Here is a 112770-nt window from a genome sequence, read left to right as displayed (position 1 = left end):
GCCATGCTTGAGGCCGAATCGGTTCATGCGTATGACCTTGATCCGGTCGCTGTTGAAAGCGCGCGTCTGAATGTGAAATTGAACAAAGTGAGTGATGCGGCCGAAGTGAAGCAGAACAATTTGTTAGACGGCATCACGGGCGAACATGATGTCATTGTCGCAAATATTTTGGCGGAAGTGATTCTCCGCTTTACATCACAGGCGTACGACCTGCTCAAAGACGGAGGCCATTTTATTACTTCAGGCATTATCGGCCAGAAAAAACAGGAAGTAAAAGAAGCGTTGGAAAAAGCCGGCTTTACCATCATAGAAATTCTGTCTATGGAAGATTGGGTCAGCATCATCGCGAAAAAATAACAGTTAGTAGGTGTCACAGCGTATGCAACGATATTTTATCGAGCTCACGAAGCAGGAGATGGACGAAACTCCCGATTTTCAAATCACGGGGGAAGACGTCCACCATATAGCGAACGTCATGAGAATGAGTGCGGGCGGCCGGATTATCTGCTGTTCGAAAGACGGCCATGAAGCGTTATGCCTGCTTAAAGAGGTTTCTAAAGATCATATATCATGCAGCATTGCTGAGTGGACGGGTGAAAACCGTGAACTGCCGTTAAAAATCAGGATCGCAAGCGGCCTCCCGAAAGGCGATAAGCTTGAATGGATTATCCAAAAAGGGACCGAGCTGGGGGCAAGTATGTTCATCCCCTTTCAGGGCGCCAGATCCGTCGTTAAGCTAGATGACAAAAAGGCAAAGAAAAAGCGGGAGAGATGGGCGAAAATCGCGAAGGAAGCGGCGGAGCAATCGTACCGCAATGAAATTCCCGAAGTGAAAACCGTTCATACGTTCCGGCAGCTGCTTGAAATGGCGGAGAATGTCGATAAATGTGTCGTTGCATACGAGGAGTCATCAAAGCAGGGAGAAACGGGCGCTTTCGCTGCGGAGCTCAAAAGCCTTCCGCAAGGTTCGTCTCTTTTAATCGTATTCGGCCCTGAAGGCGGTCTGACTGAGTCTGAAGTTCATCAGCTTTCAGAAAAAGGCGCCGTCTTATGCGGCCTCGGACCGAGAATTTTACGGACTGAAACTGCGCCTCTTTACGCGTTAAGCGCAGTTTCCTATCATACAGAGTTATTAAGAGGTGATCAGTAATGGCAACTGTTGCTTTTCATACCCTTGGCTGCAAGGTCAACCATTATGAAACAGAAGCAATCTGGCAGCTGTTTAAAGATGCGGGTTATGAACGAAAAGAATTCGAACAGACAGCAGATGTATATGTCATTAATACATGTACGGTAACAAACACGGGAGATAAAAAAAGCCGTCAAGTCATCAGACGGGCGATCCGCCAAAATCCTGACGGCGTCATCTGCGTAACAGGGTGCTATGCGCAAACCTCTCCGGCGGAAATTATGGCCATCCCGGGTGTTGACATCGTCGTCGGCACGCAGGATCGTGAAAAAATGCTCGGTTACATTGAGCAGTACAGGGAAGAGCGCCAGCCGATCAACGGCGTCGGCAATATTATGAAAGCACGCGTGTTTGAAGAGCTGGATGTTCCCGCTTTTACTGACCGTACAAGAGCGTCGTTAAAAATCCAAGAGGGCTGCAACAACTTCTGTACGTTCTGCATTATCCCTTGGGCGCGTGGCCTGCTTCGTTCCCGCGATCCGGAAGAAGTCATTAAACAGGCGCAGCAGCTGGTGGATGCCGGCTATAAAGAAATCGTCCTGACGGGGATTCATACGGGCGGCTACGGCGAAGATATGAAAGATTATAATTTCGCCAAGCTTCTCCGCGAGCTTGATACACGTGTAGAAGGACTGAAGCGGATCAGAATTTCATCTATTGAAGCAAGCCAAATCACTGATGAAGTGATTGAAGTGCTGGATGAGTCTGATAAAATCGTCCGTCACCTTCATATCCCGATTCAGTCAGGATCAAACACCGTTCTGAAACGGATGAGACGCAAATATACGATGGAATTTTTCGCGGACCGTTTAAATAAGCTGAAAGAAGCGCTGCCGGGTCTTGCCGTCACATCTGATGTCATCGTCGGTTTCCCGGGAGAAACGGAAGAAGAATTTATGGAAACATACCGGTTCATTAAAGAACATAAGTTTTCAGAGCTTCACGTATTCCCTTACAGCAAACGCACCGGAACACCTGCGGCCAGAATGGAAGACCAGGTTGACGAGAACGTGAAAAACGAACGGGTGCATAAGCTGATTGCGCTGTCTGACCAGCTTGCAAAAGAATACGCCTCCGATTATGAAGGAGAGGTTCTGGAAATCATTCCTGAAGAGACGTTTAAAGAGTCTGATGAAGACGGCATGTTCGTCGGCTATACGGACAATTACATGAAAGTCGTCTTCAAAGGCACGGAAGATGTAATCGGCAAACTTGTCAAAGTCAAAATTCAAAAAGCGGGCTATCCGTATAACGAAGGACAATTCGTCCGCGTCGTTGAGGATGAAATGACCCGAAACATGCGCATGTCTTCATAACAGATAAAAAAACCGGTGCTTTCCCGCATCGGTTTTTTTACGGTTTCGGAGGAATCAGCCTGTCAATCAGCCGGTAAAACAAATGTGTGAACGGCAGAAACAATAAGGCGGTGACTACGTTAAATAACAGGCTGAAATGCGCAATCATCTGCGCGGGATCATCAGACAGGCGCTCCGTAAAATCTGCTGATGCGGACAGGAAGGGAAATACGAGCAGCACGCCGAGAATATTAAACACAACGTGAGCACCGGCGGTCTGTCTGGCGGCATAACCGCCTGAAACAGCAGCCATGACGGCCGTGACGCATGTCCCGATATTAGATCCCAGAACGACGCTGACCGCTTGTTCAATGCCGATCACCCCTTCGTTCATAAAACTCATCAAAATGCCGATGCAGACGGAGCTTGAATGAATGATTGCCGTCAATATCATGCCGATAAAAAGAGCGGACCAGCTCGAATCATTCACATGTCGCAAAACCTCCGCCCCCGCCTTCATTTCTGTCAGCGGAACGGCGAGCCGGCTGAAGCATGTGATGCAAAAAAAGATGATGCCGAGACCGAGGAAGCTTATGCCGATCTGCCTGAACGGATATTTACGGAGGAGGATAAACACAAGGCCTCCGATAAAAAGCACCCAAATGAGCACATCCATCTTTATGGCTAAAAACTCCGTCGTAAACGTGGAGCCGACATTCGTGCCGAGAATCATCGGAATGGTCCGTTTAAAAGATAAAGCGCCTGCGCTGACAAAGCCGATGACAATGACCATGAAGGCTGAGCTGCTCTGAAGAAAACCGGTGAATACGATGCTTATGAGAAAAGCTTTCAAAGGGTGGTCGGTAAATAAGAGCAGGCTCTTCTCAATTTTTGAATACGTTAAGGCGATCAGGCCCTGCCTGAGCAGGCTCATTCCGAGTAAAAAAACCAGGATAAGTGCGGTAAAGAGAATCAGTATCATCAAACGAAACACCCCTTTCCATCATTATATAGACAAGCAGCCTTATTCATGACGGAAAAGTGAGCTCGCTTAGTTGACCTGACTGATGGCTTATATTATAATGTCAAAGTACATGTTTATATATGTATCTTTTTAAAGGTAGTCGATTGGTGTATTCGGAGGGAGGGAAAGAGAATGTCAAAAACGGTCGTTAGAAAAAACGAATCGCTTGAAGATGCTCTTCGTCGCTTCAAACGCAGTGTATCAAAGACAGGTACTTTGCAAGAAGCAAGAAAGCGCGAATTTTATGAAAAACCTAGCGTAAAGCGCAAGAAAAAGTCAGAAGCTGCTAGAAAACGCAAATTCTAAAAGAGGGTGGATTTATGAGTCTTCTTGAGCGACTTAACCAAGATATGAAGCTGTATATGAAAAGCCGTGAGAAAGACAAACTGACTGTCGTTCGAATGGTGAAAGCTTCACTTCAAAACGAAGCAATTAAGCTTAAGAAAGACAGTTTGACCGAGGATGAGGAACTTACTGTCCTATCTCGTGAACTTAAGCAACGTAAAGACTCCCTCCATGAATTTTCAAACGCTAATCGTTTAGATTTAGTAGATAAAGTTCAAAAAGAGCTGGACATTTTAGAAGTTTATTTACCGAAGCAGCTTTCTGAAGAAGAGCTGCAGACAATCGTAAATGAAACCATCGCTGAAGTCGGTGCGAGCTCCAAAGCGGACATGGGCAAAGTGATGAGTGCTATTATGCCTAAAGTAAAAGGTAAAGCTGACGGCAGCGTAATTAACAGACTTGTCAGCAGTCAATTATCTTAATTGACAAGAAAAAAGACATCTTTCCTTGAGAGATGTCTTTTTTTATACATAAAAAAATGAAACTAAAGTACATTTGTTACGTATATAAAGAAGAACGAAACGGGAAGGAGGGTATATTTGCCTTGTTCCGAAAAAAAACCGGAATTGCTGTTGCTCTATTGGGCTTATTTGTATTATCTTTATTAGGGGTTCAATTGAACGCGAAAGCTGATCACCCATCGGTTTATGTCATCCCGGTTGAGAAAAATGTCGAACAGGGGCTCGCCTCGTTTTTATCGCGTTCTTTCAAAGAAGCGAAGGAGTCCGGCGCGTCACACATTATTCTTGACATCAATACACCGGGAGGCGCCGTTCAATCAGCCTTGGATATTGCGGATATCATCGGCCGCGCGGATGTGCCTGTTACCGCTTACGTTAATAAACGGGCGCTTTCTGCCGGAGCGTATATAGCGCTCCAGGCAGATGAATTCTATATGGCGCCGGGCGGAAAAATGGGTGCCGCAGCCATCATCGACGGAAAGGGAAACGCGGCAGACAAAAAGGCCCAATCACTGTGGCATGCAGAAATGGAGGACGCAGCGGTTAAAAACAACCGAAATCCGAAATACGCCCTGGCCATGGCAGATCCCGCCATTAATGCAAAGGAAGCGGGCGCCCCAAAGGGAAAACTGCTGACACTGACAGCTGAAAAAGCCAAGGAAGTCGGATATTCGGAGGGCACGGTTTCAGACCTTGATGCTTTATATACAAAGCTCGGTTTTGACAAAGCGGATGTTCACCATGCAGAAGAAGGTTTCGTCGGCAAACTGGGCAGATGGCTGACAAATCCGTTTGTTGTCCCCGTCTTATTAACGCTTGCTTTGCTTGGTTTGACCATTGAATTGTTCTCGCCGGGCCTCGGGATACCGGGTGCCGTCGGACTGACGGCCATGCTGCTGTTTTTCACCGGGCATATCGCTGCCGGATTCGCCGGCTATGACAGCGTATTCTTATTTTGCGCGGGCTTGGTTTTTATCCTTTTAGAGATATTTCTGCCCGGAGGCATAATCGGTCTTATCGGTATTGCAGGCGTCATCGCGAGCCTCTTTCTCGCTGCGGGCAGCTTTACCGTAATGGCGGTTTCTCTCTTGATCGCCATTGCTGTGTCTATTACAGCCTTTATCATATTAACAAGGGTGTTGGGGAAACGAATGAAATTCTTTAAAAAATTAATATTAACTGATTCAACAAGCACGGAGAGCGGTTATGTTTCAAATCAGAACCGGACGGAGCTGTTGGGAAAAGTCGGCGTTACCGCTACAGCCCTCAGACCGTCAGGCACCGTCATAATTGATGATGAACGTCTGGATGTCGTCTCGGAAGGATCATTCACTGAAAAAGACAGACAGGTGAAAGTAGTGAAAGCGGAAGGCTCACGCATTGTCGTGAGAGAAATATAGATGATAACCTTGAGGAGGAATTAGATGGAACTGTCAAGTTTGGCGATTTTAGCATTAGTTGCTGCTGCCATTATTGTGTTAGCCATATTCTTCACCTTTGTACCGGTGATGCTATGGATTTCGGCGCTTGCGGCAGGAGTCAGAATCAGCATTTTCACTTTGGTCGGGATGAGGCTGCGGCGCGTCATACCAAGCCGCGTTGTCAATCCGTTAATTAAAGCGCACAAAGCCGGCCTGTCCGCAACAACAAATCAGCTCGAAAGCCATTATCTGGCCGGAGGTAATGTCGACAGGGTGGTCAATGCCCTGATTGCGGCACAGCGCGCCAATATTGAGCTGTCATTTGAACGCTGCGCAGCCATTGACCTGGCCGGGCGTGACGTATTGGAAGCCGTACAGATGAGCGTCAATCCGAAGGTCATTGAAACACCGTTTATCGCGGGTGTCGCCATGGACGGAATTGAAGTAAAAGCAAAAGCCAGAATCACGGTAAGAGCCAATATTGAGCGCCTTGTCGGAGGAGCGGGAGAAGAGACGGTTGTCGCCCGTGTCGGAGAAGGGATTGTCTCGACAATCGGTTCTTCACACAATCATAAAAAAGTGCTTGAAAACCCTGATATGATTTCGCAGACCGTACTTGGCAAAGGGCTGGATTCAGGCACCGCATTTGAAATTCTTTCGATTGACATCGCCGACGTTGATATCGGCAAAAACATCGGAGCGATTCTTCAGACGGATCAGGCAGAAGCAGACAAAAACATTGCGCAGGCCAAAGCCGAAGAGCGCCGCGCCATGGCGGTCGCCCAAGAGCAGGAAATGCGCGCTCGCGTAGAAGAAATGCGTGCGAAAGTCGTAGAAGCAGAAGCCGAAGTGCCGCTTGCGATGGCAGAAGCGTTGCGTGAAGGAAACATCGGCGTCATGGACTATATGAACATAAAAAATATCGACGCGGATACGGACATGAGGGATTCTATCGGCAAGCTGACGAATGACCAGCAAGATGAAGACCAACAATAACCTCTCTATTAAGGAGGGAGCCGCTATATGCACGAGATTCTGACAAATCCGCTCGTCATTGCCGCCGTCATCGGCATTATATCGGCAATATTCGGCAAGAAAAACAAAGATGAAAAACGTCCGCCGGGTACACGTCCCGGAAATCAGGCAAAAAAGCAGGATCAAAAACAGCCGCAGAAAGAGCATAAGCCAAAAGCGGAAGAATTGCCTGCCGTTTCAGAAGAGAACCCTTTTGAGCAAAAAAGAAGGGAAGCTGAAAAGCGCCTAGCGGAGACGGAGCAGATGTTTAACGGGCTCGAACATAAGCTGACATCCGCACGCGCACGAAACGCGTCTCTGAAGAAATCAGCCCTCAAAATAAATAAAGAAACTGCGGTCCAAGGCATTATATTCAGTGAGGTTTTGGGTCCGCCCCGTGCAAAAAAACCGCACCGGACCATGCGGAACATCGGTAAAAAATAAAGTGTTAGAACCCCTTTTCAAATCATACATATGAGATGAAAGGGGGTTCTTTTTTTATGGGGCAAAGAAAGAATCGTGTAAAGGCATGGCTGACAAGAGCATTGGAAATTCCCCCGGACGTTATGATGGATCTGCCTCGTATTACGATGGTCGGCAGGCTTCATATCTACATAGAGAATCACAGAGGCCTCCTGCTGTTCAGTGAAGAAGAAGTCAGGCTGATGCTCAAGCAGGGGCAGTGTATCATATCAGGAAAAAACTTGGTCATTAAGGCAATCCTTCCTGAGGAAATCCTTTTGGAAGGCACGATAGATCACGTACGATATGTCGATTCATAAAGCCGGGGGGAAATAATGTGAAAAACAAATGGCTGTCATTTTTTTCGGGTAAAGTCCAAGTGGAAGTCAAAGGAAAAGGGATTGAACGGCTGCTGAATGAATGCACGAGAAACGGAATCGCCATCTTTGCGGTGAAAAAAAAGCAAGACTGTGTTCTGCTGATGATTCAGCTTCAAGATGTACATGCTTTCAGAAGAGTCATCAGAAAACATGAATGCAAAGCAAGCTTTACAAAAAGAAAGGGTCTTCCCTTTCTGCTTCTCAAATCAAAATTAAACCTGGGCTTCACTGCGGGATTTGTGATATTTTTTGTTATATTGTTTCTTTTGTCAAACATGATTTGGGACATTGATATTAAAGGGGCCAAGCCAGAGACCGAGCATCAGATGGTAAAGCATCTGGAAGAAATCGGTGTGAAAAAAGGCCGTTTGCAATTTTTAATGATGACGCCGGAGAAAATTCAAAAATCATTAACAAACGGCATCGATAATATTACGTGGGTCGGTGTGGAATTGAACGGGACAGCCCTTCATATGAAAGTGGTCGAAAAGAACGAACCGACAAAAGAAAAGTACGTAAGCCCCCGCCATATCGTTGCCAAAAAGAAGGCGGTCATCAAAAGGATGTTCGTGCAAAAGGGGCAGCCGATGGCTTTTGTGAACGATCATGTTGACAAAGGACAGCTCCTCGTCTCAGGACTGATCGGAAATGAAGACCGGAAAGTCGCCTCAAAAGCGGAAATTTACGGAGAAACATGGTACAAGTCAGAAGTAACCGTGCCCCTTGAAACATCATTTACGCTATATACGGGTAAAGTAAGGACGAAGCACAAGCTGTCTTTCGGATCATGGGGCGTTCCTTTTTGGGGCTTTGAATTTAATGAGAAGCCGCTGAAACATCCGAAAACAGAGGAAGAAAAGCATCCGTTTCAATTTCTGGGGATGAAGCTTCCGGTTTCTTACGTTCAAGAACAGACAAGAGAAAGTGAAACATCCGTGCGGACTTATACGAAAGGCGAAGCGGTTCAGGCCGGTATCAAAATGGGAAGACAAGATGTAGAAAAGCGATTAAACGGCAGCGGAGAGGTGGAAAGTGAAAAAGTTTTGCACCAATCCGTTGAGAATGGTAAAGTAAAGTTGATTATTCTCTACCAAGTTATAGAAGATATCGTTCAAACCACACCTATTGTTCAGGGAGACTAAAGAATGGCAGAACATTTACTTGCGATTAATCACAAACTGAAAAGCCCGGACGAAGCACTTTCTTTGTTCGGCAGCCAAGATGCCTTTTTACATTTAATGGAGAAGGATCTGGGCATTAGCCTCATCACACGCGGTGAAACCATTTACGTTTCCGGGAATGATGAAACATTTGAGATCGCTGACAGATTATTGGGCTCGCTCCTTACTTTAATTCGCAAGGGGATCGAGATTTCGGAACGTGATGTGCTGTATGCCGTGAAAATGGCAAAAAAAGATGAACTGGACTATTTTGAAAGCATGTATGAAGAGGAAATAACGAAAACGGCAAAAGGCAAACCGATCCGTGTCAAAACCATCGGCCAAAGAGAATATGTGGCGGCGATGAAGAAAAACGACATGGTGTTCGGCATCGGGCCGGCGGGAACCGGCAAAACTTATTTGGCGGTCGTAAAAGCGGTGCATGCTTTAAAAAACGGCCACATTAAAAAAATCATTTTAACAAGACCCGCTGTGGAAGCCGGCGAGAGCCTCGGTTTTCTGCCCGGAGATTTAAAGGAAAAAGTAGATCCTTATCTGCGCCCGCTGTATGATGCGCTCCATGATGTGCTCGGAAGCGACCATACGGAGCGTCTTATGGAAAGAGGGGTTATCGAAATCGCCCCGCTTGCCTATATGAGAGGGCGGACGCTTGACGACGCGTATGTGATTCTTGATGAAGCCCAGAATACCACTCCCGCTCAAATGAAAATGTTTTTGACGAGATTGGGTTTTGGCTCTAAAATGATCATTACGGGCGACGTAAGCCAAATTGACCTGCCGAAAGGCGTCACATCGGGACTTGCAGTAGCGAAGGACATGCTGAAGGACGTAAACGGCATCTCCGTGATTGAACTTGACCAGACAGATGTGGTCAGGCATCCGCTTGTTGCAAAAATTATTGAAGCTTATGATAAGCAAAAGTAATGCAAAAATGACCCGATCTCCCGTTATCGGGTCATTTTTATATGATGTGTTCCTGATGTTTCAGGGAGGAGGTTCTTGTTTTGAAAAAGAAGGGAAAGGGCAAAAGCGCCCGGGAACGGTTCCGCAGTTTCAGACATGCCCGCTCAGCCCATGTGCTGCTGTACCTGCTGCTTTCAGCGATCATGTTTGGTTTGCTCTTTATTCATGTAAAACCTGAATCACTTAATTTGGATTTGTTTGCAGTCAGTGATAAAACGATTTACGCGCCCGCCACAGTGGAAGATCAGCAGGCGACGGAATCGAAAAAACAGGCGGCCGAAGATGCGGTGGAAGATCAATACACTCTGAAAAAAGGCTATACCGACAACCGGCTTGACCTGATCACTTCCATTTTTGACAGTATCGGCGAAGTGAAAAAAGATGCGGAAAAAGACAAAAAGTCACCTTCGGAAAAATCACTGGTAAAATCGGTGAAAAACAAGCTGACACAGGATGTCAATGAATCCGTCTCGGAAGATGCCATTAAATCGCTTCTCCATGCAAACAATGAAGATTTCTCATTTGTGAGGGATTCCGTCATTACCGCGGTGAATACGGTGATGAGCAGTGAAATTCCTTCTGAAAAGCTTGCTGAAGCGAAGGATAAGGTCGCAAAAGAGCTGAAAAGCGCTTCTGTGCCGTCAAAATATTTAGCGGCTGCGACTGAAATCGGAAAATACGCGGTCATCCCGAATTACGTTTTTGATCCGAAAGCGACCGATGAAAAACGCCAGGAAGCGTCAGACAGCGTCCAGCCGGTACAGATCAAACAGGGACAGGTTCTCGTGGAAGAGAATGATCTGATTGACCGGGAAGTATACAGGAAGCTTGAACTGACGGGTCTTTTGAATAATTCCAACCTGTTAAAACCGATCAGCGGTCTCCTTCTGATGATCGGCCTGTTTATTGCCACGCTTGTCTACTATTTTGAGAAACAGCAGCAGGAGCTTAAGCTGAAAAATAAATCTCTTTTGCTGTTTTCTATCATTACAACGCTTATTCTCGTCATTATGGAAGTCGTCAGTCTCTTTCAGAAGATTGAATACACCAATATCGGCTATCTTGTGCCGATCGCCGCCGGCGCGATTTTAATCAGGCTGCTGCTCAATGAAAGGCTCGCCATTTTAGGAAGCATCATTCTGGCGATCTGCGGCAGTATGATGTTTAATCAGGGTGTGACGGGAACATTTAATTACGTCATCGGCATTTACTATTTAATCAGCAGCATTTCAGGCATTCTGTTTTTGGGAAAACATAATGCGAGATCAAAAATATTGCAGACGGGACTGTTCGTCTCATTTATTAATATGATTATCGTGCTGTCGCTTTTATTAATACAAAATACGGCGCTGTCACCGGTTGAAATCGGAACGCTGATGCTGATGGGGGTCGTCTCGGGACTTGCTTCATCCGTTTTGATTATCGGTCTGATGCCGTTTTTTGAGACGGGATTCGGCATTCTTTCAACAATGAGGCTGATTGAACTGTCTAATCCGAATCATCCCCTGCTTCGAAAGATTTTAACGGAAACACCCGGTACATATCATCACAGCGTCATGGTGGCAAATCTGTCGGAAGCGGCTTGTGAAGCCGTAGGGGCAAACGGTCTTTTAGCACGGGTCGGAGCGTATTATCACGATCTCGGCAAAACGAAACGTCCGCAATATTTTATTGAAAATCAGATGAATATGGATAATCCGCATGACAAGCTGTCTCCTCAGCTCAGCAAAAATATCATTATCGCACATACGACAGACGGTGCGAATATGCTCAGAAGCTATAAGTTTCCGAAAGAGCTTGTGGATATCGCGGAGCAGCATCACGGAACGTCCCTTTTAAAATTCTTTTATTATAAAGCGAAAGAAAAGGGCGACCAGATTACAGAGAAAGAGTTCCGCTACCCGGGGCCGAAGCCGCAATCGAAAGAAGCGGCTATTATCTCAGTGGCCGACAGCGTTGAAGCCGCCGTCCGTTCCATGCATAATCCCAATCCCGAGCGGATCGAAAAACTGGTGCGGGGAATTATATCCGATAAGCTTCAGGACGGACAATTCTCAGAATGTGATCTCACGTTCCGAGAACTGGATACGATCGCAAAAACACTATGTGCGACTTTAAAAGGAATTTTCCACTCCCGGATTGAATATCCGGAGGCTACGAAGAAGGTGAAATAAATGGGTTTACTCATAGATATTGTTGATGAAACGAACAGCGTCTCAGCTGATGCGCTCCAAGAAGTGGAGAAGCTGCTCCAATTCGCGGCGGAAAAAGAAGGCGTTCAGGACCAGGCTGAAGTATCGGTCACGATTGTGACAAATGAGGAAATCAGAGAAATCAACAGAGACTACCGGGGAAAAGACACTCCGACTGACGTCATTTCGTTTGCGCTTGAAGAAGAAGGCGAAGACGAGGTTGAAATCGTAGGCGCCGACATGCCGCCTGTTTTAGGAGATATTATCATCAGCGCAGACAGAACGAAAGAGCAGGCGGAAGAGTACGGCCATTCGTTTATGAGGGAGCTCGGTTTTCTGGCCGTGCACGGCTTTTTGCATTTGCTTGGCTATGATCACATGACAAAAGAAGAAGAGGAAGAAATGTTTTCAAAGCAAAAGGATTTGCTGGATGAGTATGGACTCACGAGATCATAAAAACGAGTGGAGCAGGTTCCTGAAGAGCTTTGTCCATGCATGGAGGGGAATCTGGAAAACGGCGCGGTCAGAGCGGAATTTTCAATTTCATATTACCGCGGCCTGCGCCGTTATCGTTTGCGGTTTTCTCACCGGGCTGAGCACAGCCGAATGGGCCGTTGTTTTGGTGCTGATCGGAGGAATGCTTGCTTTGGAGCTTTTAAATACGGCGATAGAGCATGTTGTGGATTTAGTTACCGATCAGTATCACCCGCTCGCAAAAGCGGCAAAGGACGCGGCCGCCGGAGCCGTTTGCGTCTTTGCCGTGATATCGTGTATCATTGGTTTACTCATCTTCTTGCCGAAGATATGTTAGCAGAAGATTCTTACAATTATTTTACATTGCCAAAAATGGGCGTGAAAAACCAATCATAATTATGTAAAATAAAAGTGACAGCGGTATCATACAGGATAAAGGTAAGAGAGGAATTAAGTACACATGAACAGACAAGAATTGATTGCAGAAGCATTAAAAGCGCGGGACACAGCGTATGTGCCGTATTCAAATTTCAGAGTGGGAGCCGCTCTTCTTACCAAAGACGGAAAAGTGTACAGAGGCTGCAACATCGAAAATGCGGCATACAGCATGTGCAACTGTGCTGAACGCACGGCGATATTCAAAGCTGTTTCCGAGGGGGATACGGAATTTGCGATGCTCGCCGTGGCTGCGGATACTCCGGGACCGGTTTCGCCGTGCGGAGCCTGCAGACAAGTAATTTCCGAGCTGTGCTCAAAGGATATGCTTGTTATTCTGACCAACTTACAAGGACAAATAAAAGAAATGACTGCGGAAGAATTATTACCAGGCGCATTTTCATCGGAGGATTTACATGACGAACGAAAGCTTTAAATCAGGATTTGTATCTATCATCGGAAGGCCGAATGTAGGAAAGTCTACCTTTTTAAACAGGGTCATCGGTCAAAAGATCGCCATCATGAGCGACAAACCCCAGACGACAAGAAATAAAGTCCAAGGGGTGCTGACAACCGGCACGTCGCAGACCATTTTTATTGATACACCGGGCATTCACAAACCAAAGCACAAGCTTGGCGACTTTATGATGAAAGTGGCGCAGAATACGCTGAAAGAAGTTGACTTGGTGTTATTTATGATTAACGCCGAAGAAGGGTACGGAAAAGGCGACGAGTTTATCATTGAAAAGCTCGGACAGACGTCTACACCGGTCTTTCTGATCGTAAACAAAATTGATAAGATCCACCCTGACCAGCTGCTTCTTTTAATTGATGAGTACCGTACGCGCTATCCGTTTAAGGAAATCGTGCCGATCTCAGCTTTGGAAGGGAACAACGTCGAAACCCTTCTCGCGCAGATTGAAGCGTATTTACCGGAAGGGCCTCAGTTCTATCCGAGCGATCAGGTGACTGACCATCCCGAGCGGTTCATTATTTCTGAACTGATCAGGGAAAAGGTGCTCCATCTGACAAGGGAAGAAGTGCCGCACAGCATCGCTGTCGCCATCGAGTCCATTAAAGGGCAGGAAAACGGCTCCGTCCATGTCGCCGCCACCATTGTGGTCGAGCGGGATTCTCAAAAAGGCATCGTCATCGGCAAAAAAGGAGCGCTTCTGAAAGAAGTCGGCAAAAGAGCGCGGGCTGATATTGAAGCTCTTTTGGGCTCACGCGTTTACCTGGAATTATGGGTGAAGGTGCAGAAGGACTGGCGGAATAAAATGTCTCAGCTGCGTGATTTCGGCTTCAAAGAGGATGAATATTAATTCATCTAAGGCGCATGCCTGAGGTGTGAGATTACCTCACAGAAGCAGGGATTCGTTAGCAAAATTTGTTTAACATGAAAAGGAGGACATCAGGTCAAGATAAGGGTAAGAATTTGGATTGCAAGCTAGTTTAATGATGAAAGGTGGGTTTTTTGTGTTGAATTTTACCTGGAACGTATTTTCTCAAACAGGAAGTGTTGATACGTACCTTCTTTTTAAAGAACTGGAAAAAGAGAACCTGGAAAGACCCGAAGAACCGGAAGATGAGCTAGCCCGAATTGATTTTCCAATTTTGTAAACCTCTTGGCCCCTCCCATTGTTGGAAGGTGCGGAAATGCTGACTAAATGTGAAGGAATCGTGCTCCGTACGAATGACTACGGGGAGACGAATAAAATCGTGACATTGCTGACGAGGGAACACGGCAAAATCGGCGTCATGGCAAGGGGCGCCAGGAAGTCAGCCAGCCGGCTGTCAGCAGTCAGCCAGCCGTTTTTGTACGGGTCATTTTTAATGCAAAGAACATCCGGACTCGGCACGCTCCAGCAGGGTGAAATGATTCTCAGCATGAGAACGATCAGAGAAGATTTATTTTTGACGGCGTATGCCGCTTTTATCGCTGAACTCACTGACAAAGGAACGGAAGAGAAGAAACCGAACCCCTATTTATTCGAATTGATTCTCGAATCCTTTAAGAGGCTGAATGACGGGACTGACCCGGACGTGATCACCTTCATCGTGCAGATGAAAATGCTCGGCGTCATGGGGCTGTATCCGGAGCTGAATCATTGTGTCCACTGCAAAAGCGGGGAAGGAACGTTTCATTTTTCGATAAGAGATAACGGGTTTATCTGCCACCGCTGCTTTGAAAAGGATCCGTACAGAGTTCCGATTTCGCCGCAAACGGCAAGGCTGCTAAGGCTTTTTTATTACTTTGATATCGGAAGGCTCGGCAGCGTCTCGTTAAAACAGGAAACCAAAAACGAAATTAAACGGGTCATTGATCTGTATTACGAGGAATATTCAGGACTTTATTTAAAGTCAAAACGGTTTTTAGATCAGATGGAAAGCATGAAGAACCTTTTGGATGAAAACAAAAGTTGACATTCTGCCCATCTTTTTATATGATCATTTATTATAAAATATGTTGCAGTGACAGAAAGAAGTACTTGCGTCCAACTCATACAAGCGACCTTAGGGCAGTGTAAGCTAAGGATGAGCGCGCAACGAAAGGCATTCTCGAGCAACCCTTTAAAAAGAGGCTGAGTGATTCACATCCTCAGCAACTAGGGTGGAACCGCGGGAGAACTCTCGTCCCTATGTTTGCGGCCGGCAAGCATAGAGACGGGAGTTTTTTGGTTGCCGCCGCACTTGTAAAAGAATGGAGAAAGTGGAGGTGCTTGAAATGAACATTCAAGATATGATTTTAACCTTGCAGAAGCACTGGTCGAATGAAGGCTGTGTGCTCATGCAGTCGTATGATGTGGAGAAAGGCGCAGGCACAATGAGCCCGTATACATTTTTACGAAGCATCGGGCCGGAACCGTGGAGAGTGGCTTACGTTGAGCCGTCCAGACGGCCTGCGGACGGACGGTACGGTGAAAACCCGAACAGGCTCTATCAGCATCATCAATTCCAAGTCATTATCAAGCCGTCGCCTGATAACATTCAAGAGCTTTACCTTGATTCATTGCGTGCGCTCGGCATTGACCCGCTTGAACATGATATCCGTTTCGTAGAAGACAACTGGGAAAACCCGTCTTTAGGCTGTGCAGGTCTCGGCTGGGAAGTATGGCTTGACGGGATGGAAATTACTCAGTTTACATACTTCCAGCAGGTGGGCGGAATTGAATGTAAACCGGTATCCGTTGAGATCACGTATGGTATTGAACGTCTCGCGTCATATATTCAGGATAAAGAAAACGTCTTTGATCTTGAATGGACGTCAGGATTTACTGTGAAAGATTTATTTATGATGGCTGAATATGAGCATTCCGTTTATACTTTTGAAACATCTGACGTGGATATGCTTTTCCATTTGTTCAGCACCTATGAAAAAGAAGCGATCAGACAAATGGATAACGGGCTCGTGCATCCGGCCTATGATTATGTGCTGAAATGCTCTCACACATTTAATCTGCTCGATGCAAAAGGCGCGATCTCGGTGACGGAACGGACGGGCTATATCGGCCGTGTCCGCAACTTAGCGAGAAAAGTGGCAAAAACGTATTATGAAGAACGGGAAAAATTAGGGTTCCCAATGCTTAAAGAGGAGGGCTCTTCCCATGAGTAAACAAGACTTGCTTTTAGAGATCGGACTCGAGGAAATGCCGGCGCGGTTTTTACATGACAGCATGGTGCAGCTCGGTGAAAAGCTGACCGACTGGCTGGCTGAAAAAAATATCGCCCATGGCGAAGTGAAACTTTTTAATACGCCGAGACGTCTGGCAGTATATATAAAAGACGTAGCAGAAAAACAGGCTGATATTCAGGAAGAAGCAAAAGGCCCTGCGAAAAAAATCGCTCTGGATGCTGACGGAAACTGGACAAAAGCCGCTATCGGATTTTCAAAAGGCCAAGGCGCCGGAGTGGATGATCTGTATATAAAAGATGTAAACGGCACGGAATATGTCTTCGTTCAAAAATTCCAGGCGGGACAAGAGACGAAGACACTTTTACCGCAGCTGGAAAATTTGATTGCCGGAATGCATTTTCCGAAAAACATGCGCTGGGGCACGCAGGATCTGCGCTATATCCGTCCGATCAAATGGATTATCGCTCTCTTTGGGAAAGACGTCATTCCGTTTGAAATCACAAATGTCGAGACGGGCCGGAACACGCAGGGACACCGCTTTCTCGGCCAAGAAGTATCTGTTGATGCACCGTCATCATACGAAAAGCTGCTGAAAGAACAAAGCGTCATTGCTGACCCGAAAGAACGCAAACAAATGATCCAAAGCCAGCTGGACGCGCTTGCGGCCGAGAAGAAATGGAACATTCCGATCGATGAGGACCTGCTGAACGAAGTCAACCATCTGGTGGAATACCCGACGGCGCTTTACGGATCTTTTGAATCCGAGTTTCTTTCTATCCCTGAAGAAGTACTTGTAACAACAATGAAAGAGCATCAGCGCTACTTCCCGGTAAAAGATGAAAACGGGAATCTGCTGCCTCATTTTATTACGGTAAGAAACGGGAACAGCCATGCAATTGAAAATGTTGCCCGCGGAAACGAGAAAGTGCTGAGAGCAAGGCTTTCAGATGCTGCGTTCTTCTACAAAGAAGACCAAAAGCTGAACATTGATGAAAACGTGAAGAAACTGGAAAATATCGTTTTCCATGAAGAGCTCGGCTCCCTTGGAGATAAAGTAAGAAGAGCGGCCGCCATTGCGGGCAAACTTGCCGTCCGCCTGAAAGCGGATGAACAGACGCAAAACCTTGTGAAGCGCGCCGCAGAGATTTCTAAATTTGACCTGGTTACACATATGATCTATGAGTTCCCTGAGCTTCAGGGCGTGATGGGAGAAAAATATGCGCGCATGCTCGGTGAAGATGAAGCCGTCGCTGCCGCAGTCAATGAGCACTATATGCCGAGAGCGGCCGGGGGAGAAGTGCCTTCAACCTTTACCGGCGCGGTCGTGGCGTTAGCTGATAAACTGGACACGATTGCTTCCTTCTTCAGCATTGACGTAATTCCGACAGGTTCTCAGGATCCGTACGGATTGCGCCGTCAGGCAAGCGGCATCGTTTCCATTCTGATCGACCGCAACTGGGGCATTTCTTTTAAAGAGCTGCTGTCATTGACAGAAACGGAAAAAGAAAATGAGCTCCTCGATTTCTTTACACAGCGTCTGAAATACGTCTTAAACGCTGAAGACATCCGTCATGACGTTATCGAAGCCGTTCTGGACAGCACAGAGCTTGAGCCGTATGCAGCCGTTCATAAGGCAAGAGTGCTTGAGAAGCACCTCGGCACACCCGGCTTTAAAGAAACGGCTGAATCACTCGGCCGGGTCATCTCCATCAGCAAAAAAGGCGAGAGCCGCGATATCAATCCGGATCTGTTTGAAAATGAACAGGAGAAAAAGCTGTTTGACGCTTATCAACAAACAAAAGACAGTGTCGCGGAAAGCTTTGCCTCCAAAAACTATGAACAGGCGCTTGCCGTGCTCAGCGGATTAAAGGAGCCGATTGAAGACTACTTTAATCACACGATGGTAAATGCGGACGATGAAGCATTAAAAACCAACCGTTTAGCGCAAATGACCGCTCTTGCAGATGTGATCAAGTCTTTTGCTAATATGAATCATCTTATTGTAAAATAAAGAAAAAGACGGTTGCTGTGTGATCGGCAATCGTCTTTTCCCCTTTTACATAAACATCACAGAATGAAAACATAGATAAAGAAACCCTTCCATAAAGGTGGTGAGTACGATCGAATTAAATAAACGGCAAGAACAAATTTTACAGATTGTAAAGGAAAACGGCCCGATTACCGGAGAGCATATCGCAGAACAGCTCAATTTAACGAGGGCCACGCTGCGGCCGGACTTGGCCATACTCACCATGTCAGGCTTCTTAGAGGCCCGTCCGCGGGTCGGTTATTTTTATACGGGGAAAACGGGAAATCAGCTGCTTGCGGATAAACTGAAAAAGCTGCAAGTGAAAGATTTTCAATCGATCCCTGTTGTCATCAATGAGAATGTCTCGGTATACGATGCCATCTGCACCATGTTTTTAGAAGATGTCGGCACGTTATTTGTCGTAGATCGTGATGCTGTCTTAGTCGGTGTGCTGTCACGCAAAGATTTGCTGCGGGCGAGCATCGGCCAGCAGGAACTTGCCTCAATACCGGTTCATATTATCATGACAAGAATGCCGAATATCGCCGTCTGCCGGCGTGACGATTATGTGATGGACATCGCCAAGTATTTAATTGAAAAACAGATCGATGCCCTGCCCGTTATTAAAGATACGGATAAAGGCTTTGAGGTCATCGGCCGGTTTACCAAAACGAATATGACTAAGATACTTGTCAGTTTATCAGAAAATGAAATCATATAAGCTTGAAAACTAACGGGGGGATAACATGGACAATCGCATCATTTATGTAGTATCAGACTCAGTCGGAGAAACCGCCGAACTCGTTGTAAAAGCCTCGCTCAGCCAGTTTAACGGCTCAGCAGATGATACGCATATCAGAAGAATACCTTATGTGGAAGATATCGGCACCATTAATGAAGTCGTGTCTCTCGCCAAAGCGGACGGCGGCATTATTTGTTTTACGCTCGTTGTTCCTGAAATGCGCAAATACCTGGTTGAACAAGCGGAAAAAGCGAATGTGCTGTATTACGATATTATCGGTCCGCTCATCGATAAAATGGAATCGGCTTACGGTCTGACCGCTAAATATGAACCGGGCCGCGTCCGCCAGCTTGATGAAGATTATTTCAAAAAGGTCGAGGCGATCGAGTTTGCCGTCAAATATGACGATGGCAGAGATCCAAGAGGCATTTTAAAAGCCGATATCATCCTGCTCGGAGTATCCAGAACGTCTAAAACCCCATTATCACAATATCTTGCCCATAAGCGTCTGAAAGTGGCCAATGTGCCGATCGTTCCTGAGGTCGATCCGCCGGAAGAACTGTTCAGCGTTGATCCGAAAAAATGCATCGGCTTAAAAATCAGCCCTGATAAACTGAACCATATACGAAAAGAACGGTTAAAATCTCTCGGCTTAAATGACAAAGCCATTTACGCCAATATCAACAGAATTAAAGAAGAGCTGGAGTATTTTGAGAAAATCGTGGACCGGATCGGCTGCCAAGTCGTTGACGTTTCGAATAAAGCGGTCGAGGAAACAGCGAACATCATTCATCATCTCAAAACAAAGGGCCGATAACTCAGGACGCTTTATCCTGGGTTTTTGGGTATGCAAATAGGGAATAAACAAAAAGGATGGCATCTTCGCGAAGTTTGTATTATAATAAAAAATTGTGATAAAATGTTTATTTTTAGGTTTAAGCTTCGTGTGATACGAATAAACTATTATGGGTAAGATGTCAAGAATAACTCCCGGAAATTTTTCGACAAAGCTCAAAATAGATCCGCAGTCATGGAGCATATGCGATTTCGCTTGTTTTTATGCAGGAGATTGATGGAGGGATGGAGAATTAGTCTTCTAAATGAAAAAGAAAAGACGATTTTTGTCGATGCAGACGCATGCCCCGTAAAAGAGGAAATAATGCTCATTGCATCGCAATTCAGCGTTCGGGTTATTTTCGTCGCATCATTTGAACACTACCAGCTTTCCAGAAGCAAAGACGAGAACTGGGTATACGTTGATCCTCATAAAGAAGCGGCAGACTTATATATCGCAAACCATGTGAGATCGGGAGACGTCGTAGTCACGCAGGATATCGGTTTAGCCTCTCTTTTGCTGAACAGAAATATTGCCGTCTTATCGGAAAGGGGCCGTTCTTATACTGAAGACACGATTGACTTCGCTCTGATGAGCCGTCATATGTCAGGCAAAATGAGAAGAAGCGGCATTCATTCCAAAGGACCTAAAAAATTAAATAAAGAAGATCGGAATCGATTTGTTACCCTGCTTAAAAAAATCCTGTCGAATGATGAAGGGATTTCAAATCAAAACATCGAATAATGTACGACGGAGTGTTATAAGATGGGAAACCGCATACCAGATGAAGTAGTTAATCAGGTGCAGCAGTCAGCAGACATTGTTGAAGTCATAGGTGATTATGTCCAATTGAAAAAGCAAGGCCGCAACTACTTTGGGCTCTGTCCGTTTCACGGGGAAAACACGCCCTCGTTTTCCGTCTCCAGCGATAAGCAGATCTTTCATTGCTTCGGATGCGGTGCGGGCGGGAACGTTTTCTCTTTCTTACGGCAGATGGAAGGCTATTCATTTACGGAAGCTGTTTCTCACCTTGCGGATAAATATCAGATTGATTTCCCTGATGATATAACGATTCACTCTGCATCCAGGCCTGAATCTTCCGGAGAGCAGAAGATGGCGGAAGCCCACGAGCTTCTGAAGAAATTTTACCATCATTTGCTAATAAATACAAAGGAAGGCCAGGAAGCGTTAGATTACCTTTTATCAAGGGGTTTTACGAAAGAGCTCATAGATGAGTTTGAAATCGGCTACGCGCTGGATTCCTGGGATTTCATGACGAAATTCTTGAAAAAGCGCGGTTTTGAGGAAGAACTGATGGAAAAAGCGGGTCTGCTGATCAGAAGGGAAGACGGCAGCGGGTATTTTGACCGTTTCAGAAACAGAATTATGTTTCCCATTCATGATCACCACGGAGCCGTGGCGGCTTTCTCAGGAAGGGCGCTCGGAAGCCAGCAGCCGAAATATATGAACAGCCCGGAAACGCCGCTGTTTCATAAATCTAAGCTGCTGTATAACTTTCATAAGGCGCGCCTGCCGATCAGGAAAGAGGAGAGAGCCGTTCTGTTTGAAGGCTTCGCTGACGTCATATCCGCCGTCAGCTCAGGCGTAAAAGAAAGTATCGCCACAATGGGGACGTCGCTCACCGAAGAACATGTGAAAATCCTCAGGAGAAATGTTCAGGAGGTCATTCTCTGCTACGATTCGGATAAAGCCGGGTACGAAGCTACGCTGAAAGCGGCCGGCCTGCTTCAGAAAGCCGATTGTAAGGTAAGAGTAAGCATGCTGCCTGACGGGCTTGATCCTGATGATTATATCAGAACCCGGGGCGGAGAAAAATTCCGGACCGATATCATTGATGCAAGCGTTACGGTCATGGCTTTTAAAATGCAGTATTTCCGCAAAGGGAAAAACTTATCTGACGAAGGAGACCGGCTCGCTTACATGAAAGAAGTGCTGAAAGAAATCAGCGCTCTTTCCGGGTCGCTTGAGCAGGAAATGTATGTGAAGCAGCTCGCCTCAGAATTTTCTCTTTCGGTAGAATCTTTGACGGAACAGCTTTCCATCTACGCCAGACAAAACGCCCCCGGCGACAAAAACGCCGAACCGCAGACAAGACGGGCCCGGGTGACGACAAAAGCAAAACGGCGCCGTCTCCGTCCCGCCTATGAGAACGCGGAAAGACTTCTGCTCGCTCATATGCTGAGAGACCGAAACGTCATAAAGAAAGTGATTGAGCGTGTCGGCTTTGAATTTAACATTGACGGACATCGTGCGCTGGCAGCATACCTGTACGCTGTATATGAAGAGGGGGCTGACATGACGCCGCAGCATCTTATGGCGAGAGTGCAGGATGAGGAAATCAGCCAGCTGCTTTCAGATATAGGGATGCTCCAAGTAAACGAGGAGCTCTCAGAGGCCGAGTTATCCGATTACGTAAAAAAAGTGTTGGATCACCGAAAATGGTCAATGATAAAGGAAAAAGAAGCAGAAAGAGCGGATGCGGAGAGGCAGAAAGACTTCGTGAAAGCTGCGTCTCTGGCTCAAGAAATTGTTGCATTGAACCGATCATTAAAGTAACACCAAAAAGAGGCTTGCGTTCTGATTGGCAATGATTCCTTGCGGAGGAGCAAATAGATCGCTTAACCTCATCATGAATTGTCATTTATTATCCGCAGCCCTGCATGCTGAAAAAGAGAGAAGGCTTCCGGGTCGGATAAGAAACATACCGCTTTTAGAATTCGTTGCAAGCTTTGGAAGGAGGGATCCATAATGGCTGATAAACAAACCCACGAAACAGAAACAGAACTTACATTAGACCAGGTAAAAGAGCAGCTTACTGAAACTGGAAAAAAACGTGGCGTTTTAACATATGAAGAAATTGCTGAACGCATGTCCAGCTTTGAAATTGAATCAGACCAAATGGATGAGTATTATGAATTTTTAGGAGAACAAGGTGTTGAATTAATTAGTGAAAATGAAGAAACGGAAGATCCTAATATTCAACAGCTTGCCAAAGCCGAAGAAGAATTTGACCTTAATGACCTCAGCGTACCGCCTGGCGTAAAGATCAATGATCCAGTCCGCATGTACCTTAAGGAAATCGGACGGGTAAATCTTCTTTCTGCTAAAGAAGAAATCACCTACGCTCAAAAAATTGAAGAGGGTGACGAGGAATCTAAACGCAGACTGGCTGAAGCAAACCTTCGTTTAGTTGTCAGCATTGCTAAACGGTATGTCGGCCGCGGCATGCTTTTCTTAGACTTGATCCAAGAAGGAAACATGGGTCTCATGAAAGCCGTCGAGAAGTTTGACTACCGTAAAGGATATAAATTCAGTACGTATGCGACTTGGTGGATCAGACAGGCGATTACACGCGCCATCGCTGACCAGGCGAGAACAATCCGTATCCCGGTTCACATGGTGGAAACCATCAACAAATTAATCCGGGTGCAGCGTCAGCTTCTTCAGGATCTTGGCAGAGAGCCGACACCGGAAGAGATTGCTGAAGACATGGATCTTACGCCTGAAAAAGTCCGTGAAATATTAAAAATTGCTCAAGAGCCTGTTTCTTTAGAAACGCCGATCGGTGAAGAGGACGACTCACATCTCGGTGATTTCATCGAAGACCAGGAAGCGACATCTCCGTCGGATCATGCGGCATATGAGCTTTTAAAAGAACAGCTGGAAGATGTGCTGGATACGTTGACAGATCGTGAAGAAAACGTGCTGCGTCTCCGTTTCGGTCTGGATGACGGACGCACAAGAACTTTGGAAGAAGTAGGCAAAGTGTTTGGAGTAACGAGAGAGCGTATTCGCCAAATTGAAGCAAAAGCGCTTCGCAAATTGAGACATCCGAGCAGAAGCAAACGTCTGAAGGATTTTCTCGAATAGAATGGAACGGGTCTTTTTGATCCGTTCTTTTTTATGTATAAGATATATGGATAATATACCTTTATTTTACTGGATAAGCATATGTTTTGCAAATGAGTTTGGAAAAAATGCGGCATGTCCTGAAAGGGGGAAAATGAGATAAGTTTATTTATATTCTTTATTGTAAGCGTATACAATTCATTATACAATAGAATAAAGATAATTTTGTGATAAACAAAACAGTTATTTTTGCTTTTTGTATAAATTGTGAAATCAAAGAAATTGCTGAACAAGACCATTTACTTTTTGTAAAAATAAGTTAGAATTAGAAGTGTTTACATAGGGGGAGAATGAAAAAGGGGGATGGAGATATGAAGTGGAATCCGCTGATTCCTTTTTTGCTCATTGCAGTGCTGGGAATAGGGCTGACTTTCTTTTTAGCTGTAAAAGGCAATGGAGATGCGCATCAGATCGCAAGCGGCGGTGAAAGTAAAAATGCCGAGAAGGAAACTGCAAACGCTTCACCTGAAGAGATTTATAAAGCGAACTGCATCACCTGTCACGGGGAAAACTATGAAGGTGTATCAGGGCCGAACTTAAAAGGCGTCGGCAAAAGAAAAGATGTCGCTGAGATTAAAACAAAAATTGAAAAAGGCGGCAACGGGATGCCCGCAGGCCTTGTGCCGGCCGAAAAGCTGGATGACATGGCAAAATGGGTTTCTGACATTAAATAAAGCTTTACCGGTCCCTATATAAAAGACATATGAAAAACTCTATCCGCCGCTTGGATTCCGGGCGGTTTTTTTATATGATAGTAAAGGAAAAAGAACCTGAGAAAAGTTGTGATATTGTGAATGAAATGAAGTTATCTAAAAGATTGCAGTCTGTGGCGGAATATATCCCTCCGGGTGCCCTGGTTGCTGATATCGGGTCGGACCACGCGTATCTTCCTTGCTATGCCGTTTTGAATCATTTGGCAAGCCGGGCAATCGCCGGTGAAATTACAGACGGACCGTTTCTATCCGCCAAACAGCAGGTGGAAAAACTGGACTTAAGCACTCTTATCTCCGTAAGGAAAGGTGACGGGCTGAGCGTCCTTGAAAAAGGAGAAGCCGGCGCCATTACAATCGCGGGCATGGGCGGAGCGCTGATCGCTCATATTTTGGAGTCCGGAAAAACGAAATTGACGGGGCGTGAACGGCTGATTCTGCAGCCGAATATTCATGCCGTTCATATAAGAGAGTGGCTGTATCAGGAAGGCTATGAACTGATTAATGAAGTGATTCTCGAAGAAGACGGAAAGTGTTATGAGATCCTCGTTGCGGAAACTGGCGACCGTGATGCGCCGTATCGGGACGTGCCGATGGCTGCCGGAATGCTTGCGGGTCCGTTTTTATTAAAAGAGAGGAATGATGTGTTTCTTCGGAAATGGAGCCAGGAACTTAAGCATACTGAACAAATTTATGAACAGATCAGCCGCAGCGCAAAGCATGAAAGTCATGAAAAATTAGCTGAATTGAAAGAGCGGATTTCTCTGCTGAAGGAGGTAATCGGACATGCCTAAACATGTGAACGGACAGGAAATCATCCAGCTGTTTGAACAATTTTCACCGAAGGCTTTTGCGGTGGAAGGAGATAAAATCGGCCTGCAGATCGGTACATTGAATAAGCCGGTGAAAAATGTCATGGTGACACTGGATGTTCTGGAACAAACGGTAGATGAAGCCATTGAGAAAAAAGTTGACTTAATTATCGCCCACCATCCGCCGATTTTTCGGCCGCTTAAACAGATCACCACTGATCAGCCTGGCGGAAGACTGATTGAGAAATGTATAAAGCATGATATTGCCGTATATGCGGCTCATACGAATCTTGATGTAGCGGACGGCGGTGTGAATGACCTGCTTGCCGAAGCTCTCGGCCTGACAGACACAGAAGTGCTCGTCCCGACATATTCGGACCCGCTGAAAAAGCTTGCCGTATATGTTCCGAAAGACTATGAAGAAGCTGTAAGAACCGCACTTGGCAACGCCGGAGCGGGACATATCGGCAATTACAGCCATTGCGCGTTCTCCTCTGAGGGAATCGGCAGCTTTAAGCCGCTGGACGGGGCAGAACCGTTTATCGGACAGACGGGAGAGCTGGAACTCGTCCATGAAGTGAGACTTGAGACCGTTTTTCCGGCAAGTATGGAGAAAACCGTCGTAAAAGCGCTGAAAAAAAGCCATCCGTATGAAGAGGTGGCATATGATATTTATCCGGTGGAGCAGTCTCCGCTTGAAAAAGGGCTCGGCCGCATCGGAAAACTTCAGCAAGACATGACGCTTGAAGAGTTTGCGCTGTTTGTGAAAGAAAAGTTTGACGTTAACGGAGTCCGGATGGTCGGAGAGCGAAACAGCAAGGTGAAAAAAGTCGCGGTTCTTGGCGGTGACGGAAATAAATATATTTATCAGGCAAAGCGGAAGGGTGCAGATGTTTACGTGACGGGCGATCTTTATTTCCATGTAGCGCATGATGCGATGATGATCGGATTAAACGTCGTGGACCCGGGGCATTATGCTGAAAAGATCATGAGAAAAGGCACGGCTGAGAAGCTTACGGCAATGGCCGGGGAGAAAAACTATGATGTGCGCATTTTCGCTTCCGAAACAGATACAAACCCATTTACCTTCTTATAAAAAAACTGAGGCCCCGGGCCTCAGTTTTTTATTTTTACTTTCGGAAGGATTTTTTTAAGCGGCACACTGTGTTCAAGCTGCCATGTCGATTCATCGTTGTGGTCAAACTGCTCTAAAAAGCGGATGACTTCCTTTGTAATCGGTGTCGGTGTTGATGCGCCTGCGGTAACGGCGACGGTATTGACGTCTTTCAGCCATTCGAGCTTCAGTTCACTGATGTCTCCGATTCGGTAGGCTTTTGTTCCGGCGATTTCTTCTGACACTTGCGCCAGTCTGTTGGAGTTATTGCTTTTCGGATCACCGACAACAATGGTTAAGTCCGCTTTTTTTGCCTGCTCTGATACAGCTTCTTGACGAACCTGTGTGGCCAGGCAGATTTCCTGATGGTATTCCACGTACGGGTACTTTTCTTTGACTGATTCCATAATATCGTGGACGTCCCACTGGGACATTGTCGTTTGGTTTGTAACGATTAATTTCTCAGCCTGAATATCGAGATTTCTCACGTCTTCCTCTGTTTCAACGAGATGAACGATTTCAGGAGCGACGCCGACGGCTCCTTCAGGCTCGGGGTGGCCTTTTTTACCGATGTATATGACGTGATAACCTTCAGCTTTTACTTTTCGGATTAAGTCATGTGTTTTCGTGACGTCCGGGCATGTGGCGTCAATCGTAACAAGCCCTTTTTCCTCAGCGGCTTTTCTTACTTCCGGAGATACCCCGTGAGCCGTGAAAATAACGGTTCCTTTTTCCACCTGCTTTAAAATCTCCAGACGGTTTGTGCCGTCAAGCGTGTAAATGCCGTCTTCTTCAAACGCATCTGTGACATGCTTATTATGAACAATCATTCCCAGTATATATATAGGTCTTGGCAGTGTTTTATCGAGTGACGCGTTTTTGGCTATGACCATGGCATCAACAACGCCGTAACAGTAGCCGCGCGGCGATATTTTGATAACGTCCAATGTAGATGTCCTCCTATCAAAAGTGAGTGTAGAGGCAATATAAAAAGCCGTAGTTAAACGGCTCAAATCTTGCATTCTTCTGATCTCATTATAGCTAATCTTTCGTGAGATATCAAAGAATGTTAAATATATAATTTCGGCTTTGATCTGCCCGATGTTCTTTTTGGACGCGGCTGTTCCGCTGAGTCCGCCTGTGCGGCGTCTTTTTCTTTTGAAGCGGATGCTTTTTCAGACGTCTTCTTTGATGTTTTGGATGAGGCGTCTGATTTGTTTTCATCTTCTGTTTCATCTGTTTTTTCAGCTTCATCCTTTTTGTCCTGTTCGTCTGTTTCTTTCGTCTCGTCAGGTTCATTCTCGTCATCACTGCTGCTTAATTGGCTGTAAAGCTTCATCATGGCGGGCAGACTCCGTACTAAAGGACCGTACTGCTGGATCATCGGCGTAACCTGCTGCGCCACACCGAGCACCTTCTGAACGTTGCCGAGCATGCTCGACAGGGATGCCGGACTTGCCAGGTTCTGTATTCCCTGCAGTCCTGCACCTGCTCCTCCGCTGGCCGCCGCCGGTGCCGACGCGGCAGCGCTTCCTCCTCCTGAACCGGGTAAAAAACGGGAAAGCATCCCTTTTAAGCCCCCTCCGCCGCCCGTGCCTGCGTTTCTCAGGCCCGCTCCGGCAATCTGCTGCTGAGGGAAAAGCTGCCGTCCCTGCTGCATCAGCTGCCGTCCCGGCAATGACGGTCTTCCTCCCATCATCATACGCGGATTCATAAACGGCCGTCCCTGCTGCGCCATATTTCTCATCGGCTGCTGTGGAAACATACTTGTACCTCCTTTCTGTCTCTCTGCTATTACAATATGCATCGGAGGGGGCATTTGCTTTTCTGTCTCGAAAACAGGATTCCCCCAAGACATGGTGTTTTTAAGTAAAATCGGTTATAATGTGATGATGGACACAGAATGTGCCGCTTTAAGGAGCTGGGAAAAATGAAAGAAACTAAATTTGATGGATACAACTTAAAACCGTTTATTATAGATGCAGTTCACCGCCTTGGTTTTTATGAACCGACAGATATTCAAAAGCGTCTGATACCTGCCGTACTGAAAAACGAAAGCGTGATCGGGCAGTCCCAGACGGGGACGGGGAAAACCCACGCCTATTTATTGCCAATTTTGAATCGGATTGATCCGGGTTCTGATACGGTACAGGCTGTTATCACGGCGCCGACGAGAGAGCTTGCCAATCAGATTCATCAGGAAGCGCTCAAAATCACACAGGGTGCGGAAGATGAGCCGATCCGGACAAAATGCTTCATCGGCGGGACGGACAAGCAAAAATCAATTGATAAGCTGAAAACACAGCCTCATCTCGTCGTCGGAACGCCGGGCCGGATCGCGGATCTGATTAAGGCGCAGGCATTGAACGTCTATAAAGCGCAGTCTCTCGTCATTGACGAAGCTGATCTGATGCTTGACATGGGCTTTTTAGAAGACGTTGATTACATCGGGTCGCGTATGCCAGAAGAACTTCAGATGCTTGTGTTCTCAGCTACGATTCCGGAAAAGCTGAAGCCGTTTTTGAAAAAGTATATGGAAAATCCGAAGTACGCGCATGTTGAGCCGAAAAGAATCACAGCCGAAAAGATTGAACATGTTTTGGTTCCTTCTAAACAGCGTGATAAAGACAAACTGCTTTTTGATATGATGTCTCATCTGAACCCTTATCTGGGCATTGTGTTTGCAAATACGAAAAACACGGCTGACCATATTGCGAAATACCTGATTGAAAAGGGCATGAGGATCGGTCTTCTGCACGGGGGATTAACGCCGCGTGAGCGTAAGAAGGTAATGAAGCAGATTAATGAACTGGAATTCACTTATGTCATTGCGACAGACCTTGCGGCAAGAGGAATTGACATTAAAGGCGTAAGCCACGTCATCAACTATGAGCTTCCGGACGATCTGGATTTTTATGTTCACCGCGTCGGGAGAACCGCACGCGCGGGTTCATCAGGCCAGGCACTGACCATTTATGAGCTTTCTGACGAAGATGCGCTCGTAAGACTCGAAAAGATGGGCATTGTGTTTGACTATGCGGAGCTTGTAAACGGCGAATGGAAGAAAGGCGATGACCGCCACCGCCGCAAAAAACGCAAAAAATCGGAGAATGAGGCCGACCAAATGGCGAAGCGCCTTGTGAAAAAACCGAAAAAAGTGAAGCCGGGCTATAAAAAGAAAATGGGCTACGAAATGGAAAAGATAAAAAGAAAGCAGAGAAGAAACAAATCTAACAAAGGAAAGTAGGGGAATCGGGTTGCTGAAAATAGGTTCACACGTCTCAATGAGCGGAAAACATATGCTCCTTGCCGCAAGCAAGGAAGCTGTTTCGTACGGGGCGAATACATTTATGATCTATACGGGCGCTCCCCAAAACACGCGCCGCAAAAAAATTGAAGACTTGAATATCGAAGCGGGCCGCGCCCATATGAAGGAAAACGGCATCGACGAGATTGTCGTGCATGCGCCGTACATCATTAACATCGGAAATACGACAAATCCGGCAACATTTGAGCTGGGCGTTGATTTTCTGCGTTCTGAAATTGAAAGAACGGCAGCGATCGGCGCGAGACAGATCGTGCTTCATCCAGGAGCGCATGTCGGAGCCGGGGCTGAGACGGGCATCAAAAAAATCATTGAAGGTCTAAACGAAGTGATTGTTCCCGGGCAAAACGTGCAGATTGCGCTGGAGACAATGGCGGGCAAAGGATCAGAATGCGGGAGAAGCTTTGAAGAGCTGGCCGAGATCATTGCGGGAGTCACGCATAATGAACATCTATCCGTCTGCTTTGACACTTGCCACACCCATGACGCCGGGTATGATGTCGCTAATGATTTTGACGGTGTTCTTAACGAGTTTGATAAAATCGTCGGCATCGATCGGATAAAAGTCCTTCATGTGAATGACAGTAAAAATATCAAAGGCGCCCGGAAAGACCGCCATGAAAATATCGGGTTCGGAGAGATCGGTTTTGACGCTCTGCAGTACATCGTTCATCACGAGCAGCTTGCCGATATTCCGAAAATCCTCGAAACGCCGTATGTAGGCGAAGACAAGAAAAATAAGAAGCCGCCGTACCGTTTTGAAATCGAAATGCTGAAAGAAAAGCAGTTTGATAAGGAGCTTCTTGAAAAAATATCAGCTCAATAAGAAAGAAAGGAGGGGCGGGTGTCCCTCCTTTTTTACCCTGAGAATTGATTGAAAAGTTCGTCAACTTTCCGCGCCGTTTCTTTTGAAGTTATCGTTTCCACTTTTTTCAGCAGGCGCAGCCGCTCCTGTTCATCAAAAATATTGATGTTTTTTCCGTGCATCAGAGCCGCTACCTCAGCCGCTTGACTTCTTGTAATGCTGATCCCGTATTGCTTGGAATATTTCAGCAGATCGTCCGCAGTGACTTGATTGAGCCGCTGCAAAATAATTCTTTGTATTAAAATCATCGATACTTTCACCTCTTTAGACATAATGTATTGAGCAGATCATTAAAATGTTACAGCTTTTAATGGTAAAATAAAGTTGCTTACTGTTTAAAATAGTTATTATAGGAAAGGAGATTTTATGACCCCAAATAAACAGCATAAAAGAGAATCATTTTTACACTTTATCTTCAGGGTCATTATGATTCTGATCGGGGCGGGTTCAGCCGCCGTAAGTATTGAATTGTTTCTGGTCCCTAATAATTTTATCGACGGAGGCATTATCGGTGTTTCATTAATTTTAGACCACCTCTTTATGTCCAATCCCCTCCTCAATTTTGCCTTATTCGTTGTGTTACTCAACATTCCATTTATGATTTTCGGATATAAATATATCGGAAAAACATTTCTCATCTCTACTGTTATCGGAATCGTCGGTTTAGCGCTGATTGAATCCTCATTGCACCATGTGGAGGCCATTACGACCCAGCCTATTTTGGCGACGGTATTCGGGGGGCTTTTGCTCGGTTTCGGGGTAGGCCTTGTCATCCGAAACGGAGGCTCGATGGACGGTACTGAAATCCTCGGTATCCTTCTCACGAAAAAGCTGCCCTTTTCAGTCGGAGAATTCGTTATGCTCATCAATGTGTTTATTTTCATTTGGGCCGGTTTTGTGTTCGGTCCGGAGCAGGCAATGTATTCTTTCATGACTTATTATATTGCCATGAAAACGATTGACGCCGTCATCCAGGGGCTTGATGAAACAAAAGCGGTCATTATTGTTGCAGAGCAATATGCTGAGATCTCAGATGCTATATTGCACCGGCTTGGACGGGGAACCACCAAGCTTCAGGGAAAAGGCGGATATACGGATGAAACCAAAGAAGTCATTTACGCGGTCGTGACAAGGCTTGAAGTGACTAAATTGAAATCCATTGTGTTTGAAATTGATAAAAACGCCTTTATTACGATCATGAATACCCATGAAACGAGGGGCGGTAAGTTCAAAACCGCGATTCACTAGGCTTTCATTTACTTTTCATCATTTTATAGGTATAATTTGATACATCATAAGAAAATGGCCTGCTGTTCAGACAGCTGCCATTTTCTTTTTGGAGCGATACCGTGTTGTAAAGGGGAGGTCCTCATGAACGTACAAGAAGCGTTGAACCTGCTGAAAGAAAAAGGGTATAAATATACGAGTAAGCGAGAAGACATGCTGCAGCTTTTTGCTGATTCTGATAAATATCTGACCGCCAAAAACGTGCTTGCCGCATTAAATGACGACTATCCGGGTCTGAGCTTTGATACCATATACAGAAATCTTTCGTTATATGAAGAACTCGGCATTTTGGAAACGACGGAGCTTTCCGGAGAAAAACTGTTCCGTTTTACATGCTCTTATACCCATCATCATCACCATTTTATCTGTTTAACCTGCGGGAAAACGAAGGAAATTGAGTCCTGTCCGATGGATAAGCTGCACGATGATTTGGAAGGGTATGAAATCAGCGGCCATAAGTTTGAAATTTACGGCACCTGTCCGGCGTGCCGATAAAAAACCTCCTGCTTATACAGGAGGTTTTTTCAGCTTTTGACATGCTGAAAGCTATGTTTGTTTTTATTAATCCAGGCGACGGCTTCAAGCCAATTCTGCACCCTGATAATATTGGAATCGATGGGGAGCTGATTATATGGGGAGTTAAAAAGGATAACCGGAATGCCTGCTTCTTTTGCGATCATTGTCGCATTGCCGTGGTGATCTTCGAAAAATAAATCAATGCCGTGTTTTTTGACGGCTTCCACTTTGTGATGGCCTCCGACAAGCTCAATGTGATCGTAATGAATGTCCCGGTTTGCAAACCAGTCCAGCGTAACATCTTCTAAGTGGCCGCGTCTTGCCGTAATGTAGATCAGACGGTGCTCTTCTTTCAGTCCGTCCAGTGCCTGCTTGGCAAATTGCGCGAGCTTCGCTTCTTTATATATGGCTGCTTCATGAACGTTCATCCATTCCCAAAATTCCTCGTCTGTAATGTTCAAAAGCTTCGTCAGATCATAATCAGTCATATCATCCAAGGTAATGGAAAGATGAAATGAGCGGTTTAAATAAGGGACAAATGTATCCTGTGCCGTAACTGTGCCGTCAATATCTATACCTAACCGTAACATGTCCACACTCCTATAAATTCATCCCTTCAAGTGTAACATAAACAATTAACAATACCAGAAAAGTTTAGCAAACATGAATCCGTAAAAAACGCGGAAACTAAAAAAGCTCCTTTCATAAAAGAAAAAGGGGGAATTGAAGGTGGCATACGATTACGAAAATCGAAAAGGCAACGACTACTACGTGGATCATGGATCGGAAGGAACCGATATCACGCGTGATGTTTATTCAGAAGAAACAGCGGCCGAAATCTCAGAGCCATATCGTGCTTCTGACCGGGCAGCAGACCGTGATGATAATCGGGACGGAGTAAGTGAAGGCCGGGGGATAGGGTATGCAGCATTGGCTATTTCTATCATTTCCCTGTTTGTGCTCCCTGTTTTATTAGGGGCATGCGGCATTATCGTCGGCTATATCGCCAGAAGAAGAGGAGCAGGCGCTTTAGGCGGATGGGCGATGGGAATCGGTGTTGTTTCCCTTGTGCTCGGCATCTTCATTACACCGTTTTTTTAACACAACGCAAAAAAAGCTTGGCGGAATATCCGTCAAGCTTTTTGTGTTTCTTGTTCTGCTTTTGCTTTTTCCGCTTCAAGCTTTGCGTAGTGTTCTTCTGCCAGCTTGTCGATTTCTTTTTTCAGCTCTTCGACCATGGTTTCTTCAGGGACTTTGCGGACGATTTGGCCTTTGCGGAAAAGAAGTCCTTCGCCGCGCGCGCCGGCAATCCCGATATCAGCTTCTCTTGCTTCGCCCGGTCCGTTAACGGCACATCCGAGAACGGCTACTTTAATCGGCGCTTTGACTTTAGAAATGTATTCTTCCACTTCATTTGCGATGCTGATGAGATCAATTTCGATCCGTCCGCATGTCGGGCATGAAATAAGCGTAGCCGCGTTTGAAGCAAGACCGAATGATTTCAGGAGTTCTCTGGCTACTTTTACTTCTTCAACCGGGTCGGCGCTCAGAGAGATCCGGAGCGTGTTTCCGATTCCTTTGCTTAAAATCGCTCCGAGTCCGGCCGCGCTTTTTACCGTTCCGGCAAACAGCGTGCCCGATTCTGTAATTCCGAGGTGGAGCGGATAATCAAATGCTTTTGATGCTTTTTCGTATGCTTCTATGGCTAGATTGACGTCAGACGCTTTCATGCTGACGATGATGTCGTGAAAGTCAAGGTCTTCCAGGATTTTGATATGATGAAGCGCACTCTCAACCATTCCGTCAGCAGTCGGATAGCCGTATTTTTCTAAAATGCGTTTTTCCAAAGAACCCGCGTTTACGCCGATCCGGATCGGAATTCCTTTTTCTTTCGCTGCTTTTACGACGGCTTCCACTTTTTCGCGGCGGCCGATGTTTCCCGGGTTGATTCTGATTTTGTCGGCCCCGCCCTCAATTGCTTTTAATGCAAGCTTGTAGTCAAAATGAATATCGACAACGAGAGGGATGGAAATTTGTTTTTTGATGTCGGCAATCGCGTTAGCGGCGCGTTCGTCCGGACATGCCACCCGGACAATTTGGCAGCCGGCTTCGGCTAAACGGTTGATTTCCGCAACTGTTGCTTCTACGTCGTGTGTTTTGGTCGTCGTCATACTCTGAATGACGACTTCGTTATTTCCGCCTATTGTTAAAGGTCCCACTTTGACGGGACGCGTTTTTGTACGATGTGTGATTTCACTCACTTGTCAATCGCTCCTTAATTGTAGTTACCGCTTTTGCAGGCTGAGCCTTTTACATGTCAGGCAACTTCTATTTACATGTTATATTGTAACAGTGTATTTGCCGAACTGACAAGAAATTAACGTTTAATTGCGGTAGACGGGGAATTTATAAGCGGTGCCTGCCTGAATGGCGTTTGCTTTTACATTCGGATTCAGCGCTTCAAAATCTTGTACAATATCATCAGGCGCTTTATGTGCGCCGACTATCGACATCACCGTATCGCCTTTTTTGACCGTAACCGTTCTGTATGAAGTTTCCTGTTGGGCTGGCTGCGCCGCCGCTGCGTATGCTGGAAGGTCTTGAGAAGGGATCGTGCCGATTTTAAGATCGTAAAAGATAATGAATATCACAAATAAACTGCCGAATACAAAAGTAAGCCGCTTCATTCCAACCGCCTCCCGCATACATTTTTACTTCATTGTATGCTTGTCCCATTTTGTTCATGACAAAAAAGAAGACCGCCGGGGGCAGTCTTTGTTACACAGCTGTTTTTCTTGGCGGTATCTCTTTTAAGACGAGGAAAAGGATGATAAAGTTTACAAACCAATTCACTAAAAATTCACTCGGCACCGTAATAACAAGCGCGCGCATGATCGTAAAGAATATGGTCGAAAGTGTAATGGAATAAGCCGAAAGCTTCCAGAGCTGCTGGTAATTCAATGTCTTTCTTTGCGCATTTTTCAATATGAGGCCGATGACGGCGAGAAATGATACTTCAATGAATTTTCCGGCCGCTGTCATGATGAACAGCAAAACGGACAGGACGGTGACGATCATCGTTTTATTTTGGTTTAATGCTGATATGATTTCTTTTTTTGTGATATCAGCAGGCATCAGCGAATAATTCATTTCTGTCGCCTGTCCGTCTACAGCAAGCACCATTTTATTTTTCAAAATGCCGATCGCATTTTGTTTCGCCGCTATTTGTTTAGCGCCGTAAGCATCTGTCGGATCAAACACGATGACGAACCCGTTCGCTTCCGTTTCCTTAGAGGCGGACGCTTTCGTCTGCAATTCTCCGTTTGAAATGCTGAAATCAGGGAAATCTTTCTTTAACACGGTTTTGAAACCGTTCATTGAGTTTACGGTGCCGGAGCAAAGGTAATAAGCGCTTGGCAGCGTAAAAAGGACAGACAGCAAAAATACATAAAGGATCGCTTTTCCTATCCCCTGAAACCGTGTTTTTGCAATATCCGCCGGAGAGTATGTACTTTTCAATAAAGCCGTAAATATGTTCAACATCTTCACTTCCTAGCCTAAACTGGTATATGTTGCTTATTGTATCGTTCACAGGGGATGAACACAAGTGAGAGTATTTAAAGCGGTGATAAGGAATCATACATAATAAGATAAAGCGGGAAGCGGTGATCGCCCGCAAAACAAAGGAGGGTGTTTTTGTCATGAGTGTTTTGTATTGGCTGATGATCATTGCGGTCTTCGTCATTGCTTTTATCGGGCTTGTATATCCGGTGATTCCAAGCGTTATTTTTATTGTGGCCGGTTTTCTTCTCTACGGATTTTTGTTTTCCTTCAGTCCTTATTCTTACCTGTTTTGGCTCATTGAGGCGGTATTTGCGGCCGTTTTATTCGCAGCTGACTATGTGTCAAATTTACTTGGCGTTAAAAGGTACGGAGGAAGCAGGGCGGCAATCTGGGGAAGCACGATCGGATTATTGATCGGGCCCTTCGTTATTCCCGTGGCAGGCATTATATTAGGCCCGTTTATCGGTGCTCTCTGCGCTGAGGTGTTTGTTCATCAAAAGGATATCAAGTCCGCGGCAAAAGTGGGGCTCGGCTCGTTAATCGGCTTTTTAACAAGCGTGGCGGCAAAAGGCGTCATTCAGCTCTTTATGATCGGGTATTTCTTATGGACGGTGCTTTAGAAAGGTTTAATTTCGGCCGTGAACGGATAAAGTGTAATATGTCTGCTGGAATCGCCGGATTGTGAGCTTTTTCATTGATTACCACGCTTTCTTTTGTTACATTGAGATTAGAAAAGTTCGCGTTAAGCGGCATTTCAGTACATATATTTAAAGGAGGAAAAAATTATGGCTTACAAACTTCCAGAATTGCCTTACGCTTATGATGCTTTAGAACCTCATATCGATAAGGAAACGATGACGATTCACCATACGAAGCACCATAACACATACGTGACAAACCTCAACAAAGCGATCGAAGGATCTGCGCTTGCAGAGAAATCTGTAGATGAGCTTGTTGCTGATTTGAACGCAGTGCCGGAGGACATCCGCACGGCAGTCCGCAACAATGGCGGCGGACATGCAAACCACTCTTTATTCTGGACTCTTTTATCTCCGAACGGCGGAGGCGAACCGACTGGTGAGCTTGCTGAAGAGATCAAAAGCACGTTCGGAAGCTTCGATCAATTTAAAGAAAAATTCGCCGCAGCAGCTGCAGGCCGTTTCGGTTCAGGCTGGGCTTGGCTCGTTGTAAACAACGGCAAACTTGAAATTACAAGCACGCCAAACCAAGATTCACCGCTTTCAGAAGGTAAAACACCTGTTCTCGGTCTTGATGTTTGGGAGCATGCGTACTACCTGAACTACCAAAACCGCCGTCCTGATTACATTTCAGCTTTCTGGAATGTTGTGAACTGGGATGAAGTTGCCCGTCTTTACAGCGAAGCAAAATAATTGAGTTGAATGATCACAAGGTCTCCCGCGGGAGGCCTTGTTTTTTTATTGACTTTGATTCCTTTTACATATCTCAGTTTGAGTGAGACAAACTAATGTGTAGTAAAGGGGAGTCAATGATGAGCAAAATAAAAAAAATTATCGGCGACATCGAAATAAATAAAGGGCTGCTGCTGTTATTGACGATTGGCGGCCTTTACTCATTGGGCATCGCGCTGTCAAATACATTTGTCAACGTGTATTTGTGGAAGCAGTCGGGAAAATTTATTGATTTGGCCATATACAATTTGTCGGTCGTAACGATGCAGCCGGTTACCTTTCTGCTGGCGGGCCGGCTGGCTAAAAAAATTGACAGGGTGTTTATTCTAAGGTTCGGCGTTATCTTTTTGGCCGCTTTTTATTTAAGTGTGCTGCTTGCCGGAGAAACTGCGGCTTCCCGTCTCGTTTTGATAGGGGCCGTGCTCGGAGTTGGATACGGCTTTTACTGGCTGGCTTTTAATGTGCTGACTTTCGAAATCACGGAACCGGAAACGAGAGATTTTTTTAACGGGTTTTTAGGCATTTTGTCTTCATCGGCGGGCATGATCGGTCCGATTGTGGCCGGATATGTCATTTCAAGACTTGAAAACAATACGGGTTATACAATCATTTTCAGCCTGTCGCTCGGCTTATTTGCCCTTGCCGTGGTCATGAGCTTTTTTCTGAAGCGGAGGGAGTCGAAAGGCCGGTTTATGCTGAAAAAAGTTTTTGATGAGCGCCACACGAATCTGAATTGGCGCCGGATTACCAACGCGCACTTTTTTCAAGGCTTGAGAGAAGGGATTTTTGTTTTTTTAATCAGCGTATTTGTATTCATTGCGACAAACAGTGAGCTGGCGCTCGGAACATTCGGTCTCGTCAATTCCGCGGTTTCTTTTTTTGCCTATTATTTTGCATCAAGGCTCATCAAAAAAAGAGCGCGGAAAAAGGCGATTCTTATCGGCGGATTGATCTTGTACGGCGCCCTGTTTCTCATCATTTTTAAAATGAGCTTCACGACGCTCCTTTTGTACGGAGTGTTTATTGCGATCGGCTATCCAGTTCTGCTCGTGCCGTATGTCTCGCTTACATATGATGTGATAGGCCGGGCGCGGCTTGCCAGAAAAGCCAGAATTGAATACATTGTGCTCAGGGAGTTATTTTTAAATGCGGGCCGGATCGTTTCCATCCTTTGTTTCCTTGTAATCGTTACATTGTTCAAGGAAAAAGTGGGAATACCGGCGGCGCTCGTGCTGCTCGGAGCCGGCCATCCGCTGATTTATTACTTTATAAAAGACATCAAACTGGATACGGAAACTTCTGATGAAACAGTAGAAGAAGACCGACAAAAACAGGCGGCGGAACCGAATTTTATAAAAGGAGAAAGATAAAAGGGTTATCTGTAGAAAAATATCGAAAAAACCTTTAGAATGAAAAATGGCACCTGAACAGAAGGTGTCATTTCTTTCTGTAAATAAGAAAAGGTGATGTCATGAGGAGAAATAAAAAGAAAATAGCTGTAAATAAAGAAAAGAAAAAATCACTGCCGATCCGGCTTAATTTTTTGTTTTTGGCCGCGTTTCTTATTTTCACTTGGATTATCGTCGAGCTTGGCATCAAGCAGATCGTTCAGGGTGATGATTATAAAAACGCCGCTAATAAGCAGGAGGAGTCTGATGTCAGCACGGCGGTTCCGAGAGGGAAAATATACGACCGGAACCTAAATCCCATCGTAACGAATAAAGCATTAAATGCGATTACATATACACGTTCAGCCTCAACCACCCAGGCGCAGCGTTTAAAAATCGCAAAAAAACTGTCGGGTATGATTAAGGTAAGCACCAAAAAGGTGACTGAGCGGGATAAAAAAGACTATTGGATGTTAACCAGGCCTGATGAAGCGAAAAAACTGATTACGGCCGAAGAAAAGCAAAAAGCTGAAGACAAAAAACTGTCTGAAGATGATTTATATCAGCTTCAGCTGAAACGCATCACAGACAAACAGCTGAATGAGCTCACTTCAAAAGACATGCAGATCCTTGCGATCAAAAGGCAGATGGATTCAGGCTACTCACTGACGCCTCAATACATCAAAAATGAAGGGGTGTCGGCAAAAGAAATGGCCGTCGTCAGCGAACATTTGGATGAACTGCCGGGAGTTGACGTGACGTCTGACTGGGAACGGTCTTATCCAAATAAAGGGTTGTTAAAATCAGTTCTCGGCAGTGTCTCGAGCTCCAATGAGGGACTCCCTTCAAATCTTCTTGAGCATTATTTGTCACTCGGCTACAGCAGGAATGACAGAGTAGGAAAAAGTTATTTAGAGTATCAATATGAAAATCTGCTGCAGGGCCAAAAAGAGAAAGTGAGAAATGTGACAGATTCCTCTGGAAACGTAACAGATACAGAAACGGTTTCAAAAGGTAAAGCCGGGGATGATTTAGTGCTCACTATAGATACCGAATTGCAAAAAGACGTTGAAAAAATTATTGAGAAAAATTTAAGGGCTGCAAAGGCAAGACCGAGTACACAGTTGCTTGACAGAGCATTTGTCGTAATGATGGATCCCCGTAATGGAGAAGTGCTTACAATGGCGGGTAAACAGATTAAACAAGCAGGCGGCAAATATAAAATTGATGATTATGCACTAGGAACAATGACTTCCTCTTATAACATGGGCTCAGCTGTAAAAGGGGCAACATTGTTAACAGGTTATCAAACAGGTGCTATTAAAATCGGAAATATATTTACGGATGAAGTTTTAAATATTAAAGGCTCCCCTCCTAAAAAATCGGTAAGTGTAATGGGGCCGATAAATGATTTAACTGCACTTGAGCGTTCATCTAACGTTTATATGTTCAAAACTGCGATTGCAATTGGTAAGGGTAAATATATATCAGGACATTCACTTCCGCTTGATTACAGCGCATTTGATAAATTTCGTTATTACTTCAGTGAATTCGGTTTAGGGGTAAAAACAGGAATTGATCTGCCTAACGAAGCTACAGGATATGTGGGAACTAAAAGACAGTCAGGTTTCTTGCTTGATTTTGCGATCGGCCAATATGACACATACACTCCGCTTCAAATGGCTCAGTATGTATCGACCATTGCTAATGGCGGCTATCGTATGAAGCCCCAAGTCGTGAAAGAAGTAAGAAAACCTTCAAAAAAAGGTATCGGGGCCGTCGTTGAATCTGTTAATCCGGAAGTGATGAACCGTCTTGATATGACGGAAAGTGAAATTAAACGTGTTCAGCAAGGTTTTAAACTTGTTATGAATGGAGCTCAAGGGACTGCGAGAGCAAATTTTGCTAATAAAAGTTATCACCCAGCCGGTAAAACCGGAACAGCACAAGCTTTCTATGATGGACCTATAAAATCAAGAACTGGTGCTTCTACTTATAACACAACTTTGGTGGCTTATGCTCCTGCAGATCATCCTGAAGTTGCTATTTCGGTAGTGGTTCCATGGGCTTATGAAAATTACAATGACAGGTATTCAATAACTAATGACATCGGGGAAGCAGCTCTGGACAAATACTTTGAGCTGAAAAAGAAACAAGAAGATAATAATACGAAGCAGAAAAACGAAGATAAAATTCAGGAAGACGCTGAAAACGGCAATACAAATCACTAACAGAAAAACGCTCACAACCTGTGAGCGTTTTTTTTTATACAAAAAAACATCCGGATTTACAAAACCTTAACACTTGATTTATACGCATTTTACAAGAACCCTTTACTCTAGACCTGTAGGACAAATTACACATTAAATGCAGGGGGAATTCAGGAAATGAAAAAAAACAAATGGATGCTTATGCTTCTGATGGCTGCTGTTATGATTGTTGCTGCAGCATGCGGAAATGCAAAGGAAAGCGGCAAGACAGACAGTCAATCTGCAAGTGAGGATAAAAAAGCATCAGGTTCTTTAACCATTTCTGGTTCATCAGCCATGCAGCCGTTAGTACTGGCAGCGGCGGAAAAGTTTATGGAAAAACATCCGGATGCTGATGTGCAGGTGCAAGCGGGGGGTTCAGGAACAGGTCTTTCGCAAGTGTCTGAAGGGGCAGTGCAAATCGGCAACTCAGATGTCTTTGCTGAAGAAAAAGAAGGCATTGATGCGAAAGCCCTAAAAGACCACCGAGTAGCGGTAGTGGCGATGGCGGCTGCGGTCAACCCCGGTGCGGGCGTAAAGGATATAACCAAAAAACAGCTGACAGACGTCTTTACAGGAAAAATTAAAAACTGGAAAGAGCTTGGCGGTAAAGATCAAAAAATTACACTCGTGAACCGTCCTGATTCATCAGGAACACGCGCTACGTTCGTCAAATACGCGCTTGACGGAGCAGATCCTGCTGAGGGCATCACAGAGGATTCCTCCAATACAGTCAAAAAAATCATTGCGGAAACGCCGGGAGCTATCGGTTATCTGGCATTCTCTTATATAAACGATGACAAAGTAACGCCTTTATCGATCGGAGGCATCAAACCGGAAGAGAAAAACGTCGTCACAGGCGAGTATCCGATTTGGGCTTACGAGCACTCTTATACGAAAGGTGAAGCGTCAGGCCTTACAAAAATGTTTCTTGACTATATGAACAGCGATGAAGTACAGAAAAGTATCGTAAAAGATCAAGGCTACATTCCGATCTCTGATATGAAAGTCACACGTGACGCAAACGGCAAGCAAAGCTGAGGGGAGGGCGGGCTCCCCGCCTCTTCTTCTTTATAGGAGTGTAAACAAATGATAAATCACAGAGAAAAAGAGTCTGTAAGCGAACGCTTAATAAGCTCAAAACAAAACAGGCAAATGGATGAAGTCCGCGGAAGGGTGATTGTGTCTGTGTGTGCCGCGATTATCATTGCGGCATCAGCGGCGATCACAATTTTTCTCGGCATAAAGGGGCTGCAATCTTTTTTTGTAAATGGTGTAAGCCCGATTGAGTTCTTAACAAGTCTGAATTGGAATCCAACCCAGGCAAAACCTGAGTTCGGCGCGCTGCCTTTTATTTTCGGATCATTTGCGGTCACGGTTCTGTCCGCTCTGATCGCAGCGCCCCTCGGTATTGCGGGTGCCGTGTTTATGACGGAAATTGCGCCGACTTGGGGAAAAAAGGTGCTGCAGCCGGTAATTGAGCTGCTTGTCGGCATTCCGTCCGTCGTTTATGGATTCATAGGTCTTACAGTATTGGTTCCGTTTATCGGCTCTTTTAAATCAAGCGGAACGGGTCACAGCCTTCTGGCGGGGACGATTGTACTTTCGGTGATGATTCTGCCGACTGTTACATCGATTTCCGCTGATGCGCTAGCGTCACTTCCGAAACACCTTCGCGACGGTTCATACGCGCTTGGTGCGACGAGGTGGCAGACAATCAGAAAGGTGCTTATCCCGGCGGCGTTTCCGACATTGCTGACCGCTGTCGTGCTCGGGATGGCAAGAGCGTTCGGAGAAGCACTAGCCGTACAGATGGTTATCGGAAATACAAAGCTTCTGCCGGAAAGCCTGCTTGATACGGCGGGAACATTAACGACGATTATTACGTTAAACATGGGCCATACCACATACGGCAGTATTGAAAATAATACGTTATGGTCTATGGGGCTTGTTCTACTCATCATGTCGTTTCTGTTTATATTGCTCATACGCTACTTGTCGTCTAGGAGGAAAGTGTAATGAACCGGAAAATAACGGATAAATTGGCCACCGGTGTATTCGGGTTATGCGCCGCTGTAATTGCGGCGATTTTGGCAGGATTGTTTTTGTACATTCTTATTCACGGCGTCTCTGAAATCTCCTTGCATTTTCTTACGTCAAAATCGAGCGCCATTGCGTCAGGCGGCGGAATACGGGATCAGCTTTTTAACTCCTTTTACATTCTGTTTATCACCATGCTGATCACGATACCGCTTGGTGTGGGGGGCGGCGTCTTTATGGCTGAATATGCGCCCCAAAATAAAATCACTGATTTTATCAGAACGTGTATTGAGGTTCTGTCTTCGCTTCCGTCCATTGTCATCGGGATGTTCGGCATGCTGATGTTTGTAAACCTGACCGGATGGGGCTACACGATTATCGGGGGCGCGCTCGCATTAACGGTTTTTAACCTTCCCGTTATGGTCCGGGTGACGGAAGGTGCGCTCACTGCAGTTCCTAAGGAGCTGAAAGAAGCTTCTCTCGCTTTAGGCGTATCGAGATGGCATACCGTCAAAACGGTGCTGATTCCGAGTGCGATTCCTTCGATTTTAACCGGTGCCATTCTCGCATCCGGAAGAGTATTCGGAGAAGCGGCCGCATTGTTATTTACAGCGGGACTGACAACGCCGCGGCTGAACTTTACGGATTTGAACCCGTTTTCTGAATCATCTCCTTTCAACATTTTCAGGCCGGCTGAGACGCTGGCGGTTCATATATGGAGTGTCAATACGCAGGGAATCATCCCTGACGCCGAAGCGATTGCAAACGGCGGCTCGGCGGTGCTGGTGATTTCGGTGCTCTTGTTTAACCTTTGTGCAAGATGGCTCGGATCTGTCATTTATAAAAAGCTTACGGCAAATTAATCGGAAAGAGGCGAAAACATGATTGATCACATCATCAGGGAACAAGCGGAACAGACAAAGCGTTCGCCGGAGTCTTCAATTTTGGAAGTGAAGCATTTATCAATTTATTACGGTGACAAACAAGCGGTTAAAGATGTGAACATGGATATTGAAAAACATGCGGTGACGGCTCTGATCGGTCCGTCCGGCTGCGGGAAATCAACATTTTTGAGACAGATTAACAGAATGAACGATGCCATTCCTTTTGCAAGAAGCGAGGGAGAGATCCTTTATGAAGGGCTGAATATTTTGGGGGAAGCGATTAATGTCGTGTCTCTCAGACGGGAGATCGGTATGGTGTTTCAAAAACCGAATCCGTTCCCGAAATCCATTTACAATAACATCACACATGCGCTGAAGTATGCGGGGGAACGCAGGAAAGCCGTTTTGGATGATGCGGTCGAGGAAAGCTTAACGAAGGCGGCGCTTTGGGATGAAGTCAAAGACCGGCTTCATTCATCGGCTCTTTCGTTATCAGGCGGCCAGCAGCAGCGTCTTTGTATCGCCCGTACGCTTGCGATGAAACCTGCCGTGCTACTTTTAGATGAACCGGCCTCAGCTCTGGACCCTATTTCAAACGCCAGAATCGAGACGCTTTTGACAGAACTGAAAAAAGATTATTCGATTATTATCGTTACGCATAACATGCAGCAGGCACTTAGGGTGTCTGACCGAACGGCTTTCTTTTTAAACGGGGAAGTGGTGGAATACGGGCAGACAGAACAAATTTTCACGAGTCCTAAAGCGCAAAAGACAGATGACTACATTAACGGAAAGTTCGGATAGGGGGAAGGACTGTGAGCCTTGTGAAGGAAGCGGTGCACACACAGAATTTATTTGATATTCACGGCATGAACGTATGGTACGGAGCCCACCAGGCTTTAAAAGACATTACGATCGGTTTTGAGGAGCGGAAGGTAACTGCGATCATCGGTCCGTCCGGCTGCGGGAAATCCACTTTTATTAAAACATTAAACTTAATGCTGCAAATGGCCCCGAATGTCAAAGTGACAGGCGACATGATCTATAACGGGCGCAATCTGCTGAAAGAAAAGACGGATGCGGCAGAATTAAGAAAACAGATCGGTATGGTGTTTCAAAAAGGCAATCCGTTTCCCCAGTCGATATTTGAGAATGTCGTGTACGGTCCGAGAATTCACGGCGAAAAAAATAAAAAGAAACTGCTTGAAATCGCCGAGGAATCTTTAAAGGCAGCTGCGCTCTGGGATGAAGTGAAAGATCGCCTTCACCAGCAGGCGCTTTCACTGTCAGGCGGTCAGCAGCAGCGGCTGTGCATCGCAAGGGCGCTCGCCACAAAACCGGACGTCCTTCTGATGGATGAACCGACGTCCGCTCTCGACCCCGTATCCACGCGGAAAATAGAAGAGCTGATTTTGACATTGAAAGAAAAGTATACAATCGTCATTGTGACGCACAACATGCAGCAGGCTGCGAGGGTCTCTGATCAAACCGCGTTTTTTTATATGGGCGAACTGGTAGAGTGGGGCGATACGGGCAAAATATTTTCTCAGCCGGATCATCAAAAAACACATGATTATATCACCGGAAAATTCGGATGAAAAAAACGGGCCCGGCCATTGACTGGGTCCGTTTTATACTCCTTATTAAAAAGGCCTGCCGGCCGTATCCATCTGAATGGACGATGCCTGCAAGCTTTTTTAGCGGGTTAATGTTTTGACGATTTTTTTAAAGCTCATATCTGAGTCGACTTTGAAATGGCCGGCCCGGATTTCTTTATGGTAGCCTGCGTCAATGACGTAATCATTAAAGTCCTTCGCTGAAGGAATAATCCCTTCTTTTTCAAGAATGGATGACACATCAGCAGTGCTCATTCCGTCTTTAATCGTCAGTTTGTATGTTACTTTTTTCTTTTTGGCGTCTGTGTTTTGGTCGTTGTTTAACGATTTTTCTTTAGAATCAAGCAGTTTTTGATAGTCATCCCGGTTGACGGAGACTTTTTGCTGATCGTCGAGGTAGCTGTTTACTTCTTTTTCTGTCAATGCTGTTTTTTCGGTTTTAACGGCGGCTGCCTGGTCATGGTCAGTCAAATAGAAGACAGCGGCGAGAACGGCCGTCGCTAAAATCATGCCTGCTGCAAAAGCCTGAATGCCCCGTTTTGTCATACGAGCACCTTCTCATTATCTTTAATAATGGTATTGACGTCCTCGACAGACACGTGCTCCGCTTTTGCGATGGCTTCCGCAGACATTCCGTTGTTATATTTTGAAATGATTTGTTTGGCGATTTTTTGGTTAATGCCGCTGCTTTTGGCTTTGCGGATCACGAGGTTGGTTTCCAGCAATTCTTCTTCAAGCACCGTCATTTTCTTTTTCAGCTTGTAAATTTCCTGCATGGCGGAAAGCTGAAGCGTTTCAAGCTCCTGTTCCACGTCTTTCATCGGATCTCTTTGAGAATATGAGAATGCAATAAGCGCTATACTGACGATAAACAACGCAATAATAGCAATTTCCACGTTTCATCACCTTCTATTATTAATTTGCCCTTCTTTTTTATACCATAAAACGCCGCCATTCTAAAGGAAATAGAGAAAAAAACGGAATTTTGTCGGGAAATCTTTTTTATTCGGGGAGCAAACGGTTATTTCTCTATAGATTTCGTATCAGAAAGTCCTTTTTTGTCCTGTTTCGTCATATTTTCCCTTCATCTGATGCAAGCTCATTCAGAGGATCAGAAGCATAAACTGATGTTTTCTGCACTTAAACAACATTTCATGTAAATCACTCTAGCATTCCGTCCATTATAGTGGTATTATATATAAGTCTGAATAAGTAAATGATATTTAGTTTGGAGGGAAAATAATGCGCGTTAATATTACTTTGGCTTGCACTGAATGTGGTGAGCGTAACTATATTTCTAAAAAGAACAAACGCAACAATCCGGACCGCGTTGAATTTAAAAAATATTGCCCACGTGATAAAAAATCTACGTTACACCGTGAAACAAAATAAGCTGTTTAAAACAGCGGAAAAAGCTGGAGCTTTCAATAAAGTTCTGGCTTTTTTGTCTTTCAGGGAGGTTTGAGAAACGTGAAAGCACAAATCAGAACCGCTATCAAAGCAAAGCTTTCTGACATGACAGAAAGTGAATGGGAGAAAAAATGCCGCAGCATGCGTGAAACGCTGTTTTCTTTAAAAGAATGGAAACAGGCCCGCGTGATCGCCGTTACCATCTCGACACGCCTGGAAATTCCGACACGGCCGATTATTGAACAGGCCTGGAAAGAGAAAAAACAAGTCTGTATCCCAAAATGCTTTCCGCGGACGGGAGCGATGGAGTTCCGTACATTTTCTGCGTATGATCAGCTGGAAACCGTATATGCGGGCCTCAGTGAACCGATCGAGAGCCAGACGGAAAAAGCCGCCCAAAAAGACATTGACCTTGTGATTGTGCCCGGTGTGGCTTTTGACCGGGAAGGCTTCAGAATCGGATACGGCGGAGGATATTATGATCGGTACCTCTCCGGTTATAAAGGCCGTACCGTGTCGCTTCTCTTTGACTGCCAGCTGACAGACCGCATTCCCCGCATGCCCCACGATATTCCGGTCGATAAGATCGTGACTGAATCTGAAACCATCGCTTAATCGCATAAAAAACTTCTTGCACCGGAATAATTCTCGCTGTTTGACAAACGATAGGGGCAGGAGGGATAAGATGAAAAAATTGTTGATCTACTCATTATGCGCCGTATCTGTTTTAGCCGTTTACCAAAACCGCTACCGTCTGATGAACAGCGTGCTCAGCCAGCCGGGGATCAGACGGTCATTCATTCATTTCTTTTTAAAAATACCGTTTATCAGAAACAAATTCATTCAGCAGGCATTTTAAACAAATCCCGTTTTTCAGCGGGATTTTTTGCATAAGAAAACCTGCCGGTAAAAAACGGCAGGTTTTCTCGTATTGTCAGCTTTTTTTCAGGAAACCGAGCAGAATTGAGATCATAGGAGAAATGTACAGGAAAAAGGTAAACGGCAGGTAGTCGATGACGGGAACCCCTAATGCGCTTGCCATAAAAGCGCCGCTTACTCCCCAGGGAATCAGCGGGTTGATCAATGTTCCGCCGTCCTCAAGCGACCGCGCAAGGTGAATCCGCTTAATGCTGAGCTTGTCATATAAAGGTTTATAAGATTGACCCGGAATTAAGATCGACAAATACTGCTCACCTGTCGCAAGGTTTACGCCTATACTTGAGAAGACGGTCGCCATGACAAGACGTCCTTTCGTATGCACGCCTTTTATCAATCCTTGAAGCAGCGCCGCGATCAGGCCCGTTTTTTCCATCAGGCCGCCGAGCGCAAAGGCGATCATGATCAGAGAGACTGATCCCATCATCGATTGGAGCCCGCCTCTGTTGATAATGCTGGCCACAGCCTGGTCGCCGGTTTTAAACGCCGTCCCGCTTTGCAGGGCGGATATAAATCCTTGAATGCTGCTGTCAGGAATAAAAACAGCAGTCAGAAGCCCTGCGGAAATAATACCGGCGGTAAGCACCGGAATCACGGAAACCCGTCTCACAGCTAAAATGATCACCAACAGAGGTGAAAGAAGCGACCAAGGCGTAATGTGCACGGCCTCTTTCATTCCGGAAATGACCGCCTCAATATTTTGCGTTGAAGCGGCATTTATTGAAACCGATGAACCGAGAATATAAAAAAGAACAATCGTGATCAGCAGTGCCGGAACGGTAGTGCCCATCATATGGCGAATATGCTTAAAAATCGGAATTTCGCCGATTCCGGCGGCAAAATTCGTCGTGTCGGACATCGGTGACATTTTATCACCGAAACAAGCCCCGCAAATGACTGCTCCCGCCGTCCATTCGAGCGGAACTCCCGCCGCGCTTGCTACCCCTAACAGCGCGACGCCGATTGTACTGACAGTTGTCAGACTTGAGCCGACAAGCGTGCTGATAATCATGCAGGAAAATAATGCGGTCAAAAGCAGCTGACTCGGCTGTATAATTGACAAAGCGTAAACGGTGACGGTGGGAATGGCGCCGCTGTACATCCAGGCGCCGATCAGCATACCGATCAAAGCCAGTACGATAATCGGCTGCACACCGTTTTTCAATCCGCTGACAATTCCTTTTTCAAGACTCTCCCACGAGAAACCGAGCCACAAACCTGCCAGAGACAGAATAATGACGCAAAAGAACAGCGGCATATGCGGCTCTGTATGAAAGAAAAACAGGCAGGACATAATGACTGCTAACATCAAGACAAATAAACTGATGGCTGAGATGAACGTCAGCCTTTTTTCTTGTTTCAAAACAACACCCCATCAAACTTTAATCCTTTTGTGCTTTTGGGCACGAAAGTATTGTAACAGAAAAACGCTTAAATGAGTGTTTTTTTACAATTGTGAATATACAATTTATGAAAATAATACAAGGATATTTTCTCCAATCGTTTTTTGCTTGACGCCCGGATCAGTGATGAAATACGCTTATACTAAGAAGAATAGAAATGGTGAAGCAGATGAATTCATTTTATGACGTGCAGCAGCTGTTTAAGTCATTCGGACATATCGTTTATTTCGGTGACAGACAAGCCGAAATTGACTTTATGAAAGATGAATTAAAGGAAATGTACTTGTCAAACGTGATTGAAAGAGAAGTATGGCAAAAAGCCGCCGGAGTTCTTCAGAGAGAATCGGAGCGGATCAAAGGCAGATAACACAGCAGGATTTTAATAAGAAAAGGAGATTATTATGGAAGATACATGGTTTGCGGGGATTGATCTTGGCGGGACAACCATCAAGCTGGCCTTCATCAACATGTACGGTGAAATTCAGCATAAATGGGAAGTTCCGACCGATAAATCAGGAAACACAATTACGGTCACGATCGCCAAAGCGCTTGATCAGAAGCTGGAAGAACTGAACAAGCCGAAACGGATCGTAAAATGGATCGGAATGGGAGCGCCCGGACCCGTGGAAATGGCGACGGGGATGGTCTATGAGACGACAAATATGGGGTGGAAAAACTATCCGCTGAAAGACCATCTTGAGGCGGAAACGGGTATTTCGGCCGTCATTGAAAACGATGCCAATATCGCGGCGCTCGGAGAAATGTGGAAGGGTGCAGGTGACGGGGCCAAAGATGTCATTTTAGTGACGCTCGGAACCGGAGTCGGCGGAGGCATCATCGTCAACGGAGAAATCGTTCACGGTAAAAACGGGGCCGGCGGAGAAATCGGTCATATTTGCAGTATTCCGGAAGGAGGAGCTCCGTGCAACTGCGGAAAATCCGGCTGCATCGAAACGATTGCGTCCGCAACCGGCATCGTCCGCATCGCGAAAGAAAAGCTTGCGGCGGTTTCCGACTCTTCGCTCTTACAAGTGGATGATCTGACGGCACGTGACGTGTTCGAAGCGGCTAAACAGCAGGATAAGACAGCGCTTGAAGTCGTCGATTATGTCGCAAAACATTTAGGCCTCGTGCTCGGAAATCTGGCAAGCGCCATGAATCCGACGAAAATCGTGCTCGGCGGAGGCGTGTCTAAAGCGGGTGAAATCCTGCGGTCAAAAGTGGAAGAGACTTTCAAAATCACCGCATTCCCGCGTTCTGCGGAAGCGGCGGATATTTCGATTGCGGCACTTGGAAATGACGCCGGAGTCATCGGCGGGGCGTGGATTGCCAAAAATGAATGGCTCAAACATCAAAACTGCTGAAGAAAGTCTGCCTGCCCATATCGCGGGCGGCTTTCTTTTTTTATCTCCCCTGGCATATAGTTTTTAAAAAAGGGGGATGAACATGGCGGGAATTCGTGTCAAACCTGAATTGAAACAGCATATGAAAGATATTGCAAAGGTGCTTTCAATTGATGAAAAACTGTTGAAAGCCGCTGATAAAACGGCGGAAAATGATGATTTATTGTGTCCCGGCTTTGCCGTGAGCGGGCAGTCAGAGGGTCCGCCGCTTGAGACGCTGAGCGGGCTTTCGCGATACATCCGGCACTGTGAAAGGATTCTTTCCGCTGATCAATGGGTGAAGGAAGAAAAGGTGTACGGGTCCCAATCGGTTTATGAAGAAATTGAGAAAATAACGGATGTCTTTCCGTTTGTCACGTGCCGTAAAATCGGCAGTTCCGTATTGGGAAAGCCGCTTTATGAGCTGAAAATAGGTGCGGATACGGCTGAAAGAAAAGTCCATGTAAATGCCTCATTTCATGCCAATGAATGGATCACCACCTCGGTCGCGCTTAAATGGTGTAAAGAATATTGCGCGGCATTATGCGAAAATAAAACCGTTTTCGGGCACTCTGCGCTTGATATATTCAGCCTGACATCATTGTCATTCGTTCCGCTCGTAAATCCCGACGGTGTTGATCTCGTACTTTACGGATGTGAAGATTTATCAGAAAAAAATGAATTTCTTAATCAATTAAATGAGCACCGCCCGGATTTCCGCGAATGGAAGGCGAATATAAACGGTGTGGATTTAAATAAACATTTCCCATCCAATTGGGATATTGAACAGAGGCGCAAACCGAAGGCCCCTTCATATCGTGATTTTCCGGGGACGGCGCCGCTCACTGAACCGGAGGCGCAGGCGATGCACCGGCTGATAACGGAGCAGCCGCCTGACAGGCTGATCGCGCTTCATACGCAGGGAGAAGAGATTTATTGGGGATACGAAGGATGTGAACCGGAGCAATCATCCCGGATGATTCGGGAGTTTGAAGCGATAAGCGGAAACCGCTATCAAGGCGTTAAAACCATTGACAGCCATGCCGGTTTTAGGGATTGGTTTATACAGCAGTATGGAAAAGAGGGCTATACCATTGAGCTCGGAAAGGGAAAAAACCCTTTGCCTTTTCATCAGTTTGCTGATATTTATCAAGCGACGGAAGGTATTTTGTGGAGGTCGCTTGTTTTTTGAGACATCTGTGAAATTTCTCATTTGTTTACATAAACAAATATGGGACAATAGAAAAGAATGGAGGGAAGGCTGGTGAGATACTTGGTTTGTGTTCTGCTGTCCGCATTCGTTCTGTGTTTAGCGGCCTGTGAACCATCTCATCAGCAGCAAGACACAGGCGTTTCGGCAAAATCGGCAGAACAGAAAATCGTTCCGCTCAGTAAAAAGGAAGCGGAGAAAACGGAAGGATGGCTGGATAACAGAACGATTCTGTATACAGCACATCATCAGCTGATGAAATATGATCTTTTCAGCGGAAAATCCGAACGGCTCTATGAAACAAAGGGCAATATTGTCAATGTAAAGATCAGCCGGAAAAAACAGCTGATTCTCGTACAGGTGACAAGCAGCGGTCAGACTGAGCTTGTGCTTATGAACAAGCAGGGGAAAAGACTTTATCACAAAGCCTTTAACTCTTATGAGCTGGAGACGGCTTGGAATCCGTATGACCCGTATCAAATGATGATTACCGTTTTTACTGAAACATGGGACTTCACTGCCTATACGGCCGATATGAACAATGGCATTTTAAAAAAGAGTCCCGTTCAGGCCCCTTTTGTCCATTGGACCTCCACTGATGAATTCCAATATATCAAGCAAGGAAAAACGGAGGAAGAGGGTCCTTTATATTCTTATGACTTGCAGACGAAAAAAGAAAAAAGAGTGCTTCATCACGTCATCTGGGCCGATTCCCGCCCGGGCATGACGATTGCCGTCAGACAAACGGATCAATCGGACGGAGACGGCGAGTTCCTTTTCCAAAAGCCGGCATCCGTGACGCACCGCTTTCCTCTCCAAGAAAAGTATGAGAGCTTTGCGCCGATGGAGTATGATTACGATCAGACACACAAGCGGTTTTACATATTCAAGCCTGAAGGCCGCTCTTACAATCTGATCAGCTTTGACTTAGGAGACGAACGGGAGCGGACGGTGCTCAAAAACACGGAAATGGAGCCGATTCAGATCTCTCCGAACGGGGAATACGCTTTATACGGCTTTACGTATGACCGTCTGATTTCACTGAAAACAGGCATGACAGAACCAATCATAACAAATGAAAAAGGAGTTTGAACCAAATGGCAATTGCAGATGTGACAATCATTCCGATCGGAACAAAAACACCGAGCGTCAGTGAGTATGTAGCGGATGTGCAAAACATTTTGGAGGGTTACAAAGCTGCCGGCAAAATCAAATTTCAGCTCACGCCGATGAACACTTTGATTGAAGGTGAGCTGAGCGACTTATTCGCAGTCATTCAGGACATTCACGAAGCCCCGTTCCAAAAAGGGCTGCACAGAGTGGCGACAAATATCCGCATTGATGACAGACGTGATAAAGAAACGACGCTGGAGAGCAAAATCAAAAGTGTCAACAAACATTTGCAGCAATAAAAAATAAGCCTGTATCCATTGGATACAGGCTTTTAATGTGCAGTCGGATAGCCGCTGGTTACAACGGTCATTACGGTAAACCAGCCAAACACGCCCAGCGTGGCGGCGGCTAACAAAAATCCCAGGATATTTCTCTGTCTGACAGCCCGCAGGACTCCTAATACAGCTAATAATGCGACAAGGCCGAAGATTACAACAAGTAACATCATGCTCCTCCTTTGTCATTGGAACCTGAAAATCTTTCCATTTCATTTTAACCGTTTTCATTTTGTTTGTCGATAGCGTTTTCCCGGCCGCATTCATTGAATATTCCGCAGAAAACCTTCATAATAAGGGCATATACATAAAGAGGTGATGAAAGTGAAATGGAGACGAATGCCGGCCGGTCCGATTCAGGCAAACGCGTATTTTCTTGTCAGTGAGGATCAGTCCTGTCTTATTTTTGATCCGGGCGGGGAAGCGGACAAAATCAACAATTACATAAAAGAAAACAATCTGAAGCCGCTGGCCATCTTACTGACGCACGCCCATTTTGACCATATCGGCGCGCTTGACGAAGTAAGAGACAGATGGGATGTTCCCGTATATCTTCACAAAAATGAAGAAAAGTGGCTGGAGGACTCTTCCTTAAACGGATCAGGCATATTGCGGGGCATCGCCGTAACGGCACGGCCCGCCGAACGGCTGATTGAAGGCGACGGCATATTGGACATCGGGCCTTTCCATTTGGAGACATTGTTTACGCCGGGACATTCACCGGGAAGCGTTTCTTATTATGTGAAGGACGCGGATCTGGTGATTTCAGGTGATGTGCTCTTTCAGGGAGGCATCGGCCGAACTGATTTACACGGCGGAAGTCAGGACGTATTGCTTGATTCCATTCATCAAAAACTGCTCACGCTTCCCGGGCATACACTTGTGTTAAGCGGGCACGGGCCGGAAACGGATATTCAGACAGAGCAGGAGCGAAACCCGTTTATCAATGGTTTTTCACTGTAAATGAAAAAAGACAGACCATAATCGGTCTGTCTTTTTCTGTCAGTGGGTTCCGCCGCCCGGTGTCATAATAAAAATAGAATAATATGTAAATCCGGCGAAAAATACGGTTAAGTAAGCTCCGAAAATATAAATATACATCCGCTCAGTCAGATTCAAATAAGAAAGAAATACGAAAAAGATCGTCTGTCCAAAAAACAAAAGTGAAGCGTCTTTCATGCCCCCTAAAAAGAACATGACTGCAAATATCCCCGTCCAAAATCCTAACACCCGGAACATGCGATTCATTCCTTATCCCCTCCCGAGAGTCTATCTGAAGTTTATTATAATAGATCGGCACTCAAAATGTAAACATTTTCATGATTATATTTATTGTGGAATTTATGTCTTTCCCTGTGTTTTATATCTTATGCCGCTCTCTGAAAAAGATCCGAAAAATCTTTTTGAAATATGTTTAATGAAAAAAAGTTCAGGGTACTTATGTTAACAAAGAGACGGATTATCCGAGGGAGGAATTTTTAAAAATGAAAGAACTTATTTTTTATTCATACCCGAGCTGCACATCATGCCGAAAAACGAAACATTGGTTAAAAGCCCACAATGTTGACTTTCAAGAGCGCCATCTATTCAGGGAGACACCGACAATTGATGAATTGAAGCAGATCTTATCATTAACGACTGAAGGAATTGATGAAATATTGGCGACGAGAAGTCAAACATTTAAAAATCTCAACCTGAACATTGAAGAAATGACTGTAAATGAAGTGCTGAAGCTTTTGACTGAGAAGCCGAAACTGCTGCGGCGTCCGATTCTGATCGATCGCAATAAGCTCGTTATCGGATACAATCCGGGAGAACTGATGAAGCTGACGAAGAAAAAAACGGTACATCAATCTGTATCATAAGAGAAAAACGAAGATCCGCTGATCAAAATTTATCAGCTAATCTTCGTTTTTTGCGGTTGCGGGACTGGGCTAGCTGGATTCGAACCAACGATCACGGAGTCAAAGTCCATTGCCTTACCGCTTGGCTATAGCCCATCGGATGTAATTACAGTATGTGCGTCCGGCGCCGATTTATACATACAAAGGAATTTGAATGGAGGAGACCCGTGAAACATTTGAGTGAAGCATTATCTCGAACCTTAATTGAAGAATCAGGTGAAATCACACGCCAGTGGCTGCTCATACCAAAATCGGGGCGGCCTACAGATGATCAGAAAGCGGAAATGCAGCACCGTCTGTTAATTGAAATCGTTGCCGGCATTTTATCGGAAAAAGACGGCGGGGAAGAGGAGCTGACGAAATGGGCGCTTCAGTTCGCAAGGGACCGGGCCGTCCATGAAATACCGGTCTATGAAAGCGTCACGAGCTTTAAAGAATTCCGGAGATTGGTCTGGAACCGCATACAGACGTGCTGTGAAACAATGTCTGAGAAGCCTGGGGCGAATGCGGTATTCCATTGGGGAGAGAAGCTGAACAAAGCAATTGACCATATGATTGAAGTATTTACAGAGGAATATTATAAAGTGACGGTTACACAATTAAACGCCCAAAAAGAAATGATTAACGAACTAAGCGCGCCGATTATGCCGATTGCCGACGGTATTGGAATTTTGCCGCTCGTCGGCGAAATTGACACCTACCGGGCAAAAATGATTTTGGAATCGGTGCTTGACCAATGTTCTTCACTCCGTCTTTCTTATTTATTTTTAGATATATCAGGTGTGCCGATTGTGGATACGATGGTCGCTTATCAGATTTTTAAAGTGATTGACAGCACAAAACTTCTTGGCATAGAAACGACAATCTCAGGCATCAGGCCGGAAATCGCGCAGACCGTCGTGAAGCTCGGCATCGATTTTTCTCAGGTGAAAACGGAGCAGAGTCTGGCGAAAGCGCTGGCAAAAAACGGATTTATCGTAAAAGAATCATTAAGATGATAAAAAGCTGAATGGCCGGGAGGGATGTCTCCCTCAGCTATTCAGCTTTTTCAGCTTCAATCGTAATGATATGATGGCTGTCGATTTCTTTTACCGTAAATGTGTAGCCTTCAAAATCAATGGTGCTCCCGGGCTTCGCGTCAATATGCTGAGTAAGAAACCAGCCCCCGAGTGTATCGACTTGATCAGCCGTAATCTCTGTTCCGAGTACATCATTGACGTCACTGATCAGCAATTTGGCGTTCAGGAGATAACGGTTCTTCCCAAGCTTTTGAACAGAAGGTGTTTCGTCCGTATCAAATTCGTCGCGGATTTCGCCGACAATCTCTTCAATGATATCTTCCGCCGTTACTAATCCCGCGGTTCCGCCGTACTCATCAATGAGAATGGCCATATGGGCGTGTTCCCGCTGCATTTTAACGAATAATTGATAAATCGGAATCGTCTCAATCACATGGATCGCCGGCTGGATGTAAGGGCTGAGTTCGTGTTTTGTAAACGCCGCTCCTTCTGACAGGAATCTGAATAAAACTTCTTTTATATTGATGATGCCGACTACATGATCTTTATCTCCTTTTACTACGGGATACCGGGTATATTTATTTGTTTTGATAATGTCCCGGAGCATATGTCCCGATCCGCTGTCTAACGGCAGGCTCACCATTTCATTCCGGGGCACCATAATTTCTTTGGCAGTGCGCTTATCAAATGTAAAAATGTTATTTACGTAATGCAGCTCGCTTTTTTTAATCATGCCGCTTCGATAGCTTTCGGCAAGGAGCACCCGCAATTCCTCTTCCGTATAAGCCATTTCATGTTCGGAAGCAGGCTTCAAGCCGAACATGGCTGTAATCAGGCGGGCGGAATGATTAAGCAGCCAGATGAACGGAAACATTAACTTATAAAACAAAATCATCGGTCTGGCAGACAAAAGTGTAATCCGCTCGGCTTTTTGGATAGCAAAACTTTTCGGGGCGAGTTCGCCGATAACGACATTCACATATGTAACCAGCAGAAAGGCGATGATCAATGACAGGACTTGGGCAACCGCTTCGTGAACTCCGGTCTTTAAAAATAACGGCTGAAGCATCGCTTTGACTGTCGGTTCACCCAGCCAGCCGATTCCCAAAGCGGTGACGGTGATGCCCAATTGGCATGCCGATAAATATTCATCGAGGTGTGTAATGACATGCTTGGCTGCTTTTGCTCCTTTTACATCTTCCTCAATGAGCTGATTAATGCGGGAGCGCCTTGCTTTAACGATTGAAAACTCTATGGCGACAAAACATGCCGTTAATAAAATAAATAGTACGATGGCAGATAGTTTGATGATATACAATGTAACGCCTTCCGCGAAGGAAGGCTTGCACCTCCCTTTTTTCGGAATAATACCACTGTAGAAAGCTGCTCAAACATCGAACCTGGTTTAGCCTGCTTCATTTACGGTAATAAAACAAGAAAGCGATACTGGAGGATGACAAGAGATGAAGGTACATTCGGGAGCGGACTGGCTGTGGTACCAGCTCGGTCCGCATGAAAAAACAGAAGCGAAAAAAATGATCCATCACAATCACTGGCCGCAATGCGAAAAGTGGTTTGAACATGAAAATCATATAAACTTTCTGCGCTCAGATACAAATGATCAGAATAATGAAGCGGTTTTCGGTTCTTTAATCTATCATCAAGGATTAGATGATGAAAAAAACCATACCGTATTTCACTTTTATATTACGAGAGACTTCTTTTTTACAATTAATTTTGATTTTTCGCTGCTGCGCGGTGTAAAAGAAAAGCATGCCACACAGCAGATTCAAACCTGTGAAAATCCGATTGAAGGCTTTTTTGTTCTGCTGGGAGAGCTGATGAATTCCTATCTGATCGGACTGGATGAATTTGAAGTCAAGCAGCGGACGCTGAAATGGCAGATTCATGATGACAACAGCAAAGGAATCTTGGAAAATGTGCATAAACTGCGCCATGAGCTGTTCATTTGGAAAGGCCTTACACTGGGGGCTCAAAAAGTGGAAATGGCTTTAAAAGAAGCTTTTCTCCCGAAAAATGACAGGCAGAAAGATTACCTCAGAGCTCACCAAAAGATGGAAAGAGGAATTACATATATCAATGAGTTTGATCAGGAACTGAGCAATCTGCTGCACGCCGAGGAAGTCATTACCTCCCAAAGAGGAAATGAAATTGTGAAAGCCTTGACGATCTTTACAACTCTCTTTACACCGATGACGGCGCTTGGAGCTCTCTGGGGGATGAACTTTGATAACATGCCGGAGCTTCATTGGAAATATGCGTATATTTGTTCCATCGTGCTCATTATTGTATCAACCCTGCTGATTTATATTTATCTGCGGCAGAAAGGCTGGACAGGGGACATTTTGAGGGAGCATCAAAAAAAATATTTGCGGAAAGAAAAGAAACGCTAAGAAGAGCAGGCATACGCCTGCTTTTTTTGATGGCTGAAAATGGCCGAATGGTTCCGGATTTCATTCGGTAAATCAATGTCAGGTGGCTTATTTTTTATTTTTTTACGTTTTACACACTGTAAAACGCATAATCTCTCCTTTGCCGGCTTTTGTGTATCTGATTTACAATACGTGCGGAAGGAGGGAAGTCTTGTGAAAAATATTGAAACATATAGCAGGAACATCATAAACGAGGCCTATACGGCAAGGGCTTCAGATATACACATTGTGCCGAGAGAAAAGGATGCTTTCATTCATTTTCGCATCGGCCATGCTCTTGTGAAAGAAAAAAAGAGTCTTAAAAAAAGAGGAATGCGTAAGGCTTATTTCTCATTTTAAGTTTTTATCGGCCATGGATATAGGAGAAAGACGTAAGCCGCAAAACGGGTCATTGTCTCTGCCGCTTCCGACGGAAACCGTTCATTTGAGAATGTCAACCTTGCCGACAATGAATGATGAAAGTCTTGTCATCAGGCTTTTGCCTAAGCGGCAGATTCCCCCTCTGGATAAACTGTCCTTATTTCGGGGGGCGGGCGCCGCACTATTGTCCTTTCTGAAGCATTCGCACGGCCTGCTTCTGTTTACCGGCCCCACCGGATCTGGAAAAACGACCACTCTTTACTCGCTTGTCAACTATGCAAAAAGGCATTTCAACCGGCGGATTGTCACGCTTGAAGACCCCGTAGAAACAAGAGATGAGGATGTGCTGCAAGTTCAGGTGAATGAAAAAGCCGGAGTCACATATTCCGCCGGTTTAAAAGCGATTTTAAGACATGATCCCGATATGATCATTTTAGGGGAAATCAGAGATGCCGAGACGGCTGAAATCGCAGTCCGCGCGGCCATGACGGGACACCTCGTTCTTTCAAGCCTGCATACAAGAGATGCTAAGGGCGCCATATACAGGCTGCTGGAGTTCGGCGTGAACATGACAGAAATTGAACAAACCGTCATTGCTATTGCCGCTCAGCGTCTGGTTGATTTAACATGTCCGTTCTGCAAAGAGGAAAACTGTTCCGTGTACTGCCGGATGTACAGGCAGACACGCCGTGCGGGCATTTATGAACTGCTCTACGGGAAAAACCTCACCCAATGCTTTCAGGAAGCAAAGGGAGAGCACGCCAATTTTCAATATCAGACGCTCCGCAGGCTGATCAGAAAAGGAATCGCGCTCGGCTATGTCACGACCGACAATTACGATCGGTGGGTGTATCATGAAGCGGATTAAACGAACATGGCCGTTGAAGGATCAAGCGGCTTTTTTGAAAAGGCTCGGTGAAATGACGGAAAAAGGATACAGCCTGATTGAAGGGCTCAGACTGCTGCAACTCCAGCTGCATAAACGTCAGCTTGCAGAGCTGAAGGAAGGAATCCGCCGGCTGAGAGAAGGTGATGCGTTTTACCAAGTGCTTGAGGCACTGTCTTTTCATAAAGAAGCCGTCTCTATCTGCTATTTCGCGGAGAAACACGGGGAATTGCCGGGGGCGATGAAACAAAGCGGCGAATTATTACAGAGAAAGCTCATGCAGACGAATCAAATCAAAAAAATGCTCCGGTATCCGATGTTTTTAATTTTTTCCGTCTGTGTCATGTTTTATATCCTGCAAAGTTTAATTATTCCGCAGTTTTCTGGGATTTATCAATCAATGAATATGAATACGTCCGGTACGACTGCTTTCATCTTTGCGTTTTTTCGGCATTTTCATGAAGCCTGCGCACTGGCGCTTTCCGCCGCTTTCTGCTTGTTTTTGTACGTTTGGTTCTTATGTAAGAAAAAGTCCCCGCAAGATAAAATGCTGATTGTTGTGAAAATACCCCTCTTGGGAAAAGCGGCCGTTCTTTTTAACAGCTACTTTTTCTCTTTACAGCTCAGCAGTCTTCTGAAATCCGGCCTTTCTATCTATGACAGCTTAACAGCTTTTAAAGAACAATCTTTTCTGCCTTTTTATCGAGAAGAAGCAGAGATGCTCATTACACGTCTGAAAGCCGGAGAAACCATAGAATCCGCTCTTTCTGGGCATCCGTGTTATGAAAAAGACCTTGCGGCTGCAGTCAGCCACGGACAGGCAAACGGCCTGCTTCACCGCGAACTTTATACGTACAGCCAGTTTATGATGGAGCGTCTTGAACAAAACGCGGCGAAGTATACCGGCATTCTCCAGCCTGTCATTTACGGTGTTGTGGCCGGTATGATTTTAATTGTCTACATGTCAATGCTGATGCCGATGTACCAGATGATGAACCAAATGTAAGGGAGTGCTTCGTCTGAAAAATCAAGATGGATTTACTTTAATTGAAATGCTGATTGTTTTATTTATCGTTTCCATTCTGCTTTTAATCACCATTCCTAACGTTACAAAACATAATCAAAGCATTCAGCATAAAGGCTGTGAAGGACTGCAGAATATGGTGAAAGCCCAAGTGACGGCGTACGAAATCGACCATGAAGGTAAAATGCCGGATATGAACGATTTACAATCAGAGGGGTATATCAAAAAGAATACAGCCTGCCCGAATGGTAAACAGATCTTAATTAGTGGCGGAGAAGTTACAGTTGAACAATAACAGGCGGACAGAAAATGGGTTTACCCTTCTTGAAAGCCTGATTGTGTTAAGCCTGGCGTCCGTCCTGCTGACAGTTTTGTTCACGACGGTTCCGCCGGCCTGCACCCACCTTGCCGTGCGGCAAAAAACAGAACAGCTTCAAAAAGATATTCAGCTTGCGCAGGAAACGGCTATCGCAGAACATAAAAGAACAAAAATCACTTTTCTTCCAAAAGAGCATAGATACAAACTGCAGTCAGGCGGAAGGATTGTCGAGCGTTCTTTTGATTCGCTTCACATTACACTTGTGACTTTACCGGAGAGCCTTGAATTTAACGAAAAAGGCCATCCGAATTCGGGAGGAAAGATCCAATTGAAGAGTGCCGGGTTCACCTATGAGATCACAGTTTACTTAGGGAGCGGAAATGTCCATGCTAAACGGAAATAAGGGGTTCTCTACTATTGAAACACTATCAGCAATGGCCATTTGGCTGTTCCTTATGACGTCTATCATTCCGGTCTGGACGGGTATGCTGACAGATGGTCTGAAAATAGAAGATCGCCAGGAAGCGTACCGGCTTCTTCAGGAACATATCAGCACTTATATGATGACCGGAAAAAAGCCGCCGTCTCCCGGTGTGAAGTGGAAGGAGGATGGTGAGTATTACAAAGTGTGTACGGCTGACCGCGGCGAAAAAGAAATGTGCCTCAGCATTCTCAAAACAGACTGGTTTTACGCTTCTTAATGTTTTGTTCTCCTTGGCAGTCTGTCTTTTCCTATCAGGCACCTTGGGCCCGATTTTACATCTGTTTTTATCAAACCGGACCGATAACGGCGGATTAGACAGCCGGGAGCATCAAATTGCCGTTCAGCAGATCATGAACGAATGTAAACAGGCTGAGACTGTGAAGCCGGCGGACGGCGGACGGGCGTTAGCATGCCGGAAAACAGGAGGCGAAGAAGTGCGTTTTGAAATTTATCATGAGATGATAAGGAAAAGAGTTAACGGAAAAGGCCACGTGCCGATCCTGCAAAACGCGGCATCATTAACGGCTGATGTGAAAAACGGCCTGCTCTTATTAGAGATTTCAAGCGTTACAGGTCAAAAGAATCAGGCGGTCATTCCGGTTTACAGCTCTTTTAAAGGTGATTAAATGTACAAATCTGACGGTTTTATATATCCCGCGGTTCTGTTTGTTTCTGCCGCAGTTTTACTTGTCATCAGCTATACTTCCTCTGATTTCATCACCCGAAAAACATTTGCAAAAGAGGCCGGGGAGTACTGGATCGGAGAGAACCTGCTCCAAAACGGCGCGCTGCTGTCAAGCCGCCATATGACACAGGGACAAAAGGTCCAAACTGGTACACAGCGTTTTCCGTATGGCACCGTTTCTTTTCACATCACGGGGAGTGATCGCCGGGAAACGGTTCAGGTTACAATTCAGGCGGAAACCACGACAGGTACGAGACGGGAGGCTCACCTTTTGTTCGATCAGAAGAAGAAACAGCTGATTCAATGGACGGAAGTATAAAAAAGAGGCGGCGGGACAACACTTCATAGTAAAGACAGCACTATGAGGTGAGAGCCGTGAAAACAAATGATTATGTAAAATATATGACTGAGCAATTCGTTAAATATTTCGATACGCCGAAACAGGAACGGAGAGAGCGAAAAGAAGTGCGGAAAGAAAAGAAAGTGCCGGCTTCTCAGCACTGGTTCGGAATATTGCCGTATAGTTTTAAGCTGTGGATGCAGCGGAAAAAATAAAGTGAATCACACGAAAGGTCCTCCTGATACAGGAGGGCCTTATTGGTATTCTTCAATGACGGCAATTTTATTTACCTTTTGGCTGTAGGGATTAAAAGAAATCGTAACAAACACGCCAAATTCTTTTGCGCCATCCCGCAATGTCAAGTGGTATTGCTTGACTGCTTCGTCCGTTCTTTTCCGATCCCACACCTTTTGAATAAATAACGTTTGGGCGAGTGGATATCTTTTTTTAGCTTCCTTTTCTGCTAACTTTTCCCATTTTGATTTATGGTGAACAGCATAATAAGGCACCGTTTCCGCCTGAGCTGTTCCTGAAACCCCGAAAACAAGAAGAGAAAGGCAAATCAGACTTTGTTTGATCATCATTCTTCGTCCTTTCGCTGTATATACTTTCCATTTTGTTCTAGGCACCTCGTTATTTTCTCACGTTTTATTAGAAAAAATTCCAAAAAGGTGTGTAATTTGAAGCAAAACGCTGTTTTTAAAAGATACCATTCTCAAAAACGAACAATTTGACCGATTTTGACATTTTTCAAGACGATAATCCTTGATTATACTTTGTTCATAAAGTTCTTTAAAGAGAACGGTTGTCATATTTATTAACAGTTTTACAGGGGGTAAGGCATGTTCCGATTGTTGCGAATGGAAAAAAAGGGCAAGGTGAGATGGCGGATGATGCTATTGTTACGGCTTTCGTTCATTTTTTGCCTGTCCGTGACGATATGTGCTCAGTTCACAGGTGATACAAGTTCCTCCTTCAATGATGTGAAAAGCTTCAGTCTCCAGGTTCAAACGTGCGGAGATTTTCAATATACGGATGACGATTGCCGTTATGACGAACGCTGGGATCAAAGTGATTTACATATAACAAATCAAACTGATACGTCAGGCACCGTGTGTGCGCCGCTTCAGCTCTATGCCGAGCTGGAGAATAAGGGAAAAGAGCGGACTGTTTCTGACTGGAAATGGGAGCTCCATAAAATCGCTTCTCAGCAGCAGCCTTTACGAAACGGCAATGTTGTGGATAAAGGGCTTATTACTGATAAAAAAAGCAAAACGATTTATAAAATTGAGTCAAAGCGGTCTTTGAAGCCGGGCATATACGCATTCAAGGTTTACAAGCCTGAAGGGTATCCGGCGGACGAAGAAAAATTTGAGTGGTCAAAACCGATGAAACTCGTCAAATGCCGGGAACAGGCGACAGTTTCCGATCTAAAGAAAACAGAGAAAGAGCCGGCTGAGCCGGTAAAAGAAAGCGGGGAAGAACATGAAAAAAACGCTGAAACTGATCAGTAATATTTTGTATGCCGTCATCTTCAGCTTGATTATTGTGCTGACGTTAACGGTGATTTCGACCCGGGCTTCCGGGGGTGAGCCGGCCATCTTCGGCTATACGCTGAAATCCGTGCTGTCGGGTTCAATGGACCCGGAATTTAAGACGGGTTCGCTCATAGCGGTAAAGAAAATTTCTGACGTGAATGACTTAGAAAAAGGGGATGTGATCACCTTTACCCAAGATGACGGAACAGCCGTCACACACAGAATAATCGGGATCACAAAAAAGGACGGGAACCTGCTGTTTGAGACAAAAGGGGACCATAATGCCGCCCCGGATGCCGCACCCGTTCAAGCTGAAAAAGTGGCGGCCCAGTATACAGGATATCAGCTTCCGTATGCCGGATATGTCATACATTTGGCCAGCCAGCCGATCGGAACGGCGATTCTGTTAATCGTTCCCGGCGTCATGCTTTTGATTTACTCAATAACAGTCATTGTCAGCGCCCTCCGCGATATTGAGCGGAAAACGAAAGCGCTGGAAGAACATGCGAAAAAGGGAACCATCTCCACATGAATACGGTTGCAACCTGGCGACAGGATTTGATAACAAAAATAAAAAGTAAGGGGAGAGTACAAACATGGGTATGAAAAAGAAATTAAGCTTGGGCGTTGCCTCAGCCGCACTCGGTTTAGCATTAGTAGGAGGAGGCACATGGGCCGCATTTAATGATGTGAAGTCGACAGACGCTACATTTGCGTCAGGAACACTTGATTTATCGGCTAAAGAACAATCAGCCAATGTCAATTTGTCAAACTTAAAACCAGGCGATAAATTGACGAAAGATTTTGAATTCAGAAACAATGGTTCACTTGCTATTAAAGAAGTGCTGATGGCTTTGAATTTTACTGACTTTAAAGGAGCAAAGAAAGGAAATGAATCTGCGGAGGATTTCCTTAGTCAGTTTGAAATTACGGTTCTGACAGTCGGTAAAGAAGGGGGCAACGGCTATCCTAAAAATATCATTTTGAAGGCGGCCAGCCTGAAAGACTTATACTTAATGTCAACAAAACAGGATAAAGCAGCTGCCGAAGCGATCAGCAAGCACATTGATCCGAAATTCCTGAGTGAGAGCGGAAAAGTCAATGTAGCAACCATTAACGGCAAAACAGCTCCTGAGTACGACGGAGTTCCGAAAACGCCTGCTGATTATGACCAGGTGAGAATGGAAATCCAATTTAAAAATGACACCGCAAAAACTGCGGACGGATTAAGTGTGCAAAACAAGTTCCAAGGCAATGCGATTTCTCTTCAATTCTCTTTTGAAGCAACGCAATGGAACGGCTTGACCATTACGAAAGATCATACGGATAAAGACGGTTACGTCAAGGAAAATGAAAAGGCTCACAGTGAGGATAAAAACTAATCCGAAAGTCGGACAGTTAAAAGAGGAGTTGTGCACATATGGCGGCACTACTCCTCTTTTTGCGCTTTTCTCCATTTTTGATAATCTAAAAATTCACGAAATTGTTTTTTTGATACCCCGGATGTCATCGCATCGCGAACTAATTTCTCCCATTCACTATCTAATTGACCATCGTATTCGGTTTCATGTTTTTCATCAAGTAAAGTATGAACCGAGACGTCCAGAACAGCGGAGACTTTTTCGAGAAATTGAATGGAGGGGTTCGTCTGTAAATTTCGTTCTATTGAGCTTAAATAAGACTTCGCTACCCCAGCTTTTTCAGCTAGTTCTGATAGTGAGTAGCCTTTTTCTTTTCGGTATTGTTTAATACGCTGGCCAATCAATGTCATCACCTTCCTTGTGATATTATAGCACATTCAGAAAGGATTTACGGTATGACTTCTGGCTGCCTGGATATGTTGAGAAGACTTTTTATGCGAAAGCAGGTATTTGCGTATTTCTTCTAGGCTGATATTTGCTTTTTGGGCTTCTAATATCAGCTCAACCCATTCCTTATCTAATTGCGAAAATTCCATTTTTGCATTTTTCATGCATTTTCTCCTCCTAAAATACTTGTTTATGTATTTCAGCCAATCCGCCCATGACCTTATCTTTACATGTCTGGAAGTGATTCATCGCATGCGAAACGCCAGAAATTTTTTCTATATACTTTTATTATAATATAGAATTTCCAGAAAAAACGGGAAAGGTGTCGAATGGATAACGCTTATCCAGAAAAATTACTTTGCAGGAAAAATAAACCGCCGTTTTCAATCTGAATGTGAATGTTCGGCTGATATAAGGCTTTCAGCGCTTGTTTTTCCAAATGGTATTCCTCAGGTTTTTCCTCTGTCTGCTCATAAAACTGATCGAGCAGCCTGAGGTCCTTTTTCCATCTGGCGATCGCGCTGTCAGCCCAGTCTGACGGCTCTTTGGCGGCAGCGTCTTTTAAGTAATGCTCCATTCTTTTAATTCCGCTTTCCGGCTTAATCATCGGCGATATGGTAAAGCAATAGTCTGATATTTGCGAGGTCAGCGGAAGCGGTGCAAGCTTCTGCTGAAACCCTTCTATAATTGTTCCAGAAACAAGATGCAGGCCTAAAGACAAAATTCTGTCTTTTTTCATGTCGGATTGGTATGAAATCACTACATTTAATCCAAGCCAGGGCTGAAGCGGCACTCTGGCTCCGGCTGATTCAATTTTCTCATATATTCTTGTAAATCTCCCATTTTGTTTAACTGCTTGAAAGATTTGAAAGAGGCGCGGGGCTCCAAAGTAAATAAATTCGCCGTCCATATCCTCCGGAGCCGTTTCTTTATCAGTGATGAACGTGATCTTCATCGGGTTCGGTTCGCCGCCCGTTTTTTCACGCCAATGCCAATAAAACGGGCGGTTCATAATTTGTTTGTCCATCTCGACCGTCAACTGAACCGTCATAAAACCCGGCCCGTGTTCTGTAATCGGACAGTGGTTCGCTTCAAAAAAGCGCAGTAAAAATTCGTGAACCTCCTGCTGTCTCATGTCGCGCTTCCTCCTTTTAGATTAAGATCCTTTTTTTCTGGCGGGCTTTTCCGTACCGTACGACAGAAAAGAGGTGAGATTGTCCATTTTGATTCTCATTTCTTCCTCTGTCAGCGAATGGCATAAAATATCATGCAAATGGTCTTCAAAATTGCTCACTTTGATTTTTGTTAAGATGTCATCTAATTCTCCGACGACATTTTCAAATAAATGAATTTTGTCATACAGAAGTCTTAAGATATGCTCTTCCACCGTATGTTTTGTCGCCATATTGTAGATATGGACATCTCTTTCCTGACCGAGTCTGTGAATCCTTCCGATTCTTTGTTCAAGCCGCATCGGGTTCCACGGGAGGTCATAATTGATAATATGGTTGCAGAATTGCAGGTTGATCCCTTCGCCTCCGGCTTCTGTAGCGATCAGCACCTGCACTTTGCCGCGGAAGAGATCCTTCATCCAGTCTTTTTTTCCGCGTTTAAATCCGCCTCTGAATGGAACGGAGCTTATGCCGTTCTGCTGAAGGAACCATTGCAGGTAAATCTGTGTCGCCCTGTATTCAGTAAAAATAATGACTTTGTCATTAATCTTTTGGATCAAGTCAACAACTTGAATCGCTTTTGAGTTTTGCGTGACTTGATTGATGCGGTCCATTAAATTAGCGATCGTCTGATCATCGAATGCGGGCGCTTGTTTGTCTTTTTGGTCAAGCATTTTTTTGAGCGTCATATACACGGCTTCCCTGCTTGAACAGCATTCTCTTTGCAGCGTCATAATGGAAAATGCGCTGGCGGGCTTTTCCGTGCCGTTTTTCAGTGCGGCGATGTCATCGTAAAGCGCCTGTTCCGTCGGTGAAAAGGTGATCGGCACTGTTTCCACGTGGCGCTTCGTCCATGTAAGGCCGGTGTCGCTCCGCGTGTTGCGGATCATCACTTTATTGACGAGCTCTTTCAAATGCTCATGAGCGTCAATCCCGTCCTTCTGATTGAAGGTTTCTTGAAATCCGCTTTCGTTTCCTAAATGGCCGGGCTTTAACAGTGACACTAAATTGAAGATTTCTTCGATCCGGTTTTGAATCGGCGTCGCCGTCAGAAGCAGGCAGTATTTCTTCACAAGACTTCTCGCAAATTCATAATTTTTCGTTTTGCTGTTTTTGAGCTTGTGCGCCTCGTCAATAATGACGAGATCATACGGAATAGAAAGCACAATGTCTTTGTGAGGCGAGCGTTTGGCCGTATCAATAGAAGAAACGACGATATCGCACTGTTCCCACACATAGCTTTTCTTCTGTTCAACAGCGGGTATTAAAAACTTCTCCTGAAGCTCTTTCACCCACTGGGAAACGAGTGATGCCGGCACAAGAATCAGGATTTTTTTGGCCAGCCCGCGAATCATATATTCTTTTAAAATCAGGCCCGCTTCCACCGTTTTTCCGAGCCCCACTTCATCAGCCAAAATCGCCTTGCCGTTCATTTTTTCAACGACTTTCTGCGCGACCTCAAGCTGATGGGGGAGCGGAGTGAAATCGGGCAGGTATAAAGGAGCCCTCAACCCTTCAAATTCAGGAATGGCAAGGGTCTGCTGGACTTCAGCCGACAGTTTGTACATCTCCCAATTTGACCAGGGACCGTCCGTTTTCAGCCGCTCAGAAAACTCTCCCGGCCAGTTTGCATCAAATATGATCTCTGCTGTCATATGTAACAAAACCGCCTTTCTTTTAAAAAACTGATTTATCATAATTTTTGTTGCCGGACGTAAATGAGGGTGGTAGGATATAAGTAATGATTTCACTAAAAGATATTGCTTTAGTATGTCCATAAAATTGGTAAATATGAGCGAATGACAGCAAGGGGAGAGACTCGGACGAAAGATGGGCGTCCGGGCGCCGAAGGAGCAAACTGCGGAGTGAATCTCTCAGGCAAAAGAACTCTTGCTCGACGCAACTCTGGAGAGTGTCTGCACTTAGAAGAAGCAGGCCACCAAAGGGGACGTCTTTATGATATGTTCATAAAGTAAACTTTCAGGTGCCGGGACAGAGAAACCTTCATTTTCATGAGGTGTTTCTCTGTCCTTTTTTATATGTTTTTACCATGCGCCAATGACTGAAGGGGGAAGATGATGCTGAAACGAACACCGCTTTATGACGTGTATAAAGAATACGGCGGAAAAACGATTGATTTTGGAGGATGGGAGCTGCCGGTTCAATTTTCTTCTATTAAAGAGGAGCATGAAGCCGTCCGCACAAAAGCGGGCCTGTTTGATGTGTCTCATATGGGGGAAGTCGAAGTATCCGGTAAAGACGCCCTGTCTTTTCTGCAAAAAATGATGACAAATGACGTTGCCGATTTAAAGCCGGGAAACGCGCTTTATACCGCCATGTGTTATCCTGACGGCGGTACGGTCGATGACTTGCTGATCTATCAGAAAAGCGAGAGCTGCTATCTGCTCGTGATTAACGCGTCTAATATTGAAAAAGACATCGCTTGGCTGACGGAACATGCGGAAGGCGATGTCACGCTGACGAATCAGTCTGACGGGATTTCACTGCTTGCCGTTCAGGGGCCGAATGCTCAGTCGGTTCTTACGAAGCTGACTGAATGTGATTTGTCCTCCTTAAAGCCGTTTACGTTTATTGATGGGGCGGACGTTGCCGGACGCCAAGTCCTGCTTTCAAGAACAGGCTATACCGGTGAAGACGGGTTTGAGTTATATTGCCGCAATGAAGATGCGGTTCATCTATTTAAGGAGATACTTGCAGCGGGAGAGCATGAAGGCCTCGTTCCGTGCGGCCTCGGCGCCCGTGATACGCTGAGATTTGAAGCGAAGCTTGCTTTATACGGTCAGGAATTGACGAAAGATATTACACCGATTGAAGCCGGAATCGGATTTGCCGTGAAACACAAGAAAGATTCCGATTTTTTCGGGAAGTCTGTATTGCGCGAACAGAAAGAAAAAGGAGCCCCGCGAAAGCTGGTCGGACTTGAGATGATTGAAAAAGGGATTCCGAGACACGGGTACGCCGTGAAAAAAGACGGTGTTCCGATCGGTGAAGTCACGACAGGCACGCAATCTCCGACTTTAAAGAAAAATATCGGCCTTGCCTTAATCAAAACGGAATTCAGTGAAGTCGGAACGGAAGTAGAAGTGGAAATCCGTAAAAAAACGGTAAAAGCGAAGATTGTCCGCACACCGTTTTATAAACGTCCAAAACAGAGCTGAAAAAGGAGAGTCATATGAAGCATCGATATTTGCCCGCGACAGAACAGGATAAAAAAGAAATGCTGAAAGCTATCGGCGCAGAAACAATTGATGAACTGTTTGCCGATATTCCGGAAGATGTGAGGTTTCAAAAAGACTACCAAATTAAAAAAGCAAAATCAGAAACAGAGCTGACGAGAGAGCTGACGAAGCTTGCGGCGAAAAATAAAGACGCTGTTACATATGCATCTTTTCTGGGCGCAGGAGTGTACGATCACTACCAGCCGGTTATCGTCGATCATGTGATATCCCGATCAGAGTTTTACACGGCATATACGCCTTACCAGCCTGAAATCTCACAAGGAGAGCTGCAGGCGATTTTTGAATTTCAAACGATGATCTGTGAATTAACGGGAATGGATATCGCAAACTCCTCAATGTACGACGGGGGAACGGCGCTGGCGGAAGCGGCGATGCTTGCGTCGGGACATACGAAAAAGAAAAAAATCGTCATTTCCGCAGCCGTTCATCCGGAATCGCGGGATGTTTTGAAAACATACGCAAAGGGCCAATATATTGAGGTTGTAGAGGTGCCCGCGAAAAACGGCGTCACAGATCTTGAAGCATTGGAACATGCCGTTTGTGATGAAACGGCCGCCGTGATCGTCCAGTATCCGAACTTCTTCGGACAAATCGAGCCGTTAAAGGACATTGAGCCGCTCGCACATAAAGGAAACAGCCAGCTGATTGTTTCTTCAAACCCGCTCGCGCTCGGTATTTTGACACCGCCCGGGGCATACGGAGCTGATATCGTTGTCGGGGACGCGCAGCCTTTCGGCATACCTGCGGCGTTCGGCGGCCCGCACTGCGGCTATTTTGCAGTAACGAAAAAACTGATGAGAAAGGTGCCGGGCCGGCTTGTCGGCCAAACGGAAGATGAAAACGGGCGAAGAGGTTTTGTTCTCACCCTTCAGGCGCGTGAGCAGCATATCAGAAGAGACAAAGCCACGTCTAACATTTGTTCAAATCAGGCGCTGAATGCTTTAGCAGCTTCAGTCGCGATGACGGCGCTCGGAAAAAACGGCGTCAAAGACATGGCCCGCCAAAATATATTGAAAGCTGATTACGCGAGACGCCAAGCGGAAAAAGCCGGCTTGCACGTAGCATTTGACGGCCCGATATTTAATGAATTTGCCGTCAGGCTGAATCTTCCCGTCAAGGAAGCAAACCGGCGGCTCCTGCAAGACGGCATAATCGGCGGATATGACTTAGGCCTTGCGTATCCGGAACTGAATCAGCATATGCTCATTGCCGTCACAGAGCTGAGAACAAAAGAAGAGATCGATTCGCTTATTGCGGGATTGGGGGATCAACATGAATAATCAAGATCAGGCGCTTATTTTTGAAATGTCCCGCGAAGGGCGTATCGGTTACAGCCTTCCGGAGCTTGATGTGCCGGAAACAGAGCTTGAAAGCCTTCTTCCCGGTGACTATATCCGCGATGAAGACGCAAAGCTGCCGGAAGTATCAGAGCTCGATATTATGCGGCATTATACCGCTCTTTCTAAGAGGAACCACGGAGTTGATTCAGGCTTTTATCCGCTCGGCTCCTGTACGATGAAATACAATCCGAAATTAAATGAAAAAATTGCCCGGATCGCAGGTTTTTCCGCTATTCATCCGCTTCAGGACGAGGACACGGTTCAGGGGGCGCTTGAGCTTTTATACGATTTAAGCGGACACTTGGAGGAGATTACGGGCATGGACGAGGTGACGCTGCAGCCTGCGGCGGGCGCTCACGGCGAATGGACCGGCCTGATGATGATCCGCGCTTATCACGAAGCGCGGGGAGACTTCGGACGGACGAAGGTGATTGTCCCTGATTCAGCCCACGGTACGAATCCGGCATCCGCCACGGTCGCCGGTTTTGAAACGATTACCGTTAAGTCAAATGAGCACGGGCTGGTTGACATTGAAGATTTGAAAAGAGCGGTAAACGAAGAAACAGCGGCGCTGATGCTGACGAATCCGAACACCCTCGGGTTATTTGAGGAAAACATTACGGAAATGGCTGAAATCGTCCATCAGGCCGGCGGAAAGCTTTATTATGACGGAGCGAATTTAAATGCCGTTTTAAGTAAAGCAAGACCGGGAGATATGGGATTTGACGTCGTTCACCTTAATCTGCATAAAACATTTACCGGGCCGCACGGCGGGGGAGGACCGGGCTCAGGTCCGGTCGGAGTGAAAAAAGAATTCATTCCGTATCTGCCGAAACCCGTTCTCACGAAAAAAGAGGGCCGTTTGACTTTTGACTATGACCGGCCGCAGTCGATCGGGCGCGTAAAACCTTATTACGGCAACTTCGGCATTAATGTCAGAGCCTACACGTATATCCGGTCCATGGGGCCTGACGGCTTAAAAGCTGTGACCGAAAACGCGGTTTTAAATGCAAATTATATGATGAGAAGACTCGCGCCTTATTATGATCTCCCGTATGACCGTCATTGCAAGCATGAATTTGTGTTATCGGGAAGAAGGCAGAAAAAGCTCGGCGTACGAACGCTTGATATTGCCAAACGGCTTTTGGATTTCGGCTATCATCCGCCGACTGTGTATTTTCCTCTCAATGTTGAAGAAAGCATCATGATCGAACCGACGGAAACGGAATCAAAGGAAACGCTAGATGCGTTTATAGATGCCATGATTCAAATTGCGCGGGAAGCGGAGGAATCGCCTGAAATCGTTCAGGAAGCGCCGCATACAACAGTTGTCAAAAGAATGGATGAAACCAAGGCGGCAAGAAAGCCCGTTTTAAAATACGAACGTACACTTGACGGCATCCGCTGACACGGTGTAAAAAAAAAGAGCTGTCCGTTTTATACGGAAGCTCTTTTTTATGATTAGTTTTTTGCTTTAATTTTTCCGCCCCATTTTTTAAATCCGCCTTTCAGGTTGTAAATATCTTTGCAGCCGTGTTTGCGGAGCGTCTGTGCCGCGCGTCCGCTGCGGACATTGTTTTGGCAGTACAGATAAACGGGTTTATCAGGACGGATTTCACTTTTGCGCTGTTTCAGCTGTGACAGCGGAATGTTGCGCGCGCCGAGAATATGGCCGCCTTCAAATTCATTCGGTTCACGGACGTCAATCAGCTGCGCTTTTCTGTAGCCCGCGCGGAATTCCTCTTCCGTAAGTGTTTTCATTAAACGCTGCTGGTAAAAATACGACACGATCATATAAACGATAAACGCCGCAACAATAATTAAAGCAATCATATTAGACAATGCGATTCTACTCCTTTAACTTATAAAATCAAAACCCTGCTTCCTGAAAACAAGGCTTACCGGACGTTTTGGGACAAATACTATTATAGTAAAGCATGAAGCGATTGTCATCCTTAATGAAACGAAATATTTTTCATTTTCAAGGCAGTTTGTTAAACTGATTTTATTAAAACGATAAAGAAGGGTTCAGTGTATGGAAAAAGAAACATGGCGGTTTATTGACTCAGGGAACGAAAGCCCGGCATTTAACATGGCGCTGGATGAAGCGCTTTTATATTGGCACAGCCAAAAAAAAATTCCACCGGTGATCCGTTTTTACGGCTGGAATCCGGCAACTTTGTCTGTCGGGTATTTTCAAAATATTAAGAAGGAAATTAACTTTGACGCAGTACATAAACACGGCCTCGGGTTTGTCAGAAGACCGACAGGCGGACGGGGTGTTCTGCATGATAAAGAATTGACATACAGCGTAATCGTTTCAGAGGATCACCCGGAAATGCCGGCCACGGTGACAGAGGCGTACCGGGTGATTTCAGAAGGTATTCTGCAGGGATTCAGAAACCTTGGACTTGATGCCTACTTTGCGATTCCGCGAACGGAGAAAGAAAAAGAAAGCTTGAAAAATCCGCGCTCGTCCGTCTGCTTTGATGCGCCTTCGTGGTATGAACTGGTCGTCGAAGGGCGGAAAGTTGCCGGAAGCGCACAGACACGCCAAAAAGGCGTCATTCTTCAGCACGGTTCCATCCTGCTTGACATTGATGAGGATAAACTGTTTGATCTGTTTTTATATCCGAGCGACAGAGTCCGTGAGCGCATGCAGCGGAATTTCAAAAACAAAGCGGTAGCCATCAACGCCTTAGCGCCGAAACGGGTAACGATGGATGAGGCCAGAATCGCTTTTAAAGCCGGTTTTGAGGAAGGGCTGAACATACATCTTGAGCCCTACACACTCACGTCTGAAGAGCTTGCATTTGTCAATGAGCTGGCTGAGACGAAATACGCGTCCGATGAATGGAATTATAAGCGCTGATAAGGCTTGACAGACCGGAAGCATCCTTGTTTTTTCATGACCGTTAGTGTAAACTTGTAATGGTTTATAAAGTTAAGGTGCTTTTTGGGAGGGTTACTTATGACAACACCAAGTATGGAAGATTATATTGAACAGATTTATATGCTGATAGAAGAAAAAGGATATGCACGGGTTTCTGATATCGCGGAAGCTTTGGCAGTCCACCCCTCCTCTGTAACGAAAATGGTTCAAAAACTAGATAAAGACGAGTATTTGATTTATGAAAAATATCGCGGGCTCGTATTGACGTCAAAAGGCAAAAAGATCGGCAAACGGCTCGTATACAGACACGAATTGCTTGAGCAGTTTTTAAGAATCATTGGTGTTGATGAAGAGAAGATTTACAATGATGTTGAAGGAATCGAACATCATCTTAGCTGGAACAGCATTGACCGCATCGGCGACCTCGTTCAGTATTTCGAAGATGACGAAAGCCGGAAAAAAGAATTGAAATCCGTACAGAAAAAAACCGAAAATCCCGGTGAATAAAGGGCAGCCCGAAATGGGGCGCCCTTTTTTTAATGTCTTCATTCTTTGGTCTATTTCGCCCAGCCGTTTCTTAAAATAATAATACACCTTGAGATGGAAGGGAGAGGGCGCGCTATGCAGATTGACGGCGTATTTTCGGGCGGGGGGATAAAAGGGGTGGCGCTTGCCGGCGCTTATGAAGCGCTGGAAGAAAAGGGCTTTCGCTTTGAAAGGCTCGCCGGAACAAGCGCCGGCGCAATTATTGCCGCATTTATCGCTGCGGGCTATACGAGCAGAGAGGTTCATTCCATCATAGATGAGGTGGACGGAAGGCAATTGCTTGATCAGAGATACTCATTCCTCCCGCTGAAAATCCTGCGGTGGGTGTCGATATATTGGCGCCTCGGACTATACAGAGGCGATATGCTGGAAAAATGGATAGCGGATAAATTAAAAGCGAAGGGCATCATTGCGTTCGGCGATTTGAAAAAAGGCTCGCTCCGTCTCATCGCTTCAGATCTGACGAACGGAACGATGATCGTGCTTCCTGACGATCTTCCCCGCTACGGATTAAATCCGGAGATGTTCCCGGTTGCCAGAGCCGTCAGAATGAGCTGCAGCATTCCTTATTTTTTTGAACCGATAAAACTGAAGACCGAAAAAGGCACCTCAACGGTCGTTGACGGCGGCGTGTTAAGCAATTTCCCGATTTGGCTGTATTCAAAAGAACGCAAACGGCCGGTCATCGGAATTTCGCTTTCGCCCAACGAAAAAGAGCGCCCGAAAAAATCAATCCGCAACGCTTTTGAGCTGTTCGGGGCTTTGTTTGAAACGATGAAAGACGCTCATGATGCCAGGCATATCGCGACAAAGTACGAACAGAATATTATTTTTATTCCGGTGGAACATGTGATGGCGACGGAGTTTCATCTCACACCGCAAAAAAAACTAGCTCTCATTGAGCTAGGAAAAAGCAGAACAGAGCAATTTTTGAAGCAATGGAGCTATTAAAAAAGCGCTCTGTTTTTCTTTTTATTCTTTTTGCCTTCTATGACGGTAAGCTGGGTCTGGCTTTTTTTCTTAAGAATCATCGGCTTCGGTCTGCTGCTGCTCGGCACGCTCCGCAAATGGCTGACCCGGCCTCTGTGTCCGGCGCGGTGCTTCGCTTTTTGCTCCTTCATTCGGAGCCGCGATTGTCTGGCCGCTTTTCTGAAAGCGGTTCCGTCACGGCCGGTGCGGCGGTTCAGGACCGTCCTCACGATAAAATAAATAATGATGCCTGCGATAATAACGGTGATCGCTCTTGAAATCATCTGCCCGGGGTTGGTTACCGCTGCATAAATGAAACCGAATGCGCCAAGCGCTATCAATACAGCAAAAAAAGGTTGTACACGATGATTCATAACTGCCCACCTCCAAAATAATAACGGTAACTGTTCAGATTACGTTGTGAGACGGCTTTTCGCTCTGTTCTGAAATGTCTTCCAGTCTGAGAAGCTCGTTAAAGCTTTCTATGGCAACCTCGACCTGGTCATCCGCCGGTTCCTTTGTCGTTAAAAGCTGCAGCCACAGGCCGGGATAACCGAGCACTTTCAAAACGGGGATATTCCGCACTCTGTTCGTCAGCTGGAGCACTTCAAAGGAGATGCCGAGAACGACCGGTATAAGCGCAATCCTGTCTAAAATCCGCACCCAAAGCGGATCTGTCGGAACGAGTAAATAGACGAACATGCCGACAATGATCGTAAATAAAATAAAGCTTGAACCGCAACGGTAATGAAGCCGTGACTGCTTCTGAACATTTTCTATTGTAATTGGCAAATTCTGTTCATAACAGTTTATGACCTTATGTTCGGCTCCATGATATTGAAACACTCTTTTAATTAACGGCGTCATTGATAAAAAATAAATGTAGCCGAGAAGCAGAATAAGCTTAAACAGACTTTCGATTCCGATCTGCGCGGCGTCTGAGGAAAAGACGGGCCTTACAAGCTCCGCTAAGAAGACCGGGACGAGCGTAAAAACGAATTTGCTGAACAAAAACGACAGAACGCCGATCACCGCCAGGCTGAAAAACATCGATAAGCCCGAACCCTTCTTATCTTCCTGCTCCAGCTTGGCGTCATCTTGAGGATCAAGCCCGTAACGTTCGCTGGAAAAGTTTAAATGCTTTGTGCCGTTGGCGCTCGCCTCAATGATGGCGACGATTCCCCGCAAAAAAGGAATCTTTTTTAAAGCCGAAAGCTTGGCGTTCGGCACTCTCGGAAGCTTGAAAAAATCAATGCTTCCGTCATTCCTGCGGATGGCGGTAACATAATTTTTTCTGCCGCCGAACATGACCCCTTCAACGACAGCCTGCCCGCCGTAAGCAGGGGGCGTTTTTTGTTTGGACATTGTTTATCAACCTGCCTGTTTTTTTAGGATTTACTAACCATTTCCTTTCACTCTATTGTACAGGAAACCGCGGTAAACCTCTAGTTAGACAGCCGGAAAATCAATGCTTTTTCTACATGCAGTATACCCCGTTTCTTTAGATTTTACTCATTGAATGAAAATATGGCGCAGTTTTTTATGACTTTTCAATTTTGGGGCAGTCTATGACTGGAGGTGCCATGATGACAAGCGAAAAACATTCAGAACAGGAAGAAAAAAAGAAGCAGGATGATGATCAGCAGCCTGTTTCATTTACCGGCAGAATTTGCGGTATCGGATTTGCCGGCGGTGTATTTTGGAGTTTGATCGGCTATCTCGGGTATGTCTTTCATTTTTCAGAGATCAGCCCCAACATGATTCTTCAGCCGTTTATGATCGGAGAATGGAAAAAACAATGGCTCGGCACGATGGTCAGCATCGTTGTCATCGGATTCATTTCAATTGCCGGGGCGTTTATTTATTTCGTCTGCCTGAAGCGTTTTAAAACCATGTGGCCGGGGATGGTGTACGGCGTCATTTTATGGTGTGCGGTTTTTTTCTTATTCAATCCGATTTTCGAAGATGTGAAATCCGTCACTGAATTGAAATCAGATACAATCGTGACGACGCTTTGCCTTTACATTCTGTACGGTTTGTTTGTCGGCTACTCAATTTCCTTCAACTACAATGAACTTACGTCAGACAAGCTTGCAAGGGCGCTCGGCAACAAGTGAATAAGTGTATAATCCCTGTCCGGTATGGTAAAATGTTCACGAGAAGTGAACATTTTTTATGCTGAAAACCGGGCGGGGATGCTCCCGCGTTGTCAGGCGGCAGTCAAGAATCGGCGAGGAGGAGAAAGGGAATGAAACTTGAGAAATTGCGAAATCTTTTCGGTCAGCTGGATATAGACGGAATGTTGGTGACAAGCTCCGCCAATCTGCAGTATATGACGGGATTTACGGGTTCGTCAGGCCTTGCGGTCATATCGAAAGAACGTGCGGCATTTATCACGGATTTCCGTTACACCGAGCAGGCGAAGACGCAAGTGAAGGGTTTTGACATTATCGAGCACGGCGGAAGCTTAATCCAAACGGCTGCGGATACGATTCTTGAGTACGGCATTAAAAAACTCGGCTTCGAGCAAAACAGCATGACGTACGGAACATATGCATCCTACCAAGCGGTGCTGCAGGAAGCGGAGATGGTTCCCGTCGCGGATTCCGTTGAAAAGTTGCGCTTGATTAAGTCAAGTGAAGAGATTAAGATATTAGAGGAAGCTGCGAAGATTGCGGATGATGCGTTTGAACATATTCTGACGTTTATCAAACCGGGCATCTCAGAGATTTCAGTTGCAAACGAGCTTGAATTTTATATGAGACGTCAAGGAGCAGACGGCTCTTCCTTTGATATGATTGTCGCCTCGGGAGTCAGATCCAGCCTTCCCCACGGAGTGGCAAGCGGCAAATTGATTGAAAAGGGAGACTTGGTCACGCTCGATTTCGGCGCTTATTATAAAGGCTATTGTTCTGACATCACACGCACCGTCGCGGTCGGAGAGCCAAGTGATAAACTGAAAGAGATTTATCAGGTCGTATACGATGCCCAAGCGCTTGGTGTCCTGCATATTAAACCCGGCATGACGGGAAAAGAAGCGGACGCCCTGACGAGGGATCACATCACCGCAAAAGGCTACGGACAGTATTTCGGCCATTCGACAGGACACGGGTTTGGAATGGAAGTCCATGAATCACCGGGGCTGTCTCTCAGGTCATCGGCCGTTCTTGAGCCGGGCATGGCGGTAACGGTTGAGCCGGGCATATACATACCGGAAGTTGGGGGCGCAAGAATCGAAGATGATATCATCATCACTGACGACGGCAACCGGACAATTACGCATTCCCCTAAAGAATTAATTATTTTGTGATCGGAATATAGGAGGACATCAAACATGATTTCAGTTAACGATTTTCGTACAGGACTAACGATTGAAGTAGACGGCGGCATTTGGCGCGTCGTTGACTTCCAGCACGTAAAGCCGGGAAAAGGAGCGGCATTTGTCCGTTCTAAATTGCGTAACCTCCGCACGGGCGCTATTCAGGAGAAAACATTCCGTGCAGGTGAAAAAGTCGCGAAAGCTCAAATCGAAACAAAAACGATGCAGTATCTTTATGCCAACGGCGATCAGCACGTGTTCATGGATACAAGCTCATATGAACAGCTTGAATTGAACGAAAACCAAATCGAAGAAGAATTAAAATATCTTCTGGAAAATATGTCTGTGCACATCATGATGTATCAGTCTGAAACGCTCGGTATTGAACTGCCGAACACAGTTGAACTGAAAGTTGTTGAAACAGAGCCGGGAATTAAAGGCGACACGGCGTCAGGCGGCACGAAACCTGCCAAAACGGAAACAGGCCTTGTCGTAAACGTACCGTTTTTCGTGAACGAAGGCGATACGCTGGTTGTAAATACATCAGACGGTTCTTACGTGTCAAGAGCGTAGTTAAAGAAATTCGGAGTCTGCTCCTTTTACGGGGCAGGCTTTTTTTGCGTTCTGCCTCAGAATCTTTCTTCTATATGAAAATAGTGAGACTACTTCCGTCAGCTAGAGCATATAGTGTAACAAAATGCTTGAAGTTGGGGGATTGCAATGAAATTTTTGTTTGGTTCAATCAATTCTACTGTTTTAACGATGGCCGGTTTACGAGTTTTGTCCTCGCTCATTGAATTATCGGCCGCTATTATCATGCTTTTGACAAACGACATCAGAAAAGCGGTTGTGGTGAATAGTATTTTGGCAATCGTCGGCCCGCTGATCTTTATCATCACAATGACGATCGGCATTTATCAGATTGCCGGACAGCTCTCATATGCAAAATTAATATTGATTTTTGCGGGAGTGGTGCTGATTTTGGCCGGTGTGCATAAATAGAGGGCCGGGGTGTCATAAAGTCTGTCCCGGATCATACATTTTAAAGAAGCCAATCGGTAAAAAAGGAGGAGACTCTATTGAATGAGATTACAGAGGTTCTCCCTGAATTATTGAGAGATGCCATCTCCGCTGTGCCCGAAGAAGCGAGGCGGGATACAGAAGAAATCAGAATCCGCGTCGACAGGCCGGTTGAACTGATCCAAAAAGGACAACCTTTGTATTTGTCATATGTCTGTACGGCCGGCGACGCACAGCTGATCCTCAGCCGGCTCAGCAATTACAGTATGTACACGCTGGAAGAAGAGCTGAAAAAAGGATATATCACAATCAGAGGAGGCCACCGTGTGGGGCTGGCCGGAAGAGTCATCGTCGAAAACGGAGCCGTCAAAGGACTCCGGGATATTACTTCTTTTAATATCCGAATCGCCCGGGAGAAGCTGGGAATCGCAGAACCGCTCATTCCTTTCTTATGGAAAGAAAACTGGCTGAATACGCTGATCATCGGTCCTCCGCAAACGGGGAAAACGACCTTGCTTCGTGATTTGGCCCGGCTTTCCAGCACCGGATCAAAACGCATTCCCGCAAAAAAGACAGGTATCGTAGATGAACGTTCGGAAATTGCCGGCTGCCTGCGGGGCATTCCCCAGCACAGTTTCGGCCGCAGAATCGATGTCCTTGATGCCTGTCCGAAGGCGGAAGGGCTGATGATGATGATTCGCTCTATGAGTCCTGATGTCATAATTGTGGATGAAATCGGGAGAATGGAAGACTCACAAGCGCTGCTGGAGGCGCTCCATGCGGGCGTATCCGTTATCGTATCTGCGCACGGGTGGAATATGAAAGACTTGGTCAAGAGGCCGTCGCTGAAAATGCTTTGGGAGGAAAACGTGTTTGACCGGTATGTTGAACTGTCAAGGCGCCGCGGTCCGGGAACGATCAGCAGGATGTACGGAAAGGACGGGGAACCTGTTCCGCATGCTGAAAGCGTGATGACATGCTGAAGCTTTTGGGTGCCGTGTTTATTCTGACAGCGACGACTTGGACCGGATTTGAGATCGCCAAAATGTATATAGAAAGGCCGAGGCAGATCCGTCAGCTGCGCGCGGCGCTCCAATCGCTTGAAGCGGAAATCATGTTCGGGCATACACCGCTGCATATCGCCTCGGGACAAATTGCCGCACAGCTTTCCAAACCTGTATCGTTATTGTTTCAAGCTTTCAGCAGAAGGCTTGAGCAGGGAAGCGATTCCGCCAAAACGGCTTGGGAACAGAGCTTGAAACATAATTGGTCGTCCATGGCGATGAAAAAAAGCGAATATGATGTACTGAAGCAATTCGGAGAGACGCTCGGGCTCCATGACCGTGTTTCTCAGCAGAAACATATCAAGCTTGCGCTTACACATTTGGAAGCGGCGGAAGCGGATGCCGGACGGGCGCAGGCGAAAAATGAAAAAATGGTGAAAAGCTTAGGATTTTTAGCCGGACTGTTACTCATTCTTCTATTGATGTAAACATGAGGGGAGCAAACATAAGATGGGAGTCGACGTAAATGTCATTTTTCAAATCGCCGGAGTCGGTATCGTGGTTGCGTTTCTGCACACCATACTTGACCAAATGGGAAAAAAAGAATACGCCCAGTGGGTGACGCTGCTTGGCTTTATCTATATTTTATTTATGGTGGCGACGATTGTCGATGACCTGTTCAAAAAGATCAAAGCTGTGTTTCTATTCCAAGGATAGGGGGGCTTACAGATTGAGATTGTTCAAATTGTAGGTTTAGGCCTGATCGCCACATTTCTCTCCCTGATCGTAAAAGAACAGAAACCGACTTTCGCGTTTATGATTGTCGTCTTCAGCGGCTGCGTGATCTTTCTTTATCTCATCGACCAGATTTACGACATTATCAGAATGATAGAAAAAATAGCCGTCAATGCAAATGTCAATATGGTCTATGTGGAAACCATTTTAAAAATTATCGGCATCGCCTACATTGCTGAATTCGGAGCGCAGCTTACAAAGGATGCGGGCCAGGGAGCGATTGCTTCGAAAATAGAGCTGGCCGGAAAAATTTTGATACTGGTAATGGCCGTGCCGATACTCACCGTCATTATTGAAACGATTCTCGGACTTATTCCTTCTTGATCATAAATAAAATGGAAAGGGGGGCACAAAAAATGAAGCGCTTTCGGTGGGCGGGAGCTTTTTTGTTCATCCTCTTATTTTTTCAGACTGAATGTGTACAAGCTGCCGGAACAGACGGTGCGTCGCAGGAAACCGCAGTTCACCAAGAATCCGCTGATGAAGTGGCGAAAAAGCAGGCCGAAGCGCTGAAAACAGAAGGCATCGGAAAGTTTTGGGACGACATCATGACAGAATACGGCGGTCTTCTGCCTGAAAGCCAAAAGGGAAGCATCATCGACTTTATTAACGGAGAAAAAACGTTCTCGCCGGAGGCATGGCTGAAGGCTTTATTTTCATACTTGTTTCATGAAGTGCTCGCAAACGGAAAGCTTCTGGGAACTTTGATTCTTCTCACCATTTTTTGTGTCATTCTGCAGCTCCTGCAAAATGCGTTCCAGCAGAGCACCGTCAGCAAAGTGGCTTATGCAATCGTCTACATGGTGCTGATTATTCTCGCTTTAAACAGCTTTCATGTTGCCGTCAATTATGCCAGTGAAGCGATCCAGACGATGACAAGCTTCATTCTCGCGCTCATCCCGCTTTTACTCGCGCTTTTGGCGTCTTCCGGGGGAGCCGTCTCCGCAGCTTTTTTTCACCCCGTTATTTTATTTCTGATGAATACGAGCGGCCTTCTCATTCAAAACATCGTCATGCCGCTTATCTTCCTGTCAGCGATTTTAAGCATCGTCAGCACGATGACGGATCAATATAAAGTCACGCAGCTTGCCAATCTGCTCAGAAATATCGCGATCGGCGCGCTTGCCGTATTTCTCACCGTGTTTCTCGGCGTCATCTCCGTACAGGGGGCTTCGGCCGCCGTGACGGACGGGATTACGCTCAGGACTGCAAAATTTATAACAGGCAATTTTATTCCCGTGCTCGGCCGGATGTTTACGGATGCGACGGATACGGTCATCAGCGCTTCGCTCCTATTAAAAAACACCGTGGGAATCCTCGGAGTCGGAATTTTGATCTGCATCTCCGCGTTTCCGGCGATCAAAGTGCTCTCGCTCGCTTTTATTTATAAGCTCGCGGCCGCTATTCTGCAGCCGCTCGGAGGCGGGCCCGTCATTACGTGCCTCGGCGTCATCAGCAGAAGCGTACTGTATATTTTCGCGGCGCTCGCCATCGTCTCTCTCATGTTTTTCCTCAGCATCACAGTCATTATTACAGCAGGCAACCTCACCATGATGATGAAATAAAGGAGGCCCATTGGATATGAGCTTTTTAACAGAATGGCTGACAAGCATTATTTTATTTATCTTATTCGCCATCGTCATCGACATGCTGCTGCCCAGCTCCAGTATGCAAAAATACGCCAAGATGGTTGTCAGCCTGCTGTTAATCATTGTCATGCTCAACCCGATATTCAAACTTTTCAAAACAGACCCGGAAATCATCTTCGATTATTTGACAAAACAAGAGCAATCTCAATCCGCTGATATAAAAAATCAAATTAAATCAGAAAAAAAAGAAATACAAGCATCAAACCGCGCATATGTTTTAGAAGAAATGGCTGTCCAACTAAAAAAGAAAGCGGAGGAGATGTTCAGTCATGACGAATACAAAATAGACGACATCCGCCTTACAGCGGAAGAACAGGTTCGTTCAGAAGAAGATGTAAAAACGATCAGCGTGTATATGGCCCCATCTTCTGAAAAAACCGTGCAAACCGTCGCACCGATCGACATCCGCACAGACCGCAAATACGAACCGGAAGGCGCAGCCGACAAAAAAGAGGCCGCAGACATCAAAGAAAAACTTGCGGATATATGGGAAATCGGCAGTGAGAAAATTACGGTTTATATGGAAGGCGGGGAGAAAAACGGCCATGAATAAAAACGGACTATGGACCATACTCAAAAAACAGCTGATGATCGGACAGGCGAAAGACGGAGAAAAACCAAAACTGACAAAATATCATTACTTTCTGTTCGTGTTTGTGCTCGGGGTATCTTTTATGCTGGTCAGCCAGCTGTTCTCTTCACCGGAGAAAACCGGGAAGGACCAAACGGCGCAGACCGTCATGTCCGGCCGAACGGAAGACAAAAGCGGGCAAAAAAGCGCACCCGTTTTTAAGGCATCGAAAGACGGCAGCGCAAAAACCACAATCGATGATTACGAAAGAGACTATGAAAACCAGCTGAAAGAAATCCTTGAAACGATTATCGGCGTGGAGGATGTCTCAATTGTCGTAAACGTAGACGCAACATCTCTGAAAGTGTTTGAGAAAAATAAAACGAAAAAAGACACCACCACTGAAGAAACCGATAAAGAAGGCGGCAAAAGAAGCGTAACCGATCAAACCTCTGAAGAACAAATTGTCATGATTCGAAACGGGGACCAGGAAACCCCGGTCGTCGTCCAGACGAAAAAGCCCGATATCCGCGGTGTACTCGTTGTCGCTCAGGGAGTGGACAACGTTCAAATAAAAAAAACCATCATTGATGCCGTCACAAGGGTGCTCGATGTTCCGAGCTATCGTGTAGCGGTTGCCCCTAAAAAAATCAAGGAGGATTCATAAATCATGCTGAAAAAACAAACGGTTTGGCTTTTAACAATGCTCAGTCTCGTCGTGGTATTAAGTGTTTATTATATTATGTCGCCGGAAAGCAAAAATGCCGTGCAGATGAAAAGCGAAAAAAGCAGCGGAGAAGTCGCCACTGAAAAAACGCCGGCTCCTGAAACGAAAGATAAGAGCGGAAGCGGCACGGAAAAAGAAGACGGCACAAAAGGAACGAAAGATTCTAAAGGCACAAAAGAGGATAAAGAAACATCAGCCGAAGCATCGGACAAAGACGGATCGGTCGCCACAGAAACAGCTGATGAAAACTTATTTACCGCATACCGCATGGAACTTGAAGACGCGAGAAGCAAAGAAAGGGAACAGTTAAACAGCATTGTTTCAAGCGATGATGCGACCGCAAAGGAAAAAAGCGAAGCCTACGATAAAATGACGGCGCTGAGCAATGCTGAAGGGACGGAAAAACAGCTGGAAACGCTGATTAAAACACAAGGCTACAAAGATGCGCTCGTGGATGCTGAAGGAGACAAAATCAACATTACCGTCATGTCTGACAAACATTCAAACGCAAAAGCTTCCGCTATCATTGACCTGGTGGAAAAAGAAATCAAGACGATGAAAGACGTCGCCGTCACGTTTGAACCGACAAAATAAGAGACCTGAACCGCCCGCACCCGCTGCGGGCTTTTCTGATGTCATTTTAGATCAGTGTTGAATTTACACAAGCGCTCCTGTAAGATAAACATAGTATGTACTTTTAGTAGCAACCCATAAATTTCTATTTTTTATACATAGGAGTGGAAACTGATGTTAAAAATCAACGAAATTCATGAACTGATAAAAAGAATCGATGAATCTTCCATCGACGAATTTGTTTACGAAATTGAAGGCGTAAGCCTCAAACTGAAAAAAAATGAAGCGCCGGCAGTGAATGTAACGGGACAAGCCCAAGCCGTTCCCGCCGCTTACGCACCTGCTCCGCAGGCTGCAAAACCGGAAGCGAGTGAAGCCGCTCCTGCTCAGGAAGCGCCGAAACAAGACGAAAACCTGCACAAAATTACGTCTCCGATGGTCGGAACGTTTTATGCTTCTTCATCGCCGGAAGCCGGCCCTTACGTAAACCAAGGTTCAAAAGTGAGCGAAAATACAGTTGTTTGTATCGTAGAAGCAATGAAACTCTTTAACGAGATTGAAGCCGAAGTAAAAGGAGAAATCGTTGAAGTGTTAGTTGAAAACGGCCAGCTGGTCGAATACGGACAACCTCTATTTCTTGTAAAAGCTGAGTAAGGAGACCTGCTATTATGATTAAAAAGCTATTGATCGCCAACCGAGGAGAAATCGCCGTCAGAATCATCCGGGCCTGCAAAGAGCTGGGCATTGAAACTGTAGCCGTTTATTCTGAGGCAGATAAAGACGCCCTGCATGTCCAAATGGCCGATGAGGCTTTTTGTATCGGGCCGAAAACATCAAAAGAAAGCTATTTAAATGTAACGAACATCGTCAGCGTCGCAAAGCTGACCGGCACGGATGCGATTCATCCGGGATACGGGTTTTTAGCTGAAAACGCCGACTTTGCCGAGCTGTGCGAAGAATTAAACGTAACGTTTGTCGGCCCTACGGCTGACGCCATTTCAAAAATGGGAACAAAAGATATCGCGCGCGACACGATGCAGCTGGCGGGCGTGCCGATTGTGCCCGGTTCAAAAGGAATCATAAAAAATACGGAAGAAGCGGTTTCGCTTGCAGGTGAAATTGGGTATCCTGTCATTATAAAAGCCACTGCGGGCGGAGGCGGAAAAGGCATCCGGGTCGCACGCACAGAAGAAGAACTGATCAAAGGCATTGAGATTACCCAGCAGGAAGCCGCTACGGCATTCGGAAATCCGGGTGTGTACATCGAGAAGTACATAGAAGATTTCCGCCATGTTGAAATTCAGGTGCTTGCGGATAATTACGGAAACACGATCCATCTCGGAGAGCGTGACTGTTCTATCCAAAGACGTCTGCAAAAACTTCTTGAAGAGTCACCGTCACCTGCGCTTGATTCTGAAATCAGGGAGCAGATGGGTGAAGCAGCGGTAAAAGCAGCGAAGGCCGTCGGTTACACGGGAGCCGGCACAGTAGAATTCATTTATGACTACAGAGAACAGCGCTACTACTTCATGGAGATGAACACGCGTATTCAAGTAGAGCACCCTGTCACAGAAATGGTGACGGGAACGGATCTGATCAAAGAACAGATCAAAGTGGCATCCGGACAGGAGCTTTCGCTCAGACAGGAAGATGTTGAATTTAACGGCTGGGCGATTGAATGCCGCATCAACGCTGAAAATCCTGCGAAAAACTTCATGCCTTCACCCGGTAAAATTAACATGTACCTGCCGCCGGGCGGACTCGGCGTACGCGTGGATTCAGCCGCATATCCCGGCTACTCGATCCCGCCGTACTACGACAGTATGATTGCTAAAGTCATCACATACGGAACAACGCGTGATGAGGCAGTCGCACGGATGAAACGCGCGCTGAGCGAATTCGTGATTGAAGGTATTGAAACGACGATTCCGTTCCATTTGAAACTGCTTGAACACGAAACATTTGTCAGCGGAGAGTTTAATACAAAGTTTTTAGAAACATATGATGTAATGGGCTCATAATTTTTGCGGGAGGTGAATTGAATGGAAGACAACAGTGTGCTTAAAATGGATCATGATGAGGCTCATTTAGGCAAGGTTGAAATTGCTCCTGAGGTCATTGAAGTCATTGCCGGCATCGCCGCTTCCGAAGTTGAAGGAGTTGCTGAAATGCGCGGCAATTTCGCCACGGGCGTCGTAGAACGCTTCGGCAAAATCAATCACGGCAAAGGCGTAAAGGTCGATTTAGCCGATGACGGGATTACCATCGACGTCTATTGCGTCGTTCAATTCGGGATCTCGATCCCGAAAGTGGCGGCAAGCGTTCAGGAGAATATCCGCCAAACCTTATTAAACATGACGTCTCTGACCATTAATGAAATCAATATTCATATCGTCGGCATTCAATTTGACACGAAAGCCCAAGAAGTCGAAATCGACGAAGAAATGTAATGAGCGTATAAAAACCAAGGGGATGGGCAGCCCTTTGGTTTTTTATACGTTTCCCGTCATTTCAGGCATGAAGAAAGCCGGCTTACAAACGGCAGCCGAGTTTCTTCATGCTGTGAAATCCGAATGAAATTAATGCGTTTTGTGAAAATATTCGGCATTAGGGTAAAAAACCTAAATTTCGACATGCGATTGAGAAAAAAATATGTTATGATCTCTTTAAGCTTAACGACAAGCGGATAAAGCGGATCTGAAGGAGAAAGAAAATGAAAAGAAGAACAGCTAGAGAAAAAGCTTTGCAGGCACTTTTTCAGATTGATGTCAGCGATATTGCACCGAACGATGCCATTGAGCACGCGCTTGATGGTGAAAAAACAGATGCCTTCTTTGAACAGCTGGTGTACGGAGTGATCGAACATCAGGTTCAGCTTGATGAAATGATTTCCGGCCATCTCGTCAATTGGAAGCTTGACCGGATTGCAAACGTAGACCGCGCGATCCTGCGTCTGGCGGTGTATGAAATGGTTTATTCTGACGACATTCCTGCTAACGTGTCATTAAACGAAGCAATCGAGCTGGCAAAACGGTTCGGCGACGATAAAGCTGCAAAATTCGTAAACGGGGTTCTTTCTAACATTAAAACTGATATCGAATCATAGGAGGAAAGAAAATGACTGCAACAATCATCGACGGAAAAGAAACGGCTAAAGAAAAACGCGAACAATTGGCAAAAGAAGTAGAAGAGCTGAAAGCACAAGGCGTAGTGCCTGGATTGGCGGTCATTTTAATCGGAGACGATCCCGCTTCTGTTTCATATGTGACAGGCAAGAAAAAAGCCGCTGAAACAATGGGAATGAAATTTAAGCTTGACCGCTTTGACTCAAGCTTAACCGAGGCGGAGCTTTTAACAGTGATTGATCAGTATAATCAAAATCCGGAATTCCACGGCATTCTCGTCCAGCTGCCGCTCCCGGATCATATTTCTGAAAAAGCCGTAATCGAGCGGATCTCCCCTGATAAGGATGTTGACGGTTTCCACCCTCTCAACGTCGGGAAAATGCTGCTTGGCGAAGATACATTTCTTCCATGCACGCCGCACGGAATTGTCGAGTTATTGAAAAAGACGAACGTAGATCTTTCCGGCAAAGAAGTTGTTGTAGTCGGACGAAGCAATATTGTCGGTAAACCGGTCGGCCAGCTGCTGCTGAACGAAAACGCGACCGTCACATATTGCCATTCCCGGACGAAAAATATGTCTGAGCATACGAAAAAAGCAGATATTCTTGTGGTAGCGGTCGGTAAAGCGAACTTCATCAAAGCCGATCAAATCAAAGAGGGCGCCATTGTCATTGATGTCGGCGTCAACCGTCTCGAAAGCGGAAAACTTTGCGGAGACGTTCAGTTTGATGAAGCGAAAGAAAAAGCATCTTTCATTACGCCGGTGCCGGGCGGAGTAGGTCCGATGACCATCACAATGCTTGCGCATAATACTGTTAAATCTGCCAGACGTACGTTATCATAGATAACCGGAGACAGTCACAAAAAGTGTGACAATGAGCACGATACCCGCTTCTTAAGGCTCCTTTCAGCCAGAGCGGGTTTTCTTAGTTTAGGGCAAAAAGCCTTTATGAAAGGAGTGCAGGATGTGAGTGAAGCGGCATATGTCACGGTTTCCGCGCTGACCAAATACATTAAACGAAAATTCGATGTGGACCCTCATCTTGAAGACATTTGGATTAAGGGTGAGCTCTCCAATGTTAAAATTCATACGAGAGGCCACATCTATTTTACATTAAAAGATGAGCATGCCCGCATGCAGGCCGTCATGTTTCAGAGGCAAAGTTCGAGGCTTGCGTTTAAGCCAGAAGACGGAATGAAGGTCATCGTAAGAGGCGGCATCTCCGTCTATGAACCGAGCGGAAGCTATCAGCTGTACGCGAAAGAAATGCAGCCGGACGGTGTGGGGGCGCTCTACTTAGCATATGAAGAATTAAAGAAAAAACTTGCCGGCGAAGGGTTGTTTGATGACCGGCATAAGCAGGCCATCCCCGCTTTTCCGGCCACGATCGGGGTCGTCACGTCACCGACGGGAGCAGCCGTCAGAGACGTCATTACCACACTCAAAAGAAGATACCCCCTTGTGAAAGTCATTGTGCTTCCCGCGCTCGTTCAAGGTGAAAATGCCAGCAGATCGATTGTGAAGCGCATTGAAGAAGCCAATGCACAAAAAATGTGTGACGTCCTGATCGTCGGAAGGGGAGGGGGCTCGATCGAAGAATTGTGGGCATTTAACGAAGAAATCGTGGCCCGGGCGATTTTTGCTTCCGCCATTCCGATTATATCAGCCGTCGGACATGAAACAGATTTTACAATCAGTGATTTCGTCGCAGATATCCGGGCGGCAACGCCGACAGGAGCGGCAGAAATCGCCGTCCCCCACACGACGGACTTAATGGAACGGACAAAAACGGCGGAAGTCCGCCTGACAAGAGCGATGCAGCAGCATATCAGCAAGAAAAAAGAACGGGTTCAATCGCTCCAGTCATCCTACGCGTTCCGTTTTCCGAAACGATTGTATACCCAAAAAGAACAGCAGTTTGACCTTTTGTATCAGCAGTTCCAATCACAGCTCACGGGGCTTACGGACAGGAAACAAAGGCAGCTGGAGCGGAATACGTACAGATTAACGGCGCTCCACCCTGAAACCCAGCTGAAACAGGCGAAAAAACGGTACGAGGAGCGCTCAAATCAGCTCGCCCGAAGCATGAATGTCCAGCTGAAGCAGCTTCATTCGCAGTTTCAGACGGTTCTTGGTAAACTGAATGCATTAAGTCCGCTTCAGGTGATGGAGAGAGGATACAGCCTGGCCTATAAAGACAAAGAGCTGATCAAAAGCGTTGATCAAGTGGAACAAAATGATACGCTAGAAGTAAAGATGACAGACGGCGTTCTGACGTGTGAAGTATTGCAAAAGAGAGGCGAACGATAATGACAGAAACCAAAAAAAGTGAAGAGCTGACATTTGAAGAGGCGATGAAAGGCCTTGAAGGCATTGTGGCAAAGCTTGAAGAAGGAGACGTGCCGCTGGAGCAGGCGATTAATTATTTTCAGGAAGGGATGGCCCTTTCAAAAATGTGCCATGAAAAGCTTCAGCATGTTGAAAAGCAAATGGACTTTATTTTAAAAGATAACGGCGAACTTGCACCTTTCAGCGTTCAGGAGGAAGACGAAGGTGACAAATAAACTGGACGCATTTTTAGCATCGCGCAAACAACTGATTGAACAGCAGCTTTCTTTGTATACAGAACGGCTTGCGATGCCGGAAACCCTCAAAAAATCTATGCTGTATTCTTTGGAAGCGGGCGGAAAGAGGCTGCGCCCCCTCGTCGTCTTAGCCGTTCTGAATGCTTACGGAAAAGATGAAAAAGACGGGATTCCGGTCGGATGCGCTGTCGAAATGATTCATACGTATTCTTTAATCCATGATGATTTGCCTTGCATGGACGATGATGATCTGCGCCGGGGAAAGCCCACAAACCATAAAGTCTTCGGAGAAGCGGCAGCCGTATTGGCCGGAGACGGGCTTCTGACAGAAAGCTTTAAACTGATCACATCTCATGTGTCTGAGGCGGTTTCAGCAGAAAAACGGCTCCGTCTCGTCGATGAGCTGATCAGCGCGGCGGGAACGGAAGGAATGGTCGGCGGACAGGCTGCCGACATGGAAGCGGAACAAAAGCGGATAACGCTTGAGGAGCTGGAATCCATCCACGAGCGGAAAACGGCCAAGCTCCTCGGTTTTTCCGTGACGGCGGGCGCCATTTTGGCAGATGCGCCGGAGGATGAAGTCGAAAAGCTCCGTCTGTTCAGCAGCCATATCGGCATCGGATTCCAAATCAGAGACGACATCCTTGATATTGAAGGGCATGAGGAGAGGATCGGCAAACCGGTCGGCTCAGACACGTCGAATGAAAAGTCAACGTATCCGTCGCTTTTAACGCTTGAAGGCGCGAAAGAAAAGCTTGCGTATCATATAAGCGAGGCGAAACAGATCATCAGCGGCCTTTCTCTTCAGAAAGAATTGCTGCATGACCTCTGTGATTTAATCGCGGCGAGAGATCATTAAAAACGGTCCTGATTTGAAGGGGCTGCCGCTCCTATGGTAAAATGTAAGCAGTTTCGATGAAAATACAAAGGGAGTCTTTTTCTTTTTTCAAAAAGACACTGTTTAATTTGCAGAAATTCATGCTGAAAGTGAGTTGATCCGCTTTGGATCTTTTATCAATACAGGACCCGTCATTTCTTAAAAAGATGTCAATTGAACAGCTGGAAGAGCTGAGTGAGGAGATCCGCAATTTCCTCATCACATCGCTGTCTGCCTCTGGCGGCCATATCGGGCCGAACCTTGGGGTTGTCGAGCTGACAATTGCGCTTCACAAAGAATTTGACAGTCCGAAAGATAAATTTTTATGGGATGTCGGACATCAGTCCTATGTTCATAAACTGTTAACCGGACGCGGCAAGGAGTTTGAAACCTTGCGCCAATATAAAGGGCTTTGCGGTTTCCCGAAACGCAGCGAAAGCGAACATGACGTATGGGAAACAGGGCACAGCTCAACCTCGCTCTCAGGCGCGATGGGAATGGCTGCCGCCCGTGATATTAAAGGATCGAAAGAATATATCATCCCGATTATCGGAGACGGCGCTTTAACCGGAGGAATGGCGCTTGAAGCGCTGAACCATATCGGTGATGAGAAGAAAGACATGATCGTCATCCTGAATGATAATGAGATGAGCATTGCGCCGAATGTCGGGGCGATTCATTCTATGCTGGGACGGCTTCGCACGGCCGGCAAATATCAATGGGTAAAAGACGAGCTTGAATATTTATTTAAGCGCATCCCGGCCGTCGGCGGAAAATTGGCCGCCACAGCTGAACGGATAAAAGACAGTTTGAAATATATGCTTGTGTCAGGCATGTTTTTTGAAGAGCTGGGCTTTACGTATTTAGGCCCGGTTGACGGTCATTCCTACCACGAACTGTTTGAAAACCTGCAATACGCCAAAAAAACGAAAGGCCCTGTCCTGTTACATGTCATCACGAAAAAGGGCAAAGGCTATAAACCGGCTGAGACCGACACAATCGGCACATGGCACGGAACGGGTCCGTATAAAATCAATACGGGTGATTTCGTCAAGCCGAAAGCCGCGGCGCCTTCATGGAGCGGACTTGTCAGCGGCACCGTGCAGGAGCTGGCACGTGAGGATGACAGAATTGTCGCCATTACACCGGCCATGCCGGTCGGCTCCAAACTGGAAGGGTTTGCGAAAGAATTCCCTGAACGCATGTTTGATGTCGGAATCGCAGAACAGCATGCGGCGACGATGGCGGCTGGAATGGCGCTCCAAGGCATGAAGCCGTTTCTTGCGATTTATTCGACCTTTTTGCAGCGGGCGTACGATCAGGTCGTCCATGACATCTGCCGTCAAAACGCGAATGTATTTATCGGCATTGACCGCGCCGGTTTGGTCGGCGCTGACGGGGAGACGCATCAAGGCGTCTTTGACATCGCCTTTTTGCGGCATATACCAAACCTCGTTTTAATGATGCCGAAGGATGAAAATGAAGGCCGCCATATGGTCAATACAGCCCTTAATTATGAGGAGGGTCCGATCGCGATGCGCTTCCCGCGCGGGAACGGGCTCGGCGTAAAGATGGATAAAGAGCTGAAAACCATTCCGATCGGAACATGGGAAGTGCTCCGTCCCGGAAAAGACGCGGTCATTTTAACATTCGGTACGACCATTGAAATGGCGCTGGAAGCGGCTGAAGAACTGCAAAAAGAAGGCTTGTCCGTACGTGTCGTGAATGCGCGGTTTATAAAACCGATTGATAAACAAATGATGAAGGCCATTTTTAATGAAGGTCTGCCGATTTTAACGATAGAAGAAGCCGTGCTTGAAGGCGGATTCGGCAGCACGATTCTTGAATACGCTCATGACCTCGGCATGTATCATACACCGATTGACAGAATGGGCATCCCAGACCGGTTTATTGAACACGGCAGCGTAACCGCCCTGCTTGAAGAAATCGGTCTCACGAAGGTTGAGGTTATGAACCGGATCAAACTGCTGATGCCGCCGAAGACACATAAAGGAATTGGATCATGACAGCAAAAAAAGAACGATTAGATGTACTTCTTGTAGAAAAAGGCCTTGCGGAAACGCGGGAAAAAGCGAAACGCGCCATTATGGCGGGCATCGTATACTCAAATGAAAACCGATTGGACAAACCGGGTGAAAAAATCGCCCGGGATCTTCCGTTAACGGTAAAAGGAAACCCTCTTAAATACGTCAGCAGAGGCGGATTAAAGCTTGAAAAAGCCCTGGAAGTTTTTCCCGTCTCGGTAAAAGGCAAAACGATGATTGACATCGGCTCGTCTACAGGGGGATTCACGGATTGTGCCCTCCAAAACGGAGCCGAGCGGTCCTACGCAGTGGATGTCGGCTATAATCAGCTTGCCTGGAAGCTAAGACAGGACGAGAGGGTCGTCGTCATGGAACGGACGAATTTCCGCTATTCCGAGCCTTCCGATTTCACAGAGGGTTTGCCGGAATTTGCGACAATCGATGTTTCTTTCATCTCACTCCGCCTCATTCTGCCGGTTTTAAAAACGCTGCTTGTACCGGGGAGCGATTGTATCGCACTGGTGAAGCCGCAATTTGAAGCCGGACGGGAATCCGTCGGAAAAAAAGGCATTGTCAGAGATCCCGGCGTTCATACTGACGTTCTCCGCCGCATGAATCAATTTGCCGCTTCTGAAGGATATACAGTGAAAGGACTGTCCTTCTCACCGATTACAGGGGGAGACGGTAATATTGAGTTTCTGCTTCATTTGGAATGGGGCGGAGAAGACGGAAACGGCGCTGAACTGCCGGAAGAAGACATTCTCCGTACCGTCCGCGAAGCACATGAGACATTAAAAGCCAAAAAGACAGATGTACCGGAATAATAGGGGGCTATTATTCCTTTTTTCTGCCATCATGTACTTTTTATCAAGAAGCGGTTAACATAATGACAAGAACAGCTTGAAAACAGAGGTGCTTACATGACAAAAGGCCAAAGGCATATAAAAATCAGAGAGCTTATTACAAGCCATGAGATTGAAACGCAGGATGACTTAGTTGACATGCTGAGAGAAGAAGGATATAAGGTAACTCAGGCGACTGTCTCCAGAGACATTAAAGAGCTGCATCTCGTAAAGGTGCCGACAAACAACGGCTCCTACAAATACAGCCTGCCGGCGGATCAGCGGTTCAATCCGCTGTCAAAACTGAAGCGTTCATTAATGGATGCGTTCGTAAAAATTGACTCAGCAAGCCATATGATCGTATTAAAAACGATGCCGGGGAATGCTCAGGCAATCGGCGCTCTGATGGATAATCTCGAATGGGAAGAAATCATGGGCACGATTTGCGGAGATGACACGATCTTAATCATCTGCAGGACGCCTGAAGATACGGAGGGTGTTCAAAGCCGTCTTTTGGAGCTGCTGTAGCGTAATTATCAGATAAAAGGTGGAATGCTGTTTGTTAGCTGAACTATCAATAAAAAACTTTGCCATTATAGAGGAACTGACGATTTCGTTTGAGCGGGGGCTCACCGTCCTGACGGGAGAAACAGGGGCCGGCAAGTCAATTATTATAGACGCCGTTTCCCTATTAGTCGGCGGCCGCGGCTCGTCTGAATTTGTCCGTTACGGTGAAACAAAGGCCGAGCTTGAAGGACTGTTTCTTTTGGACAGCGGTCATCCCGTTTTTGAAGTATGCCGTGAGCAGGGAATAGACGCATCTGACGACATGATTGTCATGAGAAGGGACATTAATGCCGGAGGAAAAAGCGTCTGCCGTGTCAACGGAAAATTAGTGACGATTGCGGCTTTGAGGGAAATCGGCAGACTTTTATTAGATATTCACGGACAGCATGATAACCAGCTGTTAATGGAGGACGATAAACACTTAGAGCTGTTGGACAGGTTTGCGGGCGCTGAGGCCGAATCCGCGCTTCAGGCTTACCATGAAGGCTATGAGCGTTATATGAAGCTGCTCAAAAAAGTGAAGAAGCTGTCAGAAAGCGAGCAGGAAATGGCGCATCGATTAGACCTGATTCAATTTCAGCTTGAAGAAATCGAGTCGGCGAAGCTTGAATTGAATGAAGACGAGCTTCTTCAGGAAGAGCGGAAGCAGATATCCAACTTTGAAAAAATTTATGAATCATTGCAAAACGCCTATAATGCGCTCCGCAGCGAACAGGGGGGGCTTGACTGGGTCGGAATGGCCTCTGCCCAGCTTGAAGATATTTCGGATATCAATGAACCGCTGCAAAAGCTGTCAGAAAGTGTGTCAAGTTCCTATTATCTGCTGGAGGATGCAACCTTTCAGATGCGCAATCTGTTAGATGATCTGGAATATGACCCGGAACGGCTGAATTTTATTGAAACCCGTTTAAATGAGATCAAACAGCTGAAGCGCAAATACGGAGCGACGGTAGAAGACATTTTGGAATACGGCTCCAAAATAGAAGAGGAAATCGATCAGATCGAGAACCGCGACAGCCACCTTGAAGCGCTGAAGAAGGAATTGGAGTCGGTCGGCAAAGATGTGGCCGTAGAAGCCGCCAATTTATCAAAAATCAGAAAAGCATGGGCTAAGAAACTGGCGGAAGCGATTCATCAGGAATTAAAAAGTCTGTATATGGGCAAATCAACGTTTGATACGGAATTTCTCGTGAAAACCGATCCGTCAGCCAGTGAAGCACCGGTTGTTGACGGGCAGCCCGTGCAGCTTACCCAAAAGGGGATTGACCTTGTGAAGTTTTTAATTTCAACAAACACCGGTGAGCCTTTAAAACCGCTGTCAAAGGTCGCTTCCGGAGGCGAGCTTTCAAGGGTGATGCTGGCGATGAAAAGTATTTTTTCTTCCCAGCAGGATGTCACCTCCATCATCTTTGACGAAGTGGACACCGGTGTAAGCGGGCGGGTTGCCCAAGCCATCGCGGAAAAAATCCATAAAGTATCGACCGGTTCACAGGTGCTCTGCATTACACACCTGCCGCAGGTTGCCGCTATGGCGGATACGCACCTTCTGATCGCAAAAGAATTCAAAGACGGCCGGACGACAACGCATGTCACGCCGCTTTCTAAACAGGACAAGGTAGCGGAAATCGGCCGCATGATTGCGGGCGTCGAAGTGACCGATCTGACAAAACGGCATGCACAAGAGCTTTTAAAACAGGCCGGACAGGTAAAAACGACAGGATAAGCTGCTGATACAGGCAGCTTATTTTTTTGTTCCATTTCTCTAACAGTGTATCCAATGTTTTTCTTCGTATGCCGGTTATAAATCAAGCGCAGGAAGGCAAAAGTATAGATGTAGCAGAAAAAGAAAGTGGTGTGGGATAGGAGCGAGGAGAGTGAAGGAATGAATGCACGATAACATGAGGAAAGCAATAGGTGTAATTCTCCTTGTTTCTTTACTAAGTGTAGGCTTTTTTAAGCCATTTAAAGAATATTTACTGATACCGTCAGAAATGAGCGTCTTTGAAAACCAGACACAGGCCGTTCCGGTCAATGCATCAATAAGCGCTGAAAAGGGCGAATTATCAGAAGCCTTTACGCTGAAAGAAGAGCACGGCCATGCAAACATAATAGGGCAAACACATGGCCGGTCAGAAGTAGTATATGATCTTGCCGGATTTCCCATTAAAAAAACGAAAGTGCGTGTCCTTCCAGAATTGAAGGTCATTCCGGGCGGACAGTCCATCGGTGTAAAACTGCATTCAGTCGGTGTTTTGGTGGTCGGTTTTCACCAAGTGATGACAAAGGATGGGAAAAAGTCTCCGGGAGAACAAGCGGGAATTGAATCTGGCGACATCATTATTAAAATGAACGGACATAAAATTGAAAAAATGAGCGACATCGCCCCGTTTATTCAAAAAGCGGGCAAAACCGGTGAATCTTTGGATTTATTGGTGAAACGCGATAAGCAAAAAATCAAAACAAAGCTGATTCCGACAAAGGACGAAGCCGAGGGGAAATATCGAATCGGCCTTTATATCCGCGATTCGGCAGCCGGCATCGGCACCATGACTTTTTTTGAACCGAAAACAAAAAAATACGGCGCATTGGGCCACGTCATCTCTGATATGGATACAAAAAAACCGATTGTTGTAGAAGACGGAGAAATTGTCCGTTCAACTGTAACATCAATTGAAAAAGGAAAAGGCGGCAATCCCGGCGAAAAACTGGCAAGGTTTTCGTCAGAACGGAAAACGATCGGCGATATTAACCGCAACAGCCCGTTCGGCATCTTCGGGACACTGCATCAGCCGATTAAAAACAACATTTCCGACAAAGCGCTTCCGATTGCTTTGTCAAATGAAGTAAAAAAAGGACCTGCGCAAATGCTGACGGTTATCGAAAACGATAAAGTAGAGAAATTTGATATTGAAATCGTCAGCACCACGCCGCAAAAATTCCCGGCGACAAAGGGAATGGTGTTGAAAGTGACAGATCCGAAACTGCTGAAAAGAACCGGCGGAATCGTTCAGGGGATGAGCGGAAGCCCGATCATCCAAAACGGAAAGGTCGTCGGAGCCGTAACCCACGTATTTGTCAATGATCCGACAAGCGGCTACGGCGTTCATATCGAATGGATGCTGTCTGAAGCGGGTGTTGATGTTTACGGGAAAGACAAAGCAAGCTGACTGCCGGATGATCCGGCAGTTTTTTTATGTGATGCGTTCTTCACTTCTTTCCTGGATTCATGTAAAATAAGACATGAAGATTTTTCGACAAATTCACGTTTCCTGATTTGTCAAACTTAATTTTTAGTCGAAAAACCTAGAAAATGCTAGAAAAACAAAGATATACCACTATTATTGGTAAATATGGATTTTTTAAAAGGGGAAGTAGTGGTTTTGTCGAATGTAACATGTAGCAGTCAAATGGGTTGCGTCCTGTTAATACATTGGGGGAGGAAGAAACGTGGAGAAAATTAAAGTTTGTGTTGCTGATGATAATCGAGAGCTTGTAAGCCTGTTGAGTGAATATATAGAGGGACAGGATGATATGGAAGTGATTGGCGTTGCTTATAACGGACAGGAATGTCTTTCTTTGTTTAAAGATAAGAATCCAGATGTGCTCGTTTTAGACATTATCATGCCGCATCTGGACGGACTTGCGGTTTTGGAGCGTCTGCGGGAATCAGAGCTCGAGAAGCAGCCGAACGTCATCATGCTGACGGCATTCGGTCAGGAAGACGTTACGAAAAAAGCCGTCGATTTAGGCGCGTCCTATTTCATCCTGAAGCCGTTTGATATGGAAAACCTTGTCGGCCATATCCGCCAGGTAAGCGGAAATGTCAGCAGTGTCACACACCGTGCGCCGTCTGCGCAAAGCAGCATTATCCGCAGCCAGCCTGAGCCGAAGCGGAAAAATCTCGATGCCAGCATTACAAGCATTATCCATGAGATCGGTGTGCCTGCCCATATCAAAGGCTATCTTTATTTGCGTGAAGCCATTTCCATGGTGTATAACGATATTGAACTCCTCGGCAGCATCACAAAAGTCCTTTATCCCGACATCGCCAAAAAATTCAACACGACTGCAAGCCGTGTAGAACGGGCCATCCGCCACGCCATTGAAGTCGCATGGAGCAGGGGAAATATTGATTCCATTTCTTCACTGTTCGGATATACGGTAAGCATGACAAAAGCAAAGCCAACCAATTCAGAGTTCATCGCGATGGTTGCTGACAAGCTGAGATTGGAGCATAAAGCTTCGTAACGCAAGCTTTTGGCTAGATGTCTTTTTCGCGCCTTCTATTCCGTGCATGAACGCGGAAGAGAAGGCGTTTTGAAATTTTGCTGACGAAAACAATGGAAATCACTCACGCCGGTACTTGTTCTATACATAAATGCGGGGTCTATGCCGTCTACACGTATAATACCGGAGCTGATATTTTAATGATTTTGCCGTCTCTGAAATAAAAGCGGGGGACGCGGCGGCTTAACACAGATAAGACTTCGTAGCTGATCGTACCGAGCATTTCGGCAATTTCATCAACGGAAATCTCGGCTCCTTGTTGTTTACCGTAGATGACGACTTCTTCTCCTTGTTTGCCCTCATTCTCACCTAAACTGACCATGATCATATCCATTGTCACTCTCCCCGCCACCGGCACCCGTCTGCCGCGGTGAAGAATAAACCCGCGGTTGGACAGGGCGCGGGAGTAACCGTCACCATAGCCGATTGGAATCGTCGCGATGATTTCACCAGGTTCGGCGATATATGTGGCGCCATAACTGACGGTCCGGGGATCTGTCACCATGGCTTTCACATAAGCGATACGCGCCTTTAAACTTAGTGCGGGTGTGAGATCCACGAGGTTCAGTTCCTTTATCGAGGCGGACGGATATAAACCATATAACCCAATGCCTAAACGGATCATGTCGGCGCTGAATTCCGGGAATGCGATAGCGGCGGCTGTATTGCACATATGCACGGTAGGCAGCGTAATGTCTTGATTTTTTAAAAAGCGGAGAAAGCTGATAAACTTTTCGTGCTGCAGCATCGTCAGCTCAGTGTCCGGTTCATCCGCTGTTGAAAAATGTGTAAAGATGCCATCCCATGACAGATATGTACTCGACTTGAGCGCTTTCACCACTGCTAAAAGATCTTCTTCCGTACGCACACCCAGCCGGCCCATTCCCGTATCCACATTGATATGAATGGACAGCCGTTTCGAATCTGCTTCTTTTTCCAATATCCGATTCGCTTTTTTGATCCAGCTGACTTGAAACGCTGATAATGTTATGTTCCAAACGGCAGATTTTTTCACACAGCTGAGAGCTGTGAAGCCGAGCACAAGAATAGGTGCCGTAATTCCCGCTCTCCGTAACACAATTCCCTCTTCGACGCTGGCGACAGCGAGCTCGCTCGCTCCGCTTTCCAGTGCCTGCCGCGCTACTTCAACAGAGCCGTGGCCATAAGCGTTCGCTTTTACGACGGCCATAATTTTAGACGTATTCGGAATATGGCGGCGGATCGCCCGTACGTTCTTTTTTATCGCATCAAGGTCAACTTCAATCCAAACTTCCCGGCAAAGTTTTTTCATCACGATTCCTTCTTTCCTTAATGAGATTCAGTACTCATGCTTTCAATCTGCATTCTATTCATCTTTAACTGAAATCATTCAAAACATGGAAAGGTGATCGCTGATGTTTAAAATCAAGTTTTCGGGAAATCAGTGTGCCTGCTTTATTTATGCAGTTAGGGCTGCTTGGCAGCCCTTAAATTGACTTTACAATATTCTGATCTGAAAATTGATGTTCAAACATTTTGGACTGGCTTACAGCATTGTTTTGAATGACAATGCCGATATTTCCCCCTCCGGCACCGAAAACGGTTTTTGATGCAGTCAGCGGACTGATGGATATGGCGCCGCCAACATTGACAACTCCGTTTCCTGATACGTTGTTTATCGTAATCGGGCAACCGCTCATTCTATTTTTTCTCCTTTCTCTCACAGTCTACTAACTATATGTACGCTGTGATATGGAATAAGATTAAACAAAACGGCAAAAAGAATCCGGCTGCTGCCAGCCGAAAAGGGAGGGAAATACGGATGTCATAATGTTTTCGTTACATTTTGATCAGAGTATTGTGAGCTTGAAGATTGAGATGTGCTGGATTGATTCATTTGCAGGACCATCCCCGTATTTCCCCCACCTGAGCCGTAGACGGTTTTTGATACGGTTAAAGGACTTATCGAAAACGCACCGCCGACATTGACAACCCCGTTTCCGGAAAGACTGTTAATCGTAATAGGAAAACCAGCCATCATATACGGTCTCCTTTCTATTAATCTATTTACTATATGTACGCTGTGTGTTAGAAATAGGAGTAAACAAAGCGGTAAAAACTTGTGAATCAAAAAAACTGCCGGACATCCGGCAGTTTTTTAGTCTACTTTTCAAACGGCACCCAGCCGCCTGTATTCTGAATCATTTCCCATAACGGTTCAGGAAGTCGGTATTTCTCAATTTCAGATGCTTGAATGGCTTTTTCGATTTCCTGTTCGCGGCCTTCTTTGACCAGCACCGCCCATTCGGGGTTAATCAAAATGACACGTCCCAGAGCCACCAGCGGAATTCCGCTTTCTAATACAGCAAGCGCTTCGTCCGCGGTATAGATGGAACCGACGGCCATCAGCGGCACTTTATGGCCGACGCGTTCGTTTAATAAATCCATCCGCGTCCGTGAAGTATCCGCCCCGCGGCGGGCTTTGGAATTGACATCCATCAGTGAAATATGCAGATAATCCAAGTTCTCTTCCGCAAGCGCGTCGGCGAGCATGAATGTTTCTTTCATTGTAAGCCCCGTTGTTTCCGGCTCTTCCGGTGACAGGCGGTAGCCGAGAACGAATGGATTTTCAGCGTGTGTATCAATTGCCTGTTTGACAGCGTCAACGACTGCAAGAGGGAACGCAAGGCGCTTTTCATCGCTTCCGCCCCAGCGGTCTGTGCGCCGGTTTGTTTTCGGTGAATAAAATTGGTGAATCAGGTACCCGTTTGCCCCGTGAATTTCAACACCGTCAAAGCCGGCTTCAATCGCTCTGCGTGTCGCTTCGCCGAATGCTTTCACGATGTGCTCAATTTCTTGTTCGGTGAGAGCCCGGGACGTTTGTCTCCCGTCTTCTTCTGAGCCGCTCGGGCTGACGACGTCGTTGTTTGGCACGAGTTCAGGAGGGCATTCCAATCCTCCGTGGTGAATCTGCACAACGGCTTTCGCTCCTTGAGACTGGATCGCCTGAGCGAGTTTTTTCAAGCCGGGAATGTGAGAATCATCATAGATGCCGGGCTGGCCTGGAAACGCTTTGCCGTCCGGCGTTACGTTTGCACATGCCGTAATGACCATGCCCATTTCTTTTGAACGGGGAGTAATGTAGTTTAATTCACGGTCGGAAATCGTTCCGTCATCATTTGATGAATAGTGTGTCATCGGTGCGACTGAAATACGGTTTGGTATAGTGACGCCGCTTTCGAACGTAAAAGGTTCAAACAGCGGTTTATAAGTTTGCTTCATCATTTCGCCTTCTTCCTTAGGAGTTTAACTCGTCCGTATTCTAGCTTATGTTTTAATTGTGTGCAATTATTTTGCTTGTTCTTCTTCCTGAGGTTATGACCGGCTGAACCATTTAAACGAATGAAACGGTTTTCTCCGTTCCTTTTCAGGATCTTTATATCCTCCTGAAATTTGATGGCCGATCGAGCTGAATATGACAGCGGCGGCGAAGAGGAGAATGATTTTTTTCATATACATATCTTCTTTCTTATCTTTTACAAGGTTATTTATAAGCATACGCTTGTGCGAAAAAACCGTCAATTTGTTTTTATTTATTCTTTTTTCCACTTTCCTGCGGCGAATATCGTTCCGATCTGAATCACAACACTTAACAGAGCGCACACTGCCACAACTGTGTTGCTGTCCATAGAAGACACCCTCCTTTTTGTTAGGTTGATGTATCATATGACAGCTGTCTCTGTTTTGACAAAACCGTAATGCGGTGTTTCATATTTTTCAACACAAAAAGGGCGCTTTTTTAAGCGCCTTTACTTTTTTTTCAGCCGGTTCAAAGCGATTTGAACGGCGATGGCGTCATCCAGGTAGCCGATCGGAAACATGTAATCCGGAATGACGTCGGTCGCTAAAATATAATACAGCAGCGCGCTCCCGAGAATCGCGCGGTCTTCAGCCGGTGTTGATTCATCCATATACTGATGATGCATGTTTTTCAAATGATCAATAAAAGGGCCGACGCTTTCTTCATTGTCCATTTTCTTTTGAAACTCATCGCAAATCAGGCGATGGCCCTGCTGGGTTTTGGCATATTGTTCATATCTGGTCAGTTCGCGCTCAATTTGCTCCCGGGAAAAAGGCTGATCAAACATCTCGGCCATATTCAGCATATCCTGAATCGCGTGCATCGGGTCTTGCGGCGCAGCTTCTTTTTCATGGCCGATGTCTATGCCTGACGCCTCAAGCAATTCCTCCAGCGGGGTGCGGAGATGTTTTGAAAATTCCTGAAGATGCTTTAAATTGGCCTTCTGCTTGCCGTTTATAATCCGGGAGATGGTGGCCGTATCAATGTTTGTTAAGGCGCCGAGTTTTCTCATGGAGAGCGAGTGCTTATCAAGCAGTGATTTTAAAAGGGGCCCCAGTGTCGTATTTTTATTTTCTGTCAAGGGTGTCACCTCGTTTCCGCCGGAATGATGATCATTAATCAATATTTTTTGCAGAAAAGGTACCTTTTTTGTGCTGCTGAATAGGATAGTGTAGATTCAACGGCACAACAAGTTGAAAAGACATCAAAGAATGGAGAGAAACGAACATGGCTTGGTTATTGATTTTAGGTTTGGCAGTGTCCTCGAGCATTGATAATTTAGGAGTGGGGATGTCATACGGCATCAGAAAAATCAAAATATCGCATGCGTCAAATATGATGATCGCTTTTATCTGTTTTGTATTCAGTTATATCGGAATTTATTTCGGCAAATGGATTTCAGCCGTTTTACCGGGCTTTCTTCCTGTATTGCTGGCGGCGTTTATTTTATCTGTCATCGGTATCCGCATCATTCTGCTGGCTGTGCCGAGAAAAACAGCGCGTGTTGGCGCGTCAGGAAAAAAAGGCCGTTTTGCCGGTCTGATGCAAAATCCGGAGGCAGCGGATGCCGACGGTTCGGGAGAAATCGGTATATTGGAATCCATGGTTCTCGGGGTGGCCGTATCCGCAAATGCGCTGACCAACGGATTAAGCGCGGGGTTGATCGGGCTTTCTCCCGCTGCCATTTCCATCACTGCGGCGGTCGGAAGCTTTCTGACCATATGGATCGGTTGCTCGCTTGGAAAAAAAGCCGCGTCACTGCGCATCGGTTCTTTTCACGTCGGACAGTTCAGCACGGTGCTGAGCGGAGTGATTATTCTCATCATTGCCGCCAATACGCTGCTCTTTTAAGTTGTCCCGTTCATTTTATGAAAAGCTCAAAATAAATATGAATGTTTCTATTCGGGAGAGCGCATGACGCGGCTCTCTTTTTTTGCCGATCTGATATTTTTTCAAAATGAACAGAAAGTCGTCCGTTTCCGTTAAATTCTGCATATTCGGCCTTCAGACAGAACCTTTTTCATAGACTGATCAGCTTGTTTTCTTTCTAAGTTCAGGTAAACAGCAGGTCAGATAGCCTTCATTCCAAATATGGAAAAGCGCTGGAGGAATGGAGGCTCCCTTTACAAATCGGTCATTCTGTTCAAAGATAAAGCCGAATGAGAAAACGTGAGGTGATCTGTGTGAAGTCTGTCATACTTCTGATCTTCACCGCATGGCTGTTATCAGGCTGCGAGTATACCGCGGAGGCTGATGCGGCGCCGTTATTTACACAGGAAGGAACATTTATAAAAGCGGCCGGAAACGATACGATCGCGGTCGAAATTGACGGAGAAAGGCAAGAGGTGAAGGTGCCTTTCGCTAAGCGGTTTGAATGTCAGTCTCTGCCTGAACATACGGCGGTGCAAATCACCTATAAAAAAGAGAGCAACGGACAATTACGGCTTGAGGAACTGAAAAAAGAAACAGATATGTGAAAACGGGGAGGAAAAAACGTGGGTTTACTGACAAAAAGCGCTGCTGCCTTCGGTGCCGCTCTTCTTCTGCTTGCGCCGTCTGCTTATGCAGCTGAACCTTTGCAAGGGAAAACCATTTATATCGATGCCGGACATGGCGGAGAAGACAGCGGGGCCGGCGGAAATGGACTGCTTGAGAAAAACATCAATTTAGCGGTGTCAAACAAGGTGATCGCCAAATTGGAGACAGAAGGCGCAAAACCTGTTGCTTCAAGGACTGACGATACTTTTTTACGTTTGGACGAGCGGGTGGCGAAAGCAAGCGCCAGCCAATCCGATTTATTCGTCAGCCTCCATACGAATTCAGCCGTCTCAACGGCATCGGGCACGGAAACGTATTTTAATTCGACATATGAAGGAGCAGACAGCGAAAGGCTTGCTTCCGACATCCAGCAGCAGCTTGTCACGTCTTTAGGGATGAAGGACAGAGGCGTAAAAGAAGCTCCTTTTTATGTCATTACATATTCAAAGATGCCGAGTGTGCTGGCTGAATTAGGTTTTATCACAAATCCTCAAGATGCGGACAAGCTGAAAAGTGATAACGGACAAGAGCACGCCGCGGACGCCGTTGTAAACGGAATCGAAACCTATTACAGCGGACGGTAATTATAAAATATGTGTAAATAGCGTCCTCCTTATGTGCATAACGATTATAATAGAGAAAACCGATGACAAACACCTGAGGTGACACATATGACGAATATTTTTGCCCACCGGGGGGCGTCGGGCGACTGCCCTGAAAATACGATGCCCGCGTTCAAAAAAGCGATTGAGGACGGGGCTGACGGAATCGAACTTGATGTACAGATGACAAAAGACGGCCGGATCGTGGTCATTCACGATGAAACACTCGACCGCACGACGTCTTTGAAAGGATTTGTGAAAGATACGGCGTATGACAAAATCAGAACCGCCGATGCCGCCGGAAAATGGAAAGATGCTTTTAAAGGTGTCAGAATTCCGCTTTTGTCAGATGTGCTGCGTTTTGCGGAACGTGCTGATTTTCTGATAAACATTGAGCTGAAAAACAGTGTATTCCGTTACGAAGGAATGGAAGAAGAAGTGATTAAAAAAGTCAGATATTACGGACTGGAAAAGCGCGTTATTTTTTCTTCATTTAATCATGAGAGTCTTGCGGTTTGCCACGCCCTGGCGCCTGAAATTGAACGGGCGGTGTTGACAATGGATGTGCTGTACCGGCCTGAACGGTATCTTGCCGCCATTCCCGCTTCGGGTTATCATCCGAAGCTCGGTACGCCGGCGGTGAGCGCTGAAGTGATCAAACATCTTGCAAAACACCAAGCGGCGCTCCGTCCGTTCACCGTCAATCGTCCTGAGGATATGAAGCAGCTGATGAAAGCGGGAGCAGACGCAATTTTTACCGATTATCCAAAGCTGGCTGTTTCTATAAAAGAAGAATGCCGCAGCTGAGAAGACTGTTCAGACAGTCTTCTTTTTTTATGGGCGGGAAAAAGGCGGTGCACTCATAACTCGGTCAGCCGGTTCATATATTGTAACAGGGCGTTTTGTGTAAGCGTTATCTTTTATCTTATTGAAAGTGAGGCAAAATTGTGGGAAAAACGGTTATCGTCAGTGCGGCAAGAACGCCGTTCGGAAAATTTGGCGGCGCATTAAAAGAGGTAAAGGCAGCCGAGCTTGGCGGCATTGCCATAAAAGAAGCAATCAAGCGCGCCGCTATCAGTGAAAGCGAAGCGGAAGGAGCGGTGATGGGAATGGTCGTCCAGGCGGGTGCCGGACAGATTCCGGCACGGCAGGCTGCAAGATATGCCGGGCTTCCGTGGTCCGTTCCGGCTGAAACCATTAATAAGGTCTGTGCATCAGGGCTCAGGGCCGTTATCATCTGTGATCAAATGATCCGGGCGAAAGATGCGGACGTGCTGATTGCAGGCGGAATGGAAAGCATGAGCAACATTCCGTACGCCATTCCGGCCGGCCGCTGGGGTGTGAGGATGGGGGACGGGGTGTTTCAGGATTTAATGGTTCATGACGGGCTGACCTGTGCGTTCGACCAGGTGCATATGGCTGTCCACGGAAGCACTGCGGCCAAAAAGTACGGCATTTCCCGGGATGAACAGGATCATTACGCTCTTTTGAGTCAGAAACGCGCGGCTGAGGCGGCCGAGGCGGGCAAATTGCGTGAAGAAATTGTCCCCGTCACCTGGACCGGCAAAAAGGGCAAACAGCATACCGTTGAAGCGGATGAGGGGCTGCGCCCTGATACGAGCCTTGAGCAGCTTGCAGCGCTCAAGCCAATTTTTACAGCCGACGGAACGGTTACAGCCGGAAACGCTCCCGGTGTAAATGACGGGGCAGGAGCATTTGTGCTGATGTCAGAGGAAAAAGCCGCGAAGCAGCATGTCAGGCCGCTCGCAGCGATACTTGGCTTTGCGTCAGTCGGACTGGAAGCGTCCGAGCTGGCCAGCGCGCCGGGAGAGGCCATCAGCCGGCTCTTGACAAAAACCGGACTGTCCGTTGACGATATTGATTTGTTTGAGGTAAATGAGGCATTTGCGTCTGTCGTGCTGGTGAGTGAAAAAATAGCCGGGTTCAGCCGGGAAAAAGTGAATGTAAACGGAGGGGCAATCGCGTTCGGCCACCCGATCGGCGCAAGCGGAGCGAGAATCATCATGAGTTTAATATACGAATTAAAGCGTCGCGGAGGAGGTTTAGGCATAGCGGCTATATGCAGCGGAGCGGCTCAAGGAGATGCCGTCCTGCTTGAGGTGTACTGATCAAAGGAGGGAGCGCCGGATGAAGATGAAAACAATCATGGTCGCAGGTGCGGGTCAGATGGGAGCAGGCATCGCGCAGACGGCTGCAGAAGCCGGGTTTGCCGTCAAGTTATACGATTGGGAGCCGGAAACGGTAACAAAAGGTCTTCACCGCATAAAGACAAACCTGGAGAAAGAGCAGGCAAAAGGACGGAAGACACAGCAGGAGACAGATGCCGTTTTCAGCCGTATTTCCCCGGCAGAGCTCACAGAAGCGGGAGATGCTGATTTTGTAATTGAAGCCATTGCAGAAAACAAAAAAGCAAAAGCAGAATTGTTTGACACACTAGATAAAATCTGTCCCCCTCATGCCGTATTGGCAAGCAATACGTCTTCTCTTCCCATTACGGAGCTTGCCGCGGCCACAAAAAGGCCTGAAAAAGTAATCGGCATGCATTTTATGAATCCGGTTCCTGTCATGGAGCTTGTCGAAGTCATCAGAGGACTCGCCACATCGGAAGAAACGGCGGAAACAGTAAAGAAGCTTGCCGTCCGGATGAATAAAACCCCAGTCGAAGTCAATGACTTCCCGGGCTTTATATCTAATCGCATATTAATGCCGATGATTAACGAAGCCGTTTATTGCCTTTACGAAGGAGCAGCTTCAAAGGAAGCGATTGATGAGGTGATGAAGCTCGGCATGCGGCATCCGATGGGTCCATTAACATTAGCTGACTTCATCGGGCTGGATACGTGCCTTTCCATTATGGAGGTTCTCTATGCGGGGCTCGGAGATCCGAAATACCGCCCATGCCCTCTGCTCAGAAAATATGTCAGCGCCGGCTGGCTTGGCAAAAAAAGCTGGCGCGGTTTTTATGAGTACGGCAGATGACGTAAAGATCATGAGGGGAGACGGCAGCCATGCATTTTACAGAAGAGCACATCATGATGAGAAAAATGGTGCGTGATTTTGCCCGCAAGGAAATCGCGCCGGTGGTTGAGCTCATGGAATCAACAGATGAATTTCCGGAGCGGCTGATTAAAAAAATGGGCGAAGCGGGATTGATGGGTATTCCCGTCCCGGAAACTTACGGCGGGGCGGGTGCTGATACAACATCTTACATTTTAGCGATTCATGAAATATCAAAAGTCAGCGCGGCCGTCGGCGTCATTTTGTCCGTCCACACATCAGTAGGGACAATCCCGATTTTGCATTTCGGGACAGAAGCCCAAAAACAAACGTATATTCCGAAGCTGGCAGCGGGCGAATATATTGGGGCTTTTGCGCTTACTGAGCCTCAATCCGGATCTGATGCGGGAGGCCTGAAAACAACGGCCGTGCGAAAAGGCGGTTCATATATTCTGAACGGTTCAAAAATCTTTATTACAAACGGCGGAGCGGCAGATCTGTATCTGACATTCGCCATAACCGATCCGGGTAAGGGGAGAAAGGGGATTTCAGCGTTTATCGTTGAAAAAAACACACCCGGTTTTTCTATCGGAAAAAAAGAAAAAAAGCTCGGATTGTTAGGTTCCAATACTGTCGAATTGCAGTTTGACCAAGCGGAAATTCCGATTGAAAACCGGCTCGGCGAAGAGGGCGAAGGCTTTTCAATCGCCATGAAAAACCTTGACGTCGGACGGATCGGCATAGCGGCTCAGGCGCTCGGGATTATCGAAGCGGCGCTCGGCTGCTCGGTGGAGTACGCCAAAACCCGCAGCCAGTTCGGCAGACCCATCGCTTCGAATCAGGCTGTTTCATTTAAATTATCTGACATGGCGACGAATGCGGAAGCTGCCAAATTATTGGTCTATCATGCTGCTGATCTGTATCAGCGAGGGCTTCCGTGCGGAAAAGAAGCATCTATGGCGAAGCAATTCGCGTCCGATGCGGCGATGAAAGCGGCGGTGGAGGCTGTGCAGATTCACGGCGGCTACGGCTATATGAAAGAGTATCCCGCGGAGCGTTTATTTCGGGATGCGAAAGTTACGCAAATCTATGAAGGAACCAATGAGATTCAAAGGCTGATTATTTCTAAGTATCTTCTTCAATAAAAAGTGCGCAAAGGAGCGAAACCATGGAATCTTATTCTCCCGGTTTAGATGGCGTCATTGCGGTGGAAACGGGGATTTCTTTCCTGGATACACAGCAGGGCAGTATTTTAATCAAAGGCCACGATCTGATTGAGCTTTCTAAAACGGCCGGCTATATGGACATTGTTCATCTCTTATTGGAAGACAGACTTCCTGATGCGAAAGAGAAGGCAGCGCTTGAAGAAGACGTTCGGCGCGGCGGACACCTTCCCGAGGAAATCTTGCACATATGCCGTCTGCTGCCCGAACATACTCACCCGATGGACGGATTGAGGACGGGTTTGTCTGCGCTTGGAGGCTTTGACAAGGACATCGATGACCGTTCATCTTCCGTAAATCAGCACCGCGTACGCGGACTGATAGGCAAAATGCCGAATCTGACGGTCAACAGCTATCGAGTCATCAACGGGCTGGAGCCTTTGGCTCCGGTCGGAACCTTATCATACAGCGCAAACTTTTTATATATGATTACCGGAAAAACGCCGTCATCTTTGGAAGAAGAAATCTTCGACAGGTCGCTTCTTTTATACAGTGAGCATGAATTGCCGAACTCAACGTTTACGGCCCGTGTCATCGCTTCGACGCAATCGGATATTTACGGCGCTCTGACCGGAGCCGTCGCCTCGCTTAAGGGAAATCTTCACGGCGGCGCGAACGAAGCGGTTATGTACATGCTTGAGGAAGCGAAGGATACAGACGGGTTTACACAATTATTAACTCAAAAACTCGCAAACAAAGAAAAAATCATGGGCTTCGGCCACCGTGTCTACATGAAAAAAATGGACCCGAGGGCGCTCATGATGAAAGAAGCGTTGAAACAGCTGTCTGATCTTTCAGGTGATTTCCGTCTTTATCATATGTGTGAAGCCGGCGAAACCGTCATGCGGGAGAAAAAAGGCCTTTATCCGAATTTAGATTACTACGCAGCGCCGGTCTATTACATGCTCGGCATCCCGATACCGCTGTACACGCCTATATTCTTCAGCGCACGGACGGTCGGACTGTGCGCTCACGTCATTGAACAGCACAGCCGAAACCGGCTTTTCCGCCCGCGTGTCCGCTATACCGGAGCGCGCCTGTAATCAGATGAGAAAGGAAGATGAAAACATGACAGAACCCCGCCGAATGGACGCTGTAATCGAAGAGATTTCTGACTACGTGCTCCATCAGGAGATTGACAGTTCAGAAGCTTTTACTACGGCAGGACATGTGCTTCTTGATACGATAGGCTGCGGAATTTTGGCGCTCAGCTATCCCGAATGTACAAAGCTGCTCGGCCCGATTGTCCCGGGAACCGCCGTGCCCAACGGCAGCAGAGTCCCGGGCACGCCTTTTGTTTTAGACCCGGTCACGGCTGCTTTTAATATCGGCTGTATCAACAGGTGGCTTGATTATAATGATACGTGGCTTGCTGCGGAATGGGGTCATCCGTCTGACAATCTCGGAGGCATATTGGCTTGTGCGGATTATATATCCAGAGTGCGGATTTCAGGAGGGAAAGAACCG

At 46.1% G+C, this 112770-nt stretch carries 133 protein-coding genes, 1 tRNA gene, 1 pseudogene and 1 riboswitch (2 of these 136 running past the window's edge); of the genes and pseudogenes, 106 read left to right on the top strand and 29 right to left on the bottom strand.

From position 1 onward, the window contains the following. The 3 genes in view from prmA to mtaB are tightly spaced (at most 22 nt apart) and all read left to right on the top strand, a layout consistent with a single transcriptional unit that may run on beyond the window. Positions 1-357 carry the end of a 50S ribosomal protein L11 methyltransferase gene (gene prmA, locus NYE36_RS13455; RefSeq protein WP_053573184.1) on the top strand. 579 nt of this gene lie to the left of the window's left edge, so 357 of the gene's 936 nt are visible here — the last part of the coding sequence; the start codon falls outside the window, past its left edge; it ends in the stop codon at positions 355-357. Between the two features lie 22 nt (positions 358-379). Further along, positions 380-1150: a 16S rRNA (uracil(1498)-N(3))-methyltransferase gene (locus NYE36_RS13450; RefSeq protein WP_015417848.1), complete on the top strand. Its 771-nt coding sequence runs from the start codon at positions 380-382 to the stop codon at positions 1148-1150. Then, entirely contained in the window at positions 1150-2505 is a 1356-nt protein-coding gene (gene mtaB / locus NYE36_RS13445; protein WP_241457560.1) for a tRNA (N(6)-L-threonylcarbamoyladenosine(37)-C(2))-methylthiotransferase MtaB, read from the top strand. Before NYE36_RS13450 ends, mtaB begins: the two co-directional genes overlap by 1 nt. Before the next feature lie 37 nt (positions 2506-2542). On the opposite strand, the gene NYE36_RS13440 is transcribed toward mtaB, so the two are convergent. Further along, entirely contained in the window at positions 2543-3469 is a 927-nt protein-coding gene (locus NYE36_RS13440; protein WP_113766759.1) for a Na/Pi symporter, read from the bottom strand. 171 nt (positions 3470-3640) lie between these two features. Between NYE36_RS13440 and rpsU the strand changes: the two genes are divergently transcribed. From rpsU to NYE36_RS13315, 25 genes are all read left to right on the top strand, one after another. Continuing rightward, positions 3641-3814, top strand: coding sequence for a 30S ribosomal protein S21 (gene rpsU, locus NYE36_RS13435; protein WP_003152957.1), 174 nt, complete (start codon positions 3641-3643; stop codon positions 3812-3814). Positions 3815-3828: 14 nt separating this feature from the next. Then, positions 3829-4275 (top strand): GatB/YqeY domain-containing protein, encoded by a 447-nt coding sequence (locus NYE36_RS13430; protein ID WP_007408278.1) that lies wholly within the window; start codon positions 3829-3831, stop codon positions 4273-4275. A 122-nt stretch (positions 4276-4397) separates the two neighbouring features. Next, positions 4398-5714, top strand: a complete 1317-nt coding sequence (locus NYE36_RS13425) for a nodulation protein NfeD (RefSeq protein WP_061860719.1) — start codon at positions 4398-4400, stop codon at positions 5712-5714. Between the two features lie 24 nt (positions 5715-5738). Then, on the top strand, positions 5739-6731 hold the full coding sequence (gene floA / locus NYE36_RS13420) for a flotillin-like protein FloA (protein ID WP_007408280.1): 993 nt from the start codon (positions 5739-5741) through the stop codon (positions 6729-6731). A 27-nt stretch (positions 6732-6758) separates the two neighbouring features. Continuing rightward, positions 6759-7193 (top strand): hypothetical protein, encoded by a 435-nt coding sequence (locus NYE36_RS13415; protein ID WP_015417844.1) that lies wholly within the window; start codon positions 6759-6761, stop codon positions 7191-7193. A 56-nt stretch (positions 7194-7249) separates the two neighbouring features. Further along, the gene (gene yqfC, locus NYE36_RS13410; RefSeq protein WP_003152966.1) at positions 7250-7531 is read left to right on the top strand and encodes a sporulation protein YqfC; all 282 of its coding nucleotides are present in this window, start codon (positions 7250-7252) and stop codon (positions 7529-7531) included. Between the two features lie 17 nt (positions 7532-7548). After that, positions 7549-8733: a sporulation protein YqfD gene (yqfD, locus tag NYE36_RS13405; protein WP_039254437.1), complete on the top strand. Its 1185-nt coding sequence runs from the start codon at positions 7549-7551 to the stop codon at positions 8731-8733. Between the two features lie 3 nt (positions 8734-8736). Continuing rightward, positions 8737-9696, top strand: coding sequence for a PhoH family protein (locus tag NYE36_RS13400; protein WP_007408283.1), 960 nt, complete (start codon positions 8737-8739; stop codon positions 9694-9696). A gap of 80 nt (positions 9697-9776) precedes the next feature. Then, positions 9777-11909, top strand: a complete 2133-nt coding sequence (locus NYE36_RS13395) for an HD family phosphohydrolase (RefSeq protein WP_007408284.1) — start codon at positions 9777-9779, stop codon at positions 11907-11909. Then, a complete protein-coding gene (gene ybeY, locus NYE36_RS13390) occupies positions 11910-12383 on the top strand; it encodes an rRNA maturation RNase YbeY (RefSeq protein ID WP_003152973.1) in 474 nt (157 codons plus the stop codon). Next, on the top strand, positions 12364-12738 hold the full coding sequence (locus NYE36_RS13385; protein ID WP_003152974.1) for a diacylglycerol kinase family protein: 375 nt from the start codon (positions 12364-12366) through the stop codon (positions 12736-12738). Before ybeY ends, NYE36_RS13385 begins: the two co-directional genes overlap by 20 nt. Before the next feature lie 123 nt (positions 12739-12861). After that, on the top strand, positions 12862-13272 hold the full coding sequence (locus NYE36_RS13380; protein ID WP_003152976.1) for a cytidine deaminase: 411 nt from the start codon (positions 12862-12864) through the stop codon (positions 13270-13272). Continuing rightward, positions 13253-14158, top strand: a complete 906-nt coding sequence (gene era / locus NYE36_RS13375) for a GTPase Era (RefSeq protein ID WP_007408285.1) — start codon at positions 13253-13255, stop codon at positions 14156-14158. Before NYE36_RS13380 ends, era begins: the two co-directional genes overlap by 20 nt. Before the next feature lie 154 nt (positions 14159-14312). Further along, positions 14313-14456, top strand: coding sequence for a YqzL family protein (locus tag NYE36_RS13370; protein WP_007408286.1), 144 nt, complete (start codon positions 14313-14315; stop codon positions 14454-14456). 36 nt (positions 14457-14492) lie between these two features. Further along, positions 14493-15260, top strand: coding sequence for a DNA repair protein RecO (recO, locus tag NYE36_RS13365; protein WP_007408287.1), 768 nt, complete (start codon positions 14493-14495; stop codon positions 15258-15260). 301 nt (positions 15261-15561) lie between these two features. Beyond that, a complete protein-coding gene (gene glyQ, locus NYE36_RS13360) occupies positions 15562-16449 on the top strand; it encodes a glycine--tRNA ligase subunit alpha (protein WP_003152984.1) in 888 nt (295 codons plus the stop codon). Beyond that, entirely contained in the window at positions 16442-18481 is a 2040-nt protein-coding gene (glyS, locus tag NYE36_RS13355; RefSeq protein ID WP_241457556.1) for a glycine--tRNA ligase subunit beta, read from the top strand. The genes glyQ and glyS overlap by 8 nt, the downstream gene beginning before the upstream one ends. A 100-nt stretch (positions 18482-18581) precedes the next feature. Continuing rightward, complete coding sequence (ccpN, locus tag NYE36_RS13350) at positions 18582-19220, top strand: transcriptional regulator CcpN (protein WP_003152989.1); 639 nt, start codon at positions 18582-18584, stop codon at positions 19218-19220. Between the two features lie 25 nt (positions 19221-19245). Beyond that, positions 19246-20058: a pyruvate, water dikinase regulatory protein gene (locus tag NYE36_RS13345; protein WP_003152991.1), complete on the top strand. Its 813-nt coding sequence runs from the start codon at positions 19246-19248 to the stop codon at positions 20056-20058. A 255-nt stretch (positions 20059-20313) separates the two neighbouring features. Further along, positions 20314-20820 carry a YaiI/YqxD family protein gene (locus NYE36_RS13340; RefSeq protein WP_014418404.1) on the top strand — a complete coding sequence of 169 codons (507 nt, stop codon included), beginning with the start codon at positions 20314-20316 and terminating at the stop codon, positions 20818-20820. Between the two features lie 21 nt (positions 20821-20841). After that, positions 20842-22653, top strand: coding sequence for a DNA primase (gene dnaG, locus NYE36_RS13335; protein ID WP_015417838.1), 1812 nt, complete (start codon positions 20842-20844; stop codon positions 22651-22653). A gap of 192 nt (positions 22654-22845) precedes the next feature. Continuing rightward, the gene (rpoD, locus tag NYE36_RS13330) at positions 22846-23967 is read left to right on the top strand and encodes an RNA polymerase sigma factor RpoD (protein WP_003152998.1); all 1122 of its coding nucleotides are present in this window, start codon (positions 22846-22848) and stop codon (positions 23965-23967) included. A 350-nt stretch (positions 23968-24317) separates the two neighbouring features. Then, the gene (gene cccA / locus NYE36_RS13325; protein WP_003152999.1) at positions 24318-24680 is read left to right on the top strand and encodes a cytochrome c550; all 363 of its coding nucleotides are present in this window, start codon (positions 24318-24320) and stop codon (positions 24678-24680) included. 125 nt (positions 24681-24805) lie between these two features. Further along, on the top strand, positions 24806-25510 hold the full coding sequence (locus NYE36_RS13320) for a tRNA (adenine(22)-N(1))-methyltransferase TrmK (RefSeq protein WP_094032321.1): 705 nt from the start codon (positions 24806-24808) through the stop codon (positions 25508-25510). Then, positions 25503-26624, top strand: a complete 1122-nt coding sequence (locus tag NYE36_RS13315) for a Nif3-like dinuclear metal center hexameric protein (protein WP_094032236.1) — start codon at positions 25503-25505, stop codon at positions 26622-26624. Before NYE36_RS13320 ends, NYE36_RS13315 begins: the two co-directional genes overlap by 8 nt. Positions 26625-26644: 20 nt before the next feature. On the opposite strand, the gene NYE36_RS13310 is transcribed toward NYE36_RS13315, so the two are convergent. Both NYE36_RS13310 and vrrA read right to left on the bottom strand, forming a co-directional pair. Further along, positions 26645-27589: a 4-hydroxy-3-methylbut-2-enyl diphosphate reductase gene (locus NYE36_RS13310; RefSeq protein ID WP_012118007.1), complete on the bottom strand. Its 945-nt coding sequence runs from the start codon at positions 27587-27589 to the stop codon at positions 26645-26647. 122 nt (positions 27590-27711) lie between these two features. Further along, positions 27712-28407, bottom strand: a complete 696-nt coding sequence (gene vrrA / locus NYE36_RS13305) for a VrrA/YqfQ family protein (RefSeq protein ID WP_094032237.1) — start codon at positions 28405-28407, stop codon at positions 27712-27714. Between the two features lie 165 nt (positions 28408-28572). On the opposite strand from vrrA, the gene NYE36_RS13300 reads away from it, so the two are divergent. Further along, on the top strand, positions 28573-29889 hold the full coding sequence (locus tag NYE36_RS13300; RefSeq protein WP_094032238.1) for a DEAD/DEAH box helicase: 1317 nt from the start codon (positions 28573-28575) through the stop codon (positions 29887-29889). Between the two features lie 10 nt (positions 29890-29899). Then, on the top strand, positions 29900-30793 hold the full coding sequence (locus tag NYE36_RS13295; protein ID WP_012118004.1) for a deoxyribonuclease IV: 894 nt from the start codon (positions 29900-29902) through the stop codon (positions 30791-30793). 32 nt (positions 30794-30825) lie between these two features. Here the strand turns inward: NYE36_RS13295 and NYE36_RS13290 are convergent, their stop codons facing one another. After that, positions 30826-31080 (bottom strand): DUF2624 domain-containing protein, encoded by a 255-nt coding sequence (locus tag NYE36_RS13290; RefSeq protein WP_003153013.1) that lies wholly within the window; start codon positions 31078-31080, stop codon positions 30826-30828. A 118-nt stretch (positions 31081-31198) separates the two neighbouring features. On the opposite strand from NYE36_RS13290, the gene NYE36_RS13285 reads away from it, so the two are divergent. Continuing rightward, on the top strand, positions 31199-32080 hold the full coding sequence (locus NYE36_RS13285) for a YitT family protein (protein ID WP_007408296.1): 882 nt from the start codon (positions 31199-31201) through the stop codon (positions 32078-32080). Positions 32081-32203: 123 nt separating this feature from the next. After that, positions 32204-32614, top strand: a complete 411-nt coding sequence (locus NYE36_RS13280) for a Fur family transcriptional regulator (RefSeq protein ID WP_003153018.1) — start codon at positions 32204-32206, stop codon at positions 32612-32614. 29 nt (positions 32615-32643) lie between these two features. Here the strand turns inward: NYE36_RS13280 and NYE36_RS13275 are convergent, their stop codons facing one another. Continuing rightward, positions 32644-33225, bottom strand: a complete 582-nt coding sequence (locus tag NYE36_RS13275) for a hypothetical protein (RefSeq protein WP_094032239.1) — start codon at positions 33223-33225, stop codon at positions 32644-32646. Between the two features lie 133 nt (positions 33226-33358). Between NYE36_RS13275 and NYE36_RS13270 the strand changes: the two genes are divergently transcribed. Continuing rightward, positions 33359-33736, top strand: a complete 378-nt coding sequence (locus tag NYE36_RS13270; protein WP_094032240.1) for a DUF308 domain-containing protein — start codon at positions 33359-33361, stop codon at positions 33734-33736. A 32-nt stretch (positions 33737-33768) separates the two neighbouring features. On the opposite strand, the gene ispG is transcribed toward NYE36_RS13270, so the two are convergent. From ispG to NYE36_RS13255, 3 genes are all read right to left on the bottom strand, one after another. Next, entirely contained in the window at positions 33769-34887 is a 1119-nt protein-coding gene (gene ispG, locus NYE36_RS13265; RefSeq protein ID WP_169510269.1) for a flavodoxin-dependent (E)-4-hydroxy-3-methylbut-2-enyl-diphosphate synthase, read from the bottom strand. 132 nt (positions 34888-35019) lie between these two features. Beyond that, entirely contained in the window at positions 35020-35322 is a 303-nt protein-coding gene (locus tag NYE36_RS13260; protein WP_094032241.1) for a LysM domain-containing protein, read from the bottom strand. 91 nt (positions 35323-35413) lie between these two features. Further along, on the bottom strand, positions 35414-36175 hold the full coding sequence (locus tag NYE36_RS13255) for a DUF1189 domain-containing protein (RefSeq protein WP_012118003.1): 762 nt from the start codon (positions 36173-36175) through the stop codon (positions 35414-35416). A gap of 161 nt (positions 36176-36336) precedes the next feature. On the opposite strand from NYE36_RS13255, the gene NYE36_RS13250 reads away from it, so the two are divergent. The 9 genes from NYE36_RS13250 to pstB (NYE36_RS13210) all read left to right on the top strand — a co-directional run bounded on the left by NYE36_RS13250 (position 36337) and on the right by pstB (NYE36_RS13210) (position 45788). Next, positions 36337-36819, top strand: coding sequence for a DUF456 domain-containing protein (locus NYE36_RS13250; RefSeq protein WP_007408301.1), 483 nt, complete (start codon positions 36337-36339; stop codon positions 36817-36819). A gap of 165 nt (positions 36820-36984) precedes the next feature. Further along, the gene (gene sodA / locus NYE36_RS13245; protein WP_003153025.1) at positions 36985-37590 is read left to right on the top strand and encodes a superoxide dismutase SodA; all 606 of its coding nucleotides are present in this window, start codon (positions 36985-36987) and stop codon (positions 37588-37590) included. Between the two features lie 119 nt (positions 37591-37709). After that, complete coding sequence (locus tag NYE36_RS13240) at positions 37710-38999, top strand: MFS transporter (protein WP_012118002.1); 1290 nt, start codon at positions 37710-37712, stop codon at positions 38997-38999. A 101-nt stretch (positions 39000-39100) separates the two neighbouring features. After that, entirely contained in the window at positions 39101-41248 is a 2148-nt protein-coding gene (locus tag NYE36_RS13235; protein ID WP_039254457.1) for a penicillin-binding protein 2, read from the top strand. 156 nt (positions 41249-41404) lie between these two features. Continuing rightward, complete coding sequence (locus tag NYE36_RS13230; RefSeq protein ID WP_039254459.1) at positions 41405-42307, top strand: phosphate ABC transporter substrate-binding protein; 903 nt, start codon at positions 41405-41407, stop codon at positions 42305-42307. A 48-nt stretch (positions 42308-42355) separates the two neighbouring features. Next, a complete protein-coding gene (gene pstC, locus NYE36_RS13225) occupies positions 42356-43285 on the top strand; it encodes a phosphate ABC transporter permease subunit PstC (RefSeq protein WP_012117997.1) in 930 nt (309 codons plus the stop codon). Further along, the gene (gene pstA, locus NYE36_RS13220) at positions 43285-44169 is read left to right on the top strand and encodes a phosphate ABC transporter permease PstA (protein WP_007408306.1); all 885 of its coding nucleotides are present in this window, start codon (positions 43285-43287) and stop codon (positions 44167-44169) included. The genes pstC and pstA overlap by 1 nt, the downstream gene beginning before the upstream one ends. A gap of 18 nt (positions 44170-44187) precedes the next feature. Continuing rightward, positions 44188-44994, top strand: coding sequence for a phosphate ABC transporter ATP-binding protein PstB (gene pstB / locus NYE36_RS13215; RefSeq protein WP_007408307.1), 807 nt, complete (start codon positions 44188-44190; stop codon positions 44992-44994). 11 nt (positions 44995-45005) lie between these two features. Then, complete coding sequence (gene pstB, locus NYE36_RS13210) at positions 45006-45788, top strand: phosphate ABC transporter ATP-binding protein PstB (protein WP_003153040.1); 783 nt, start codon at positions 45006-45008, stop codon at positions 45786-45788. Positions 45789-45887: 99 nt separating this feature from the next. Here pstB (NYE36_RS13210) and NYE36_RS13205 read toward each other — a convergent pair whose 3' ends face one another. Together NYE36_RS13205 and NYE36_RS13200 are read right to left on the bottom strand one after the other, a co-directional pair. Beyond that, positions 45888-46352, bottom strand: coding sequence for an endolytic transglycosylase MltG (locus tag NYE36_RS13205; protein WP_007408308.1), 465 nt, complete (start codon positions 46350-46352; stop codon positions 45888-45890). Further along, the gene (locus NYE36_RS13200; RefSeq protein ID WP_003153047.1) at positions 46349-46702 is read right to left on the bottom strand and encodes a hypothetical protein; all 354 of its coding nucleotides are present in this window, start codon (positions 46700-46702) and stop codon (positions 46349-46351) included. Before NYE36_RS13200 ends, NYE36_RS13205 begins: the two co-directional genes overlap by 4 nt. A gap of 346 nt (positions 46703-47048) precedes the next feature. On the opposite strand from NYE36_RS13200, the gene rpmG reads away from it, so the two are divergent. From rpmG to NYE36_RS13185, 3 genes are all read left to right on the top strand, one after another. Beyond that, complete coding sequence (gene rpmG / locus NYE36_RS13195; RefSeq protein ID WP_003153056.1) at positions 47049-47198, top strand: 50S ribosomal protein L33; 150 nt, start codon at positions 47049-47051, stop codon at positions 47196-47198. A 78-nt stretch (positions 47199-47276) separates the two neighbouring features. After that, positions 47277-47831, top strand: a complete 555-nt coding sequence (locus NYE36_RS13190) for a 5-formyltetrahydrofolate cyclo-ligase (protein WP_033574145.1) — start codon at positions 47277-47279, stop codon at positions 47829-47831. A gap of 70 nt (positions 47832-47901) precedes the next feature. Next, positions 47902-48075, top strand: coding sequence for a hypothetical protein (locus tag NYE36_RS13185; protein ID WP_007408311.1), 174 nt, complete (start codon positions 47902-47904; stop codon positions 48073-48075). Positions 48076-48150: 75 nt separating this feature from the next. On the opposite strand, the gene nhaC is transcribed toward NYE36_RS13185, so the two are convergent. Further along, positions 48151-49515 carry a Na+/H+ antiporter NhaC gene (nhaC, locus tag NYE36_RS13180; RefSeq protein WP_094032242.1) on the bottom strand — a complete coding sequence of 455 codons (1365 nt, stop codon included), beginning with the start codon at positions 49513-49515 and terminating at the stop codon, positions 48151-48153. A 197-nt stretch (positions 49516-49712) separates the two neighbouring features. Here nhaC and NYE36_RS13175 point away from each other — a divergent pair, with 197 nt between their 5' ends. From NYE36_RS13175 to NYE36_RS13155, 5 genes are all read left to right on the top strand, one after another. Further along, the gene (locus NYE36_RS13175; RefSeq protein WP_015417826.1) at positions 49713-49922 is read left to right on the top strand and encodes a YqgQ family protein; all 210 of its coding nucleotides are present in this window, start codon (positions 49713-49715) and stop codon (positions 49920-49922) included. A 34-nt stretch (positions 49923-49956) separates the two neighbouring features. Next, a complete protein-coding gene (gene glcK / locus NYE36_RS13170) occupies positions 49957-50919 on the top strand; it encodes a glucose kinase GlcK (RefSeq protein ID WP_015417825.1) in 963 nt (320 codons plus the stop codon). Positions 50920-51001: 82 nt separating this feature from the next. Further along, entirely contained in the window at positions 51002-52129 is a 1128-nt protein-coding gene (locus NYE36_RS13165) for a M14 family metallocarboxypeptidase (protein WP_015417824.1), read from the top strand. A gap of 72 nt (positions 52130-52201) precedes the next feature. After that, entirely contained in the window at positions 52202-53239 is a 1038-nt protein-coding gene (locus tag NYE36_RS13160; RefSeq protein WP_015417823.1) for a hypothetical protein, read from the top strand. Positions 53240-53244: 5 nt separating this feature from the next. Next, positions 53245-53559, top strand: a complete 315-nt coding sequence (locus tag NYE36_RS13155) for an MTH1187 family thiamine-binding protein (protein ID WP_061860712.1) — start codon at positions 53245-53247, stop codon at positions 53557-53559. Positions 53560-53591: 32 nt separating this feature from the next. On the opposite strand, the gene NYE36_RS13150 is transcribed toward NYE36_RS13155, so the two are convergent. Then, positions 53592-53765 (bottom strand): DUF2759 domain-containing protein, encoded by a 174-nt coding sequence (locus NYE36_RS13150; RefSeq protein ID WP_003153076.1) that lies wholly within the window; start codon positions 53763-53765, stop codon positions 53592-53594. Positions 53766-53919: 154 nt separating this feature from the next. Here NYE36_RS13150 and NYE36_RS13145 point away from each other — a divergent pair, with 154 nt between their 5' ends. Further along, entirely contained in the window at positions 53920-54558 is a 639-nt protein-coding gene (locus tag NYE36_RS13145; RefSeq protein ID WP_003153077.1) for an MBL fold metallo-hydrolase, read from the top strand. Positions 54559-54597: 39 nt separating this feature from the next. On the opposite strand, the gene NYE36_RS13140 is transcribed toward NYE36_RS13145, so the two are convergent. Further along, on the bottom strand, positions 54598-54843 hold the full coding sequence (locus NYE36_RS13140; protein WP_003153078.1) for a DUF2626 domain-containing protein: 246 nt from the start codon (positions 54841-54843) through the stop codon (positions 54598-54600). A 236-nt stretch (positions 54844-55079) separates the two neighbouring features. Here NYE36_RS13140 and NYE36_RS13135 point away from each other — a divergent pair, with 236 nt between their 5' ends. After that, positions 55080-55460 (top strand): Spx/MgsR family RNA polymerase-binding regulatory protein, encoded by a 381-nt coding sequence (locus NYE36_RS13135; protein ID WP_003153079.1) that lies wholly within the window; start codon positions 55080-55082, stop codon positions 55458-55460. Positions 55461-55524: 64 nt separating this feature from the next. Here the strand turns inward: NYE36_RS13135 and NYE36_RS13130 are convergent. Then, positions 55525-55595 (bottom strand) — tRNA-Gln (locus tag NYE36_RS13130). A gap of 71 nt (positions 55596-55666) precedes the next feature. Between NYE36_RS13130 and NYE36_RS13125 the strand changes: the two genes are divergently transcribed. Continuing rightward, positions 55667-56497 (top strand): STAS domain-containing protein, encoded by an 831-nt coding sequence (locus tag NYE36_RS13125; RefSeq protein ID WP_039254482.1) that lies wholly within the window; start codon positions 55667-55669, stop codon positions 56495-56497. Positions 56498-56534: 37 nt separating this feature from the next. On the opposite strand, the gene NYE36_RS13120 is transcribed toward NYE36_RS13125, so the two are convergent. Then, the gene (locus tag NYE36_RS13120) at positions 56535-57836 is read right to left on the bottom strand and encodes a hemolysin family protein (protein WP_012117986.1); all 1302 of its coding nucleotides are present in this window, start codon (positions 57834-57836) and stop codon (positions 56535-56537) included. A gap of 145 nt (positions 57837-57981) precedes the next feature. Here NYE36_RS13120 and NYE36_RS13115 point away from each other — a divergent pair, with 145 nt between their 5' ends. From NYE36_RS13115 to NYE36_RS13075, 9 genes and pseudogenes are all read left to right on the top strand, one after another. Then, complete coding sequence (locus tag NYE36_RS13115; RefSeq protein ID WP_015417820.1) at positions 57982-58932, top strand: magnesium transporter CorA family protein; 951 nt, start codon at positions 57982-57984, stop codon at positions 58930-58932. A gap of 192 nt (positions 58933-59124) precedes the next feature. Then, positions 59125-60199 (top strand): annotated as a pseudogene (gene comGA, locus NYE36_RS13110) (competence type IV pilus ATPase ComGA). Continuing rightward, positions 60186-61223, top strand: a complete 1038-nt coding sequence (gene comGB, locus NYE36_RS13105; RefSeq protein ID WP_015417819.1) for a competence type IV pilus assembly protein ComGB — start codon at positions 60186-60188, stop codon at positions 61221-61223. The pseudogene comGA and the gene comGB overlap by 14 nt, the downstream one beginning before the upstream one ends. Positions 61224-61227: 4 nt before the next feature. Then, the gene (gene comGC / locus NYE36_RS13100; protein WP_003153087.1) at positions 61228-61536 is read left to right on the top strand and encodes a competence type IV pilus major pilin ComGC; all 309 of its coding nucleotides are present in this window, start codon (positions 61228-61230) and stop codon (positions 61534-61536) included. Then, positions 61526-61963, top strand: a complete 438-nt coding sequence (gene comGD / locus NYE36_RS13095) for a competence type IV pilus minor pilin ComGD (RefSeq protein WP_094032243.1) — start codon at positions 61526-61528, stop codon at positions 61961-61963. Before comGC ends, comGD begins: the two co-directional genes overlap by 11 nt. Next, entirely contained in the window at positions 61947-62261 is a 315-nt protein-coding gene (gene comGE / locus NYE36_RS13090) for a competence type IV pilus minor pilin ComGE (RefSeq protein ID WP_094032244.1), read from the top strand. The genes comGD and comGE overlap by 17 nt, the downstream gene beginning before the upstream one ends. Beyond that, complete coding sequence (gene comGF / locus NYE36_RS13085) at positions 62170-62670, top strand: competence type IV pilus minor pilin ComGF (protein ID WP_254922226.1); 501 nt, start codon at positions 62170-62172, stop codon at positions 62668-62670. The genes comGE and comGF overlap by 92 nt, the downstream gene beginning before the upstream one ends. Beyond that, on the top strand, positions 62671-63048 hold the full coding sequence (comGG, locus tag NYE36_RS13080) for a competence type IV pilus minor pilin ComGG (protein ID WP_015417814.1): 378 nt from the start codon (positions 62671-62673) through the stop codon (positions 63046-63048). Positions 63049-63104: 56 nt separating this feature from the next. Next, a complete protein-coding gene (locus NYE36_RS13075; protein ID WP_003153093.1) occupies positions 63105-63284 on the top strand; it encodes a YqzE family protein in 180 nt (59 codons plus the stop codon). A 39-nt stretch (positions 63285-63323) separates the two neighbouring features. On the opposite strand, the gene NYE36_RS13070 is transcribed toward NYE36_RS13075, so the two are convergent. Further along, positions 63324-63653, bottom strand: coding sequence for a DUF3889 domain-containing protein (locus tag NYE36_RS13070; protein WP_012117979.1), 330 nt, complete (start codon positions 63651-63653; stop codon positions 63324-63326). Between the two features lie 258 nt (positions 63654-63911). On the opposite strand from NYE36_RS13070, the gene tapA reads away from it, so the two are divergent. From tapA to NYE36_RS13055, 3 genes are all read left to right on the top strand, one after another. Then, positions 63912-64583 (top strand): amyloid fiber anchoring/assembly protein TapA, encoded by a 672-nt coding sequence (gene tapA, locus NYE36_RS13065; protein ID WP_015417813.1) that lies wholly within the window; start codon positions 63912-63914, stop codon positions 64581-64583. Next, positions 64555-65139 (top strand): signal peptidase I, encoded by a 585-nt coding sequence (locus NYE36_RS13060; RefSeq protein WP_015240205.1) that lies wholly within the window; start codon positions 64555-64557, stop codon positions 65137-65139. Before tapA ends, NYE36_RS13060 begins: the two co-directional genes overlap by 29 nt. A 64-nt stretch (positions 65140-65203) precedes the next feature. Then, complete coding sequence (locus tag NYE36_RS13055; RefSeq protein ID WP_007408329.1) at positions 65204-65989, top strand: TasA family protein; 786 nt, start codon at positions 65204-65206, stop codon at positions 65987-65989. A 47-nt stretch (positions 65990-66036) separates the two neighbouring features. Here the strand turns inward: NYE36_RS13055 and sinR are convergent, their stop codons facing one another. The 4 genes from sinR to NYE36_RS13035 all read right to left on the bottom strand — a co-directional run bounded on the left by sinR (position 66037) and on the right by NYE36_RS13035 (position 69242). After that, the gene (gene sinR, locus NYE36_RS13050; protein WP_003153104.1) at positions 66037-66372 is read right to left on the bottom strand and encodes a transcriptional regulator SinR; all 336 of its coding nucleotides are present in this window, start codon (positions 66370-66372) and stop codon (positions 66037-66039) included. Positions 66373-66405: 33 nt separating this feature from the next. Continuing rightward, a complete protein-coding gene (locus NYE36_RS13045) occupies positions 66406-66579 on the bottom strand; it encodes an anti-repressor SinI family protein (RefSeq protein ID WP_003153105.1) in 174 nt (57 codons plus the stop codon). Between the two features lie 176 nt (positions 66580-66755). Next, entirely contained in the window at positions 66756-67550 is a 795-nt protein-coding gene (locus tag NYE36_RS13040; protein ID WP_199022042.1) for a YqhG family protein, read from the bottom strand. 21 nt (positions 67551-67571) lie between these two features. After that, positions 67572-69242, bottom strand: coding sequence for an SNF2-related protein (locus tag NYE36_RS13035; protein WP_199022041.1), 1671 nt, complete (start codon positions 69240-69242; stop codon positions 67572-67574). A 144-nt stretch (positions 69243-69386) separates the two neighbouring features. Further along, positions 69387-69487, top strand: a riboswitch (glycine riboswitch). Between the two features lie 178 nt (positions 69488-69665). Here NYE36_RS13035 and gcvT point away from each other — a divergent pair. From gcvT to gcvPB, 3 genes are read left to right on the top strand one after another with little or no spacing between them, the layout of a single operon-like run. Then, positions 69666-70766 (top strand): glycine cleavage system aminomethyltransferase GcvT, encoded by a 1101-nt coding sequence (gcvT, locus tag NYE36_RS13030; RefSeq protein ID WP_025284994.1) that lies wholly within the window; start codon positions 69666-69668, stop codon positions 70764-70766. Between the two features lie 14 nt (positions 70767-70780). Beyond that, positions 70781-72127 carry an aminomethyl-transferring glycine dehydrogenase subunit GcvPA gene (gene gcvPA / locus NYE36_RS13025; RefSeq protein ID WP_015417808.1) on the top strand — a complete coding sequence of 449 codons (1347 nt, stop codon included), beginning with the start codon at positions 70781-70783 and terminating at the stop codon, positions 72125-72127. Continuing rightward, a complete protein-coding gene (gene gcvPB / locus NYE36_RS13020; RefSeq protein WP_015417807.1) occupies positions 72120-73595 on the top strand; it encodes an aminomethyl-transferring glycine dehydrogenase subunit GcvPB in 1476 nt (491 codons plus the stop codon). Before gcvPA ends, gcvPB begins: the two co-directional genes overlap by 8 nt. A gap of 53 nt (positions 73596-73648) precedes the next feature. On the opposite strand, the gene NYE36_RS13015 is transcribed toward gcvPB, so the two are convergent. Then, positions 73649-74029 carry a rhodanese-like domain-containing protein gene (locus tag NYE36_RS13015; protein ID WP_007408335.1) on the bottom strand — a complete coding sequence of 127 codons (381 nt, stop codon included), beginning with the start codon at positions 74027-74029 and terminating at the stop codon, positions 73649-73651. A 193-nt stretch (positions 74030-74222) separates the two neighbouring features. On the opposite strand from NYE36_RS13015, the gene NYE36_RS13010 reads away from it, so the two are divergent. From NYE36_RS13010 to NYE36_RS13000, 3 genes are all read left to right on the top strand, one after another. Further along, positions 74223-75059: a biotin/lipoate A/B protein ligase family protein gene (locus NYE36_RS13010; protein ID WP_015240200.1), complete on the top strand. Its 837-nt coding sequence runs from the start codon at positions 74223-74225 to the stop codon at positions 75057-75059. A gap of 99 nt (positions 75060-75158) precedes the next feature. Beyond that, a complete protein-coding gene (gene mntR / locus NYE36_RS13005; protein WP_007408338.1) occupies positions 75159-75587 on the top strand; it encodes a transcriptional regulator MntR in 429 nt (142 codons plus the stop codon). A gap of 114 nt (positions 75588-75701) precedes the next feature. Further along, entirely contained in the window at positions 75702-76577 is an 876-nt protein-coding gene (locus tag NYE36_RS13000) for a patatin-like phospholipase family protein (RefSeq protein ID WP_012117971.1), read from the top strand. Here the strand turns inward: NYE36_RS13000 and NYE36_RS12995 are convergent. Beyond that, positions 76574-76969 (bottom strand): SA1362 family protein, encoded by a 396-nt coding sequence (locus tag NYE36_RS12995; protein ID WP_007408340.1) that lies wholly within the window; start codon positions 76967-76969, stop codon positions 76574-76576. The genes NYE36_RS13000 and NYE36_RS12995 overlap by 4 nt on opposite strands. Positions 76970-77003: 34 nt before the next feature. Further along, positions 77004-77960: a DUF1385 domain-containing protein gene (locus NYE36_RS12990; protein ID WP_003153120.1), complete on the bottom strand. Its 957-nt coding sequence runs from the start codon at positions 77958-77960 to the stop codon at positions 77004-77006. A gap of 221 nt (positions 77961-78181) precedes the next feature. On the opposite strand from NYE36_RS12990, the gene NYE36_RS12985 reads away from it, so the two are divergent. The 26 genes from NYE36_RS12985 (at position 78182) to spo0A (ending at position 100543) form a co-directional block, all read left to right on the top strand. Next, the gene (locus tag NYE36_RS12985) at positions 78182-78712 is read left to right on the top strand and encodes a YqhR family membrane protein (protein ID WP_003153121.1); all 531 of its coding nucleotides are present in this window, start codon (positions 78182-78184) and stop codon (positions 78710-78712) included. Positions 78713-78843: 131 nt separating this feature from the next. Then, positions 78844-79905 (top strand): Xaa-Pro peptidase family protein, encoded by a 1062-nt coding sequence (locus NYE36_RS12980; RefSeq protein WP_043020796.1) that lies wholly within the window; start codon positions 78844-78846, stop codon positions 79903-79905. 24 nt (positions 79906-79929) lie between these two features. Then, positions 79930-80487 carry an elongation factor P gene (efp, locus tag NYE36_RS12975; protein WP_003153123.1) on the top strand — a complete coding sequence of 186 codons (558 nt, stop codon included), beginning with the start codon at positions 79930-79932 and terminating at the stop codon, positions 80485-80487. Positions 80488-80634: 147 nt separating this feature from the next. Further along, positions 80635-80916: a YqhV family protein gene (locus tag NYE36_RS12970; RefSeq protein ID WP_003153124.1), complete on the top strand. Its 282-nt coding sequence runs from the start codon at positions 80635-80637 to the stop codon at positions 80914-80916. A gap of 77 nt (positions 80917-80993) precedes the next feature. Then, positions 80994-81917, top strand: a complete 924-nt coding sequence (gene spoIIIAA / locus NYE36_RS12965) for a stage III sporulation protein AA (RefSeq protein WP_007408342.1) — start codon at positions 80994-80996, stop codon at positions 81915-81917. Next, positions 81911-82426, top strand: a complete 516-nt coding sequence (gene spoIIIAB / locus NYE36_RS12960) for a stage III sporulation protein SpoIIIAB (RefSeq protein WP_032870611.1) — start codon at positions 81911-81913, stop codon at positions 82424-82426. Before spoIIIAA ends, spoIIIAB begins: the two co-directional genes overlap by 7 nt. A gap of 22 nt (positions 82427-82448) precedes the next feature. Next, positions 82449-82655: a stage III sporulation protein AC gene (gene spoIIIAC / locus NYE36_RS12955; RefSeq protein ID WP_003153142.1), complete on the top strand. Its 207-nt coding sequence runs from the start codon at positions 82449-82451 to the stop codon at positions 82653-82655. Positions 82656-82667: 12 nt separating this feature from the next. Continuing rightward, positions 82668-83057 carry a stage III sporulation protein AD gene (spoIIIAD, locus tag NYE36_RS12950; protein WP_071392571.1) on the top strand — a complete coding sequence of 130 codons (390 nt, stop codon included), beginning with the start codon at positions 82668-82670 and terminating at the stop codon, positions 83055-83057. Positions 83058-83089: 32 nt separating this feature from the next. Next, positions 83090-84298, top strand: a complete 1209-nt coding sequence (spoIIIAE, locus tag NYE36_RS12945) for a stage III sporulation protein AE (protein ID WP_003153145.1) — start codon at positions 83090-83092, stop codon at positions 84296-84298. A 16-nt stretch (positions 84299-84314) separates the two neighbouring features. Continuing rightward, positions 84315-84935 carry a stage III sporulation protein AF gene (spoIIIAF, locus tag NYE36_RS12940; protein WP_003153146.1) on the top strand — a complete coding sequence of 207 codons (621 nt, stop codon included), beginning with the start codon at positions 84315-84317 and terminating at the stop codon, positions 84933-84935. Then, a complete protein-coding gene (gene spoIIIAG, locus NYE36_RS12935) occupies positions 84928-85620 on the top strand; it encodes a stage III sporulation protein AG (RefSeq protein ID WP_014418358.1) in 693 nt (230 codons plus the stop codon). The genes spoIIIAF and spoIIIAG overlap by 8 nt, the downstream gene beginning before the upstream one ends. Before the next feature lie 3 nt (positions 85621-85623). Beyond that, on the top strand, positions 85624-86274 hold the full coding sequence (locus NYE36_RS12930; RefSeq protein ID WP_007408346.1) for a SpoIIIAH-like family protein: 651 nt from the start codon (positions 85624-85626) through the stop codon (positions 86272-86274). Positions 86275-86427: 153 nt separating this feature from the next. Beyond that, the gene (accB, locus tag NYE36_RS12925) at positions 86428-86907 is read left to right on the top strand and encodes an acetyl-CoA carboxylase biotin carboxyl carrier protein (RefSeq protein WP_007408347.1); all 480 of its coding nucleotides are present in this window, start codon (positions 86428-86430) and stop codon (positions 86905-86907) included. Between the two features lie 14 nt (positions 86908-86921). Next, the gene (gene accC / locus NYE36_RS12920) at positions 86922-88274 is read left to right on the top strand and encodes an acetyl-CoA carboxylase biotin carboxylase subunit (RefSeq protein ID WP_007408348.1); all 1353 of its coding nucleotides are present in this window, start codon (positions 86922-86924) and stop codon (positions 88272-88274) included. A 21-nt stretch (positions 88275-88295) separates the two neighbouring features. Next, positions 88296-88703, top strand: coding sequence for an Asp23/Gls24 family envelope stress response protein (locus NYE36_RS12915; protein ID WP_003153156.1), 408 nt, complete (start codon positions 88296-88298; stop codon positions 88701-88703). Positions 88704-88966: 263 nt separating this feature from the next. Beyond that, the gene (nusB, locus tag NYE36_RS12910) at positions 88967-89359 is read left to right on the top strand and encodes a transcription antitermination factor NusB (RefSeq protein ID WP_007408349.1); all 393 of its coding nucleotides are present in this window, start codon (positions 88967-88969) and stop codon (positions 89357-89359) included. Positions 89360-89370: 11 nt separating this feature from the next. Beyond that, entirely contained in the window at positions 89371-90222 is an 852-nt protein-coding gene (folD, locus tag NYE36_RS12905; protein ID WP_007408350.1) for a bifunctional methylenetetrahydrofolate dehydrogenase/methenyltetrahydrofolate cyclohydrolase FolD, read from the top strand. A 123-nt stretch (positions 90223-90345) separates the two neighbouring features. Continuing rightward, positions 90346-91689, top strand: a complete 1344-nt coding sequence (gene xseA / locus NYE36_RS12900; RefSeq protein ID WP_007408351.1) for an exodeoxyribonuclease VII large subunit — start codon at positions 90346-90348, stop codon at positions 91687-91689. Further along, positions 91689-91943 (top strand): exodeoxyribonuclease VII small subunit, encoded by a 255-nt coding sequence (locus NYE36_RS12895; RefSeq protein ID WP_007408352.1) that lies wholly within the window; start codon positions 91689-91691, stop codon positions 91941-91943. Before xseA ends, NYE36_RS12895 begins: the two co-directional genes overlap by 1 nt. After that, positions 91933-92823 carry a polyprenyl synthetase family protein gene (locus NYE36_RS12890; protein ID WP_007408353.1) on the top strand — a complete coding sequence of 297 codons (891 nt, stop codon included), beginning with the start codon at positions 91933-91935 and terminating at the stop codon, positions 92821-92823. The genes NYE36_RS12895 and NYE36_RS12890 overlap by 11 nt, the downstream gene beginning before the upstream one ends. Positions 92824-92966: 143 nt before the next feature. Further along, positions 92967-94868, top strand: coding sequence for a 1-deoxy-D-xylulose-5-phosphate synthase (dxs, locus tag NYE36_RS12885; RefSeq protein WP_094032246.1), 1902 nt, complete (start codon positions 92967-92969; stop codon positions 94866-94868). Continuing rightward, positions 94865-95710 (top strand): TlyA family RNA methyltransferase, encoded by an 846-nt coding sequence (locus NYE36_RS12880; protein ID WP_007612503.1) that lies wholly within the window; start codon positions 94865-94867, stop codon positions 95708-95710. The genes dxs and NYE36_RS12880 overlap by 4 nt, the downstream gene beginning before the upstream one ends. A gap of 96 nt (positions 95711-95806) precedes the next feature. Continuing rightward, on the top strand, positions 95807-96256 hold the full coding sequence (gene argR / locus NYE36_RS12875) for a transcriptional regulator ArgR (protein WP_003153173.1): 450 nt from the start codon (positions 95807-95809) through the stop codon (positions 96254-96256). Positions 96257-96287: 31 nt separating this feature from the next. Next, a complete protein-coding gene (recN, locus tag NYE36_RS12870) occupies positions 96288-98018 on the top strand; it encodes a DNA repair protein RecN (RefSeq protein WP_015417799.1) in 1731 nt (576 codons plus the stop codon). 163 nt (positions 98019-98181) lie between these two features. After that, a complete protein-coding gene (spoIVB, locus tag NYE36_RS12865) occupies positions 98182-99462 on the top strand; it encodes a SpoIVB peptidase (RefSeq protein ID WP_094032247.1) in 1281 nt (426 codons plus the stop codon). A 280-nt stretch (positions 99463-99742) separates the two neighbouring features. Then, complete coding sequence (spo0A, locus tag NYE36_RS12860; RefSeq protein ID WP_003153177.1) at positions 99743-100543, top strand: sporulation transcription factor Spo0A; 801 nt, start codon at positions 99743-99745, stop codon at positions 100541-100543. A gap of 148 nt (positions 100544-100691) precedes the next feature. Here spo0A and alr read toward each other — a convergent pair whose 3' ends face one another. The 6 genes from alr to NYE36_RS12830 all read right to left on the bottom strand — a co-directional run bounded on the left by alr (position 100692) and on the right by NYE36_RS12830 (position 105003). After that, positions 100692-101873, bottom strand: a complete 1182-nt coding sequence (alr, locus tag NYE36_RS12855) for an alanine racemase (RefSeq protein ID WP_012117960.1) — start codon at positions 101871-101873, stop codon at positions 100692-100694. A 175-nt stretch (positions 101874-102048) separates the two neighbouring features. Beyond that, a complete protein-coding gene (locus tag NYE36_RS12850; protein WP_003153181.1) occupies positions 102049-102261 on the bottom strand; it encodes a spore germination protein in 213 nt (70 codons plus the stop codon). A gap of 125 nt (positions 102262-102386) precedes the next feature. Further along, positions 102387-102599: a spore germination protein gene (locus tag NYE36_RS12845; RefSeq protein ID WP_007408362.1), complete on the bottom strand. Its 213-nt coding sequence runs from the start codon at positions 102597-102599 to the stop codon at positions 102387-102389. A 125-nt stretch (positions 102600-102724) separates the two neighbouring features. Then, positions 102725-103843 carry an NADH-dependent flavin oxidoreductase gene (locus NYE36_RS12840; RefSeq protein ID WP_061861489.1) on the bottom strand — a complete coding sequence of 373 codons (1119 nt, stop codon included), beginning with the start codon at positions 103841-103843 and terminating at the stop codon, positions 102725-102727. A gap of 93 nt (positions 103844-103936) precedes the next feature. Further along, positions 103937-104074 (bottom strand): hypothetical protein, encoded by a 138-nt coding sequence (locus tag NYE36_RS12835; RefSeq protein ID WP_014470646.1) that lies wholly within the window; start codon positions 104072-104074, stop codon positions 103937-103939. A gap of 296 nt (positions 104075-104370) precedes the next feature. Continuing rightward, a complete protein-coding gene (locus tag NYE36_RS12830) occupies positions 104371-105003 on the bottom strand; it encodes a helix-turn-helix domain-containing protein (protein WP_007408365.1) in 633 nt (210 codons plus the stop codon). A 146-nt stretch (positions 105004-105149) separates the two neighbouring features. Between NYE36_RS12830 and ytaF the strand changes: the two genes are divergently transcribed. From ytaF to NYE36_RS12785, 9 genes are all read left to right on the top strand, one after another. After that, complete coding sequence (gene ytaF / locus NYE36_RS12825; protein WP_085342186.1) at positions 105150-105773, top strand: sporulation membrane protein YtaF; 624 nt, start codon at positions 105150-105152, stop codon at positions 105771-105773. A 308-nt stretch (positions 105774-106081) separates the two neighbouring features. Next, positions 106082-106399 carry a hypothetical protein gene (locus tag NYE36_RS12820; RefSeq protein WP_015240190.1) on the top strand — a complete coding sequence of 106 codons (318 nt, stop codon included), beginning with the start codon at positions 106082-106084 and terminating at the stop codon, positions 106397-106399. Between the two features lie 18 nt (positions 106400-106417). Next, positions 106418-107044, top strand: a complete 627-nt coding sequence (locus tag NYE36_RS12815) for an N-acetylmuramoyl-L-alanine amidase (protein ID WP_017418119.1) — start codon at positions 106418-106420, stop codon at positions 107042-107044. An 87-nt stretch (positions 107045-107131) separates the two neighbouring features. Continuing rightward, positions 107132-107869 carry a glycerophosphodiester phosphodiesterase gene (locus NYE36_RS12810; protein WP_015240188.1) on the top strand — a complete coding sequence of 246 codons (738 nt, stop codon included), beginning with the start codon at positions 107132-107134 and terminating at the stop codon, positions 107867-107869. Between the two features lie 140 nt (positions 107870-108009). Beyond that, entirely contained in the window at positions 108010-109191 is a 1182-nt protein-coding gene (locus NYE36_RS12805) for an acetyl-CoA C-acetyltransferase (RefSeq protein WP_015240187.1), read from the top strand. A gap of 19 nt (positions 109192-109210) precedes the next feature. Then, positions 109211-110062, top strand: coding sequence for a 3-hydroxybutyryl-CoA dehydrogenase (locus NYE36_RS12800; protein WP_061582077.1), 852 nt, complete (start codon positions 109211-109213; stop codon positions 110060-110062). Positions 110063-110091: 29 nt separating this feature from the next. Then, positions 110092-111225 carry an acyl-CoA dehydrogenase gene (locus NYE36_RS12795; protein WP_015240185.1) on the top strand — a complete coding sequence of 378 codons (1134 nt, stop codon included), beginning with the start codon at positions 110092-110094 and terminating at the stop codon, positions 111223-111225. A 23-nt stretch (positions 111226-111248) separates the two neighbouring features. Further along, the gene (mmgD, locus tag NYE36_RS12790) at positions 111249-112346 is read left to right on the top strand and encodes a citrate synthase (RefSeq protein WP_015240184.1); all 1098 of its coding nucleotides are present in this window, start codon (positions 111249-111251) and stop codon (positions 112344-112346) included. 25 nt (positions 112347-112371) lie between these two features. Next, on the top strand, positions 112372-112770 hold the 5' portion of the coding sequence (locus tag NYE36_RS12785; protein WP_041482019.1) for a bifunctional 2-methylcitrate dehydratase/aconitate hydratase. Its footprint extends 1029 nt past the window's final position; only the first 399 of its 1428 coding nucleotides appear in the window; the start codon lies at positions 112372-112374; the stop codon falls past the right edge of the window.

Origin of the sequence: Bacillus sp. FSL R5-0593 (genome assembly GCF_038603755.1) — a bacterium.
GTDB lineage: Bacteria > Bacillota > Bacilli > Bacillales > Bacillaceae > Bacillus > Bacillus velezensis.
Note: the sequence above shows the minus strand (reverse complement) of the source record. Positions and strands in the feature narration are given on the sequence as shown.

Bases quoted from the DNA above. Each gene is read 5' to 3' on its own strand.
- spoIIIAE (WP_003153145.1), top strand. From the start codon at position 83,090: ATGAAGCGCTTTCGGTGGGCGGGAGCTTTTTTGTTCATCCTCTTATTT.
- comGG (WP_015417814.1), top strand. From the start codon at position 62,671: ATGTACAAATCTGACGGTTTTATATATCCCGCGGTTCTGTTTGTTTCT.
- vrrA (WP_094032237.1), bottom strand. From the start codon at position 28,407: ATGTTTCCACAGCAGCCGATGAGAAATATGGCGCAGCAGGGACGGCCG.
- NYE36_RS12915 (WP_003153156.1), top strand. From the start codon at position 88,296: ATGGAAGACAACAGTGTGCTTAAAATGGATCATGATGAGGCTCATTTA.
- NYE36_RS13205 (WP_007408308.1), bottom strand. From the start codon at position 46,352: ATGACAAAACGGGGCATTCAGGCTTTTGCAGCAGGCATGATTTTAGCG.
- NYE36_RS13175 (WP_015417826.1), top strand. From the start codon at position 49,713: ATGGTGAAGCAGATGAATTCATTTTATGACGTGCAGCAGCTGTTTAAG.
- NYE36_RS13450 (WP_015417848.1), top strand. From the start codon at position 380: ATGCAACGATATTTTATCGAGCTCACGAAGCAGGAGATGGACGAAACT.
- NYE36_RS12845 (WP_007408362.1), bottom strand. From the start codon at position 102,599: ATGGCTGGTTTTCCTATTACGATTAACAGTCTTTCCGGAAACGGGGTT.
- yqfC (WP_003152966.1), top strand. From the start codon at position 7,250: ATGGGGCAAAGAAAGAATCGTGTAAAGGCATGGCTGACAAGAGCATTG.
- NYE36_RS12820 (WP_015240190.1), top strand. From the start codon at position 106,082: ATGAGAAAACGTGAGGTGATCTGTGTGAAGTCTGTCATACTTCTGATC.
- NYE36_RS13400 (WP_007408283.1), top strand. From the start codon at position 8,737: ATGGCAGAACATTTACTTGCGATTAATCACAAACTGAAAAGCCCGGAC.
- NYE36_RS13055 (WP_007408329.1), top strand. From the start codon at position 65,204: ATGGGTATGAAAAAGAAATTAAGCTTGGGCGTTGCCTCAGCCGCACTC.
- NYE36_RS12980 (WP_043020796.1), top strand. From the start codon at position 78,844: ATGAAACTTGAGAAATTGCGAAATCTTTTCGGTCAGCTGGATATAGAC.
- NYE36_RS13240 (WP_012118002.1), top strand. From the start codon at position 37,710: ATGAGCAAAATAAAAAAAATTATCGGCGACATCGAAATAAATAAAGGG.
- rpoD (WP_003152998.1), top strand. From the start codon at position 22,846: ATGGCTGATAAACAAACCCACGAAACAGAAACAGAACTTACATTAGAC.
- NYE36_RS13385 (WP_003152974.1), top strand. From the start codon at position 12,364: ATGGACTCACGAGATCATAAAAACGAGTGGAGCAGGTTCCTGAAGAGC.
- NYE36_RS13155 (WP_061860712.1), top strand. From the start codon at position 53,245: ATGGCAATTGCAGATGTGACAATCATTCCGATCGGAACAAAAACACCG.
- NYE36_RS12990 (WP_003153120.1), bottom strand. From the start codon at position 77,960: ATGTCCAAACAAAAAACGCCCCCTGCTTACGGCGGGCAGGCTGTCGTT.
- NYE36_RS13285 (WP_007408296.1), top strand. From the start codon at position 31,199: ATGACCCCAAATAAACAGCATAAAAGAGAATCATTTTTACACTTTATC.
- NYE36_RS12835 (WP_014470646.1), bottom strand. From the start codon at position 104,074: ATGAAAAAAATCATTCTCCTCTTCGCCGCCGCTGTCATATTCAGCTCG.
- spoIIIAF (WP_003153146.1), top strand. From the start codon at position 84,315: ATGAGCTTTTTAACAGAATGGCTGACAAGCATTATTTTATTTATCTTA.
- NYE36_RS13315 (WP_094032236.1), top strand. From the start codon at position 25,503: ATGCCTAAACATGTGAACGGACAGGAAATCATCCAGCTGTTTGAACAA.
- NYE36_RS13380 (WP_003152976.1), top strand. From the start codon at position 12,862: ATGAACAGACAAGAATTGATTGCAGAAGCATTAAAAGCGCGGGACACA.
- ybeY (WP_003152973.1), top strand. From the start codon at position 11,910: ATGGGTTTACTCATAGATATTGTTGATGAAACGAACAGCGTCTCAGCT.
- NYE36_RS13115 (WP_015417820.1), top strand. From the start codon at position 57,982: ATGAAGGTACATTCGGGAGCGGACTGGCTGTGGTACCAGCTCGGTCCG.
- NYE36_RS13010 (WP_015240200.1), top strand. From the start codon at position 74,223: ATGGAAAAAGAAACATGGCGGTTTATTGACTCAGGGAACGAAAGCCCG.
- NYE36_RS13040 (WP_199022042.1), bottom strand. From the start codon at position 67,550: ATGAGACAGCAGGAGGTTCACGAATTTTTACTGCGCTTTTTTGAAGCG.
- argR (WP_003153173.1), top strand. From the start codon at position 95,807: ATGACAAAAGGCCAAAGGCATATAAAAATCAGAGAGCTTATTACAAGC.
- NYE36_RS13230 (WP_039254459.1), top strand. From the start codon at position 41,405: ATGAAAAAAAACAAATGGATGCTTATGCTTCTGATGGCTGCTGTTATG.
- mntR (WP_007408338.1), top strand. From the start codon at position 75,159: ATGACAACACCAAGTATGGAAGATTATATTGAACAGATTTATATGCTG.
- NYE36_RS12880 (WP_007612503.1), top strand. From the start codon at position 94,865: ATGACAGCAAAAAAAGAACGATTAGATGTACTTCTTGTAGAAAAAGGC.
- NYE36_RS13185 (WP_007408311.1), top strand. From the start codon at position 47,902: ATGAAAAAATTGTTGATCTACTCATTATGCGCCGTATCTGTTTTAGCC.
- NYE36_RS12850 (WP_003153181.1), bottom strand. From the start codon at position 102,261: ATGAGCGGTTGCCCGATTACGATAAACAACGTATCAGGAAACGGAGTT.
- rpsU (WP_003152957.1), top strand. From the start codon at position 3,641: ATGTCAAAAACGGTCGTTAGAAAAAACGAATCGCTTGAAGATGCTCTT.
- spoIVB (WP_094032247.1), top strand. From the start codon at position 98,182: ATGCACGATAACATGAGGAAAGCAATAGGTGTAATTCTCCTTGTTTCT.
- NYE36_RS13060 (WP_015240205.1), top strand. From the start codon at position 64,555: ATGAAAAAAACGCTGAAACTGATCAGTAATATTTTGTATGCCGTCATC.
- NYE36_RS13150 (WP_003153076.1), bottom strand. From the start codon at position 53,765: ATGTTACTTGTTGTAATCTTCGGCCTTGTCGCATTATTAGCTGTATTA.
- NYE36_RS12930 (WP_007408346.1), top strand. From the start codon at position 85,624: ATGCTGAAAAAACAAACGGTTTGGCTTTTAACAATGCTCAGTCTCGTC.
- comGF (WP_254922226.1), top strand. From the start codon at position 62,170: ATGGTGAGTATTACAAAGTGTGTACGGCTGACCGCGGCGAAAAAGAAA.
- NYE36_RS13345 (WP_003152991.1), top strand. From the start codon at position 19,246: ATGGACAATCGCATCATTTATGTAGTATCAGACTCAGTCGGAGAAACC.
- NYE36_RS12985 (WP_003153121.1), top strand. From the start codon at position 78,182: ATGACAAGCGAAAAACATTCAGAACAGGAAGAAAAAAAGAAGCAGGAT.
- glyS (WP_241457556.1), top strand. From the start codon at position 16,442: ATGAGTAAACAAGACTTGCTTTTAGAGATCGGACTCGAGGAAATGCCG.
- NYE36_RS13165 (WP_015417824.1), top strand. From the start codon at position 51,002: ATGGCGGGAATTCGTGTCAAACCTGAATTGAAACAGCATATGAAAGAT.
- NYE36_RS13430 (WP_007408278.1), top strand. From the start codon at position 3,829: ATGAGTCTTCTTGAGCGACTTAACCAAGATATGAAGCTGTATATGAAA.
- NYE36_RS13250 (WP_007408301.1), top strand. From the start codon at position 36,337: ATGAGTGTTTTGTATTGGCTGATGATCATTGCGGTCTTCGTCATTGCT.
- glyQ (WP_003152984.1), top strand. From the start codon at position 15,562: ATGAACATTCAAGATATGATTTTAACCTTGCAGAAGCACTGGTCGAAT.
- mmgD (WP_015240184.1), top strand. From the start codon at position 111,249: ATGGAATCTTATTCTCCCGGTTTAGATGGCGTCATTGCGGTGGAAACG.
- folD (WP_007408350.1), top strand. From the start codon at position 89,371: ATGACTGCAACAATCATCGACGGAAAAGAAACGGCTAAAGAAAAACGC.
- NYE36_RS12840 (WP_061861489.1), bottom strand. From the start codon at position 103,843: ATGAAGCAAACTTATAAACCGCTGTTTGAACCTTTTACGTTCGAAAGC.
- NYE36_RS13290 (WP_003153013.1), bottom strand. From the start codon at position 31,080: ATGATTTTAATACAAAGAATTATTTTGCAGCGGCTCAATCAAGTCACT.
- spoIIIAG (WP_014418358.1), top strand. From the start codon at position 84,928: ATGAATAAAAACGGACTATGGACCATACTCAAAAAACAGCTGATGATC.
- comGB (WP_015417819.1), top strand. From the start codon at position 60,186: ATGAAGCGGATTAAACGAACATGGCCGTTGAAGGATCAAGCGGCTTTT.
- accC (WP_007408348.1), top strand. From the start codon at position 86,922: ATGATTAAAAAGCTATTGATCGCCAACCGAGGAGAAATCGCCGTCAGA.
- NYE36_RS13140 (WP_003153078.1), bottom strand. From the start codon at position 54,843: ATGAATCGCATGTTCCGGGTGTTAGGATTTTGGACGGGGATATTTGCA.
- NYE36_RS13045 (WP_003153105.1), bottom strand. From the start codon at position 66,579: ATGAAAAATGCAAAAATGGAATTTTCGCAATTAGATAAGGAATGGGTT.
- rpmG (WP_003153056.1), top strand. From the start codon at position 47,049: ATGCGCGTTAATATTACTTTGGCTTGCACTGAATGTGGTGAGCGTAAC.
- pstC (WP_012117997.1), top strand. From the start codon at position 42,356: ATGATAAATCACAGAGAAAAAGAGTCTGTAAGCGAACGCTTAATAAGC.
- tapA (WP_015417813.1), top strand. From the start codon at position 63,912: ATGTTCCGATTGTTGCGAATGGAAAAAAAGGGCAAGGTGAGATGGCGG.
- NYE36_RS12800 (WP_061582077.1), top strand. From the start codon at position 109,211: ATGAAGATGAAAACAATCATGGTCGCAGGTGCGGGTCAGATGGGAGCA.
- NYE36_RS13035 (WP_199022041.1), bottom strand. From the start codon at position 69,242: ATGACAGCAGAGATCATATTTGATGCAAACTGGCCGGGAGAGTTTTCT.
- NYE36_RS13300 (WP_094032238.1), top strand. From the start codon at position 28,573: ATGAAAGAAACTAAATTTGATGGATACAACTTAAAACCGTTTATTATA.
- NYE36_RS13320 (WP_094032321.1), top strand. From the start codon at position 24,806: ATGAAGTTATCTAAAAGATTGCAGTCTGTGGCGGAATATATCCCTCCG.
- era (WP_007408285.1), top strand. From the start codon at position 13,253: ATGACGAACGAAAGCTTTAAATCAGGATTTGTATCTATCATCGGAAGG.
- NYE36_RS13235 (WP_039254457.1), top strand. From the start codon at position 39,101: ATGAGGAGAAATAAAAAGAAAATAGCTGTAAATAAAGAAAAGAAAAAA.
- mtaB (WP_241457560.1), top strand. From the start codon at position 1,150: ATGGCAACTGTTGCTTTTCATACCCTTGGCTGCAAGGTCAACCATTAT.
- nusB (WP_007408349.1), top strand. From the start codon at position 88,967: ATGAAAAGAAGAACAGCTAGAGAAAAAGCTTTGCAGGCACTTTTTCAG.
- gcvT (WP_025284994.1), top strand. From the start codon at position 69,666: ATGCTGAAACGAACACCGCTTTATGACGTGTATAAAGAATACGGCGGA.
- NYE36_RS12895 (WP_007408352.1), top strand. From the start codon at position 91,689: ATGACAGAAACCAAAAAAAGTGAAGAGCTGACATTTGAAGAGGCGATG.
- NYE36_RS13260 (WP_094032241.1), bottom strand. From the start codon at position 35,322: ATGAAGCGGCTTACTTTTGTATTCGGCAGTTTATTTGTGATATTCATT.
- pstB (WP_007408307.1), top strand. From the start codon at position 44,188: ATGATTGATCACATCATCAGGGAACAAGCGGAACAGACAAAGCGTTCG.
- alr (WP_012117960.1), bottom strand. From the start codon at position 101,873: ATGAAAAAACTTTGCCGGGAAGTTTGGATTGAAGTTGACCTTGATGCG.
- gcvPB (WP_015417807.1), top strand. From the start codon at position 72,120: ATGAATAATCAAGATCAGGCGCTTATTTTTGAAATGTCCCGCGAAGGG.
- NYE36_RS12795 (WP_015240185.1), top strand. From the start codon at position 110,092: ATGCATTTTACAGAAGAGCACATCATGATGAGAAAAATGGTGCGTGAT.
- NYE36_RS12995 (WP_007408340.1), bottom strand. From the start codon at position 76,969: ATGAATCATCGTGTACAACCTTTTTTTGCTGTATTGATAGCGCTTGGC.
- floA (WP_007408280.1), top strand. From the start codon at position 5,739: ATGGAACTGTCAAGTTTGGCGATTTTAGCATTAGTTGCTGCTGCCATT.
- spoIIIAC (WP_003153142.1), top strand. From the start codon at position 82,449: ATGGGAGTCGACGTAAATGTCATTTTTCAAATCGCCGGAGTCGGTATC.
- comGE (WP_094032244.1), top strand. From the start codon at position 61,947: ATGCTAAACGGAAATAAGGGGTTCTCTACTATTGAAACACTATCAGCA.
- NYE36_RS13415 (WP_015417844.1), top strand. From the start codon at position 6,759: ATGCACGAGATTCTGACAAATCCGCTCGTCATTGCCGCCGTCATCGGC.
- cccA (WP_003152999.1), top strand. From the start codon at position 24,318: ATGAAGTGGAATCCGCTGATTCCTTTTTTGCTCATTGCAGTGCTGGGA.
- ytaF (WP_085342186.1), top strand. From the start codon at position 105,150: ATGGCTTGGTTATTGATTTTAGGTTTGGCAGTGTCCTCGAGCATTGAT.
- dnaG (WP_015417838.1), top strand. From the start codon at position 20,842: ATGGGAAACCGCATACCAGATGAAGTAGTTAATCAGGTGCAGCAGTCA.
- recO (WP_007408287.1), top strand. From the start codon at position 14,493: ATGCTGACTAAATGTGAAGGAATCGTGCTCCGTACGAATGACTACGGG.
- NYE36_RS12810 (WP_015240188.1), top strand. From the start codon at position 107,132: ATGACGAATATTTTTGCCCACCGGGGGGCGTCGGGCGACTGCCCTGAA.
- NYE36_RS13280 (WP_003153018.1), top strand. From the start codon at position 32,204: ATGAACGTACAAGAAGCGTTGAACCTGCTGAAAGAAAAAGGGTATAAA.
- NYE36_RS12970 (WP_003153124.1), top strand. From the start codon at position 80,635: ATGAAATTTTTGTTTGGTTCAATCAATTCTACTGTTTTAACGATGGCC.
- NYE36_RS13135 (WP_003153079.1), top strand. From the start codon at position 55,080: ATGAAAGAACTTATTTTTTATTCATACCCGAGCTGCACATCATGCCGA.
- NYE36_RS13000 (WP_012117971.1), top strand. From the start codon at position 75,702: ATGCAGATTGACGGCGTATTTTCGGGCGGGGGGATAAAAGGGGTGGCG.
- pstA (WP_007408306.1), top strand. From the start codon at position 43,285: ATGAACCGGAAAATAACGGATAAATTGGCCACCGGTGTATTCGGGTTA.
- NYE36_RS13070 (WP_012117979.1), bottom strand. From the start codon at position 63,653: ATGATGATCAAACAAAGTCTGATTTGCCTTTCTCTTCTTGTTTTCGGG.
- NYE36_RS13275 (WP_094032239.1), bottom strand. From the start codon at position 33,225: ATGTTACGGTTAGGTATAGATATTGACGGCACAGTTACGGCACAGGAT.
- sodA (WP_003153025.1), top strand. From the start codon at position 36,985: ATGGCTTACAAACTTCCAGAATTGCCTTACGCTTATGATGCTTTAGAA.
- NYE36_RS13340 (WP_014418404.1), top strand. From the start codon at position 20,314: ATGGAGGGATGGAGAATTAGTCTTCTAAATGAAAAAGAAAAGACGATT.
- accB (WP_007408347.1), top strand. From the start codon at position 86,428: ATGTTAAAAATCAACGAAATTCATGAACTGATAAAAAGAATCGATGAA.
- glcK (WP_015417825.1), top strand. From the start codon at position 49,957: ATGGAAGATACATGGTTTGCGGGGATTGATCTTGGCGGGACAACCATC.
- efp (WP_003153123.1), top strand. From the start codon at position 79,930: ATGATTTCAGTTAACGATTTTCGTACAGGACTAACGATTGAAGTAGAC.
- gcvPA (WP_015417808.1), top strand. From the start codon at position 70,781: ATGAAGCATCGATATTTGCCCGCGACAGAACAGGATAAAAAAGAAATG.
- spoIIIAB (WP_032870611.1), top strand. From the start codon at position 81,911: ATGCTGAAGCTTTTGGGTGCCGTGTTTATTCTGACAGCGACGACTTGG.